Below are 109,421 nucleotides of genomic sequence, written 5' to 3'. Positions count from 1 at the left end.
CTCCTTGTCCACGGACGTGACCTTGATGACGCCCGGGGACCGGCTGTCCACGCAGAACTTGCCCTGGACCGTCACCAACTGCACGTAGAGGTAGGAGCGCTGCATGTCGCCCGGCGAGTGGTCCGTGGTCTGCGAGCAGTTGGCCGCCAGGGCCGAGGCCGTGGTGGCGGATACCCTGCCGTAGCTCAGGAGCCGGTTGTCGACGTCGTCGTACAGCTTCCCCTGGACGATGAACCAGCAGGTGAGGGAGACCGCCGCGACCGCGAAGGCCACCGCCGCCGCCACCAGCAGTGCCAGCCGGGAGCGGATCGGCAGCGCACGGAAACGGCGCAGCGCCTTCTTCACTCCGCGCCGCCCTGCCGCAGGACGTATCCCACTCCGCGCACCGTGTGCACGAGGCGGGGTTCGCCGTCGGCCTCGGTCTTGCGGCGCAGGTACATGACGTAGACGTCGAGGGAGTTCGACGAGGGTTCGAAGTCGAAGCCCCAGACCGCCTTGAGGATCTGCTCACGGGTGAGCACCTGGCGCGGGTGGGCCATGAACATCTCCAGCAGGGTGAACTCCGTGCGGGTCAGCTCCACCTGCCGTCCGCCGCGGGTGACCTCGCGGGTGGCGAGGTCCATGCGCAGGTCGCCGAAGGTGAGGGCCTCGTCCTCCTCGGCCGCGCCCGCCACGGCCGACGCGTAGGTGCTGCGGCGCAGCAGGGCCCGGATGCGGGCGAACAGCTCGTCCAGCTCGAAGGGCTTGACCAGGTAGTCGTCCGCCCCGGCGTCCAGGCCGGTGACCCGGTCGCCGACCGTGTCGCGGGCGGTCAGCATCAGGATGGGGGTGGTGTCCCCGGCGCCCCGGATCCGGCGGGCGGCGGTCAGGCCGTCCATCCGGGGCATCTGGATGTCGAGGACGAGCAGGTCGGGACGGTACGAGGCCGCCTTGTCCAGCGCGTCCGCGCCGTCCACGGCGACCTCGGTCTCGTACCCCTCGAAGGCGAGGCTGCGCTGGAGTGCTTCGCGTACCGCCGGCTCGTCGTCGACGATCAGGATGCGCTGGGGATCACGGTCGCCATCGGCGGGACTCATCGGTCGCTGTTCCTCGGTTCGAAGGGGCCGCGGGGGCCGGTCGGCCCCCGGGCTGGACGCTCTCAGCCTCGCATGTTTCGGTGCGGCGGAGGGCGGCGCGCGGGTCGCGCGCCGCGGCTCAGGCGGCGACCGCGGTGATCCGCCGCAGCGGGACCTTGTGCCGGTGGGGGCGGTCGGCGGAGGTGCGCAGGCCCATCAGCTGGGGGACCGCGACGTCCTCGGGGGCGCGGTGCGCCGGGCCGTGCAGTTCCTTCGCGACGTCGCGGGCCAGGGTGACTCCGGCGGCGGCGGTGATGTCGATGGTGTCCGTCGTCTCGTGCACAACCTGCTGGATCATGTCGTACTCCTTGTCGAACGGTCCCGGACGATGTCCGGATCGCCTGCCGGTGCCGCGTCTCAGTTCTGGGAACCGGAGCGCAGGGTGGCCAGGTCGGACTTGACGGTGTTGATCGGGATGGCGAAGCCGAGGCCGACGCTGCCGGCGTTGGACGAGTCCGACGCCTGGCCGGCCGAGTACATCGCCGAGTTGATGCCGACGACGTTGCCGCTCGCGTCGATCAGCGCGCCGCCGGAGTTGCCGGGGTTGAGGGACGCGTCGGTCTGTATCGCCTGGTAGGTGGTGGTGGAGGAGCCGGTGTCGCCGTTGAACTGGTGGCCGCCGAACTGGAAGGGCCAGCCGCCGTCGCCCTGCTGCTGGTTCTCGTCGGTGGGGACCGTCACGTCCCGGTGCAGGGCGGAGACGATGCCGCTGGTGACGGTGCCGGTCAGGCCCTCCGGGGAGCCGATCGCGACGACCTGGTCGCCGACCGCGAGCCCGTCGGAGTCGCCGAGGGCCGCCGGCGTGAGTCCGGAGGCGTTCCGCAGCTTGATCAGGGCGAGGTCCTTGGAGCTGTCGGTGCCCACGACCTGCGCGGTGTACGAGGTGCCGTCGCTGGTGCGCACCTTGATCGAGGAGGCGCCCGCTATGACGTGGTTGTTGGTGACGACCTCGCCCTTGCTGCTGACGACCACGCCGGAGCCGGTGGAGGTGCCGTTGTCGAGGGTGGCGTTGACCTCGACGACGCTGGGGGTGACCGCCTTGGCGATCGCGGAGATGCTGCCGCGCTGGCTGGAGGGCACCACGTTGGTGGTGGTGCTGGAGGAGGTGACCGTGTGCGTGCCGGTCAGTTCCTGGAAGGCGAAGGCGGTACCGCCGCCCACGACGGCCGAGGCGATCGCCACCGCGGCGAGCAGGGCGAGCGGGCCCCTGGCGCGCCTGCGGGAGCCGGAGGCGTGCGCGGGTCCCGCCGGGTGGGCCGGGAAGGCGGCGGTGCCGCCGTCCGCGCCGCCCTGCCCGCCGTCGGCGTCCGGTCCGGCCGCGAAGGGCCGGCCCGGGGGGTACGGCGGCGGGGGCGGCCACTCCGGATTCACCGGGGCGGAGGCCCCTCGCGGGTCCGCCGGCTGCACGGAGTCGGCAGCCGGGGCCTGCCCGTCACCCTGGGGGTGTTCGTACTCGCCGCTGCGGCGGATGCTCTCGCTCATGACATTGAGAGTGTCCCGGGATCATGAGAGCTTCCTGAGTCCCCGCTGAGAAGCCCGACAGAACCTCGTATGCCCGATATAAGGGCGTTCCCCGGCGGGTTCCCGAAGGGTGCGGAGAGCGGCTAGGCGCAGCCGCAGGACGTGCGTACCACCAGTCGTGACGGGAACTGCTTCAGCCGCTCCCGGCGCGAGCCGGCGACCCGCAGCCCGTCGTCGAGGACCAGGTCCACGGCCGCCCGGGCCATCGCCGACCGGTCCGAGGCGACCGTCGTCAGCGGCGGATCCGTCAGCGCCGCCTCCTTGATGTCGTCGAAACCGGCGACCGCGAGTTCGCCGGGGACGTCGATGCGCAGCTCGCGCGCGGCCCGCAGCAGACCGATCGCCTGGTCGTCGGTGGAGCAGAAGACCGCCGGGGGACGGTTCGGGCCCGAGAGGATCTCCAGGCTGATCCGGTACGCGTCGTAGCGGTTGTACGGCGCCTCGAACAGGCGGCCCTCCGTCGGGAGGCCGGCCTCCGCCATGGCGCGCCGCCAGCCCTCGACGTGGTCGGACACGGGGTCGCCCACGGCAGGCGTGTCGGCGGTGCCGCCCACACAGGCGACGTACTCGTGACCGTGCTCCAGCAGATGCCGCACGGCGAGCTGGGCGCCGCCCAGGTCGTCGGTCACCACGGCCACGTCGTCGATGGCCTCGGGCCGCTCGTGCAGCAGTACGATCCGGGCGTCCCAGGCGTCGATCTCGGCGGCGGCGAGGTCGTTCAGCGCGTGGCTGACCAGGATCAGGCCGGAGACGCGCATCCCGAGGAACGCCCGCAGATAGTGGACCTCGCGCTCGGCGACGTAGTCGGAGTTGCCGACGAGGACCATCTTCCCGCGCTCGGCGGCGGCCCACTCCACGGCGTGCGCCATCTCCCCGAAGAAGGGCTGGCGGGCGTCCGGGACGATCAGGCCTATGAGGTCGGTGCGCCGCGAGGCCATGGCCTGGGCGACCCGGTCGGGCCGGTACCCCAGCTCCTTGATCGCGGCGAGGACTCGCTCGCGGGTGGCCGGGGCGACCGGCCGGGGTCCGTTGTTGATCACATAGCTGACGACGGCAGTGGACGTCCCTGCCAGCCGCGCCACGTCATCCCGAGTCACCTTGGCCACGGCGCGGAGTCTACGCGGATGGACCCCCTCCCGGGCAGGGCTTACGGGAGCGTGGGCGGGTATGCGACACGCCTCGTGGGAGCGCTTCTCACCCCTGTGCGCGGGCCTGCCTCGCCGTGGTGTCCTGATTCTCCTTCTTTGGCCGGGCGGTTCCGGCCTTCTTCTCGTCCGTGGCGTCCCCGGCGCGGTCGCCCTTCTCGGGAGTAACGAATCGGTAACCGACATTGCGGACCGTCCCGATCAGCGATTCGTGCTCGGGTCCGAACTTGGCCCGCAACCGCCGCACGTGCACGTCGACGGTCCGGGTGCCGCCGAAGTAGTCGTAGCCCCAGACCTCCTGGAGGAGCTGCGCCCGGGTGAAGACGCGGCCCGGGTGCTGCGCGAGGTACTTCAGCAGCTCGAACTCCTTGAAGGTGAGGTCGAGGACCCGGCCCTTGAGCCGGGCGCTGTAGGTCGCCTCGTCCACGGACAGGTCGCCGCTGCGGATCTCCATCGGGGAGTCGTCGTCGACGATCTGCCGGCGGCCCACGGCCAGCCTGATGCGGGCCTCCACCTCGGCGGGACCGGCGGTGTCCAGGAGCACGTCGTCGATGCCCCAGTCGGCGGTCACGGCCGCGAGGCCGCCCTCGGTCACCACGAGGATCAGCGGGCTGCCGAGGCCCGTGGAGCGCAGCAGCCGGCACAGACCGCGCACCTGCGGCAGATCGCGCCGCCCGTCGACCAGGACGACGTCGGCGCCCGGGGTGTCCACGAGCGCCGGCCCCTCCGCCGGAGCCACCCGCACGTTGTGCAGCAGCAGGCCGAGAGCGGGGAGCACTTCGGCCGACGGCTGGAGGGCGTTGGTCAGCAGCAGCAGTGAACTCATCGCGCGCCTCCCCTCGGTTCCCGGCCGTGGTCGAGCAGGGGGAACCCCCGTGCCTGGGCCGTCGTACGTGTGTGCACCGTTCGGTCGTCCATGGCTCTGGTTCCTCCTCGGATCCCTGCCCGCCGCGCGATCGACCGGGCCGTGCACCCGCGGTCTCCCGCGCCGTGCGCCACGCCTGCCGAAAGCACAAAAGGACCCGGGGGCTGCGCTGCCCGAGTCCTCTTCGCAGCAGAATAGCCGATATGAGGTCGGGATCGGCAGGTCGTGTGGTGCGTTCGACGGGTGTTCCGGAGGGCGGGGCACCGCCGGGGACGGGCGCCGAAGGCGTGGTCAGGACATTTCTGCGCACGGCGGACGGGGTCGCGCTCGACGCCCTGTACGAGCCGGGCGCGGCCGCGTACGACGGCCCGGGCCGCGGGTACGCCGGCCTCGTGTTCGTGGTCGCACACGGCTTCACCGGCGACCTGGACCGGCCACACGTGCGCAGGGTGGCGCGAGCCCTGGCCCGGCACGGCGCCGTGGTCACCTTCTCCTTCCGCGGCCACGGGGCCTCCGGCGGCCGCTCCACCGTCGGCGACCGCGAGGTGCTGGACCTGGCGGCGGCGGTGGCCTGGGCGCGCGGGTTCGGGCACGCGCGCGTGGCGACCGTCGGCTTCTCCATGGGCGGCTCGGTGGTCCTGCGGCACGCGGCCCTGCACGGCGGCCCCGAGGGCGCCGCACCGGACGAGGGGCGCCCGGACACCCGTACGGACGCCGTGGTCTCCGTCAGCGCGCCCGCGCGCTGGTACTACCGGGGCACGGCACCCATGCGCCGGCTGCACTGGCTGGTCACGCGCCCCGCGGGCCGCCTGCTCGGCCGCTACGGGCTGCGCACCCGGATCCACCACCGCGACTGGGACCCCGTCCCGCTGCCGCCGTTCCGGGCGGCCGCGCGCATCGCGCCCACCCCGCTGCTGATCGTGCACGGCGACCGGGACGGCTACTTCCCCCTCGACCACCCCCGGATGCTGGCCGCGGCCGCCGGTGACCACGGGGAACTGTGGCTGGAGCACGGCATGGGCCACGCCGAGAACGCCGCCGCCGACGAACTCCTGGACCGCATCGCGCGCTGGACGGTCGCACAGGCGGGCTAGCCTGACCCTGTTCATGGACGAATGATCGAGGGACGGGATGGCAGAGGTCACGGTGCGCTACTGGGCGGCGGCGAAGGCCGCGGCCGGTGTCGCCGAGGAGCCGTACGAGGCGGAGACGCTCGCCGAGGTGCTGGACGCGGTGCGCGGGCGGCACCCCGGTGAGCTGGACCGCGTGCTGCGGCGTTGCTCGTTCCTCATCGACGGCGACCCGGTGGGGAAGCGCGCGCACGAGACGGTACGGCTGACCGAGGGCGGCACGGTCGAGGTGCTCCCCCCGTTCGCAGGAGGGTGAGCGAATGACCGACCGGCCGTATGAGGGGTCCCCAGGGTCTCCCTACGACAACCCCCACAGCGGGTACGACCCGTACGCGGGACAGCCCGCGGCACACCAGCCGTACCCGCCCGCCGCACGGCAGCCCCACCCGGCCGCTCAGCCGCAGGCGTGGCCCGAGCATCCGCAGGCGCACGAGGACCCGCGGGTCGCCGACCAGTACACGCAGCAGTGGCAGGGCGAGACCTGGGACACCCAGACGCACACCCGGCCACCGGTGGCCCCGGCAGCGGCGGAGACCGCGTACCTGCCCCCGGTGGGCCACCAGGGACCGGTCGCGGCCCACGGGGTCCAGGGCGGCGGGGTCCAGGGCGCGCAGGCGCCCGCCTACGCGCCGCAGCCGCACCCGCAGCCGCAGGCACCGGCCGCGTCCGCCGCCGCGCAGACGGCGTACCTGCCCCCGGTCGGGCAGCACGCCCCGCAGCCGCAGGCTCCCGCCCCGGCCGCCGCCGATCCCGCCGGGGGCGACGGGCCCGGCTACGGGCCCGCCACCGTCGCCGGCAACGCCCGGATCACCGACGCGCAGCGGGCCCGCGCCGAGGGACGCTCACCGATCATCGAACCGGGGATGCAGCCGGCCGCGCTCACGGCGCTGCTGGGGCTGCTGCTCGCCGGTGCGGCGGAGGTCGGCGTCTACGGGCTGCTCCTGCCGCTGGTCGTGCTCCAGGGCGTGACGGCCGCGGGCTGGTTCCGGCTGAACGGCATGTGGCCCGCCCGGCAGGGCATCGCCCTCGGCTTCCTGGGCGCGCTCGCCGCCGACGCGGCGGTGCTCGCCGCGGGCCGCGAGCACGCGCCCGGCGCGATCCTGGGCACGCTCGGGGTGTGGGTGCTGCTCTCCCTCGTCCTCCAGCTGCGCTCCCACGCCGACCCGGACGAGCGGATGTACGGCCTGATGGCGACCGTCGCCGCGGCGGCGCTCGCGATCGTGGCCACCGGCTACCTGGCCGCCCCGGCGGACGCGGTCGCGGTCGGCGCGGTGGCGGTCGCGGTGGCCGTCCTGGCACGGGCGCTGCCGCTGCCCACGCCGGCCTCGGTGGTCGTCGCGCTGCTCGCGGCGGCGGGCGCGGGCGTCGCGGTCGGCGGTATGACGGACCTGGGTGCCAAGGGCGCGCTGCTCGGCGCGGGCGCCGCGGTGTGCGCGCTGATCGGGCACCGCGCGGCGAGCTACGACTACCCCTCGCGCTTCGTGCACTTCACGGCCGGCGTCGCCTTGCCGCTGTCGGCCGCGGCACCGGTGGTGTGGGTGCTGGGACGCGCGCTGGGATGACCGCACCCCGGACCGGGCCCGCTTCCGCAGTTGTTCGACAATGCCCGGCCCGGTCCCCGGGGAGGTTTACGCTCGCGCGTGACGGCCATCAGGTCGTGGAGGACCGCCGAGGGGGGAACCGGTTGCGAGCGCTGAGAGTACTCCTGATCGTCGTCGTGGTCCTGGGCGTGCTGTTCGTGGTGGTCGACCGGGTCGCGGTGCACTTCGCGGAGGAGCAGGCGGCCGACCGGCTCAGGACCACGGAGAGCCTGGCGAGCACCCCGGACGTGTCCATCAAGGGCTTCCCGTTCCTCACCCAGGTGGCCGGCGGCGAGTTCGACGACGTCCGGGTCGGCATCAAGGACTACGAGGCGGCCACGGGGAACGGCGGCCAGCGGATCCGTATCGCCGACATCGAGGCCGACATGCGGGGCGTGCGGTTCTCCGGCGACTACAGCTCGGCCACCGCGGCCACCGCCACCGGCACCGCGACCATCGGCTACGACGAGTTGCTGAAGGCCGCGAAGTCCGAGCCGACGCCCGTCCTTCCCGGCGTCACCGCCCATGTGGTCGGCCTGTCCGACGGCGGTGGAGGCAAGGTCAAGGTCGGCCTGGAGGTCGAGGCCAAGGCGCTGGGCATCAAGCAGAGCTTCTCCGTGCTCAGCTCGGTCACCGTGCGGGGCAAGAAGGTGGAGGTGAGCGCCGACGACCTGCCGGTGGTGGGCGGTCTGCGGCTCCCCGAGAGCCGGATCCGGGCGATCACCGACTTCCAGCAGGCGATCGAACGGCTGCCCGGCGAGGTCCGGCTGGACTCCGTACGGGCGGCGAAGGACGGCGTCGAGATCACGGTGAAGGGTTCGGACGTCAGGCTGGCCGGGTAGGCAGCACGCGGGGAACGACGAGGTGTCCGAGGAGCGAGACGCCTCCGTCCGCAGCGCAGATGCGCCGCGCGGTCGAGAACGGACACGAGCGCACGGAAGGCCGCGGGAGGATCCCCCGAACGCTCTCCCGTTCCCACATCCCGGACGATCGCGTCTCAGCATCCGACACGCCGGTGACATGTCCGCCTTTCCCTCCCTACGATCGACACCATGCAGCGACAGGCGGATCTCACGAAGCGGCGGGCAGTGGACCTGTGCCGTGTTGCCGCCATGCTCTGTCGCACTTCCTGAGCGGGAGCCCTCTCCCGTATCCCCCGCCCCGCGACGACCCGGGGCACACCCGCGCGCCGTGTACGCCGGCATCGAACGCGTACCCGCGCGCCCCTTCGCACTCGCACGCCCCGCCGTACCTGCCCCGGAGGAGATTGAGCATGAGCCGCAGCGACGTCCTGGTCGACGCCGACTGGGTCCAGGACCACCTGGACGACCCGAGCATCGCCATCGTCGAGGTGGACGAGGACACGTCCGCGTACGACAAGAACCACATCAAGAACGCCATCCGGATCGACTGGACCAAGGACCTCCAGGACCCGGTCCGCCGCGACTTCATCGACCAGGCCGGCTTCGAGAAGCTGCTGTCGGAGAAGGGCATCGCCAACGACCACACGGTGATCCTCTACGGCGGCAACAACAACTGGTTCGCCTCGTACGCCTACTGGTACTTCAAGCTGTACGGCCACCAGGACGTCAAGCTCCTCGACGGCGGCCGCAAGAAGTGGGAGCTGGACGCCCGCGAGCTGGTCGACGGCACCGAGGTGCCGGAGCGCCCGGCGACCGCGTACCAGGCCAAGCCGCAGGACGCCTCCATCCGCGCCTTCCGTGACGAGGTCGTGGCCGCGATCGGCAAGCTGAACATCGTCGACGTCCGGTCGCCCGACGAGTTCTCCGGCAAGCTGCTCGCCCCGGCCCACCTGCCGCAGGAGCAGTCGCAGCGCCCCGGCCACGTGCCGACCTCGCGGAACATCCCGTGGTCCAAGAACGCCAACGACGACGGCACCTTCAAGTCGGACGAGGACCTCAAGGCCCTCTACGAGGCCGAGCAGGTCGACCTGGCGAAGGACACCATCGCCCTGTGCCGCATCGGTGAGCGCTCGGCGCTGACCTGGTTCGTGCTGCACGAGCTGCTCGGTGTGCAGAACGTCAAGAACTACGACGGCTCCTGGACCGAGTACGGCTCCCTGGTCGGCGTACCGATCGAGCTCGGCGCCGGCAAGTAAGCACGACGGCTCAGACCGTTTCGACCTCATCGAACCTCTGGAGAAGCACATGTGTGGAGCGAAGGCCGGCGGCCCGGACGCCTCGACGATCAAGCCCGGTGAGACGACCATCCAGGGTCAGGTGACCCGCGACGGCGAGCCGGTGAAGGGCTACGTCCGTCTGCTGGACTCGACCGGCGAGTTCACCGCGGAGGTCCCCACCTCCGCCACGGGCCAGTTCCGGTTCTACGCGGCCGAGGGCACGTGGACCGTCCGCGCCCTCGTCCCCGGCGCCAGCGCCGACCGCACGGTCGTCGCCCAGCAGGGCGGCCTCGCGGAGGTCGCGATCGCCGTCTGAGCGGTCTGCCCGGACGGTCCTGAGCGGGTGGTCCGGGCACGGTACGGCCGAAGGGCCGCGCCCCACGGGTTGGACACCCGGGGCGTGGCCCTTCCGGCGTTCCCGCCCCCGCACGGCGGGCCCGCGCGGACCTACCCTGGAGGTATGTACGCACGACGTCGGCATGTGTACTTCGCCATGATGGGGGTCTGTGTCGGGCTGTTCGTCCTGGCGTGGGGCCTCGTGCGCATCTGGTCGGTCCCCGCGGCCGTCGGCATGTGCCTGGTCGCCATGGTGATCCCGCCGGTCGCCGCGATGGTCGCCAACCGGCGCGGACCCGAGGACCGCTGGTGGGACGACCCGTCCGGCGACCCCAAGTCCGACGAGTGGTGGGACGAGCTGGACGGCAAGAAGCGGCGCTAGCCGACTGCTCGGCCGTCGTTCTCAGTAGACGAGCGCCTGCGTCCCGTCGGTCAGGGCCTCCTGCACGAAGACCTGCGCGCCCGCGATCCGCACGCCCTCGATGACGTCCTTCTCCGTGATGTCCCGGCGGGCCGCGCACTGGGTGCACAGGGTGAGACGGCCGGCCGCGAGGATCGACTCGATCAGGTCGGGCAGCGGAGCTGCGTGCGGCAGCTCGAACTCGGCGGCCCGGCCCGGCAGCGCGAACCAGGAGGACTCCCCGGTCAGCCACAGGGACACCTCCACCCCGCTGGCCGCGGCCACCGCCGCCACCGTGAAGGCCTGAGAGCACCGCTCGGGAGCGTCCGCCCCCGCGGTCACCTTGATCACCAGCTTCTTCGCCATGTCCGAATCGTAAACAACTCCCTTGCAACCACGGACGTCCTCCGTAAGTCTCCCGGGAAGCGCGCATACGGAAGGCGCGCTTCCCGTTCTGGGGGGAACGTCTTGGAAGTACCCGAAAGATCCGAACCGACAACCGCAGTACCCGGGGGGCAGGAACCGCCCGGGGTGCAGGAACCGCCAGAGGTACAGGAAGCACCCGAGGCGCCGCAATCACTCGTAACACAGGATGCGCCGAACGCGCCCGAGGAGCCGGTGGTCGCACCCCGCGCCCGCCGGCGCGGCCGTACCGCACTGCTCGTCGCCACCGCGGCCGTCCTCGGCGCCGTGGCCGGCACCTGCACCGGCTATCTGATCCAGGCCGATCGTGAACCCACCCGGCTGCCCTCCCTCTCGCAGCCCGAACTCGCGCGGGCGAAGGGCCCGGCTCCGGAACCCCTTTCGGCCGCCCGGGACCGTCGCGTACGGACCGACGGCGACCTGCGCAAGCTGCTGCTCCCGCGGCCGGGCGGGGCGCGGGACGTCCCGTTCGCGCCGGGCCACGACGGCTGGATGAGCCTCGCCGAGTACGCGGGCAGCTACAAGAAGCCGGACCTGGCCTTCCAGGACCAGATCGAGAGCGAGTTCCGCCGCGCCGCGGTCACCTCGTGGCGGACCACCGACGCGCACTACGTCGAGATCCACCTCGTGCAGTACCACCAGGAGGAGGACGTGGCCGCCATCGGGCACACGGGCAACGAGGTGTACTGGGCCGAGCGCGACTCCGGCAACCGCGGCTGGCCCGTTCCCGGCACGGGTGACGGCATGGCGTACGTGGGCAGCGCGCCCGACCGGAAGCCGGGCTACCTTCCCCTGTACTCGGCCGAGGCACACGCCTGGCGCGGCGACATCGGGATGGACATCTACGTCTACGACACCAAGCCCGTGTCCAAGAAGGAGATCATGAGTCTGGCCGAACGGCAGGTGGGGCGGCTGTGAGCGAGGACCCGAGCACGGAGACGGCCGTCACGCCCTCCCGGCGGGGCCGCCGCGCGGGGCTGGTCGCCGGATGCGTCGTGCTGCTCGCCGCGCTCGCCGGCGGCATCGGCTTCACCGTGGTCACCGTCCGCGGCGCCGACCGTGACCCCGGCGAACCTGTCTGGCGCCTGCCCCACGCGGTGGCGGAAGGCGAGCAGCCCGGGGACACCGGCCTGAAGGCGATGCTGCTGCCCTACGGCACGAACGGATACGGGCGCGGCCCGGACCTCGGCGAGTACGGTGCCGACGCCGAACTGAGCGGCACGCAGGCCGTCGCACTGCGCAAGGAGTCGCTGCGGAACCTGCCGCGTTCCCAGCGGCGGCTGCTGGAGAAGCAGATCGACAAGCAGCACATCACGGGCATGGCGATGCGCAGCTACCTCAGTGTCGAGGACCCGGGCCGCATCGGTACGGAGACCGACGGCGCCTTCGCCGTCGAGATCGTGCTGTCCCGGATGGAGAACCGGGGGACCGTGCGCTCCATCGCGGTCGTCCAGCAGGAGTTCCTCGCCGCGATGAAGATCTTCCGGGCGGGACCCGGGATCGAGGGTCACCGCAACGCCCGCTGCTTCCTGCCGCCCGCGGACTTCGGGGGGAAGACGGACTTCGTGATCTGCTCCGCGTACGAGGGCGACGTCCTGGTCAGCGCCAGCGCGTACGGGGTCGAGCCGCTGGACAAGAAGGGCGTGGCCCGGTTGCTCCGCGACCAGCTCGACCGCATCAAGGACCCGGGGAAGGCCGTATGACCGAGCAGCAGGCACCCGTGACCGCCGCACCACCGATGCCGGACGTGCCGCCGGCCGCCGTCGTCCTCCCGGAGCCCGAGCCCCGGAGAGACCGGCGGGTACTGCGGGCGGTACTGCGCTGGACCGCGGCCGCCGTCGTGTTCGCGGTGGCCGGGGCGGGGACGGCGTACGGCATCACCGGCATGGACCGCACGGACCTGCCTGGACTCGCCACCTCCTCGGACGGGCGCTGGGACTACCCGCGGATCGTCGGACCGCCGCTGCCGTCCGGCAGCCCCGCCCCGTTCGCCGCGTCCAACAAGGCCTGGGCGCACCACGCCGACCTGCGGGCCCTCGTGCTGCCCGCGCCCGCGGGCGCCCGCGAGGACAAGGCCCTGCGCGGTACGGACGGCTGGCTGGAGACGAAGGACTTCCTCGCGGAGTACGCGCGGCAGAGCGACCGGAAGAAGTTCGGGCAGCAGCTGACCGACCACGGTCTGCGGCACATCGCCGCCCGCGGCTGGACCATGCGGGACGGCACGCACACACGGATCTACCTGCTCCAGTTCAACAGTGCCGCGGTCGTGGACCACCTGGTCGGCAGCGGTACGGGGATCACCGCGTACGACGGTCCGGCCCACCGGGTGCGCGGAGCCGAGGTTTCCGTTTTCGACGAGGACTTCCCGGCCCGGGCCGAGGTCGACGACATCGGGTACTCCGTCTATGCCGAGGCCAAGCCGTACGGCGCCGAACAGGTGCGCCAGGCGTACCTGTCGGCGGGCGACACCCTCGCGGTCGTCCTCCAGACCCGCAAGGGCACCGCGCCGGCCGTGCCCTTCCAGCAGACGGTGATCCTGCAGAGCGAACTGCTCGCCTGACGAGGTGGGCGCACCTCGCCAAGAGGGCCGGACCCCGGCCGACTAAGCTGGGGTCCGGCCCTGTGCACGTACCGCACCTGCTCAACCGAGGAGCACCCCGTGGAGATCTTCTTCGAAACCCTGCTGGTCCTGGTCTGCGTCGGCGTTCTCGCCTTCGCCTACCTGACCGTGAAGAAGCTGTACCAGGGCCAGCGCTGACCCCGAACAGGAATCGCCGCTCATGATCGAGATCCCGTCCGACCTCCACAAGGAGCTCGTCCCCCTCGCCTTCCTGCTCGGTGACTGGGCCGGTGCAGGCGTGCACGACTTCCCCGGCGCCGAGAAGTGCAACTTCGGCCAGGAGCTCAGCTTCACCCACGACGGCCGGGACTTCCTCGAGTACCACTCCCGCACCTGGGTGCTGGACAACGACGGCAACAAGGTGAAGCCGCTCGAGTCCGAGTCCGGCTTCTGGCGGATCGACGCCGACCGCAAGGTCGAGGTCACGATGACCCGCGACGACGGCGTCATCGAGATCTGGTACGGCGAGCTGGCCCACAAGAAGCCGCAGATCGAGCTGGTCACCGACGCGGTCGCCCGCACCGCCGCCTCCCGCCCCTACACCGGCGGCAAGCGGCTGTACGGCTACGTCAAGAGCGACCTGATGTGGGTCGGCGAGAAGCAGACCCCGGACGTCGAGCTGCGCCCCTACATGTCGGCCCACCTGAAGAAGGTCGTCACCCCCGAACAGGTCGAACGCTGGGCCAAGGCCCTCCCGGACGACCTCCCGGACGACGGGATCGCGTTCTTCAAGTGAGCCCGGCCCGCTTGCGGCCCTAGACTTGAGTCGTGGTGAGCACCGACTGGAAGAGTGATCTGCGGCAGCGTGGCTACCGGCTGACCCCGCAGCGGCAACTCGTGCTCGAAGCCGTCGACAGCCTGGAGCACGCGACGCCCGATGACATCCTCGGCGAGGTGAGGAAGACCGCGTCGGGGGTGAACATCTCCACCGTGTACCGGACCCTGGAGCTCCTGGAGGAGCTCGGGCTGGTCAGCCACGCCCATCTGGGGCACGGGGCGCCGACGTACCACCTGGCGGACCGGCACCACCACATCCACCTGGTCTGCCGGGACTGCACGAACGTGATCGAGGCGGATCTGTCGGTGGCGGCCGAGTTCACCGCCAAGCTGCGGGAGCAGTTCGGCTTCGACACCGACATGAAGCACTTCGCGATCTTCGGGCGGTGCGCGGACTGCGCGCGCAAGGCCGCGGCGGCTTCCGGCGCCTCGCCCGGCAGCAGTCCAAGTACCGAGTCGTAGGCTTGTGTTCATGAAGAGCCCCCTGTTGTCCCTGCCCGGCGCCGTTCCGGCCGAGGGCGTGGACGAAGGCGTCGCCGCCCACTACGGCGACCTGTTCCGCGAGCAGCGCGCCCTCGCGGACGGCACCGGATTCGTCGACCTCTCGCACCGCGGTGTCGTCACCGTCTCCGGCGCGGACCGGCTGAGCTGGCTGCATCTGCTGCTCACCCAGCACGTCAGCGACCTGCCGCCCGGCCGGGCCACCGAGGCGCTGATCCTGTCCGCGCACGGCCACATCGAGCACGCGCTCTACCTGGTCGACGACGGCGAGACGGTCTGGGCCCACGTCGAGCCCGGCACCCAGGAGGCGCTGATCGCCTACCTGGAGTCGATGAAGTTCTTCTACCGGGTCGAGGTCGCCGACCGCACCGCCGACTTCGCCGTCGTGCACCTGCCGGCCGGTTCGATCGCCGAGGCGCCCGAAGGGGTCGTCGTCCGCGAGACCGCCTACGGCCGCGACCTCTTCCTGCCCCGCGCCGACCTGGAGTCCTACGCCGGCCAGGCGGGCCCGCCGGTCGGGATCCTCGCCCACGAGGCCCTGCGCGTCGAACAGCACCGGCCCCGGCTCGGCTTCGAGACCGACCACCGCACCATCCCGCACGAGCTGGGCTGGATCGGCACGGCCGTGCACCTCCAGAAGGGCTGCTACCGCGGTCAGGAGACCGTGGCCCGGGTGCAGAACCTGGGCAAGCCGCCCCGCCGCCTGGTCTTCCTGCACCTCGACGGCAGCGAGGTCCACCTGCCGGTGGCCGGCACCGAGATCCGCCTCGCCGACGACGGCCCGGACGGCCGCAAGATCGGCTTCATCACCACGTCCGTACGGCACTACGAGCTCGGCCCGGTCGCGCTCGCCCTGGTCAAGCGGAACGTCCCGGTGGACGCACGGCTGATGGCGGGCGAGACGGCGGCCGCGCAGGAAGTGGTCGTGGAGCCGTAGCCTCCCCGCGGCTCACGAGTCCCCGCGGCTCACATCCGCCGGGTCATATCTCCAGCAGGACGGTGAACGGGCCGTCGTTCGTCAGCGACACCCGCATTCGCGCGCCGAACCGGCCCGTCGCCACCGTCGCGCCCAGGGAGCGCAGCTGCGCGACCACCTCCTCCACCAGCGGCTCCGCGACCTCGCCGGGCGCGGCCGCGTTCCAGGTGGGGCGGCGGCCCTTGCGGGCGTCGCCGTACAGCGTGAACTGGCTGATGACCAGCAGCGGGGCGCCGGTGTCGCTGCACGACCTCTCGTCGTGCAGCATGCGGACCGACCAGAGCTTGCGGGCCAGCTGCGCCGCCTTCTCCTTGGTGTCCTCGTGGGTGACCCCGACGAGGACGCACAGCCCCTCGCCCTCGATGGCCCCCACCGTCGCGCCGTCCACGACGACGCTCGCGCCGTCCACCCTCTGCACCACTGCACGCATGCCGACCATGATGCCTCTCGGCCGTCCGGGTGCCGTGAGGGGGCCATATCGTGCTTCTTTCCGCTCCGTAACCCTCCATCCGGGGCCGATCGGGCGCACTCGGTCACATCCCGGCCACTCAGGGTGGCACGATGCTGTCGTACGCGCCGGTCGAGGGGACGGTTGAGGCGCCATGAGCACATCGAGTACCGAGCGGCACCCGGCGGCGGCCTCGCCGATCCTGGCGGAGGTCGCCGACGCCCATCGGCCGCCGGTGCAGCGCACCGACAGCCCGGGGCCGCCCGCCGCGGACCCCGAGCCCGGCTCAGCGGGCACGGAGTACGCCCATCCCGACCTGACCGTGCTGAGCCTGCCGGAGCTGCGCGCACTGCGCCGGCAGGCACAGCGGGACGAGGCCGACCTGAGCTACGTACGGCGGCTGCTCCAGGGGCGGATCGACATCCTGCGCGCGGAGCTGGCCCGGCGCGGGCCGGAGTCGGTCCTCGGCGCCGGGCAGGTGCCCGCGCCCGAGCAGGGGTCCGTCGTCGAGCGGCTCGCGGAGATCCTCAAGGACGCGCCCGCCCGGCAGCGCTCCTCCGCCCGCCATGTGACGCTCGGCACACCGCAGGGGGAGGAGTACCGGCAGCTCGCCGCCCAGATGCTCGCCGAGGTCGAGCTGTCGGATCTCGAGGCGCGCACGGACCGGGAGCTGGGCGCGGCGATGGGACGGCTGGTGCGGTACGAGCAGCAGGTGTCCGGGCGGCGGCAGCAGCTGCAGCGCACGGCCGACGGATGCGGCACGGAGATCGCCCGCAGATACCGTGAGGGGGAGGCCCAGGTCGACGACCTGCTCGCCTGACGTGGTCCGTGAGGGGCGTGACGGCGGGCGGCGGGGCGGGGGAAAACACCGCGACACCCCGCCCCCGGCACCCCTACTGTCGGCCCATGACTGCCGCCAGCCCCGACATCGACGTACGGCCCATCACCGAGGCCGAGATCCCCGACTGGGTCCGCGCCCTGAACACCGGCTTCCTGCGTCCCCCCGCCGCCTCCGAGGCGGACATCGCCGACCGGCGCACGTACATCGAGCCGTCCCGCACCCTCGGCGCCTTCGACGCCGGCCGGTGCGTGGCGACGTTCCGGTCCTTCGCGCAGGAACTCACGGCCGTGGGCGGCGCGACCGTTCCCGCCGACGCCATATCCAACGTGACCGTCACCCCCACCCACCGCCGTCGCGGCCTGCTGACCCGGATGATGGCCCAGGACCTGGCGGCCGCGAAGGAGCGCGGTGACGTCGTGGCGACCCTGCTCGCCGCCGAGTATCCGATCTACGGCCGTTACGGCTTCGGTCCGGCCACCTGGATGACCGAGTGGGCGATCGACGTGCCCCGGGCCGGTCTCGACCCCCGCCGGGCGGGCCCGGAGGACGGCGGCCGGGTCGATCTCGTGGACCCCGAGGACGTACGCAAGCTCGCTCCGGAGCTGCACGAGCGGCTGCGCCGCGCCCAGCCCGGCGCGATCGACCGCCCCGACCGCTGGTGGCAGATCACCACGGGCGCGCTGCGCCCGGGCGGCCGCGCCTGGACCGAGCCCTTCCACGCCGTCTACCGCGGGGCGGACGGCACGGTCGAGGGGCTGGCGGTGTACCAGTGCGACGAGACCTGGTCGGACGCCAAGCAGCCGCTGAACACGGCCACCGTGAAGGACCTGGTCGCGGTGACCCCGGCCGCCGAGCGCGCGCTGTGGCTCCACCTGTGCTCCACTGACTGGATCATGAAGGTCAAGAGCGGCTGGCGGGCCCCCGACGACCTGCTGCCCCACCTCCTGCCGGACCCGCGCGCCGCCTCCGTGACCACGCACGCGGACTGGCTGTGGGTGCGGATCCTCGACGTGCGACGGGCCCTGGAGGTGCGGACGTACGAGGGCACGGGGACGCTGGTCCTCGACGTGCTGGATCCGGCCGGAATGTCCGGCGGGCGCTGGCGCCTCGAGGCGTCGCCCGCCGGAGGAAGCTGTACGCCGACGACCGAGAGCGCCGATCTGACGCTGGACGTGGCGCAGTTGGCGACCCTGTGGCTCGGCGACGAGTCGGCGGTGCGGCTCGCCGCGCTGGGCAGGGTCCGGGAGGAACGAGCGGGCGCCGCCCGTGGGGCCGACGCCCTGCTGCGTACGTCCAGGCGGCCTTGGTGCCCGGACATGTTCTGAGCGCTCCTTTCTGCCGGTGCCGGTGCCGGTGCCGGTGCCGGTGCCGGGTATGACGCATCCGTAGCTTGGCTGTTCAGTTGTGGCGGTACGAGACGGTCTTCAGTTGTGGCTGTGCGGCATGTTCGGTTGTGGCTGTGCCTGCCGTACCCGCCGGCTGCGCACCGGCCGTTCACGCCGGCTGCGCACCGGCTGTTCAGTTGTGGCTGTGCCTGCGCGGTGCCGGATGGCGGCTGCCGCTCCCCGTTGGCGCGCCGGCCGACCGGGCTCCCGGCTCCCCTCCGGAAGGGAGCTCGGTCGTACGTACCAACCGTCACCTGGTGGCCAACACTTGGAAGGTTCGGCCATGTCGCTCAAGTTGGCTACCAACTTCATTGCTGTTATCTCCGCTTGGAAGCGACTCATAACCACCTTCCCGTGAACTGCCGCAAGATGGCGAGAAGTTGTACCGTTTTGCCGTGGACCCGGAACATGCCTCCGTCAATGGACGGAAGAGGTCACAGCGGCCACAGAGGTCACACCGCGAGGTGGCCGACGAACTGCGGCACCGGATCAGGACCGGAGTGCTGCGGCCGGGCCAGCGCATGCCCACCCAGGCGGAGCTGGCGGACGAGTTCGGCATCGAGCGCGGGGCCGTGCGCCAGGCCCTGCGCATCCTCCAGTCGGAACACCTGCTCACCCATGTGTCCAAGGGGAGCCCGGCGACCGTCGCGGCCGGCCCGGTGGAGGCCCTGACTGGCCCCGCCGCCCGGCCGCTGCCCACCACAGCGGCGCTCGCGCCCCGTATGGAGGCCGCCTTCGACGCCTCCCACGTCGTGATCGACGCCCTGTGCCTGACCGCTGTCTCGCTCAACCTGGCCATCGGCGAGCCGTTGCGGCAGATCCACGCCGGGCGACTGAAACCGGCCAAGGTCGACGTCCGCGTGCTGCTGCCCAGCCGGGACATCGACCTCGCCTTCCCCGTACCGGTGGACGCCTCCGACGCCGGCCGGCTGCGCCGCGGCTGGCTGGCCCAGCGCAACGCCCAGGGCCAGGTGCTCAAGCACAACCTGCTGGCCCTGCGCGCCACCCACGGCATCGACGTGCACGTGACCTTCCGCGCGCTTCCCTTCACGCCGCCGGTCAAGCTGTACCTCCTCAACGAAGGGGAGGCGCTCTTCGCGTACTACACGCTGCGGCGGCGTGAGCAGGAGATCGACCAGAAGCCCCTCGAGCTGTACGACGCCGAGGGCACCCGGTCGATCCTCTTCGCCTTCGAGCAGGGCGCGGGAGCGCGGGACAGGGCCTTCGTCGAGCAGTCCCACGTGTGGTTCGACGCGCTGTGGGAGACGATCAGTTCGGAACTGCTGCTCACCGGCTGACGGCACCCGTCGCGCCGTATGCGATCCAGTTGGCGACCAACCATGCTCCAGTTGTCTCCACTTGGCCGCCACCCATGAACAAGCTTCAAACAACTCCCTTTAGATGGGGCAAAGTTGTAGCGTTTGGTTGTGACCCAGGAGAGCGTGGCCGTGAACGGCAGCAGAAGAAGCTCGCCGCAGGAGATCGCCGAGGCCCTGCGGGAGCGGATCCGCACCGGCGAGCTCCGGCCGGGCGACCGCCTGCCCACACAGGCCGAACTCGCCGGGGAGTTCGGGGTGGAGCGCGGCGCCGTGCGTCAGGCCCTGCGGGTGCTCCAGGCCGACGGCCTGCTCAGCAACGTCACCAAGGGCAGCCCGCCGCGTGTCGCCGTGCCCGTCGCCGCCCGCGCCGAGCCGCAGTCGACCATGGTCGGCCTCGCGCCCCGGCTCGTGGAGGCCTTCTCCGCCCGGCAGGTCAGGATCGACGCGGCCTGCCTCACGGCCGAGTCCCTGATGATCGCCGTCGGCGAGCCGCTGCGGCTGATCCACGAGGGCCGGCTGCGCCCCGAGTCGATCGACGTGCGCATTCTGCTGCCGTCCCGCAACATCGACCTGGCCTTCCCGATCTCTGTGGACCGGCCGGGCGAGGAGGACCCGGTCCACGGGCGCTGGCTCACCCAGCGCAACTCCCAGGGCCAGGTCCTGAGCCACAACCTCAAGGCCCTGCGCGCGACGCACGGCATCGACGTCCGCGTGACCTTCCGCGCGCTGCCCTTCACCCCGCCGGTCAAGCTCTACCTGCTCAACGGCGCGGAGGCGCTGATCGCGTACTACATGATCACCCGCCGCGAGGAGCGGGCGGACGACGCGACGCTGGACATGTACGACGTCCTCGGCACGGAGTCCCTGCTGTTCTCCTTCGAGCGGGCGACCGGGCAGCGCGACGCCGCGTTCGTGGGGGAATCGCAGAAGTGGTTCGACGCCCTCTGGGAAACCATCACGTCGGATCTGACACTCTCCTAGTGACTTCTGATACGACGCAGACCGAAGCGGTGGCAGCCGAGACCGGTAACGAGACCGAGGCACTGCGGAACCTGATCGCGGATGTCCATGTCGTGCTCTGGGACTTCGACGGGCCGATCTGCCGGCTGTTCGCCGGGCACTCGGCGGAGCGGGTGGCGGACGAACTGGTGCGGTGGCTGGAGGGCCAGGGCCTGCACGGCGTGCTGACCGGCCCCGAACGGCAGTCGCCCGACCCGCACGTCGTCCTGCGCGCCGTGGACCGCCGGCACCCCGGCAGCGACCTCGTCACGGAGCTGGAGGCGCGGCTGACCGAGGAGGAACTGCGCGCCGTCCCCTCCGCACAGCCCACCCCGTACGCCGACCCGCTGATCCGCACCTGGAAGGCCCTGGGCTCGCGCCTGGCCATCACCACCAACAACTCGCCCCTCGTGGTGCGCGAGTACCTCGACGGCCGCGACCTCGGCGGTTGCTTCGCCCCCCACGTCTACGGACGCACCCGGGACCTGAAACCGCTCAAGCCCGACCCGCACTGCCTGAACCGCGCCCTGAGCGCCACGGGCGCGGCTCCCGGCCGGGCCCTGATGATCGGCGACACCCCCGCGGACCACGAGGCCTCCCTGCGGGCCGGCGTGCGCTTCCTCGGCTACGCCCGCAACGCCCGCAAGGAGAAACTGCTCAGGGAGGCGGGCGCCACCGTGGTCGTGGACTCCCTGGGGCCGATACTGCGGATCCTGCGGGACCGGGCCTGAGCGCCCCGCCGGTTCAGGCCTGAGTCATCAGCAGGGTGAAGGCGACGGCCGCGCCGACCGCGAGCCGCATGTCGCGGGCCCGTACGCCCACGGTGATCGCGACCAGCAGCGCCGGTCCCAGCACGCCCAGCTGGGCCCGTGCCTCGTTCGTCAGGAGGAACTCCCCCAGGATCCGGAGCAGTTGCAGCAGGACCACGTTCCCCACCAACCCTTCCAGTTTCAGACAGGCGGTCAACCAGCGGACCAATTGGGCTGGTTGTCTTGGAACGGATGTCCCCCGCCCAGCTGATCGCTTAACGCGGCAGGCCGGATTGACTGCCGACAGGGTCGAAAGGCCGGTTTGTCGGCGGGCTGCCGGCGGTACGGTCACGTCGTGGGCGAGGAACGCGCGATCGACGGCGGGGGCAGGGAGTTCCGCCGGGTGTCCGACGAATTGCGGGCCCGGATGGCGGACGGCACGTACCCCGTGCGCTCCTTCCTGCCCTCGCAGCGTGACCTCGCGGAGGAGTTCGGCGTCTCCAGGGACACCGTCCAGCGGGTGCTGCGGGAACTGAGTAACGAGGGCTGGACCGAGTCCCGGCAGGGCAGCGGCACCCGTGTCGTCAAGAACCAGCGCATACAGTCCTCGGCGGCCAAGGCCACCCGGTCGCCCCGTGGCGTCACCCTGGGGCCGCTCATCAGCGAGGCGTTCGAACAGCCCGATGTGCGGCTGGACGTCTACACGCTGACGTCGGAGTCGCTGGACGCGCACATCCGCCTCCAGGCGGAACGCATCAGGGGCGGCTTCATCCGGCCCCGCAGCATCGTGCTGCGCATGCTGCTGCCGGCCACGTCGCTGCCGCTGCCCTACCCGCGGGCCATGGACGACGAGAACGCCCCCCGCCTGCATGACCGCCTGCTCGCCATCACCCGGCGGCACACGGACTCGCTGCGCGGTGTGCTGCGCGACCTGCGGACCGAGCAACTGGTGCCGGCGGTCGACGTGCAGATCAGGCACGCGCCGCTGACCCCGGCCTTCAAGCTCTACGTCCTCAACGGCACGGAGGTCCTCTTCGGACCGTACGAGGTGATCGAACGCCCCGTAGTGCTCGAGACCGGCGAGGAGGTCAGGGCGCTCGACGTGCTGGGACTCGGATCGACTCTGACCCACCACGTGCGCGACGCGAACGCCGACTCGCCCGGGTCGGTCTTCGTGACCTCGATGCAGTCGTGGTTCGAGTCCGTGTGGGCGCTGCTGTCGGAGTGACTCGTGTGGCACAGCCGCCGCATGGGTGTGCTGTAGCATGCGCGCACCGCATGAGCAACTGCTCCGCTTCGCACGCAGGACACGCGAAAGGTCGCGTTCACGGCGACCTCGACGGTGCGACGCGGCCCGGAGACCACAGGCAGGGGCACACCACCCGTTGTGCCGATGCCGGGTGCGCTCCGATCGTGTCCGCTATGGCGCATAGCGTACCTTTTTTCACACCATTACTTCTGAGCACTTGAGCAACTGGAGCGGCCGTGGGCGCACCTCCCCCCCGTCCCTTTCTCGGGGAACGCGCCCTCCGTGACGTCAGGGCGTTCGTGCGGCTCGCCGCCAGAGTGGGCCGGGCGAGCAGCGGCCACCACAATCAGAACCACGTACTGCCACTGACGGACCGCGTGGCGCGGCTGCTGGGCAGGGAGGCCGGCGAGTCGGTGACCGTACGCATCCGCCGGGCCCGGGTGCTGCCCGTGGTGATCAGGACCTGGAAGAACGAGGCTGACATCCTCGACACCGTCGGAGGCGTGCTGCCCAACGTTCCGGAGTGCCTGGTCCAGCAGGACTCCTTCGCGATCCACAGCTATGTCGAGGGTGTGCCGCTCTCCAGTGTCTGCGGCGACGGGAAGCCGGTCGACACGCTGCTGGTCGGGGCGCTGGCGGAGCTGCTCGCCCGGATGACCCAGGTCCGCCGGGAGGTGCTGCCCCCGCTGCCGCCCGAGTGGCCGCGCAACGACAAGGACAGCCAGGCGTTCCTCCAGACGCTGGCGCGGCTCGCGGACCGGCAGATCCGGCAGGCCAATTGGCAGGATTTCGGTGGGCTGTTCGCGGCGCTGGGCATTCCCGAAGACGCCCTGATCCAACTGGCCGCGCGGGTGCCGGCCATGGCCAGGCGCCCATACAGCCTGCTCCACGCGGACCTGCACCGCGACAACCTGATCATGTCGTACGACGGTGATCCGGCCCTCATCTGCGTCGACTGGGAGCTGGCAACCTACGGCGATCCGCTGCACGACCTCGCCACGCACCTGGTCCGCATGCGGTATCCGGGTCACCAGTGGCACGAGATGATCGACGCCTGGGCCGAAGCGATGGCTCGCATCCGTCCCGCCGCCGTCAACGGCCTGGGCAGCGACCTGCGGCACTACGTCGCCTTCGAGCGGGCACAGTCCGTCTACCCGGACGTGATGAGGGCGGCGAGGGTCCTGGAGGACGCGCCCGACCAGAAGAGCCTGGACGAGGCGACGGCGGTCGTCCAGCGGGCGCTGGAGGCGGCCGCCGAGCCGCTCGGACTCAGGAACGTTGCGGACACCGCGCAGATCGAACGCATCCTCTTCCGCTGGCGGGCCTCCCGGACGGCGGGGCGCACCGTCGGCGCGAGGCAGGCCGCGCAGACGGTCTCCTGGTCGTGGGACCCGCGCCTGCCGGAACGGCCCGACTTCCCCGACTCCGCGATCCGCCACGCCTTGCTCGCCGAGGGGACGGCCCCGGCCAGATGGGTGCTCAAGGGCACCGCTCACCTCAACTCGGTGGTCCGGGTACCCGAGTCGGACGTCCCGGTCGTGGTGCGCCGCAAGGTGGCGAACGTCTGCCGCCGTGAGCCCAGCTTCCTCAGCGAGCACGCCGTGCTGCGGGCCATCGAGCACTCCGGTGTCCCGGTGGCGGCGCCGAAGGTCCTCGCCCTGGGCCGCAGCCATCGGGGGGAGCCCTGCGCCATCCACACGTACGTCGGCCCCGACGACCCCGACCGCCCGCCCAGCCATCCGGAGCACGGCCTGCGGCCGCACGAGGCGGACGCGCTCGTCGACCAGCTGTGCGCGCTGACCGGCGTGGACTACCGGGAACTCGACCCGGTCGCGGGCAAGGAGGCATTCTTCACCTGGCTGTGCGACCAACTGGTGCTCCTGGTGGGCAGGCTGCCCAAGGAGTCGCGGCAACTGGCCCGGTTCCTCGGCCTGCCCGGCGCCTCCCGGCTCGGACAGATCCTCTCCCGCTTCCAGGTCGGCTCCCGCTGCCCGTCGCTCCTGCACGGCGACCTGAACCCGTGGAACCTCGTGCGCCGCGAGGACGCGCTCGCCCTCACCGTCATCGACTGGGAGATGGCCCTGATCGGCGACCCGCTGTACGACCTGGTCCGGCACATGCACCTCACGCCGACCCGCCCGGAGATCCGCGAACGAATGTTCAACCGCTGGGAACGCCGCCTCCCCGCCGAGTACACGGCCGGCTGGCGCCAGGACTGGCGCGTGTACCACAGGCTGGAGACCGTCCGCTCCGCCTACGTGGACCTGGACCGCCTGGTGACCGGCACCGGCCTGGACGCCCCCAACGTCCGCCGAGCCGTCGACTCCTACGCGGTGACCCTCGCGGCGGCGACAGGCTTCCTGGGCCTGACAGCCCGCCCCACAGCAAACCCCCACCTGACCCGGGCGCTGGCCTACTAGGGGATCACCCGGCGATCTCCCGGAGCAGGCCGCCGCTCTCGTCGTACAGCTCGAGCTCGAAGCTCAGCCCGAACCGGGACAGCAGTGTCGCGAGGGCGTCGAGCTTGTCGGGGTCGATGACACCGTTCAGCAAGGTGTCCGGCCCTTCCCAAGGATCGAGCTCGACGCTGCACCAGCGCGTCTCGACCTCGTACGCGTCCCAGGACGACGACCGGGACTTCCAGCCGGCCCCGACGGAGTGCTCGGCCACAGCCGGGGTGCGGCGTCCTCGCAGGACACCGCACAGGTTGTTGTCGGCTTCCTGCCACCTGGGGGCCGGCTCAAGGTCCTCGTTCGAGTTGTCCATGGCCGGATTATGGATCTTCGGCGGCCTTCAGCCACGTGGCTGCCGAGGTGCTTCAGCCGCCTGCGGCGGGGCTCGCTTTTGCAAGCGGGGTGCTTGCAATTGTTAGCGGGAGTGGTGCAAGGTGGAGGCATGGCATCGCTCAACGTCGGCAATCTCGGTGAGTACCTGCGCGAGCAGCGGCGCAACGCGCAGTTGTCGTTGCGGCAGCTCGCCGATGCCGCCGGGGTGTCCAATCCGTACCTGAGCCAGATCGAGCGCGGGCTGCGCAAGCCGAGCGCGGAGGTGCTCCAGCAGGTCGCCAAGGCGCTGCGGATCTCCGCGGAGACGCTGTACGTGCGGGCCGGGATCCTCGACGCCGAGCGGGACCGGGACGACGTCGAGACACGTGCCGTCATCCTCTCCGACCCGTCGCTGAACGAGCGGCAGAAGCAGGTGCTGCTCCAGATCTACGAGTCCTTCCGCAAGGAGAACGGGTTCGGGACCGCCGAGACGGACGGCACCGGCGACACCGGTGCCCCCACCGGCCACGGAACCCGCGCGGTGGACGACGGCGACGGCGCCGACCAGGGCTCCATACCCGTCCGGCCCGCCCCCGCCGAGCAGAGCCGTACCGGCACGTCCGGCGGCAGTGACGCCGATCCGCGGGAGGCGACGGGCTGACAGCAGCGGTCCCAGCGATCCCACGGCCACGGCCCGTACCGGGCCGGGCGCCCGGCCCGACCACCGCGGAAACCCACAACCCTCAGCCACAAGCGATCCGGGAGAACCAGCACCATGGCCATCACCGACGACCTGCGCAAGACCTTCAGCGACCCCACGCCGCTCTACTTCGCCGCGGGCACCGCGGACCTGGCCCTCCAGCAGGCCAAGAAGGTGCCCGCCCTGGTGGACCAGCTGCGCGCCGACGCCCCGGCCCGTATCGACGCGGTGCGCAACACCGACCCGAAGGCCGTCCAGGCGCGGGCCACCGCCCGTGCCAAGGAGGCCGGCGTCCGTGTCAGGGAGACGCAGGAGAACCTCCAGACCAGGGTCAACGGCTTCCTGAACTACCTGGACACCGACCTCAAGAAGCTCAGCACCAACCTCGACGCCGACCTGAAGCGGCTCGGCGAGAGCGCCCAGGACCTCGCCCTGCGTGGCGTCGGCGTCGCCGCCGAGTACGCCGTGAAGGCCCGTGAGACCTACGAGAAGGTCGCCGAGCACGGCGAGCAGGCCGTGCGAACCTGGCGCGGGCAGGCGGCCGACGGCATCGAGGACATCGCCGAGGAGGTCGAGGAGCTCGCCGTCGCCGTCGAGCCCCAGTCCGAGCCGAAGGCGGAGCCGGTCGTGGTCAAGGAGGACGGGCCGGCCGAGAACGGGGCCACGCCCATCACGGCCAGGAAGAACCAGGCGAAGGGGAAGGGCCCCAACGTGCGCAAGGCCCCGCCCACGGCGAAGAAGCCCACCCCGCCCACCCCGTAACGGGCACCGGGCAGGCAGCGACACGCCGGATCGCCTCACCCGTATGGGCGACAGGCACCCGGGCCGGGCACCCTTGGGGTGTCCGGCCCGTTCTGCGGGTACGGTGGCCGCGTAGGAATCGGGAGAGAACGGGTGGTGGGCAACATGCTGATGCTGGGCTTCCAGGGGCTCCTGGGGATTCTGAAGATCGTCCTGATGGCCCTGGCCGCGTTCGGGCTGTTCGACGCCGCGTTCCGGCGCGAGGACGCCTTCCGCGCGGCCGACAAGCAGAACAAGGTGTTCTGGCTGATCATCCTCGGCATCGCGCTCGCCGTGAGCTACCTGTTCTCGATCTTCTCGTTCCTGCCGATCATCGGCGTCATCGCGAGCATCGTCTACATCGTCGACGTGCGGCCCGCGCTCAGGCAGGTCTCGGGTGGTGGCTTCGGCCGCCGCCGCGGCAGCAGCAGCGACGGCCCGTACGGGCCCTACAACGGCGGCCGGTGAACCAACGGGCCGACTACGCCCCCCGGCGCCGGCCGGCTACGGCTCCCGGTCCAGCAGGACCACGGCCACGTCGTCGGTGAGCTCGCCGCCGTTGAGCCCGCGCACCTCGTTCACCGTCGCCCGCAGCAGCCCCTCCCCGCGCAGACCCTGGTCGAGCCGGCGGCGGACCACGTCGACCATGCCGTCCTGACCCAGCCGCTCACCGCCCTCGCCGATCCGGCCCTCGATCAGGCCGTCGGTGTAGAGCATCAGGCTCCACTCCGCACCGAGCTGCACCTGCATCCGGGGCCAGCGGGCGCCCGGCAGCAGACCGAGGGCGGGGCCGTTGTTCTCGTACGGCAGCAGCCGGGCGGGCCGGCCGGGAGTGATCACCAGCGGTGACGGGTGGCCGGCCAGGCACAGCCCGGCATGGCGCCCGTCGGGCGCTATGTCCACCGCGCACAGGGTCGCGAAGATCTCCTCGTCGGAGCGCTCGTGCTCCAGCACCTGCTGGAGCGTGCCCAGCAGCTCGTCCCCGCACAGCCCCGCCAGGGTCAGCGCCCGCCAGGCGATACGCAGCTCCACACCCAGCGCCGCTTCGTCAGGACCGTGCCCGGAGACGTCGCCGATCATGGCGTGCACGGTGCCGTCGGGCGTGCGGACGGCGTCGTAGAAGTCGCCGCCCAGCAGCGCGCGCGAGCGGCCGGGCCGGTAGCGGGCGGCGAAGCGCAGTGTGGACCCGTCCAGCAGGGGCGTCGGCAGCAGGCCACGCTCCAGCCGGCGGTTCTCCTGCGCGCGCAGCCGTCCCTCGGCGAGCCTGCGCTCGGCCGAGTCGGAGCGCTTGCGCTCCACCGCGTACCGGATCGCGCGGCTCAGCAGCCGCCCGTCCAGCTCGTCGCGGAAGAGGTAGTCCTGGGCGCCGACCCGCACCGCCTGGGCGGCGCGCTCGGCGTCACCGGAGGAGGTGAGCGCGAGGACGGCGTGCCGGGGCGCGAGTTCGAGTACGTGCCGGAGCACGGCGAGCTCGTCGTCGTCGCCCGCGGACCGGCCGGGCGCGGGCAGCGCGAGGTCCAGCAGGATGCAGTGGACGTCGTCGGTGAGCAGCCGCTCGGCCTCGGTGAGGTTGCGGGCCCTGCGCACGCGGATCGGCCTGCCGGACGCGTCGAGCAGTTCGGGCACCATCGGCGAGCCGACCGGGTCGTCCTCGATCAGCAGCAGCGTGAGCTGCGTGGTGTTGGCCGGCGTGGCGGCGCGGCTGTCGTTCTCGACCGTTGCTTCCTTACGCGGGGCCTGCGCTGCGGAGGTGCCGTCGCCGTGGGACGCGGTCTGTGCCTGGTCGCACTCCGCGGCCGGGACCGTCCTCTGCCGCGGTACGGGCACGGGCATTGTCCTGGGTTCCTTCCCTCCCCCCGAGGGCATGGCGGCTACCAAGGGACCTCGGGCCGCCGACGGGGAGATTAGCGGTAGTCGGCGCCGCGGGGGAATGGTGTGAGGCGCGTCGCTCCGGCTTTGGCCGCTGTCATATGCCGTGATACCCACCGGAGTTGGACAGCGCGCCGCCGGGTCCGGAATGACGAAGGTCACGTCTGCCGTGAGTTCGCGGGCGGCCGGGCGTGCGATCGGTCACGTGGCCGGGGTCACCGGGGTCACCGGCGGAGGGGTGGCGGAGGGGTAAAGGGGAATCAGTCCGCGGTCGGCCGTACGACGCCCAGTATCGGCATCGAGCCCGCCCCGGCGAGCGTCACCGTGCGCCCCGGGCGCGGGGCGTGGACGATCGTGCCGTCGCCGACGTACATCCCGACATGGCTGGCGTCGTCGAAGTAGATGATCAGGTCGCCGGGCCGCATGTCCTTGATGTCCACGTGCTCGAGCTGGTGCCACTGCTGCTGGGAGGTGCGCGGGACCGGATGGCCGGCCGCCGCCCAGGCCCGGGAGGTGAGCCCCGAGCAGTCGTACGTGCGGGGACCCACGGCGCCCCACTCGTACGGCTTGCCGAGCTGGGCCGTGGCGAACTCGACCGCCTTCCTGCCCGACGCGGACGCCCTGCCGTCGAGTTCGTCGAGGATCCCGGTGCTCAGCCAGGCCGACTGCGCCTGCTCGGCGGCCTGCCGCTCCAGTTCGGCGAGGCGCTCGCGCTGCCGCTTCTCCAGCTTGGCCTCGAGCTGCTCGGCCTCCTTGATCCGCTGCTTGATCCGCTTCTTCGCGGCGGCCTTGGCCTTGCGGCCCGCCTCCAGCTCCCGCAGGCGGTCGGCGGCGTCGCCCGCGTACAGCTCCAAGTCCTGCTGGGCGCGGGTCGTTTCCTCGATCAGGTTCTTGGTCGCCCGCTGGCTCTGGAGCAACGAGCCGGCCCCGTCGAAGAAGTCCTGCGGGTCGTTGCCCAGCATCAGCTGGACCTCCGGCGGCAGGCCGCCCGTGCGGTACTGGGCGCTGGCCGCGGCGCCGGCGCGCTCCTTCAGACCGTCGAGTTTCCGCTGTTCGTCGGCGATCTTCCGGTTCAGGTCCGTGATCTCGGCCGACTGCTTCTTCGCCTTCTCGTCGGCCAGGTTGTAGGCGTCGGTGGCGACGGCCGCGTCGTGGTAGAGCCCGTCGAGTTTGGTGCGGACGGCCTCGAGGTCCTGGTCCGGCGGAAGCGTGACGGAGGGCGCGAGCGGGGGCGCGGCCGGGGAGGCGGGTGCGGCGGGCGTCGTCGGGTCCGGCAGTGCGCGCGCGAAGGCGGTGCCCGGTGCTCCGAGCAGCGTGACCGCGCAGACCACGGTCACGGCCGCCGCGAGCGCGCTGTGCCTGCCCCGTCCCATACTCGCCCCCCAGTTGGTTAACCGTCAGTAACATGCGGACGCTCGGGTGATCGTGCCACGACCCGGCGCAAAGCGACAGAGGTGTGGCGATCTCCCGGCGATCTCCCCGTCTGTGTGACGAACGACCCGCAAAGATCGTTCCCCGCAGGTCACCGCGGATGCGCGGGCGGTCGTCCGGCCGGCGCGCGGCCGGTCGCCGGTCAGTCCCGCGGCGCCAACGCCCGCCAGGCGACCGTCACTTCGCCCTGCCGCCACCGCGTCGGACCGTCCGTCACCGGCCAGTCGGCCGCCAGGTCGCGCACCGAGCGGATCCAGCGCTGCCGGGCACCGTAGGAGGCGTACGGCGCCGCGCTCGCCCAGGCGCGGTCGAAGTCGCGCAGGAAGGCGTGCACCGGCTCGCCCCGGACGTTGCGGTGGATGAGTGCCTTCGGGAGGCGCTCGGCCAGGTCGGACGGGCGGTCCAAGGAGCCGAGGCGAGTGGCGAAAGTCACCGTGCGGGGGCCCTCCGGACCGAGCGCGACCCATACGTGCCGGCGGCCGATCTCGTCGCAGGTGCCCTCGACCAGCAGGCCTCCGCGCGAGTGCCCGTCCGCCGGGGCGAGCCGCGCGCGCAGCCGCTCCCAGACGGCGGCGACCTCTTCCTCGTCGTACTGTCGCAGCACGTTCGCCGCGCGGATGAGGTGCGGGCGCCGCGGGACGGGAACCTCGAAGCCGCCGTGCCGGAAGACGAGTCCCTCGCGCTCGTACGGCTTGGCGGCCGTGACCCGGGCCGGTTCGATCTCGACGCCGACCACACGCGCGCGTGGAGCGGCGGTGCGCAGCCGGTGCAGCAGCTCGACCGCCGTCCAGGGGGCGGCGCCGTAGCCGAGGTCGACCGCCACCGGATCGGCGGCGCGGCGCAGCTCGGCGCCGTGCACGGCCGCGATCCATCGGTCCATGCGGCGGAGCCTGTTGGGGTTGGTCGTCCCGCGCGTCACCGTTCCCACGACAGCGGTCCGCCCGCTCGAGCGAAGCCGAGGGTGGGGGAGGGGCGCTGCGCGGGATGTCATGCGTACGAGGGTATGGCGCCCTTCGGCCCGCACCGCACGGACGCGTCACCCCTCCCGCGCGGCCGTTCCGTCAGGTCACAGGTCACAGGTCACGCGCGTGCGTGCGTCACGCCGTGCTTCCGCGGTACCCGCAGTACGTGCGCGCAGGGGTCGCGCTCGGGCGGCACGCCACCGGGCTCGAACGGTTGAGCGAGGGCCGGTAATGATTCGGTAAAGGGACCGGGGTCGGAAATGGAGTCGGGGCCTCTGGCGTTGGGTCTTGGAGGGCGCTCGGCGCCCCCGTCCGGCATGCCCGCAACGAGGAGGAACGCCACGTGAGCCAGTACGTCAGCAGGCTCGGGCGTCGCTCCGCGACGGCACCCGCGCGGCTGCGGCTGCACCGCCGGCCCCGGCGCGTCGCCATGCTCTCCGTGCACACCTCCCCGCTTCACCAGCCCGGTACGGGCGACGCCGGTGGCATGAACGTCTACATCGTGGAGCTCGCCCAGCGGCTGGCCGCCCAGGGCGTCGAGGTCGAGGTCTTCACCCGGGCCACCGCGGGGGACCTGCCGCCCGCCGTCGAACTCTCCCCCGGCGTCCTCGTCCGGCACGTCGACGCCGGACCCTACGAGGGTCTTGCCAAGGAGGACCTGCCCGCGCAGCTCTGCGCCTTCACGCACGGCGTGATGCAGGCCTGGGCCGGTCACCGCCCCGGTCACTACGACCTCGTCCACTCCCACTACTGGCTCTCCGGCCACGTCGGCTGGCTCGCCGCCCAGCGCTGGGGCGTCCCCCTGGTGCACGCCATGCACACCATGGCCAAGGTCAAGAACGCCAGCCTGGCCGTGGGCGACACCCCCGAGCCCGCCGCCCGCGTCATCGGCGAGACCCAGATCGTCAACGCCGCCGACCGGTTGATCGCCAACACCGACGAGGAGGCGGGCGAACTCGTACGGCATTACAGCGCCGACCCCGCCAAGGTCGCCGTCGTGCACCCCGGCGTGAACCTCACCCGCTTCCGCCCCGGCGACGGCCGCGCCGCCGCCCGCGCCCGCCTCGGCCTGCCGCGGGACGCCCTGATCCCGCTGTTCGCGGGCCGTATACAGCCGCTCAAGGCACCCGACGTGCTGCTGAGGGCCGTGGGCGTCCTTCTCGACCGGCGGCCCGAGCTGCGCTCCCGCATCGTCGTGCCCGTCGTCGGCGGCCCGAGCGGCAGCGGCCTCGCCAAGCCGGAGGGCCTGCAGAAGCTGGCCGCCCGGCTCGGCATCGCCGACGTCGTACGGTTCTGCCCGCCGGTCGGGCAGGACCGGCTCGCCGACTGGTTCCGGGCCGCGTCCGTCCTGGTCATGCCGTCCTACAGCGAGTCCTTCGGCCTCGTCGCGATCGAGGCGCAGGCGACCGGCACCCCGGTCATCGCCGCCTCGGTCGGCGGGCTGCCGGTGGCCGTACGGGACGGCGAGACCGGCTTCCTGGTCCAGGGCCACGACCCGGCCGACTACGCGCAGGTGCTGAGCCGCTTCGCCGACGCCCCGCACCTCGCCGACCGGATGGGCGCCGCCGCCGCCCGGCACGCGCGGTTCTTCGGCTGGGACGCCTCGGCGGCGGCCACGGCCGACGTCTACACGGCCGCGTTGCAGGCCCACCGGCGTCGCGTACGCTCGCCCCATGGGTAGCGCCACGGGTGCCACGGGTGAGGCGGAGCAGCAACGCGCGACGCGCGTCGTCGAGGACGTCCTCAAGGGCGCCGAACTGGACTGGGAGAGCCCGCGGTCCGGCACCTACGTCGTGAAGCTCCCCGGCACCCGCAAGCTGTCGACCACCCTGTCGATGATCGTCGGCCGGCACTCGCTGTCCCTGAACGCCTTCGTCATCCGCCACCCCGACGAGAACGAGTCCGCCGTCCACCGCTGGCTGCTGGAACGCAACCTCAAGCTGTACGGCGTGAGTTACGCCGTCGACCAGCTCGGCGACGTCTACGTCACCGGCCGGCTGCCGCTGGCCGCGGTCACCGCGGACGAGGTCGACCGGCTGCTCGGGCAGGTCCTGGAGGCGGCCGACGGAAGCTTCAACACCCTGCTGGAGCTCGGTTTCGCCTCGGCGATCCGCCGCGAGTACGCCTGGCGCGTCTCGCGCGGCGAATCGACCCGCAACCTGGAGGCGTTCGAGCACCTGACCCGGCGTCCGGCCGACTGACCCCGCCCGAACTCACGTTCCCGGCCTGCCCCGCGAGACCCCGCGGCCGTACCGCCCCGGAGTCACCCCCACAAGTCTCCTGAAGTGCCGGGTGAGATGGGCCTGGTCGTAGAAGCCGGTCTCGGCGGCCACCTCGGCCGGTTTCCGCCCCGCGAGCAGCAGCCGGCGGGCGCGGTCCACCCGGCGGGACATCAGGTACTGGTGCGGAGCGATGCCGTACGCGCCGCTGAACGCCCGCACCAGGTGGGCGGGATGAGCCTGAACGAGGGCTGACGCCTCGTCGAGCGTGACACCCTGCGGCAGCCGCTCGTCGAGCAGTTCGCGCACCCGGCGGGCGAGGGCGGGGTCGCGGCGCGGGGCCCCGACGGCGAGCCGCGGCCGCAGATGCGCGCGCAGCCGCTCACCGATGAGCGTCAGCCTGCTCTCCGCCTCCAGCTCGTCACCGGGCGGCGTGAGCGCGGTGTGCACCTGCCCGACCCGCCGCCGCAGCACCGGATCGCGCAGGTCAGGACCGTCCACGGCCGCCCCGATCAACTCGACGCCCAGGTGGGTGGTGTCCAGGTACAGCACCCGCTTGCGGAAGCCGCGCGGGCCGACGGGCGAGCCGTTGTGCGGGACGTGCGGCGGCAGCAGGGACACGGTGTCGTGCGGGGTGCCGTGCTCGTGCCGGTCCAGGTCGTACCGGACGGCGCCGTCGTCCACGATCAGCAGCGTCCACGCCTCGTGCACGTGCATCGGGTAGGCGTACTCGGTGAAGTGCGCGTGGAACACCTCCACGACGCCCGGGACACACGGGCGCCAGGCGGAGACGTTCCGCTGCGGGGCCATGCAAAGAACGTACAAGACCGCGCGGTACGGGGTCCGGGAGTCTCAGTCCATGAACGACGAGCAGCCCATCCGCTTCGACACCAAGATCGCCGTCCTGCTGCGCGAGGACCTGGAGCCCTGGCAGCGTCTGAACGTCACCGCGTTCCTGGTCAGCGGCCTCGGCACGACGGTCCCCGAGGTGATCGGGGAGCCGTACGAGGACGCCGGCGAGGTGCCCTACCTGCCGATGTTCCGCCAGCCGGTGCTGGTCTTCCAGGGCACCAAGGAGACGCTGACGGCGGCGCACGGGCGGGCCCTGTCCCGGTCCCTGCCGCGCGCGGTCTTCACCTCCGACCTGTTCACCACGGGCAACGACCGCGACAACCGGGCGGCGGTCCGGGCCGTGCCGACCGCCGCGCTGGACCTCGTGGGGCTCGCGGTGTACGGCCCGCGCAACGCGGTGGACAAGGTACTGAAGGGGGCGCGGATGCATCCGTAGTGGTGCGTCCGCGGCGCGGAGGCGTCCGGAGGCGGTGCCTCAGGCGGTGCCGACCTCGGTACGGGGTTCGCTGCGAGGCTCGGCGTGGGGTTCGGTGGCGGGCTCGGCGTGGGTTTCCACGACGGCCGGTTCGGCCTTCGGCAGGCGGCGCATCAGGGCCCAGTAGCCGAGGGCGCCGGCCGTGCCGACGGCCGCGCACATGCCCCACAGCCACTCGGCGCCGAGCCGGTCGATGACGGCGCCGGACATCAGGGGCGCGACCAGGGCGGCCAGCGACCAGGACAGGGTGTAGACGCCCTGGTAGCGCCCGCGCCCGTGCGCCGGGGAGAGCCGGACGACCAGCCCGGTCTGCGTGGGCGCGTTGATCATCTCGCCGAGCGTCCACACGCACACCGTGAGCGCGAACACGCCCACCGAGCCGGCGAACGCCGTGAGCCCGAAGCCGTACCCGGCCAGGAGCGAGGAGATGATCAGCAGCCGTGCGGGGTCCCGGTGCTCGATGAAACGGGTGACCGGGATCTGCAGGGCGACGATCAGGAACCCGTTGACGGCGAGGGCCGTGCCGTAGTCGGCGGGCGTGAAGCCGGCCCGGCCCATGGCGATCGGCAGCCCGACCGACCCCTGCTGGAAGACGACGGCGATCAGGAAGGACGCCCCGACGACGCCCATGAACCGCCCGTCCCGCAGGACGGTCCACAGCCCGACGGCGTCGCCGCCGCCCTGGCTCATGTGCGCGTCCGGATCCGGCCGGGACTCGGGCAGCTTCAGGAAGACGACGATCGCGCAGGCCATCGTCATCGCGGCCTCGATCAGGAAGCCGGCGAGATAGCTGTACTCGGCGATGAAGCCGGCCGCCATGGAGGAGACGGCGAAGCCGAGGTTGACCGCCCAGTAGTTGAGGGAGAAGGCGCGGACCCGGTCCTCGGGCCGCACGATGTCGGCCATCATCGCCTGCACGGCGGGCCGGGAGGCGTTGCTGGCCATGCCGACCAGGAAGGCGACGGCGGCGATGGCGACGGGATCCCGGACGAACCCGAGCGCCGCGACGGACACGGCGGTGGCGGACTGGGCGACGAGCAGGGTCGGCCGCCGGCCGAGCCGGTCGGCCATCACACCCCCGGCGAGCGAGGAGACGACCCCGCCGAGCCCGTGCAGCGCGGCGACCAGACCGGCGTACGAGGCGGAGTAGCCGCGGTCGAGGGTCAGGTACAGCGCCATGAACGTGGCGACGAAGGCGCCGAGCCGGTTGACGAGGGTGCTCGTCCACAGCCACCAGAACTCTCGGGGGAGCCCGGAGACGGTCTCGCGGGCGGCGCGTCTGAGACTGGCGACGGACATGGACGGACCCCCCGGGGATGTACGCGGATGTAAGCGGCTGAAGCGGCGAGCACAACTTACGTGGCGGCGGCCGTGGGGGACCACTCGATTAACAGAAGCCGTCAACTGTCGGGATGTGCCGGGGGCGTCCGTCCGCCTGCTGGGCGCCGGGACAGGGGGCCGAATGCGTGGATTACGCTCTGAGGCATGGCCGACGCACCGTACAAGCTGATCCTGCTCCGCCACGGCGAGAGCGAGTGGAACGCGAAGAACCTGTTCACCGGCTGGGTGGACGTCAACCTCAACGAGAAGGGCGAGAAGGAGGCGGTCCGCGGCGGTGAGCTGCTGAAGGACGCCGGCCTGCTGCCCGACGTGGTCCACACCTCCGTCCAGAAGCGCGCGATCCGCACGGCCCAGCTCGCGCTGGAGGCCGCCGACCGCCACTGGATCCCGGTCCACCGCTCCTGGCGCCTGAACGAGCGCCACTACGGTGCCCTCCAGGGCAAGGACAAGGCCCAGACCCTCGCGGAGTTCGGCGAGGAGCAGTTCATGCTGTGGCGCCGCTCCTACGACACCCCGCCGCCGCCGCTTGACCGCGACGCCGAGTACTCCCAGTTCTCCGACCCGCGCTACGCGAACCTCCCGCCGGAGCTGCGTCCGCAGACGGAGTGCCTGAAGGACGTCGTCATCCGCATGCTCCCGTACTGGTTCGACTCGGTCGTCCCCGACCTGCTGGCCGGCCGCACGGTCCTGATCGCCGCCCACGGCAACAGCCTGCGCGCCCTGGTCAAGCACCTCGACCAGATCTCGGACGCCGACATCGCGGGCCTCAACATCCCCACCGGCATCCCCCTCTCCTACGAACTCGACGCCGACTTCCGCCCCGTCAACCCGGGCGGCAAGTACCTCGACCCGACGGCCGCGGCAGCCGCCATCGAGGCGGTCAAGAACCAGGGCAAGAAGAAGTAAGCCCGCACGAACAAGCCCCCTGCCTGCGGTTTCTTCTCCGGGAGGGGGCTTGTTGCTGCGCTGGGGCCGTTTTCGGGTCGTGGCGCTCGGATGCATGCGGGTGATCCGCATGCGAACCCGGCTGCGCTCGCGCGGGAGCGCCCCGCGGCGCGTGGCTGCGGGGCGCCTTGTGGGGGTTTTAGTCGACCGGCTGGCCGTCGTATTTACCGCCCTTGCAGGGGTTGCCCGGCAAGTCGATCCGGGGCGTTCCACCGCCCTGCTCGCACTGAGAAGGGGTGACGTAGGACGGGGCGCGCTGTGAGGTGGCGGCGGTGGCGGTGACGGCGCCTGTGAGGCCGAGTCCGGCGAGGGCCGCCGTGGTGGTGACGGCGGCGAGGATTCGTCGAGTGCGCATTCCGTTCCCCTTTCACGGATTGCCTCGGTTGGGGCACTAGCCAGCTTGACGTTCACCCAGGTGGGCGGCTCGTCATGTTGCACCATTCGGGTGACAGGGCTGTCGGGTACGGGGCCGGTGACACGACAGGCGCTCCACGCAAGCAAGAGGAGCACCCGCGGACGCGACGTGCTCCTCTTGTCTTATAGGTGTCAGGGGGTGTCGACGGAGTCAGGTTCCCGCTCGGGGACGCGATCAGTTCCAGGGCGTGCGGTGGAGCGGGTGCCATGGACCGCGGCCCGGCGCCACAGGCCGTACCTGCGGTGCGGAACTCAGGGAGTCGGCGGGCTGGTTCACCGTGCCCGGGGTCTGCGCGGGTCCGCCGGCCCACAGCTGGTCGACGCGCGAGCGCTCGGTGGCGTTCGGGTAGCGGCTGGTGCAGGACGGGCCGCCGCCGGCGCCCGACATCAGCTCACTGCACGGCCCGCTGTAGTCGTCCGGCAGGCCCAGTATGTGCCCGGTCTCGTGGGTGGCGATGCGGATCGAGTCGTACTGCCGATTCTGGGCGTAGTCGAGGAAGACGTAGCCACGTCCGTGGCCGTTGGTGGAGGCGTGGGACCCGCGCGGGTCGTTGCCCTCGTAGTAGGAGAAGTCGGCACCGCTCGACGCCTCCTGGAGCTTGACGTTGGACTCGGAGCTGTTCCAGATCGCGGCCGCGCTCGATATCTGCGAACGGAAGCTCGGTGCGTGGGAGTCGTCGTAGTAGAGGGTCACCGCCTGCGCGTTCGGCAGGGCGGCGCGCTTCTCGGCGACGGACTTGAACACGGCCTGGAAGAACGCCTTGTTGTTCGCGGCCTCCGCAGCCGACCCGGCGTACCCCGCCGCGGAGGTACCGGTGGCGGCGGACGGGGCGGCGGCCGTCTGGGCGCTCGCCGGCACCGCCGCGCCCAGCACGCTGGAGGCGAGACCCAGGCCGAGGGCGAGGAGTCTCGTGGACGTTCGGGACGACTTCATGTGGGGGGCTCCTACTCACTCGGTGACGCCGAGCGCCCGGTGCGCGGACGACTCTGCGTAAACACCGGTTCCGAACTGCGGCGACGTCCTGTGGGTCGTCATTCTTAGGACGGCTCGACAGGGAGCGCAAAGGGCCCCACCACTACGTCGCCTCGTAGGTCCTGGAGCCTCGCCGGGGCAGTGCACGGGTCTCCGTTCCGCACATGGCGGCGGGAGGGAAAGCTGACTTGACATCAGAAGCCCTACGCCGCAACGCAGCAGGCGCGCAGGCTGGCCGGCCGGAATTCCGGGATGCCCGACGGTATCTACATTCGGGCCAAGACGGACAAATCACCTGATACCCGCCATGTCGCATCTACTAAGCGCGCCGGTTGATTGCCGGAGCGCTGTGACCGACGTCATAGAAGATGGGCTTACGCCTCTTTCGCGCCCCACCGGCCCCGAGTCGCCCCCAGGGAGTCGCCCTTACCGGGCCGCCGCCGCACAAACGAGGCCCCATCCCGCCAGGGGCGGGATGGGGCCTCGGAGGAGAGCGCCGGGCAGGCCTTGCACCTGCATCTCCCCGCAGGAAGCGGGACGTCTTTCCTTGGACCACCAACGCAGCACCGGCCGACCCGAGTTGCGGGCAACCAGCTCAAGATCAAGTCTAGCGCAGTGCGTCCGGTGCTTCCGCCACCCGGCGCGACGCCATGGACCAAGCCCCCTGCCCGCGGGTTCTCCGCTGCCAGGGGGCCTGATGCCGTGCGGGGTCGTCGGGTCGGACCCTCATGGGTGCCGAGGCGCCACGGACCGTCTGCCGAGCACCGTCAGGAGCGGTTCGTGCCCCGGGGCACGATGCGCATCACGGCGGTTCCCAGGGCCACCAGGGCGAAGGCCGCCAGGCCCAGCCACACGCTGGTCGTCAGGCCGATGCCGGTGGAGGCCAACGCTCCACCGCCCACAGTCGTCGCGGGGTTGTTGTACATGGGTCCCTCCCGAATGATCTCTGACAGTTTCTGAAGCGACCTGCTACCAGGCGCGTTCACGGCGGAACACGGAGTCCAGGTACGCCTTGGCGTGGCAGGCCTGGAGCAGGAAGTCGAAGAGCAGCTCGTACATGGACGCGGCGAGCAGCATCCGCTTCCAGCCGCGCTCCCGTACGGTCACGACCCGCTCGATCACGAAGACGAGCGACACCCAGAGCCAGAACTCGTGCGGGCGGAACGAGTGCAGGGCCAGGGAGTAGGCGATGGTCGACAGGTACACGACGGTCACGAGGACGCCGGCCATGCTCAGGAGCTGACGGCCCCAGTAGCGCCACGTGATGTGCGTCATGCCGTACTGGACACAGTTCTCCACCGCTCCCCGCTTCCAGCGCAGTCGCTGGTCCCACAGGGCCTTCCAGGTCAGCATGACCTCGGTGGTGAGCGTGCAGCCCTCGGGTGAGAGCACCTGATGGCCGAGGTGCAGCACCGCGAAGGTCAGCTCGTTGTCCTCGGTGAGCACCGAGGTGTCGTAGATGCCCCCGAGTCCGTCCCCGGCCGGGAGGCGGCCCATCAGGCGGGCCTGGGAGATCTGCCGCAGCACCTGCACCCGGAACATGGCCGCCGTGCCGGTGAGCACCAGGCACTTGCCGCCCAGTCGCTTCACGTCCCGCGAGTAGCGGGCGTACTCGTTGCGCTGGAGGTGGCCCACGAAGCCCCCGCCGGGTCCGCCCCGGAAGGTGCCGCCCACGCCCCCGTAGCCCTTCGCGAGATGCTCCACCCCACAGGCGACGAAGCCGGGGTCCAGGGCGCTGTCCGCGTCGGTCACGAGGACCACGTCGTCGTCGTGCAGACCGGGCAGCAGGTCGGCCAGGGCCTGGTTCAGGCCTCCGGCCTTCTTGTGCCGGTTGCCGCGGGTCTCGAAGACCTCCGCCCCCATGGAGGCCGCGATGGGCACGGTGGTGTCGGTGCAGTTGTCCGCGACCACGATGACCCGCTGCGGGGCCACGGTCTGCCCGTACAGGCCCTGGATGGAGTCCGCGATGGCGTCGGCCTCGTTGTGGGCCGGTATCAGGGCGATCACGTCGCGGATCCTGGCGGGCGTCAGGCCCGATCTTCGATGCTTCCCCATGGGTGCCTCTTGTGGAGTGGTTCTGAGATGGAATCGGCCGGGGGCCCGAAAAGGGCTACGGCGGCCGGTTCAGGCCTCTGGGATCGTGCGGCTGCGGAAGGCGCGCGGAGGCGAGGGCGTCGTCTGAACCACGGTGGACAGACCGGTGGCCGCGAGTCCGCACACGACGTTCCCCCTCGACTGCGTTGCGGACGGGGAAGGTCGCGGTCGTACCGACCGGTCGACCGGATCACCCCACCCGCATTCCCCATGGAAGCTTCACATGATCTACACATGACGCCCGGCAAACCGTACTGTCGCGCGCGGTTTCCGTAACGGGTCGTGCGGGAAGTCGGGTTGAGGGGGAGGTCGAGCCGCCTACCGCAAAACTGGACGCATGTGCACAGTTGTGCCGCCTTCAGCCCATTTTTTAGTGGCAGATGTCACATCAAGTGCTCGCGGTGGTATGCCCCGCACGCCCAACCGTGGTGTAGGCGCGACAGGTTGACGGGCTGCGCCGCCCCTCAGATCGGTTCCGGTTGTGGTTCCGGACGTCGTGCCGGTGCGGGTCTCGGGTCCCATGCCGTGGTGGTCCGTACGTAGCCGTAGATCACCGAGGCCATCGCCAGGATGAGCAGGGGGCCGAACAGCCACGGGTGCTCGGCCATCGTCAACGGCAGGAAGCGGTAGGACACCAGCAGCGCGGCGAAGACCGTCGCGCCGTACGCGGCCAGCCGGACCCCCGATCGGTCCCAGCCGCGGTCGAACGCCCGCAGAGCCGCCTCGATCGTGAGGACGAAGACCACGCCGGCCACGAGATCCACGCCGTAGTGGTAGCCGAAGCCCAGCGTCGCGGTGAGCGTGGCGACCAGCCAGAACGTGCCCGCGTACCGCAGGACGCGCGGGCCGTTCCGGGAGTGGATGAAGATCGCGGCGGCCCACGCCGTGTGCAGGCTGGGCATGCAGTTGCGCGGGGTGATCTCGTCGAACCGCATGGCGTGCGGGGTGTCGATCAGCGACGGAGTCTGCGGCCACAGGTCGGCCACCGCCCAGTGCCCGCTGGACGGGATGTCCGGCGACCACAGGCTGACCGTCGACCAGTAGTCGGTGCCCGTTCCGTAGGCGAAGATCGGCCCGACCACCGGGAAGATCATGTAGAAGGCCGGCCCGAGAAGGCCGATGACCAGGAAGCTGCGCACCAGGTGATGGCCAGGGAAGCGGCGTTCGACCGCCACGCCGCGCAGTTGGTACAGCGCGACGGCGACCGCGGCCACCGCGAGCTGACCGTAGACGATGTCGAGGAAATTGAAGCCGAAGGGGCCGGTGGCCGTGACGATCCTGCCCACCAGCCACGACGGATTGCCCAGCGCGTGGTCGGCTGTCGCCACGTACTGGTCGAGCACCGCCGGGCGGGTCTTCGAGGTGATGAGCAGCCATGTGTCGCCGGTCTTGCGGCCGGCCACCAGCAGCAGGCCCAGCCCGACGCCCTTCAGCAGCAGGACACGCTCCGGGCCGGTGCGGCGGGTGACGGCGATGACCGCGCAGCCCAGAATCACCCACAACGCGCCGTTGCCGAAGGGGTGGCCGCCGCTCGTCCCGGCGCCCAGCGCCCACCGGACCAGCGCGAAGACGACGTCGATGCCGGCCGCCGCGGCCGCCGCGACGAACCGTTGCCGCCAGGTGAGGACCACCATCGTCAACGCCAGGGCGGCGTACAGCAGGCCACCCGACTTGGGGGGCACCACCAGCTCCCGCACCTGGCTGGTGATCGGCCCCGGCAGGCCGTAGCGACGCGCGGCGAACTCCAGCGCGACGAGGAATCCCAGGGCCACGACACCCGCCACGGCCCAGAGTCCCGCCCGTGATCGAAGCAGGGCCGGTATGTGCCCGGGCGGAGCGGTCACTTCGCCCGCAATCCCGATACGTCTCCCAAAGCCCCGAGACACGTCATACCCCCTCGTCCGCCCCTGCACGCCATCCGTGCCCTTGGTGTGCCCTTCAGAGTGGACGGCCACAGTCAGTAGCGGTGCCCCAGGCCCTCACCGGGGAGCGAAGCACAGCGGATCTGCGCAGGTCAATAGCCATGCGGGCACACAAAACGCCGTCGTCCGCGCGGCCGGGGCGGCAGCCGGGCCACAGGGATGGGCGGCCAGCGGGCAACACCGCGGCCCCTGACCGTCGTTCCTGGTCAGGGGCCGTTCACACGTCAGAGGCGAGCCCGCCGTCTCAGGACAGCGCCTTGTAACCCTTCCAACCGGTGGCGATCTTCGTGCGCGAGCCGAAGGACGCTTTGCCGTCGCCGTTGCAGCGCCACAGGTTGCCGGAGGTGTCACGGGCTACGAGGTCCGCCTTCCCGTCGCCGGTGATGTCCCCGACGCCGACGACGGCGTTGTAGGAGGCACCCCAGTTCTTGGACACCTTCACCCGGGCCTTGAACGTGCCCTTGCCGGTGCCGTTGTAGCGCCAGAGCTGGTTGGACTTGTCCTGGACGAGCAGGTCGCCGTGGCCGTCACCGTTCAGGTCGCCCGCGCCCACGATCTTCTTGTACCCGGTCCACCGGGAGTAGAGCTTGGTGCGCGCCGAGAGCTTGCCGGTGCTCGTCCCCTTGAAGAGATAGACGTCCCCGGTCGACGCCTTCCGCGCGATCAGGTCCGGACGTCCGTCGCCCGTGACGTCCCCCGGCGAGGTCAGGATGTCGTACTGGTTCCAGCCCGAGCCGAGGGAGGTGTACGGCGTCGACGGCGTCAGCGCCTTGCCGCACCCCGGCTTGTACGCGCGCAGGGCACCGCTGCTGAGCCGCACGAGCACGTCGCTGCACCGGTCGCCGTTCAGATCGCCGAACGGGATCGCCTTGACGGTCTTGGGCCAGCCGGAACCGGAGGTCTTGGCGGTGAACTTCCCCGCCCCGTTGCTTTGTTGGTAGGTCAGAACACCCGAACCGTTCAGCGTCAGCAGCTCACCGAAGCCGTCGGAGCCGACGAAGTCCCGGTGCACGGCGGCGCCGCCGCTGAGCTTCACCGTCCCGGACCTGATCAGGGCCGCGCCCTTCCCGTCGGCGGGCGTGGCGGTCAACGTCCAGGTGTAGGCGCCGTCGGGCACCAGCCGCCCCGAGCCGTCCTTGCCGTTCCACGCCGTGGCCACCAGTCCGCGGGTCAGGCCGCCGGAGAGGGTGCGGACGGCCTTGCTGGTGGCCTTGTGCTTGATGACGAGTTGCCAGGAGGCGGACGGCTTGTTGAGCCACCACTTCGGGCTCCACTGCCCGGTTCCTCCCTTGGCGTCCACCGAGGCGGCGACGGTGGCGTCGAGCTGGACGAGGGACGAGACGGGGACATCGCTGGGGATGAGGCGGATGCCGTTGCCGGCGCCCTGCTGGGCGATCAACTCCGGTGTAGGGGTCGACGTCCCAGGGGCCCCACTCGAACTTCCCGGCGGTGTGCGACACGGGGGTCCCGCCGCGGACGTCGGTGACCGTCAGGTTCCCGCCCGACTCCATCGCGACGAAGCCGTCACCGAGCTTCGCCTGCGACCAGTCGCCGGAGACGAGCGTGAGGTTCTTCCTCGTGGTGGTGTCGTAGACGCCCTGGCCCGTGAGGGAGCCCACACAGGTCCACAGCAGCCACCGCCCGACCGCCTGGAAGTTGTCCAGCAGGCAGCCGCGCCCGAGCAGCACCTCGTCGCCCCGCCGTCCGGTCAGCACGTCGACGGGGACCACGCTGTCGTTGCGGGACCTCACCCACAGGGTGGTGCCCCACATCGCCTCGACGCTCTCCGCCGTGGTGAACACCGTGCGCCCGGTGTCGAGGTCGACGACCCGGGTCTCCGACCCCGGGCTGGTGTACGGAGTCCTCAGGGCGGCGTCACGGCGCCGCCGGCGGGCTCGATGAGGGAGACCCCCCACTGGTCCGTGCCGGGGCCGCCCGGCACCAGGAGCCCGCCGTCCGGAGTCGGCACGGCACGCCACGACGACCTGGCCAGAAGCGTCTTCCCCGGGGAGCCGTCGAGGGGTACGGAATCGACCCTCCATACCGGCAGGCCGTAATTGAGGGGGCCCAGGGCGGAGTCGTACCGGGAGACGACGAGGGTGTCGCCGACCATGCCCAGCAGCTGCCCGACGTCGCGGACCGGCTCCGTCCGCGGCGTGGCGGTCAAGTCACGGCGGGAGGCGATGTGGGCAATCCCGTCGTCCCACCACAGCAGGTGCGTGGCGGTGAGGGCGGCGAACGGGTACCCCCTGCTCACGGTGTACGGCAGCGTGATCAGCCGGTTCTGGTCGACGTCGAGCCAGCCGGTGAACGAATCGCGGTCCACCCGCCACGTCACGATCTGCCCGTGCGCGTCGCCCAGCGCCGCGTTGCGCTCGTTGAAGGCGTAGATGCCCTGGGGTACGCCCGCCACCGTGCGGTCGGTGACGGAGCCGTCGTCCCGGACGTCCAGCAGGTGCCACGTGATGTCGCTGCCCTGGGTGCCCGCCAGCGTCACGACCGTCGATCCGAGGGTGGCCCAGTACTCGTGGCGTGCGGGAAGCGGGATCGTGCGGGACCTGCCGGACCGCATGTCCCGCAGGGTCACCACACGGCCGGACTCGTCGTAGGCGGCGACGACGTCCGAGCCCGCGCCGAATTCCGGGAGGCCGTACACGCCCGTGGCGGACGCGTCGACGACCGTGTCGACGCCGTCGTAGGTCGTCCACAGGTGGCCGCGCCCGTACTCGTAACGGAGGAAACCGGAGGGCCCCGCGCTCAGCAGACTCGTCTGGGGGAGCATGGCCGTGGTGGCCGGGACGACCACCTCTCCCGCGACCGTCTCACCTTGCGCGGTACCGACCGCCGGCGAGCCGAGGCCCATGGCGAGCGTGAGGGAAACGGCGGCGCCGCGTATGAGCGCACGTCTGGCCATGCGGGCCATCTCCAGGAAGGGCGGGCGAAGGCTCGGGAGGCTTGTGCAGCGCGCGGCTGAGCCACAGGTCATGAACCTGCGTGGGCTGGTGTTCGTCCCCCGGGCGAGTGGCCGGATCGTAGCATTCGCCCTGCACACGGCCGTGTTGCTGCTGCGGAGAGTCAGCGCGTCGGCGCCGTCCCGGAGCCGCCAAGGCACCTTCCGCCGCACCGGTCGGCGTGTTGCGTCACGGCGGCGGCAACGTCCCGACAGGTAGGGGAACTTCGCGAGGGGTGGGCTGGCGTCCGGGCGTATCGCCCGCACGAAGATGCCCCCTGCCGGCGGGAGATCCGCCGGCAGGGGGTCGCAGGGGTGTGCCTGGGGTCAGTGACGGCCGCCGCGGTGGTCGCGGTCGTGGTGGGTGTCGCGGTCGTGGTGGGTGTCGCGCGGGTCGCGGTTGTCGCGGTGGTCGCGGTCGTCGCGACGGTTGTCGTTCCAGGTGGTGGTGTCCACCACGCGGCCCCGCTCGTTGCGCAGGGTGGCGGTGTCGCGGCGGTCCCAGATCTCGTTGTGGCGGTCCTGGAACAGGTCCGTGCGGGTGTCGCGGCCGATACCGGTGTGGACCCGGACCGTGGCGCGGCCGTTGAGCCGGTAGTGACGGAAGGTGTAGGTGTGGCCGTGCTTGTCGGACAGCGTCCAGCCGCTCAGGTTGACGTTCTGGCGGCTGTTGTTCGTGATCGCCACCCACTCCTGGTTCAGGGCGCGGTTGGAGCGGTGGTCGCGGCCCTCGGAGTTGAGGTGCACGTCGCTGATCACCACGTTCTCGCGGTGCGGCCGCGGGGCGTGGTCGGCTGCGGACGCCGGCAGCGCGGCCGTGCCGACCAGTGCTCCGGCAACGGCGGCCGCGGCGGCCAGACGACGAGCGGTCACAGAAACAGAAACGGACACAGGCTCTCCCTGCTTGGTGCGAGCACACTCCGCCCGCGGGGACGAGCCGCGCGGGGAGGTGTGCGCTGTGCGGTGGCGGCCGGCTGGCCGCGCCCTCCTACCTTGTCCGCTGATTCCGGGACATGGGGGTGATTCCCGACCGGTGTTACAGAGTGCCCATATTTCTGTGACGGTTGACTGTAGGACTCATTCAGGCGCCGAACACGGGCGGTTGACGGCCCGTCGGCGGGAAGGTCCTTGCGGGCACTGAGCCCCCGTGCGCGTTCGCCATGACACGCCACCCCGACCGGCGCGCGGCCGTCACTCCCCCGTGGGTAACAACCGGCCACCCGGACCGTCGCCGGTGCGTACGACACCCGTATATACGGTCACCCGTACCGGCGCCCCTGCGTACGGAACCCGTACATACGCCGCAGGGCCCCGGTGGAGTACCGGGGCCCTGCGATCACCGCGGCGGGCCGCGCCGTGGTGCGGTTGTGGATGAACTCGGTGGGCGGCGGCCCGTCAGCCGCACTGGCAGGGGCCGCCCGACTGGCACCCGCAGCCGCAGCCCGAGCCGCAGCCGCAGGCGCCGAAGAGCGGGAGGCTCTTGATCTCGGCGGGCTGCTCGGTGTCGCGTTCCTGCGTGGGGTCGGGCGTGGTGCTGGGGGATTCGGCCATGGGTCCCTCCTCGAGACTGGTGCCTTTGCCCATTTCATGCCCGCTGCCCTGGGCGCATCAACGGCGCACGGTGGCTCGTCCGCGCCTCAGCGGCCCAGCGGCCCGTCGTCGCAGAGCCGCCCCGGGCACCCCGCCGGCCCGCGCCGCCGCGGCCGTCAGGCGCCCTCCACCCCCGTCACCGGCGGGATGTCCTGCTGGAGGTCGTCCGCGTGCTCGCCGGTCACCAGGTACACGACCCGCTTGGCGACCGCCACCGCGTGGTCGGCGTACCGCTCGTAGTAGCGGCCGAGCAGGGTGACGTCCACGGCCGTCTCGATGCCGTGCTGCCAGCGGTCGTCGATCAGGTGCGTGAAGAGGGTGCGGTGCAGCAGGTCCATCTCGTCGTCGTCCTGCTCCAGCTGGAGGGCCAGGTCGACGTCCTTGGTCACGATCACCTCGGCCGCCTTCGCCATCAGGCGCTGGGCCAGCTGACCCATCTCCAGGATGGTGGCGTGCAGGTCCTGCGGGACCGCGCGCTGCGGGAAGCGCAGCCGGGCGAGCTTGGCCACGTGCTGGGCCAGGTCGCCCGAACGCTCCAGGTCGGCGGACATCCGCAGCGACGTCACGACGATCCTGAGGTCCGTCGCCACCGGCTGCTGCCTGGCCAGCAGGGCTATCGCCCGGGCCTCCAGCTCGTGCTGGAGCTCGTCGACCCGCTGGTCGGCCTCGATCACGCTCTCGGCCAGCTTCAGGTCGGAGTCCAGGATGGCGGTCGTGGCGCGCCCGATCGCCGACCCGACCAGCCGGGCCATCTCCACCAGACCGTCGCCGATCGAGTCAAGTTCCTCGTGGTACGCGTCCCGCATCAGGGTTCCCTCTCGTGCGTCGTCGTTCGGGGGGTTCGTAGGGGTTTCCGCGGCCGGGGGGCCGCGGCGAAGCCTGGGGTGCGAACCCCACGCTCCCACGGTCCGGGCCGTACGCGTCCGTTTCCGTCACCCCAAATGAACCATCACTGGCTGCAAGGTGAACTCTGGGCGACGAGTGTCCGAGGTCGCACCAGGACGGCTGTGGTCCGGTCCCGTCCCGTGCCTAACCTGGACGCATGGACGTGAACGCGGCGGTCGCCGCAGCGGCAGCGATCGCCGGAGTGCTCACCGGCGTCATCGCCATGCTGGCGTTCCGCTGGAGCGAGCGCGAGCAGAGGCGCCCGACCCGTACTTCCCTGCACACCGACCCGGTCCTGCCACCGGGTGTGGACACCGTCCTCTCCGTACTGCGCTCCTCGGCGGTCGTCCTCGACGAGGCCGACGCCGTGGTCAAGGCCAGCTCGGCAGCGTACGCCCTCGGACTGGTCCGCGGCGGCACGCTGGCCGTGGAGCCGATGCTCCAGATGGCCCGGGACACCAGGAGGGACGGAGAGATACGGCAGGTCGAGCTGGACCTGCCGCGGCGCGGCACCGGACGCGGCGAGGCCCTCGCCGTCTCCGCGCGCGTCGCGCCGCTGGGCTCCCGGCTGGTGCTGCTCCTGGTGGAGGACCTGACCGAGGCCCGCCGCATCGAGGCCGTACGACGCGACTTCGTCGCCAATGTGAGCCACGAGCTGAAGACCCCGGTCGGCGCGCTCTCCCTGCTGTCCGAGGCCGTCATGGACGCCTCCGACGACCCGGAGGCCGTGGAACGCTTCGCCGGGCGCATGCAGATCGAGGCGACCCGGCTCACCAACCTGGTGCAGGAGCTCATCGACCTCTCCCGGGTGCAGAACGACGACCCGCTGGAGGACGCCGAGCCGGTACGGGTGGACGAGCTGGTGGCCGAGGCCATCGACCGCTGCCGCCACCAGGCCGGGACCAAGCAGATCACCATGGCCGCCGGAGGCACCGCCGACCTGCGGGTGTGGGGCAACCGGGGCCAGCTCGCCGCGGCCCTCGGCAACCTCGTGGAGAACGCCGTCAACTACTCCCCGTCCCGCACCCGCGTCGGCATCGCCGCACGCCGGGTGAGGGTTCCCGGCGGGGACCTCATCGAGATCGCCGTCACCGACCAGGGCATCGGCATCTCGGACAAGGACAAGGAGCGCATCTTCGAGCGCTTCTACCGCGTCGACCCGGCCCGGTCGCGTGCCACGGGGGGCACCGGCCTGGGTCTGGCGATCGTGAAGCACGTGGTCGCCTCGCACGGCGGGGAGATCACTCTGTGGAGCGCCGAGGGACAGGGATCCACCTTCACCCTGCGGTTGCCGGAGGCGGCCGCGGCCCGAGAGGCCCGCGACCGCGCACAGCAGCACCCCGCCCTCGACGAGGAGGCCGGGCAGCCACTCAACGAACAAGCCCCTTACGAACCGCTTCCCGCCCCGGAGGTCCTTCCGTGACCCGAGTGCTCGTCGTCGAGGACGAGGAGTCCTTCTCCGACGCCCTTTCGTACATGCTCCGCAAGGAGGGCTTCGAGGTCGCCGTCGCGGCCACCGGGCCCGACGGACTCGACGAGTTCGAGCGCAACGGCGCCGACCTCGTCCTCCTCGACCTGATGCTGCCGGGCCTGCCCGGCACGGAGGTCTGCCGCCAGCTCCGCGGCCGCTCCAACGTCCCCGTGATCATGGTGACCGCCAAGGACAGCGAGATCGACAAGGTCGTCGGCCTGGAGATAGGCGCGGACGACTACGTCACCAAGCCGTTCTCCTCCCGCGAGCTGGTCGCCCGCATCCGCGCCGTGCTGCGCCGCCGCGGTGAGCCGGAGGAGGTCACTCCGGCGGCCCTGGAGGCCGGCCCGGTCCGCATGGACGTCGACCGGCACGTCGTCACGGTCTCCGGCTCCAAGGTCGACCTCCCGCTCAAGGAGTTCGACCTGCTGGAGATGCTGCTGCGCAACGCCGGCCGGGTCCTGACCCGGATGCAGCTCATCGACCGTGTCTGGGGTGCCGACTACGTGGGCGACACCAAGACGCTGGACGTCCACGTCAAGCGCCTGCGCGCGAAGATCGAGCCGGACCCGGGCGCCCCGCGCTATCTGGTGACGGTCCGGGGGCTCGGTTACAAGTTCGAGCCGTAGACCGGTGCGGGCCGCGCCGCACGCACCGTCCCTTCCGTCAGGGCATACGACAAGGGCGGCACCCTCCTGAGAGGGTGCCGCCCTTGTCGTATGTGTCGTGCCGCTCGTGGAGCGGGTCTCAGTGACCGGCCGCCGACTGCGAGGCCGAGTCGCTGGGCGTCGCGACGGCGCCGGCGTCCTCCGACGCCGAGGCGGACGCGGAGGCCGACTCGGACGGACCGTCCGACGGCGACTTGGACCGCTTGCCGGCGGGGGAGTGGGTGGCGGCCGGCTCGCCGGGGGCCGCCGGGATGTTGCTCGGGCCCCACTTGTCGAAGTAGCCCTCGGCCGGGACCACGAAGGCGCGCAGGCTCACGTCACCGGTCTTGCTGAAGGTGAAAGTGATCTTCTGCGCGTTGCCGTCCTTGAGCACCGGACCCGGGTTGGTCAGCGCGGCGGAGGCGTTGCCCTTGCCGCCGAGGATCACGGAGCCGTGCGCGGGGACGGTCACCTTGCCGCCGCCCTGCGCGGCGGTGAGCTGCGCGGAGCCGTCGCCGTCGACACGGATCGCGTCCAGCGTCTCGTCCGTCGTGCCGCTGTTGAACAGCGTCGCGATGATCACGGCCGGGCCCTTGGTCTGGACGCCGGGCTGGGTGACGACCACCGCGTTCTGGACCTTGATCGTGCCGACCGTCGTGGCCGCGTTGTCGGGGTGGATCTGGAGCGTCTGGGCATCGTTGCCGGCGCCGCACGCGGCGAGCGAGGCGAGCGAGAACGCGATGGCGGCGGCGGCGAGGGCGCCGCGTCGAAGGCTGCTGCTCACGGCGGCGGCAACTCCTTGAACGTGGGCGGAACAGGGCGGCTCCCTTATAAAGCCGCCCTAAGCGTCTGTCAGCGGCCATAGGTTATCGAGCCGTTCCCGCAGGCCCGCACCCGACCCGCCCCCTGTGCCCCGCGCCACACCCGGCGTCCCTCACGTCACAGCCGTCCGGGCCGCCGTAATCCGGCCGGCGTGCCGGGTCCGTTCCCGTCGGGCGGCCGGATCCGTACGAGCACCCGCGCATTGGCCGCGCGACTGTCCGCCTTTCCCATTAGCGCCACCCGCATAGCCCGCTCATAGCGCGTCATCGGCCTGCTGGGGATTTCCGGTGAAGGAATGCGCGCCGGGGGCTGGAATTGATCACCGGCCGCCCGTCCGGTGGATGGGACGAACGGCGTGATCAATTCCGGATTCGTCTTGGAGACGGCTGGGAAGCACCGAACGGAGTAGCGGAAGTCGAGCGCTTGGAACCCGACAAAACGGGATGTTCAGCCGTTTGGACGGGGCGCCGGATGTGTGTAACGTACGCGTTTCAGCCCCCACGCAGAGCCCCTCCGACCTGCGAATACCCGCTTCCTCTTGGCCTCCGGGACCCTTCCGAAGCACGTCCCCGTTGCTGTTGTCAAGCCCCGAGATATGCCCTGACCTGCGAAAACGCCATTCAGAAGACGCCGTATCCGTGTTACCCTGGATAGCCACGGAAGGGGTACCTGTCACATGACGTTCAAGGTTGGCGACACCGTGGTCTATCCCCATCACGGGGCCGCGCTGATCGAGGCTATCGAAACTCGCCAGATCAAAGGCGTGGACAAGACCTACTTGGTGCTGAAGGTCGCCCAGGGTGACCTGACGGTGCGTGTGCCAGCGGACAATGCGGAGTTCGTCGGCGTGCGTGATGTGGTCGGTCAGGACGGGCTGGACCGGGTCTTCGAGGTCCTGCGTGCTCCGTACGCCGAGGAGCCCACGAACTGGTCGCGTCGCTACAAGGCAAATCTGGAGAAGCTCGCCTCCGGCGATGTCATCAAGGTCGCGGAAGTCGTACGTGACCTGTGGCGTCGCGAGCGCGAGCGCGGACTCTCCGCCGGTGAGAAGCGCATGCTCGCCAAGGCCCGCCAGATCCTGGTGAGCGAGCTCGCCCTCGCGGAGAACACCAACGAGGACAAGGCCGAGGCCCTGCTCGACGAGGTTCTCGCGTCCTGACGCGAGGCGACCGTCACACCCGCCTCAGTTCAGCACAGAAAATGCCGCGGTGCCCGATGGCGCGTTTCACGTCGCCGGGCGCTGCGGCATGTTCGTACCCGCGCGGGCCCGCGCGGGCCCGCGCGGGTCTCCTCCATGCCGTACGGCGGGGGAGGGTCCCCCCGATACTGTGTGCCGGGCCCGGGCTGTCGGCTCGACCAGGGTCACGGAAGGGTCCGGTCGAGGGCCGTGCGTCCGGCACTCCCCCCGGGCTCTGCGAGCAAGGGGGGTGCTCCCCCAGGCCATACCCACGCCGGGCCGCCACACAAACCTGACAGGAACCATGTCTGACGAATCGCGTCCCTCGCCCGCAGGCGGCCGGCCGGGAGCCCCCGTCGCCGCCGTGATTCCGGCCGCCGGCCGGGGCGTACGCCTCGGTCCTGGCGCCCCCAAGGCGCTGCGCTCGCTGGGCGGCACGCCCATGCTCATCCACGCCGTGCGGGCCATGGCCGCCTCCCGGGCGGTCGGTCTCGTCGTCGTCGTGGCCCCGCCCGACGGCGCCGCCGAGGTCAAGTCGCTCCTCGACGCGCACGCGCTGCCCGAGCGCACGGACTTCCTCGTCGTGCCGGGCGGCGAGAGCCGCCAGGAGTCGGTCGGGCTCGGCCTGGACGCGCTGCCGCCCGGCCACGACATCGTCCTCGTGCACGACGCGGCCCGGCCGCTGGTGCCGGTGGACACCGTGGACGCCGTGATCGAGGCCGTGCGGGCCGGGGCGTCCGCCGTCGTGCCGGCGCTGCCGCTCGCCGACACCGTCAAGCAGGTCGAGCCCGCGGCGGAGCCCGGCGGGCCCGAGCCGGTGGTGGCCACGCCCGACCGGTCGCTGCTGCGGGCCGTGCAGACCCCGCAGGGCTTCGACCGGGCGACGCTGGTCCGCGCCCACGAGACCGTCACCGACGACGTCACCGACGACGCGAGCATGGTCGAGCAGCTCGGCGAGCGGGTCGTGGCCGTGCCCGGCCACGAGGAGGCCTTCAAGGTCACCCGCCCGCTGGACCTGGTCCTCGCGGAGGCGGTCCTGGCCCGGCGGAGGCTGAACGATGGCTTCTGACGCGCCCCTGCTTCCCCAGGTCGGCATCGGCACCGACATCCACGCCTTCGAGGAGGGCCGCGAGTTGTGGTGCGCGGGCCTGAAGTGGGAGGGCGAGGGCCCGGGCCTGGCCGGGCACTCCGACGCCGACGTCGTCGCGCACGCCGCGTGCAACGCGCTGTTCTCGGCCGCCGGACTCGGCGACCTCGGGCAGCACTTCGGCACCGGGCGCCCCGAGTGGTCCGGCGCGCCGGGGGTCACCCTGCTGGCGGAGGCCGCGCGGATCGTCCGCGCGGCGGGCTTCCGGATCGGGAACGTCGCGGTGCAGGTCGTCGGCCCCCGGCCGAAGATCGGCAAGCGCCGGGACGAGGCCCAGAAGGTCCTGTCCGAGGCGGCCGGGGCGCCGGTCACCGTCTCCGGCGCGACCACCGACGGGCTCGGCTTCCCCGGCCGGGGCGAGGGACTGATGGCGGTGGCCACGGCGCTCGTGGTGCGGGTGGACTGAGGTCGGGGGACGCGGCGCTCGTGGTGCGGGTGGGCCGGCGGCGTGCGAGGGTACCCGCGTACGCCTCGCATCCGACGCGTACGCACCCGCCCCCGACGCGGGCACCCGACGCGCGACCAGGTTCACGGAGGTCCCTCATGTCCGTCGCCCTGCCCGACCGGCTCAAGTCACTGCTCGACGGTCCCGTCTTCGTCATCCTCGGCACGATCCAGCCCGACGGCAGCCCGCAGATGTCCCCGGTGTGGGCGAAGCGGGACGGTGACGACGTCCTCGTCTCCACCACCGTGGACCGCCGCAAGAAGAAGAACCTCGACCGCGACGCCCGTGTGAGCGTCGTCGTCCAGGACCCCGAATCGCCCTACGAGTACGCCGAGATCCGCGGCACCGTGGAGACGACCACCGCGGGCGGCCGGCAGCTCATCGACGAGCTGTCCATGAAGTACACCGGCAAGAAGTACGCCGAGTTCAACCCCTCCTCGGCGCAGGACGCCGAGCGCGTGATCGTACGGATCAGGCCGCGGAAGGTCGTCGGCATCCTGTGACCACCGCCCTCCCGTGCGGCGAATCCGCGTAACCGTGCGGAAAAGCGGCCTGCGTACGGCGGAAGGCAGGCGAGGCACTGCCCGGCGCCCACTACCCTGGAGTGGTGACCATTCGCCTGTACGACACCAGCGCCCGGCAGATCCGTGACTTCACCCCGCTCGAGCCGGGTTGTGTCTCGATCTACCTGTGCGGCGCGACCGTGCAGGCGGCCCCGCACATCGGGCACATCCGCTCGGGGCTGAACTTCGACATCATGCGCCGCTGGTTCGCCTACCGCGGCTACGAGGTGACGTTCATCCGCAACGTCACCGACATCGACGACAAGATCATCACCAAGGCGCGCGAGCAGCACCGCCCGTGGTGGTCGATCGGCTACGAGAACGAGCGCGCGTTCGACGACGGTTACACCGCGCTCGGCTGCCTGCCGCCCACCTACGAGCCCCGCGCCACCGGCCATGTGCCGGAGATGATCGAGATGATGCAGGGGCTCATCGAGCGCGGCCACGCGTACGCGGCCGACGGCAACGTCTACTTCGACGTGCGCTCCTTCCCCGGTTACCTGGAGCTGTCGCGGCAGGAGCTCGACAACCTGCTCCAGCCCTCGGGCGAGGGCGAGACCGGCAAACGCGACCCGCGTGACTTCGCCATGTGGAAGGCGGCCAAGCCGGGCGAGCCGACCTGGCCCACCCCGTGGGGTCCCGGCCGTCCGGGCTGGCACCTGGAGTGCTCGGCGATGGCGCACAAGTACCTCGGCAGCGCCTTCGACATCCACGGCGGCGGCCTGGACCTGATCTTCCCGCACCACGAGAACGAGATCGCCCAGGCCAAGGCCTACGGCGACGACTTCGCGCGGTACTGGGTGCACAACGCCTGGGTGACCATGGCCGGCGACAAGATGTCCAAGTCGCTGGGCAACAGCGTGCTGGTCTCCGAGATGGTCAAGCAGTGGCGGCCCATCGTGCTGCGCTACTACCTGGGCACCCCGCACTACCGCTCGATGATCGAGTACAGCGAGGAGGCGCTGCGCGAGGCCGAGTCCGCGTTCGCCCGGATCGAGGGCTTCATCCAGCGCGTGGTGGAGAAGGCCGGCCCGGTCGAGCCGGCCGAGCAGGTGCCGCCCGCGTTCGCCGAGGCGATGGACGACGACCTGGGCGTGCCGCAGGCGCTCGCGGTGGTGCACACCACCGTCCGCCAGGGCAACAGCGCGCTCGCGGCCGACGACAAGGAGGCCGCCGTGGCCCGGCTCGCCGAGGTGCGCGCCATGCTCGGCGTCCTCGGCCTCGACCCGCTGGACCCGCACTGGTCCGGAGGCGGTGAGCAGCGCGGCGAGGACCTGCACGGCGTGGTCGACACCCTGGTCCGCATGGTCCTCGACCAGCGCGAGGCGGCTCGTGCGCGCAAGGACTGGGCGACCGCCGACGCGCTCCGCGACCAGCTGAACCAGTCGGGCCTGGTCATCGAGGACGGCCCGCAGGGACCGCGCTGGAGCCTGGGCGCGCGCTGAGCCCGCCCGCGAGCACGGAAGATCGATTGTGCCGCCCGGCCTCCCGGGCGGCACACTGCATAGACGTACGTACGAAGCTTCAACAGACAGGTAGGTCATGGCCGGGAACAACCGCCGCATGTCCGGCAAGAAGGGCGCGCAGGTCGGCAGCGGCGGCCAGCGGCGCCGGGGACTCGAGGGCAAGGGGCCGACGCCCCCCGCCGAGATGCGCAAGGGGCACGTCAAGCAGCGTGCCGCCCAGGCGAAGGTGCGCCGTGCCCAGGGCCGTCCGCAGCAGCGGCGCGGTTCGGGCCGGTCGTCCTCCGAGCTCGTGGTCGGCCGCAACCCGGTCGTCGAGGCGCTGCGCGAGGGCGTGCCCGCCACCACGCTCTACGTCCAGCAGTTCATCGACAACGACGAGCGGGTGCGCGAGGCGCTCCAGCTCGCGGCCGAGCGCGGCGGGATCAACCTCATGGAGGCCCCGCGTCCCGAGCTCGACCGGATGACGAACGGGCTCAACCACCAGGGCCTGGTTCTCCAGGTGCCGCCGTACGAGTACGCGCACCCCGAGGACCTCGCCGAGGCGGCCTACGACGAGGGCGAGGACCCGCTGATCGTCGCCCTCGACGGGGTCACCGACCCGCGCAACCTCGGCGCGGTCGTCCGCTCCGTCTCCGCCTTCGGCGGGCACGGCGTGGTGGTCCCCGAGCGGCGCGCGGCCGGTATGACCGCGGGTGCCTGGAAGACCTCCGCCGGTACGGCCGCCCGTACGCCGGTGGCCCGTGCCACCAACCTGACCCGTGCCCTGGAGACGTACCAGAAGGCGGGCATCACGGTGGTCGGCCTCGCGGCGGACGGCGAGGCGGAACTCGGTGACCTGGAGGCCCTGGGGGGTCCCGTCGTCATCGTCGTCGGCAGCGAGGGCAAGGGTCTGTCCCGGCTGGTCGGCGAGACGTGCGACGTGCGGGTGCGGATCCCGATGCCGGGCGGCGCGGAGTCGCTGAACGCCGGTGTCGCGGCCGGGATCGTGCTCTACGAGGCGGCGCGCAGGCGCGCCTGAGCGGTCGTCCGGAGCCGGGCGCGGGCGCGCCCGGCGGGTCGTTCCCGGCGGGTCGTTCCCGGCCTGGCGCGGGTGGTCGAACGGTCGTTCGTATGGTCACCCGCCCGGATGGAACCGGGCGATCCGCACAACCTTGACGCGGTCCGGACAGATCCGACGCGCCGTGGCAGTGTCCTAACTCCTCGTCACTCGGTTAGATGAGTGTGGACACCAGAACACCCCGCACACCCACGGGGGACCGCTCGTCGGGATACGACGACGCTCCCGCGCTGAGCATGGTGAAGGTGCCGAGCGATCCGGCGCAGGTCATCGTCAACCACGCCAGTTTCCGCGTGCAGTTGGGCGCCACCTCGCGGCGCGCCCAGTCCCGGCGGATCGCCCGGCACCCCGGCGGCACCGAGTACACCGGCAGCGTGCCCGTCGCCGCGGGCCGGGCCGGGGCCGCGACCCACCGCCGTCCGGTCGTCTGGAGCGGCCGGTCCGCCCCGGACGACACCGGCGCCCACCGGCTGCTCCAGGCCGTGCGGAGCGGAAGCGTACGGTACGCCGACGAGTCGTCCGCGGACACGGGGGCCACGCGGGTCGTCCCGCGCGTCGGCGGCACACCCCGCCACGACGCCTACGACCTCGAACGGACGGTCGAGACCCCCGTCGTCGGCGCCCAGCGCGCGCCCCAGCCCGGCGAGACCCGGCTGCTGCCGCACATGCGGACCCCGGGCAGCGCCTACGAGGAGTCCGCCCACGGCGGTGCGGGGTACGGCGGCACCGGGTACGGCGAGAACGGGTACGGCACTCCGTCGTACGGCCAACCGCCGTACGACGACGCCGGCTTCGCGGACGACGAGTACGACGAGGACGGCGCCTACGACACGTACGGCGAGCAGGACGGTCACCGGCAGGGCAGGCGCCACGCCGAGGACCCGTCCCGGCACGCGTACTACCCGGGCCGGCGCATGAACCTCGGGGTCGTGCTGCTCCCGCTGCGCATCTTCCTCGGGTTCATCTCCCTCTACGCCGGCATGGGCAAGCTGTGCGACCCGCTGTACTTCGACGGCGGCAAGCGCGGCTCCATGGTCAAGTGGCTCGACACCCTGCACCCCTGGGAAGTCGCCGAGCCGCTGCGCCAGTTCGCGCTCCAGCACCCTGTGGGCTCCGGGCTCTTCATCGCCTTCCTCCAGGTCGTCGTGGGCATCCTCACGGTCCTGGGCTGCTGGCAGCGGGTCGCCGCGGGGATCGGCGCGCTGCTGTCGGCCGCGCTGATCGTGACGGTGAGCTGGAAGTCGGTGCCCGCCTACGACGCGCCGGACATCATCTACCTCGCGGCCTGGTCCCCGCTGGTCATCGCGGGCGCGCCCGTGTACTCCGTGGACGGCCGCCTCGCCGCCTCCGCCTGGCGGCGGCTCGGACCGCGCTCCGACATCTGGGAACTGCGCCGGTTCGTGCTGCGGCGCGGCGCCCTGGTCACGGTGATCGTCACCGGTCTGACGCTGCTCGTCGGCTCGCTGCTCGGCGGGGCCGTCCGTGACGCGGGCCGGGTGGTCGTGCCCGGTCCGGGCGAGGCCCCGCGCAACGAACTGCCCGGTTCGCCGCTGCCGAAGGAGACGGGCGAGCAACGGCAGCAGCCGCCGTCGGCGCCGACCTCGCCGGCCACCCGGCACGGCTCCTCGGCGAGCCCGTCCCGCGGTCCCGCGAGCACGCCGGGCGCGGCCCGCGAGAGCGGTACCGCGACCGGCGGTGTGCCCAGCGAGACCCAGGGCTCCGGTCAGACGCCGCCGCGGCACTCCGCCCCGGCGCAGCAGGCGCCCGCCACCAGCTCGGGTCCGACCTCCGGCGGTACCGCGACCGGTGGCAGCACCGGATCGAGCGGTGGCTCCGGGGGACCCAGCTCAAGCAGCGGCGGTGCCGGCGGTGGCGGCTCCTCCTCGGGTCAGCCGGGGCTGGTGGGCGGACTGCTGGGATAGCGAGGACTCACCTGCCGAGTGCCGCCAGTTCCTTGGCGGCCTCGGTGAGGTCCTTCGCGGTGTCGATGGCGCGCCAGTAGGCGCCCTGGGGGATCGGGAAGCCGGCGAGCCTGCGCTCGCGGGCCAGGTGCGGGAAGGTGGTGCGCTCGTGGTCGCCGCGCTCCGGGAGGAGCGCGGAGAACTCGGGCGAGAACACGTAGACGCCCGCGTTGATCTCGAAGGTCGAGGGCGGGGCCTCGATGAAGTCCGTGATGTGGCCGAAACCGTCCGTCCGCACGGCGCCCCAGGGGATCCGCGGGCGGGCCAGCGCGAGCGTGGCGACCGCGTCGCGCTCGGTGTGGAAGTCGGCCATGTCGCGCAGCGAGAACCGGGTCCAGATGTCGCCGTTGGTGGCGTACCAGGGCTGGTCCGGGTGGGGGAGCCGGGCGGCGGCGAACTTCAGTCCGCCGCCGCGGCCGAGGGGCTCCGGCTCCACGACGGTGCAGACGCGGACCGGCAGGTCCGCCGAGCTCAGCCACTTCTCCAGCACCTCGGCGAGGTGGCCGCAGGACACCACCACGTCCGTCACCCCCTCCTCGGCCAGCCAGGTGAGCTGGTGGCCGATGATCGGGGTGCCCGTGCCGGGGATCTCGACCATCGGCTTGGGCCGGTCGTCGGTGTAGGGCCGCAACCGTGAGCCCTGGCCTCCGGCCAGGACGACGGCTTGAGTGGGGCGGGACGCGGTCTTCGGAGGGGTCATGCCCGCACTGTACGACCCGTACCTGAACCCTCCGTCAGGGACCGCCACCGCACACACGGTCCCAACGGACACGGCCGCCCAGCCCGGCCAAAACCCACCACCGAAGCCCCGGCCCGAGCCGCCCGAGGGCCGACCCGATCCCGGGCCCGGTGCGGCCGCCGCCCCCCGAGAGCCCGCGGTACGAAGCCGCGGCGCCGGGCGCCGGGCCCCGGCCGGCAGCGCGGCAAGACTTCTCCGCGAGGCCCAGGCCGCGAAGCCGGCGGGCGTTCAAGGCGGGTTCGGCCCTCCGCGTAGCCGACCGGCCGGTGTTCAGGGCGGGAGCCCCCCGTGTTGCCGCCCGGCGTGATTTCAAGGCGGGTGTGGTCGTCCGGAGGCTTCGGCGGGCGTGGGGTGGTCCTTGCCCTGGCGCCGGAGGGTGGGGTCGGGGGGCCAGGGCGGGGTCGGGCGTCAGTTGTGGGTGGACTGGATGCCGGTGGCGAAGGAGGTGTCGCAGACCGGGCGGGCGTAGGACTGGGCGCGGGTGGGGCCGTAGATGTGGACGGCGGCGCGGCCCAGGGTGCGGGCGATGGAGGCGCAGTGCCGGGCCAGCGACGGGCGGCCGTTGACCGCCTGCTGGAGGTGGGTGAGGACCACGCCCGGGTTCTTGTCCTGCAGCTCGGTCAGGAGCTGGTCGCGCAGCACGTCCTGCGGGGCGCGGGCGCGGGACTTCGCCGCGGCGCCGGCGGCCATCGCGTCCGACGCGGTCAGGACCGAGTTGGAGGTGCTCCCCGACCAGTTGACCCGGGTGACCGCGAGGGTTCCGGAGAGCACCAGGACAACGGGCAGGACGAGGGCGAGGGAGCGGCCGATCCGGCGGGCGGGGCCCGGGCCGCGTCGCGTGGAGTGGTTGGTGGAGTGCTTCACGCGAGTGAGGGTAGCGCCCGGTAATGATTTGGCGACATTTAGTCACCCCTTCGGGGGATGCCCGAACCCTCCCTCCTGGGTGACCTGTTGACGCACAAGGCTCGAAATGTCCGATGCGCGAGGGTGGTTCGGAGACATGGAGAAGGGCCCCGCGGCCAGGTCGCGGGGCCCTTCTCGTCAACTTGGGTGAATCGCTCGGAGGTGTCCCGAGGTTTCAGCCGTAAGGCGTCAGCCGCGGACGGGTCAGTCCGACAGACGCTCGCCCGTGGAGGTCGAGAACACGTGGGTCTCGCCCGGCCGCGGCACGACGTGCAGCGTGGAGCCCTTCTCCGGGACGGAACGGCTGCTGACGCGGACGACGAGGTCCCTCTGCTCGCCGCCGACCTCGACGGAGCCGTAGACGTACCCGTCGGCGCCCGTCTCCTCCACCACGTTCACGGAGACGGCGAGACCGGCCGGAGCGTCCTCGGTGTCCTTCGACAGGGACGCCGCGGCGCCGCCGCCCAGCTCGACCACGTCGAAGTGCTCGGGACGCACGCCCACCGTCACCGTGCGGTCGCCCCTGTCCGAGGCGGCCTTGAGCGCGTCGCGGCTGACCGGCACCACGCTGTTGCCGAACTTCACGCCGCCGTCGGTGATCGGCACCTCGACGAGGTTCATGGCGGGCGAGCCGATGAAGCCGGCGACGAAGAGGTTGGCGGGCTTGTCGTACATGTTGCGCGGCGAGTCGACCTGCTGGAGCAGACCGTCCTTGAGCACCGCCACACGGTCGCCCATCGTCATGGCCTCGACCTGGTCGTGGGTGACGTAGACGGTGGTGATGCCGAGCCGGCGCTGGAGCGAGGCGATCTGCGTACGGGTGCTCACCCGGAGCTTGGCGTCCAGGTTGGACAACGGCTCGTCCATGAGGAACACCTGCGGCTCGCGCACGATCGCGCGGCCCATGGCGACACGCTGGCGCTGACCGCCGGAGAGCGCCTTCGGCTTGCGGTCGAGGTACTCGGTCAGGTCGAGGATCTTCGCGGCCTCCTCGACCTTCTGCCGGATCTCCGCCTTGTTGACGCCGGCGATCTTGAGCGCGAAGCCCATGTTGTCGGCGACCGTCATGTGCGGGTACAGCGCGTAGTTCTGGAACACCATGGCGATGTCCCGGTCCTTCGGCGGCAGGTGGGTGACGTCGCGGTCACCGATCCGGATGGCTCCGCCGTTGACGTCCTCCAGGCCCGCGAGCATCCGCAGGGAGGTGGACTTGCCGCAACCGGACGGGCCGACCAGGACGAGGAACTCACCGTCCGCGATGTCGATCTCGAGTGCGTCGACGGCGGGCTTGTCGGAACCCGGGTAGATCCGGGTCGCCTTGTCGAACTGGACAGTGGCCATGGCGAATGGGCCCCCTTCTACCGGCAGGAACGTGCCGGACGATCCGTTGTAGGAAGGTGGTGCCACTACGGGTGATTCCGTCGTGGTGGTGTAGTCCACAAGGGTGAACTGGCACAGGACGGTACCTGGCGTTCACCTGGTCTGTCAGCACCCGGGGGCGAGTGAACTTCACGGAAACTCCTTCGGGGCCGTCGCGGGGACCTGGGTACACTGCACGGAAACACCCACGCAGGCCTCCTTAGCTCAGCTGGTCCAGAGCGGCTGTCTTGTAAACAGCAGGTCGTCGGTTCGAATCCGACAGGGGGCTCCACACACGAAGGCCACCCGCACTGTGAAGTGCGGGTGGCCTTCGTTCGGTTTTCGCAGGTCAGGCTGTTCTGAGGAGGGTCCGTACGACCTGACGCAGCGTTGCCTCGGCGTCCGGGGCGGCGGCCGAGGCCCGCCAGGCCACGAACCCGTCCGGGCGGACCAGGACCGCTCCGTCGGCCGTGGTGCCGTGGGCGCGCGCCCAGTCGGGTGCCGCGCCCTCCACGCCGTCGCGCGGGTCGTGGACGATCTCGGCGCCGAAGCGGTACGAGTCCAGGCGTACGCCGTCGCTCTCGGCGACGCGCAGGGCCGCCGCGTGCCAGCCCGCCGCCGACCGGGCGTCGCTCAGCAGTACCAGGGAGCGCTCGTAGAGGTCGAGCGTCGAGATCCGCTCGCCGCCGCGCCGCAGCCACAGGTGGGGTGCCCGGCTGCCCGGCTCGCCGCTCAGGCGCATCGCCTCGGGCACGACCTCCTGGTCCGGGTCGGCGCCCACGACGGCGCCCTGCGGGTAGCGGTAGCCGAGGACGACGTTGAGGATGCCGCCGCGCCTGCCGCCGCCGATGCCGGGGGCCGGCGCGAAGCCGGGGTGGCTGTGCTCGACGGAGCGGGCGGAGGCGCGGGCGCTGGTCGCCGTGGCGACGGGGCGGCGCTCGGTGTCGTAGGTGTCGAGGAGGCCGGGTCCGGCCCAGCCCTCGAGGACGGCGGCCAGCTTCCAGGCCAGGTTGTGCGCGTCCTGGATGCCGGTGTTGGAGCCGAAGGCGCCGGTGGGGGACATCTCGTGCGCGGAGTCACCGGCGAGGAACACCCGTCCGGCCGAGTAGCGGTCGGCGACCCGTTCGGCGGCGCGCCAGGACGCCTTTCCGGTGATCTCCACATCGAGGTCGGGGGCCCCGATCGCGCGGCGGATGTGCCGCTGGAGCCGGTCCTCGGTGAACTCCTCCAGCTTCTCGCCGCGCTCCGGGTGCCAGGGCGCGTGGAAGACCCAGTGCTCCTTGTTGTCGACGGGCAGCAGGGCCCCGTCGGCGTCCGGGTCGGTGAGGTAGCAGCAGATGAAGCGGCGGTCGCCCACCACCTCGGCGAGCAGCTTGGAGCGGAAGGTGACGCTGACGTTGGCGAACAGGTCGCCGGGCCCGCTGTGCCGGATGCCCAGGCGGCGCCGGACCGGGCTGCGCGGCCCGTCGGCGGCGACCAGGTAGTCGGCGCGGACGGTGCGGCGCTCGTCGGTGCCCCGGTCCCGCACCACCGCGGTCACGCCCTCGCCGTCCTGCGCGAAGGACTCCATCTCGTGGGAGTAGCGCAGGTCGCCGCCGAGCCTGCGGGCGCCCCTGAGCAGCTCGGGCTCCAGGTCGTTCTGGCTGCACAGGCACCAGGTGGCGGGGCTGAACCTGGCGAGGCCGCCGCCCGGGTCGATGTGCTTGAACAGCCACTCTCCCGCGTCGCCGGCCAGCGTCGGCGTCTGGAGGATGCCGTGGTTCTCCGCGAGCAGGGAGGCCGCCGCCCTGATGTCCTGTTCGACGCCGGCCACCCGGAACAGCTCCATGGTCCGCACGTTGTTGCCGCGTCCGCGGGGGTGGATGGAGGTGCCGGAGTGCCGTTCGACCAGCAGGTGCGGCACGCCGTGGCGGCCGAGGAACAGGGAGGTGGACAGGCCCACCAGGGAGCCGCCCACGATGAGGACGGGTACCCGGTGGTCGGCTTCTCGGCGCATCGATGCCTCCAGGAGCGGGGTGCGGATACGGGGTGCATCGCAGTTTCCATGCCCTCGCGGAGGCCGTCGCGCGTACGTCCGCGGCACCAATCACCCCCGTGATCACCCGCGTGGTGCACACGAGTCGCGCACCGATCGGGCACGGCACAGGATCGAGATCACGCTGACGTCGCGTCACCCGCGGCCGGCGTTCCCTCTGCCCCGCCAAGCCCGCCAAGGAGACGTACGCAGATGACCGCCATTTCTGAGCGTGTATCAGAACCTACCGAGCAGCAGGCAGCGACACGTGTCTCCCAGTCCGTCTTCGACGGCTCCCGGCTCCGGGTCATCCTGCTGGTGGACGTCCACGACGGCGCCCAGCAGCGGTTCCTGGAGGCGTACGAGGAGATGGGCAAGCAGGTCGCGGCCGTTCCCGGGCACGTCAGCGACCAGCTCTGCCAGTCCATCGAGAACCCCTCCCAGTGGCTGATCACCAGCGAGTGGGAGAGCGCCCCGCCGTTCCTCGCCTGGGTGAACAGCGAGGAGCACGTGCGGATGGTGCAGCCGATGCACAGCTGCATCCGCGACACCCGGTCGCTGCGCTTCCACATCGTCCGCGAGACCGGCGTCACGGCGGGCAAGGCCGGCGCCGAGCGCCGGCTCCAGGACTCGGCACGGGTCGGGGACGGTGTGATCCGGCACGCGCTGACCTTCACGGTGAAGCCGGGCAGCGAGCAGAAGGTGGCCGACATCCTGGCCAACTACGAGGCGCCCGAGGCGGACGTGGACGGCACCACCCGGCTCTGCCGCACCTCCCTGTTCATGCGCGGCAACCGGGTCGTGCGGGCCATCGAGGTGCGCGGCGACCTCCTCGTGGCGCTGCGGCACGTGGCCCAGCAGCCGCAGATCCGGAAGACCGAGGAGGCCCTCAACCCCTACCTGGAGCAGGAACGCGACCTCAACGACCAGGAGTCCGCACGGGTGTTCTTCACCCGGGCGGCGCTGCCCGCGGTGCACCACGTGACGGTCGGCCAGGAGAGCACGGAGGGGGAGCGGCACGCGCTGTACTACCCGGCGCGGCCCGGCATGGGCATGAAGCTGGCGGAGCTGTTGTCCCGGCACGACGAGCGGGCCGGCCAGGACCCGGACAGCCCGGTGCTGCGCAGCACGGTCTTCGAGCGGGAGGACATCGTCGTCCGGCTGGTCGACGTCCGCGGCGAGCTCGACGCCGACCCGGCCGCCGCACTGGGTCTGACCGATCCCGCGCAGATGTCGGAGCTGACCACCCTGCTCGACGAGGGCTCCGCCCCGAAGGACGCCGACCTGGCCCGTCTGCTCGGCCTCGCCCGTATGGACCTCATCACCGACCGCCGGTCCGCGCCGGACGCCTGACGCATTCCGAAGCCGACGTACCACACCACCGGAGGAACGACGTGATCAAACCCAGGCCCAGGATCGTGGAGCTCGGCGAGACCGAGCCCAACACGAAGCGCGGAGGCGATCTGCGCGCCATGCTCACCCCGGCCACGGTCGGTTCCACCAGCGGCTTCATGGGCGTGGCCATCGTGCAGCCCGGCGACCGTATCGGCGAGCACTACCACCCGTACTCCGAGGAGTTCGTGTACGTCGTCTGCGGCGAGCTCGAGGTGGACCTGGACGGCGAGCCCCACCCGATCGGACCGGAGCAGGGTCTGATGATCCCCGCCTACATGCGCCACCGCTTCCGCAACGTGGGGGAGGTGGAGGCGCGGATCGTCTTCCACCTCGGACCGCTGGCCCCGCGCCCGCAGCTCGGCCACGTCGACACCGAGGGCACCGAACCGGCGGCGGCCGGCGCGGAGGCGCCGCCGGCGGACGTGGCAGAGGTCCGATCATGACCAGGCGGGTGGCGGTCACCGGCATAGGCATCGTGGCGCCGGGCGGTATCGGCACCCCGGCGTTCTGGGACCTGCTGGCGAACGGGCGCACCGCGACGCGCGGCATCACGTTCTTCGACCCGTCGGGGCTGCGGTCCCGGATCGCCGCCGAGTGCGATTTCGATCCGGCGGCCGCGGGCCTGGACGAGGAGCAGGTGGCGCGCTGCGACCGCTACATCCAGTTCGCCCTGGCCGCCGGCCAGGAGGCGGTGGCGGACTCCGGACTCGACCTCGCCGGGGAGAACCCCTGGCGGGTCGCGGTCTCGCTGGGCACCGCGGTCGGCGGCACCACCCGGCTGGAGAACGACTACGTCCTCGTCAGTCACCGCGGCGACCGCTGGGACGTGGACCACGAGCGGTCCCGTCCGCATCTGGAGCGGGCGTTCACCCCGAGCACGCTGGCCTCCACGGTGGCCGAGCGGTTCGGGGCCCGCGGTCCGGTGCAGACCGTCTCCACGGGCTGCACCTCCGGACTCGACGCGGTCGGCTACGCGCTGCACACCGTGGAGGAGGGCAGGGCGGACATCTGCATAGCCGGAGCGTCGGACTCGCCGATATCGCCGATCACGATGGCGTGCTTCGACGCGATCAGGGCGACGTCGCCGAACAATGACGACCCCGCACACGCCTCCCGCCCCTTCGACAACGACCGTGACGGGTTCGTCATGGGCGAGGGCGGCGCGGTGCTCGTGCTGGAGGAGCTGGAGCACGCCCGGGCCCGCGGTGCCCGCGTGTACTGCGAGCTCAGCGGCTACGCCACGTTCGGCAACGCCTACCACATGACCGGACTGACCAGCGAGGGCCTGGAGATGGCGCGGGCGATCGAGACCGCGCTGGACCACGCCCGTCTGGACGCCACCGCGATCGGCTACGTCAACGCGCACGGCTCCGGCACCCGTCAGAACGACCGGCACGAGACGGCCGCGGTGAAGCGGGCACTGGGTCCGCACGCCTACGACACCCCCATGAGCTCCATCAAGTCGATGGTGGGTCACTCGCTGGGGGCGATCGGGGCGATCGAGGTGGTGGCCTGTGTGCTGGCGCTGGCCCACCAGGCGGTCCCGCCGACCGCGAACTACGAGACCCCCGACCCCGAGTGCGACCTGGACTACGTCCCGCGGGTCGCCCGTGAGCGGAAGCTGGACAGCGTGCTCTCCGTGGGCAGCGGCTTCGGCGGCTTCCAGTCCGCGGTGATCCTGACCCGGCAGAGGGAGAGGACACGATGAGCGCACCGCGCGAGCGGCGGGCCGCCGTCACCGGCATCGGTGTCGTCGCACCCGGCGGCACGAGCACCGAGACCTTCTGGAAGTCCACCCAGGAGGGCGTGAGCGTCCTGGACCGCGTGACCCGTGAGGGCTGCGAGCACCTGCCGCTGAAGGTGGCCGGCGAGGTGCGGTCCTTCGAACCCTCGGCCGCGGTCGAGGAGCGCTACCTCGTCCAGACCGACCGCTTCACGCACTTCGCGATGGCCGCGGCCGACGCCGCCCTCCAGGACGCCCGGCTGGGCCAGGCCGACACCGACGCGGCCCCGTTCTCCGCGGGCGTGGTCACCGCGGCCGGCTCCGGCGGCGGCGAGTTCGGCCAGCGGGAGCTGCAGAAGCTGTGGGGCAAGGGCAGCCGCTACGTCGGCCCCTGGCAGTCCATCGCCTGGTTCTACGCGGCGAGCACCGGCCAGATCTCCATCCGGCGGGGCTTCAAGGGGCCCTGCTCGGTGGTCGCCGCCGACGAGGCGGGCGGCCTGGACGCCCTGGCGCACGCGGCGCGGGCCGTCGAGCGCGGCACCGATGTGATCGTGGCCGGTTCGACGGAGGCGCCGCTGGCCCCGTACTCGATGGTGTGCCAGCTCGGTTACCGGGAGCTGAGTCCGGTGGCCGACCCGGAGCGCGCCTACCGCCCGTTCACCGAGGACGCCTGCGGGTTCGTGCCGGCCGAGGGCGGCGCGATGCTCGCCGTGGAGGCGGCCGGGGCGGCCCGCGAGCGGGGCGTGCCCGTACGGGCCTTCCTGGCCGGGCACGCGGCGACCTTCACCGGCGCCTCCCGCTGGGAGCTGTCCCGGGAGGGGCTGGCGGAGGCGATCCGCGTGGCTCTGGCCGAGGCCGGGTGCGCACCCGAGGAGGTCGACGTCGTCTTCGCCGACGCCCTCGGCGTCCCCGAGGCGGACCGGGCCGAGGCGCTGGCCCTCGCCGACGCGCTCGGCGCGCACGGCCGGCGTGTGCCGGTCACGGCGCCCAAGACGGGCACCGGGCGGGCGTACTGCGCCGCCCCGGTGCTGGACGCGGCGGCGGCGGTCCTCGCGATGGAGCACGGCCTGATCCCGCCCACCCCGAACGTCTCCGACATCTGCCATGACCTCGACCTGGTGACCGGTCGTGCTCGCGCCGCCGAGGTGCGCACGGCGCTGGTCCTCAGCCGGGGGCTCATGGGCTCGAACTCGGCGCTGGTGCTGCGGCACGGTGCCGCCGAGGCCTCGTAGCGAGGCAGCCACGATCAACCGGGAGCAACAAGGAGAGGAACCGCATGAGTGACCGAATCACAGTGGAGGAACTGGCCGAACTCATGAAGAAGGCCGCCGGGATCACCGTCAGCCCGCAGGAGCTGGCGGACCGGTCCGAGACCGGATTCGACGAGCTCGGTATCGACTCGCTCGGCCTGCTCGGCATCGTGGGCGAACTGGAGAACCGTCACGGCATGCCGATGCCGGCCGACGCGGAGCGCTGCAAGACGCCCAGGAAGTTCCTCGACCTCGTCAACAGCACCCTTCTGGCAGGAGCGTAGAAAATGGCCGGACACACCGAGAACGAGATCACCATCGCCGCGCCGCTGGACCTGGTCTGGGACATGACCAACGATGTGGCGAACTGGCCGCGGCTGTTCAGCGAGTACGCGTCCGCCGAGATCCTGTCCCAGGAAGGCGACAAGTGCACCTTCCGGCTGACCATGCACCCGGACGAGAACGGCACCGTGTGGAGCTGGGTCTCCGAGCGCGAGCCCGACCGGGCCACACTCTCGGTCAGGGCCCGCCGGGTCGAGACGGGCCCCTTCGACCACATGAACATCCACTGGAGGTACGAGGAGGTCCCCGGCGGCACCCGGATGATCTGGACCCAGGACTTCGCGATGAAGCCGGAGGCGCCGGTCGACGACGACTGGATGACCGACAACATCAACAAGAACTCCAAGGTCCAGATGGCCCTGATCCGCGAAAAGATCGAGAAGGCTGCCGCCGGGCACCGGGCCGAGCCGGTCCTGACCACCGACTGAGCCGGACGGAGGAAGCATCGTGCACCAAGCCCTGATCGTCGCCCGGATGGCCCCGGGTTCGGCCCCGGACATCGCCAAGATCTTCGAGGAGTCCGACCGGGGGGAGCTGCCGCACCTGGTCGGCGTCAACCGGCGCAGCCTCTTCCAGTTCGGCGATGTGTACATGCACCTGGTCGAGGCGGACCGGGATCCGGGACCGGCCATCGCCAAGGTGGCGGGCCACCCGGAGTTCCGCGGCATCAGCGAGCGGCTGTCGGCGTACGTCAGCGCCTACGACCCGCAGACCTGGCGTTCGCCGAAGGACGCGATGGCCCGGCGCTTCTACCTGTGGGAGCGTGACTGAGTCTTCGTACCAGCCAACTGACGAGCCGTCCGATCCCTCACGGACGGCCACCGGCCGCCGGGCCCGCTCTGTCGCGGGCCCGGCGGCCGGTGTCCGGGAAGGTCGCGGCGACGCCGCCGGCGCGGGCCCGCTCAGTCGGGCACCGTGCAGTCGAAGGCGTGCAGATAGGGGTTGACCGGGCTGATGTCGTCGATGACCAGGCCGGCCGCCTTCAGCCGGTCGGCCATGCTGGCGCCGGTGTGCTTGGCGCCGCCGACGTTGAGCAGCAGGAGCAGGTCCATGGCGGTGCTGAACCGCATCGACGGGGTGTCGTCGACGAGGTTCTCGATGACCACGACCCGCGCCCCGGCCCCGCCCGCCTCGATGACGTTGCGCAGGCAGCGGGCGGTGGAGTCGTCGTCCCACTCCAGGATGTTCTTGATGATGTAGACGTCGGCCCTGACCGGGACGGCCTCGCGGCAGTCGCCGGGCACGATCCGCACCCGGTCCGCCAGGGAGCCGCCGGCGCGCAGCCGGGGGTCGGCGTTGTCCACCACCTGCGGCAGGTCCAGCAGGCAGCCGTGCATCAGCGGGTACTTCTCCAGCAGGCTCGCCACCACGTGCCCCTGCCCGCCGCCGATGTCGGCGACGGAGGAGGCGCCGGACAGGTCGAGCAGCTCGGCGACGTCCCGCGCCGACTGCCGGCTGGAGGTCGTCATGGCCCGGTTGAAGACGTCCGCCGACTCGGGGGCGTCCTCGTTGAGGTGGACGAAGAACTCCTTGCCGTACAGGTCCTCCACGACGTTGCGGCCGGTGCGCACCGCCTCGTCGAGTTTCGGCCAGGCGTCCCAGGTCCACGGCTCGGTGCACCACAGGGTGATGTAGCGCAGGCTGGCCGGGTCGTCCTCGCGCAGCAGCCGGGACATGCCGGTGTGCGCGAACGTGCCGTCGTGCTCCTCGGTGAAGACGCCGTAGCAGGTCAGTGCCCGCAGCAGCCGGCGCAGCGGCCTGGGTTCGGTCTTCACGGCAGCCGCGAGGTCCTCCACGGTCATGGGCGCGTCCCCGAGCGCGTCGGCCACACCGAGCCGGGCGGCCGCGCGGAGGGCGGCGGCGCACGCCGCGCCGAACGCGAGCTCCCTGAGCCGCATGGACGGCGGTGGGGCGGACTGAGCGGTCGTCATGTGCCGCCTTCCTTCCTTCTCGGTCCCGTGGGTTCCACGAGTGGCGATGGCGTCAGCACAGTCCGGCGGGCCTGGAGGTCTTGCAGGAGTTGGCCACGAAGGTGTTGCGGAGCGCGGTCCTCTCCTGGTTGACCAGGTCCGCGGGGGAGTTGCCGTCGAGCACGTTCCCGCTCACCCGGTTCCGCTCGCCGGGCGCGCCGACGAAGCTCTTGAACAGCACGATGCCGCCGGACAGGGGGGACCTGCCCGAGTTGCGGGCGACGAGGTTGCGGGACACGTCGGTCCGCTCGGTGCCGGTCAGGACGATGCCCGAGCCCTGGAGGAAGGGCAGCCGCTTGGTCGCCGGGCAGAACCGGTTGTTCTCCACGACCCGGTTGTCGCGCACGGTCAGGGCGCCGGCCCGCGGCCTGTTCTCGTCGCCGACGACGAACACGCCCGCGCAGTTGCCGGTGACGCGGTTGCCCGTGACGGTGAGGTCGCGCAGCCGGCGGACGGTGACGCCGATCCGGTTGCCCTCCAGCCGGTTGCCGGTGATCAGCGTGCCGCGGGTGTCGACGGCGCCCTGCTCGGCGGTGATCGTGTTGGCGAGGAAGAGCCCCGCGTCGCCGTTGTTCCGGGCGGTGTTGGAGCGGTACACGCTGCGTTCGGAGCGCTCCTCGGCCAGGCCCCAGACCCCGTTCTTCTCGGCGGTCACCTTCCGCACGGTCAGCCGGTCGGTGCCCACGGCCATCAGGCCCGCCTGGCGGAAGCCGGTGAGGGTCAGCCGGGAGACGGTGACGCCTTCGAGGCGCTTGGCCCTGGTCCCCACCACGCAGATGCCGTTGCCCCGCTTGCCGCAGGCGCTCGCGGTGCTTTGGCCGCCCGGTTCCAGGACGGTGCCGGGGCCCGAGCCCCGCAGGGTCAGACCGGGCGTCGTCACCTTGACGCTCTCGTGGTAGACGCCGGGCAGCACCAGCACGGTGTCGCCCTGCCGCGCGGAGTCCACCGCCCGCTGGATCGATTGGCCCGGATGCACCAGGTGCGTCCTGGACACCTGGACCGGCGGGGCGGCGGCGATGCCCGTACCGACCAGCGCGGTGGCGCTCAGGAACAGAGCGATATGGCGTTTTGTCATATTCTGTACGGTATGGCCCGATAGTCGGCCTGCGTGCCGGATGGGCCGTCCGGCGGCGTGTCACCGGCGCGGCGCGTGGTCCGGTGGTGGGTCACCGGCGCAGGGCGTGGCCGATCCACAGCTGTTCGGGGGACAGGGGGCGGCCGTCCTCCAAATCCCACAGGGCGTTCTGCAGGACGCGGCCGAGCGTCCAGGCGCGGGCCCGGTCCCGGTCGAGGCCCAGCACCGCGGTCATGGCCTCGAAGCGCGGGACGACCTCACCGGGCTCGAAGCGGTTGGACAGCGCCGGGAACAGCTCGAAGCCGGGGTCACCGGCGAGCGGCTTCGGGTCGATGGCCAGCCAGGGCTCCCGGCCGGCGCCGAGGACGTTGTCGTAGTGCAGGTCCCAGTGCAGCAGCCGGTCGCCGCTCTCGCCGGCGACCTCGCGCACGGCGGCGGCGCAGTCCGCGAGCAGCCGGCGGTCGTCCCCGTCGGGCAGCGGCCGCAACGCGCCCGGCGTCCGCTCCAGCAGGGCGCCCGCGATGTCACCGAGCCGCCGTATCCCGGCCGGGGCGGGTACGGACGTCAGGCGGGCCAGCAGGCCGGCGATCACCCGGGCGGCCTCGCGGGTGTCCGGCAGGCGCGTCAGCGGGCGGGCGGAGTCGAGCCGTTCCAGCAGCAGCGTGCCGGTCGGCCCGTCGTGCTCCAGCAGCCGTACGGCCCCCGCGCCGTCCCACGCGCGCAGCGCGGGCGCCTCTCCCGCGCTCTCCTCGTCGGGCAGTTGGAGCTTCAGAACGGCGGGCAGGCGGTCGGCGCGCAGGACCGGAAGGACCAGCGCGCACACGCCGTGCATCGCCGGCCCGTCGACCCGCAGCCGCCACCGGTCGAGGAAGCCGGACACCTGCCGGGGCAGCCCGGCGACGAAGGCGCGGCCCGCCGCCCCGTTGAATTTCTCCTGGGAAGCGGCCAGCGCGCCGGGCACCTCGATCACCCTGACGACCATACTTGCGCCTGTGAGCGGGGTCATGCGGCGTGGGCTTCGGGCGGCTGCGGCGTACGTCCGCAGCGCGCCGGGCACGTATGTCTGGCTGCTGATCCTTTTCCTGACCACCGTCGCCCTGCACCACATGTCGCCGCAGTTCGAGCAGCACTTCCTGCGCCACCGCTCGACGAACCTGCGCGAGCTGTCGCACGACCCGGTGCGGGTGCTCTTCTCCAGCGCCATGTGGATCGACAGCGGCCACTGGCTGCCGTACGCGGTCCTCTACACGGTCTTCCACGCCCAGGCCGAGCGCTGGCTGGGCACCCTGCGCTGGCTGCTGGTGTGCGTGACCGCGCACGTGCTGGCCACGCTGGTCAGCGAGGGCGCCCTGCTCTGGGCGATCCAGCGGCACGTGGTGCCGGAGTCGGCCGTCAACACGCTGGACGTCGGCGTGAGTTACGCCCTGGCCGGGGTGGCGGGGGTGCTGGCGTACCGGATCGCCCGGCCCTGGCGATACCTGTACCTGGCCGCCGTTCTCGGCTTCTACGGCGTGTCGCTGGCGACCGGGCGCACGTTCTCCGATCTCGGGCACTTCGCCGCCGTGCTGATCGGACTGGGCTGCTATCCGCTGGCCAGGGGCCGGGGCAGGCCGTGGAACCCGGGGCGGGCGCTGTCCGCGCCGAGGCCCTAGCGTCAGGTGTCCGGCCTCGTGTCTCACGCCACCGGTTCGCGTACGGACGTCTCCGCCGGGGCCCCGTGCTTCGGGGCCCTGCCCGTCACCATCAGGCCCGCGACCAGCCCGGCCAGCAGCATCACGGCGGCCGCCCACCAGATGGCGACCGTGTACCCGTGGACGATCCCCTCCGGCACCACCCGGGCCCGCTCCGCCCCGCCGTGCAGATGGGCGGTGACGTAGGCGGCGCTGCTGGTCGTGGCGAGCGTGTTGAGCAGGGCGGTGCCGATCGAACCGCCGACCTGCTGCGAGGTGTTCACGGTCGCCGAGGTCACCCCCGAGTCCTGCGGGGCGACGCCCGCGGTGGCGGTGGCGAACACCGGCATGAAGGTCAGGCCCATGCCGAGGCCCATCAGCACCAGCGCGGGCAGCACCTCGCTCGCGTAGTGCGAGTCGACGGTGAGCCGGGTCAGGAGCAGCAGGGCGCCCGCGGCCAGGAGCATGCCGGGGACCATGAGCGCGCGCGGCGGCACGTGCCGCAGCAGCCGGGCCGAGATCTGCGTCGAACCGGTGATGATCGCGGCGGTCATCGGCAGGAAGGCGAGTCCGGCCCGCAGCGGCGAGTAGCCGAGGATCTCCTGCAGGTAGTACGTCATGAACAGGAACAGCCCGAACATGCCGACCACGGCCAGCAGCATGGTCAGGAAGCAGCCCGCCCGGTTGCGGTCCCGCAGGACGTGCGGCGGCAGCAGCGGCACCGGCGCCCGGCCCTGCCACCACGCGAACGCCAGGAGCAGCGCCGTGCCGAGGGCGAACAGGCCCAGCACCACCGGATCGGTCCAGCCGCGCGGTTGCGCCTCGCTGAACCCGTAGACGACGGCGACCAGTCCGCCGCAGCCCAGCGCCGCCCCGGGCATGTCGAGGCGGGCATCCGTCCGGCCCGGTCTGTCGCGCAGCAGGGCGAGGGCGCCGAGGACGGTGACGACGGCGATGGGCACGTTGACGTACAGGCACCAGCGCCAGTTCAGGAACTCGGTCAGCACGCCGCCGACGATGAAGCCGATCGCCGAGCCGCTGGCCGCCAGGGCGCCGTAGACGCCGAACGCCTTCCCGCGCTCCCCGGGGCGGGTGAAGGTCGTGGTGAGCAGGCTGAGCGCGGAGGGGGCGAGGGCGGCCGCGAAGGCGCCCTGGAGGGCGCGGGCGCCGTAGAGCATGCCCGAGGACGTGGCCGCGCCGCCGAACGCGGAGGCGGCGGCGAACCCGGCCAGCCCGACGACGAACGTGCGCTTGCGGCCCACCAGGTCGGCGATCCGCCCGCCCAGCAGGAGCAGCCCGCCGAAGGCGAGGGAGTAGGCGGTGATCACCCACTGCCGGTTGCCGTCGGACATGTGCAGGGCGTGTTGCGCGGAGGGGAGCGCGATGTTCACGATCGTCGCGTCCAGGACCACCATGAGCTGCGCGAGAGCGATGACCACCAGTGCCCACCAGCGGTGCCGGTCGGTCTCCTGGGACGAGGATTCACCTGTGTGGGTGACGCTCATCTGGCCAGAAGACCATGAATCGGTACATATCGCATCCTCGTGCACGGAGGGGCGGCCCGCGCCCCGCCCCCGCGACTCGCGGCCGGAGAGCGAAGGGGCCGGGGCGTTGTCAGTGGCGGGGTGCAGCATGGGGGCATGGTGAGCGGATCGAGCGGCAGGGCCGGTGTGAAGGGCGCGCGGCGGCCCGAGGTGCGGTTGCCGGCGCTGGAGGCGTACGGCGGCGGGGGACTGGCGCCCGACGGGGACTACGACGGGCTGGAGTTCCGTGAGGAGGACTTCGCCGGGCAGGACGGGGCGGGTGCCCGCTTCCTGGACTGCGCGCTCGGGGGCTGCGCGCTGGACGACACGTCGCTGCGTCACGCCCGCTTCCTGGACTCGGTCCTCACCGGCATACGGGGTGTCGGCACCGACCTCGCCGAGGCGACCCTGCGCGATGTGGAGGTGGTCGACGCCCGCCTCGGCGGTACGCAGTGCCACGGCGCGGTCCTGGAGCGCGTGTGGATCCGCGGCGGCAAGATCGACTACCTGAACCTGCGCAGGGCCCGGCTGCGGGACGTGGTCTTCGAGGGCTGCGTCCTCGTCGAGCCGGACTTCGGGGGCGCCCGGCTGGAGCGGGTGGAGTTCGCGGACTGCGTGGTCAAGGGCGTCGACTTCAGCGCCGCGACGCTCTCGGACGTGGACCTGCGGGGCGCCTCGTCCCTGGAGATCGCGCGCGGCCTCGACCGGTTGGCGGGCGCGGTGATCAGCACCGGTCAGCTCCTGGACCTGGCGCCGGTGCTGGCGGCGGAGCTGGGGATCAGGGTGGAGGGCTGAGAGGGGCGGAAGGGGGCGTGGCCCAGAGGGGGGCTCAGGGGGAGGAGGGGCTCAGGAGACGCGGGGGAAGCGGGCCTGGAGGGTCCAGATCGCCGGGTTCTCCGCCAGGTCCTCGTGCAGGTCGCACAGGTCGGCCACGAGGTCGTGCAGGAAGTCACGGGCCTCACGGCGCAGCGCCGTGTGCGAGAAGGACAGCGGGGGCTCCTCGGCGGGCATCCAGTCGGACTCCATGTCGACCCAGCCGAAGCGGCGCTCGAAGAGCATGCGGTCCGTGGACTCGGTGAAGTCCAGCTCCGCCCGCTGCGGACGGGAGGCGCGGGACCCGGCCGGGTCCCGGTCCAGTTGCTCGACGATGTCGCACAGGGCCCAGGCGAAGTCGAGCACGGGCACCCAGCCCCAGGCCGTGGCCAGTTCGCGGTCCGACTCGGTGTCGGCCAGGTACACGTCGCCGCAGAACAGGTCGTGCCGCAGCGCGTGCACGTCCGCGCGGCGGTAGTCCGTCTGCGGCGGGTCGGGGAAGCGGTTGGAGAGGGCGTAGCCGATGTCGAGCACGTAGGCGATGGTGTCATGTGCCCCGCATAGGATCGCGCGCGTGTATCGCTCCGCCCCCTTCGTCCGGACCGCCGCGGCCGGCTGCGCCCTGCTCGTGCTGACGCTGACCGGGTGCGACGGCGGTGTCCGGGGCACCCCGGGCGGGACCGGCGTGCACGATCCGTACTTCCCCAGGGCGGGCAACGGCGGGTACGACGTCAGCCACTACGGCCTCACCCTCGACTACGACCCGGACCGCCGTCACCTCACGGGCACGGCGGTCGTCACCGCCCGGGCGACCAAGGACCTGTCCGCCTTCGACCTCGATCTCAGCGGCCTCGACGTCCACAGCGTCACGGTGGCGGGGAAGGCCGCCTGGTTCAGCCGGGCCGGGCAGGAACTCACCGTGCGGCCGCACGACGATCTGCTGAAGGGGGAGACCTTCAGCGCGACGGTGCGCTACTCCGGGCGTCCGCAGGTCGTCGTCGACCCCGACGGATCGCGGGAGGGCTGGCTGCCCACCGCCGACGGCGCGCTCGCCCTCGGCGAGCCGGTCGGGTCGATGGCGTGGTTCCCGGGGAACAACCACCCGTCCGACAAGGCCGCGTACGACATCGCGGTCACCGTGCCCGAGGGGCTGCGGGCCGTCTCCAACGGTGAGTTGAGGAGCGAGACGACCAGCGGGGGGCGTACGACGTTCCGGTGGCGCACCGCCGAGCCGATGGCGAGCTATCTGGCCATGGTCGCGATCGGCCGGTTCGAGATCACCCGCTCCACGACGAGGAGCGGCCTGCCCGTGTACGTCGCCGTCCAGCCGTCCCAGGCGCGGGAGAGCCGGGCCGTGCTGGCCAGGATCCCCGAGGTCGTCGAGTGGGCGGAGCGGCGCTTCGGCCCGTTCCCCTTCTCGTCCACCGGCGCGGTCGTCGGCCGTGGCGAGGAATCCGGTTACGCCCTGGAGACCCAGAACCGGCCCGTCTTCCCCGGCGCGCCCGACATCGGGACCCTCGTCCACGAACTCGCCCACCAGTGGTTCGGGGACTCGGTCACCCCGAAGAACTGGCGGGACATGTGGCTGAACGAGGCCTTCGCGACGTACGCGCAGTGGCTGTGGGAGGAGGACCACGGCGGCCGGACGGCGCAGCAGGCCTTCGACGCGCTCCTGCGCGGCGACTACTTCACCGACGACGCCGCGAACGAGGCGGTGTGGGCGTTTCCGCCCGCGCGGCCCAGCGGCGCCGACCACATCTCCGACCGGCCCGTCTACGAGCGCGGCGCTGCGGTGCTGCACAGGATCCGCCAGGCGGTCGGCGACCGGGCCTTCCAGGACATCGTCCGGGGCTGGGCCGCCGCCCACCGCCACGGCAACGCGGACACCGCCGACTTCACCGCCTACGTGGAGAAGAAGGCCCCGGACACGGACTTCACCGGGATCTGGGCCGACTGGCTGTACGGGGACGGCAGACCGGCGGGTCCCTGACCACGGCCGGCCGGTCGACCGGCCGGCCGTGGTCAGGGATCGCGTCCGTCAGACGTTGACGCCGAAGTCCTGGGCGATGCCGACCAGGCCCGAGGCGTAGCCCTGGCCGACGGCGCGGAACTTCCACTCCGCGCCGTTGCGGTACAGCTCGCCGAAGACCATGGCCGTCTCGGTGGCCGCGTCCTCCGACAGGTCGTAGCGGGCGATCTCGGAGCCGCCGGCCTGGTTGACGATGCGGATGTAGGCGTTGCGGACCTGGCCGAAGTTCTGGCCGCGGTTCTCGGCGTCGTAGATGGAGACCGGGAAGACGACCTTGTCGACGTCGGCGGGGAGCCCGGCGAGGTTGACGTTGATCGCCTCGTCGTCGCCGTCGCCCTCGCCGGTGACGTTGTCGCCGGTGTGGACGATGGTGTTGTCCGGGGTCTGCTTGTTGTTGAAGAAGACGAAGTGCTGGTCCGAGTAGACCTTGCCCTGCGCGTTGACCGCGATCGCGGACGCGTCCAGGTCGAAGTCCGTGCCGGTGGTGGTGCGGACGTCCCAGCCGAGGCCCACGGTGACGGCGGTCAGGCCCGGAGCCTCCTTGGTGAGCGAGACGTTGCCACCCTTGGACAGGCTTACAGCCATTGTTGGGAGTCCCTTCCCTCGTTGCCTATGCGGACGAAGCTACCGCCACCCATAGGAACGCCGAGGGGGGTCCTCCGAGTTCCGCGTCCCTTTACCTTTTTTACCCACCCGGCTCGAACACGCCCGCGGCGAAAACATGATGACGTGACGGGGTGTGGAGGGGAACATGGACGACATGTCCGGTCCCCATCTCATCCGCGGCTCCGTCGCGCTCCCCGAGGCCGAACTGGCCTGGCGCTTCTCGCGGTCCTCCGGGCCGGGCGGCCAGCATGTCAACACCACCGACTCCCAGGTGGAGTTGCGCTTCGACCTCGCCAACACCGAGGCGCTGCCCGAGGTGTGGAAGCAGCGCGCCCTCGAACGCCTCGCGGACCGGCTCGTCGACGGCGTCATCAGCGTGCGCGCCTCCGAGCACCGGTCCCAGTGGCGCAACCGCGAGGCCGCCGCCGTGCGCCTCGCCGCGCTCCTCGCCGAGGCGACCGCGCCCCCGCCCAGGCCCCGCAGACCCACCCGCGTTCCACGCGGCATCAACGAGCGCCGGCTGCGCGAGAAGAAGCAACGCTCACAGACGAAACGGGGACGCTCCGGAAAGGACTGGGGCTGACGGGGGTCACGCCGCCGACGGGCCGCCGGCCCAGGGGGCGGTGGCCGGACGCATGACGGGGCGTCGGCCGAGTCGGGCGGACGCCTGGCGCGGACGGGCGGTGGCCCGGGCGGCGGTGGGCGGACGCCTGGCGTGGGCGGGGCGTCCGCCCGGTCCGGGGGCAGCCGGGCACCGGACGCGGTCCCGGCGTCAGCGCAGGTGGCGGTAGCGGCCGTGGTAGTAGAGCAGGGGTTGGTCGTTCGTGCCGAGCAGGCGGGCCGTCAGGACGCGGCCGACGACCAGGGTGTGGTCGCCCGCCGGCACCCGCTGCTCGGTGCGCAGCTCCAGGGTGGCCAGGGCGTCGGTCAGCAGCGGGGCGCCGGAGACCTCGCCGCGGGTGTGGGGCAGGTCCCGGAACAGCAGCCGGTCGCTGACCCGGCCCTTCATGGCGAAGCGGCCCGCGATGGCGTGCTGGCCGTCGGCGAGGACCGAGACCGCCCACAGGGGCTGTTCGGCGAGCAGATCGTCCATGCGGGAGCCCTCGCGCAGGCTGACCAGGGCCAGCGGCGGGTCCAGGGACACCGACATGAACGCCGTCGCCGTCATGCCCGCGTCCTCGCCTGCCGGGGCCCGCGGGTCGTCCGGGTCCAGCGGCGGCTCCTGCGCGGTCACCAGGACCACACCGGCGGCCAGCCTGGACATCGCGGCACGGAACTCCTCGTCGGTCACCCCCTCAGCATGCCCGGACGGCGGTCCCTGCCGCCCGAGCGGAGACGGCTCGGCGGAGGCGGCGGGACAGGGGGCGGGCGGCACGGAGGAAGTGTTCAACACACATGGAACGCTAACCACCGGCCCGCCACCGCCGCATCGGACCCGGGCCCGAACCCGGACCTAGGACCAGCGGCCGAGGAAGTCGTGCATCATGTCCCCACAGCCGCACGGCCCGCGTTCATCAAACGCACAGGGGAAAGCCAGAAACCGCACTCAATTGTTCACGCTCATCTGTGACTTGAGTCACAAGAGCTGTGAATTGTTGACCCTGTGTACCGAGTGGGCTTCGCGCTGTGATTCAGTGGCGGAGAATGCGCAGACGATACGCCGAACAGCACCCTTGATTCGCTGGCGAGGTCTCGGGGGGAGGGCGAGCATGGAGACCGACTCGGAGCCGTACGTCCGCCTGGCGTCCTTGCGGAAACTGCACCAGGTCATGGCGGACATGAACACCGCGCGAAGCCTGGCGGACACACTGCAGACCGTCGCCGACGGCGTGGTGCAGGGCCTGGGCTACGAGCTGGCCTGCGTGAACCTCGTGCGCGCCGACGGCGACCTCGTGGTCGCCGCCCTGGCCGGGAACTCCGCCGCCGAGGCGCTCATCACCGGCCGCGTCGGCTCCCGGGAGTCCTGGGACCGCCGGCTGGCCATGGGCGAGCGGTGGGGCGGCCTGGTCTTCATACCCCACACCGAGGGCTGGGTCCTCGACGACGACGACGTCCCCACCTGGTACACCGACGGGCCCGCGCCACGCTTCGAGGACGAGTGGCACCCCGCCGACCGGCTCTTCGCGCCCATGGACGTCCCCGGCGGGTCCGGCGGCTCCTCCGGCGAACTGCTCGGCGTGATCTCCGTGGACAGCCCGCGCAACGGCCGCCGGCCCGGCGCCTGGGGCCGCGAGGCCCTCCAGATGTACGCCTTCCAGGCGGCCATCGCGATCAGCAACGCCCGGCTGCGCTCCAACATGCAGCGCGCCCTCATACGCCTGGAACGCGAGCAGCAGGCCCTGCGCGCCAGCGAGGAGAGCTTCCGCCAGGCCTTCGAGTACGCGCCGTCCGGCATGGCCATCGCCGAGATGGGCGGCGACCAGCACGGCCGGATCCTGCGCACCAACGACGCCCTGTGCCGGCTGCTGGGCCGCCCCGCCTCCGCCATGCGCCGCTACTCCTTCTCCGACCTCGTCCACCCCGAGGACATAGGCACCCTGCTGCGGACCTCGGCGGAGGGCGGCCGGGCGGAGCTGCGGCTGGGCCGCCGCGACGGCTCCTACGTGTGGGTGTCCCTGCGCAACTCCGTCGTCGCGGACGCCGCCGACGGGCCCCGCTTCCTGCTCACCCACGTCGAGGACATAGAGGAGCGCAAGCGCCGCGAGCTCCAGCTCGCCCACCGCGCCTCCCACGACTCCCTGACCGGCCTGCCGAACTCCGCCGAGCTGCGCGCCCGTCTGTCCGCCCGGCTGTGCCGGCGGTCCCAGGCCGGACACACGGGCGACCCCGACGCGCAGGACACCGCACACGGCCACCCCGGCTACGACATCGACGACCACGGCTTCGACTTCCGGTCCGGCACCGAGGCCTTCGACGCCCACGACCACCATGTGCACACCATCGCCCCCGAGGGCGACCACGACGACGGCACCAAGGGGCTCGCGGTCCTCTTCTGCGACCTCGACGGCTTCAAGTCGATCAACGACCGGTTCGGGCACAACGCGGGCGACGCGGTCCTCATCGAGGTGGCCCGGCGGCTCAGCAACGGCGTGCGCGACGGCGACACGGTGGCCCGGCTCGGCGGCGACGAGTTCGTGATCCTCGCCGACGGCCTCGGCCGGGCCGACGCCCAGGACCTCGCCGTACGGCTGCGCAACGAGATCATCCAGCCGATCCGCGCCGAGGGCCGGGCCGTCCGGGTGGGGGCGAGCTTCGGCATCGGATGGGCCCACTGCGGAATGACGGCGGACGAAGTGCTGAAATCAGCGGACGAACGGATGTACGTCGAGAAACGATCTCGTCCCAAACAACATCGCCGTGCCGGATGATCCGCAGGTCAGCCGACTTGTGCGGCGTGAGTCACCCGTTTGGGCCCGGCGGAGCGGGTAGGCTCGCCTTTCTCACGACCTACCGCCCGACCCCGCACCTGTTGAGGAGTACCAAGGGATGACGCCCGGCAACAGCGGCGCGAGCACGCCCGAGGACGACGACCCGTTCGGCTATCTGTACGCCGACGGTCAGGCCAACGGAGCCCAGCCGCCCTCCGGCGGTTACGGCTACCCGAACGCGGTCAACCGGGTCCACACGGTCGGTAAGCGGCAGTACGGCCAGCCCGCCGCGGCGCCCAACGGCCAGGTCCCGCAGCAGCAGGGCGCGTACGGCAGGCCGAACGCCCACTACGCCGCTCCGGAGACCCTGCCGGGCGGCGCGCCCACGGGCCGCCAGTCGGGCCAGGGCGGCGGCCGGGGCCCGAACACCAAGGGCCTGCTGATCGGCGCCGTCGCGGTGGTCGCCGCGGTCGTCATCGGCATCGGCGTGGCGATGCTCAACGGTGACTCCGACGACAAGGGCAAGGACAAGGCGGGCGACCCGGCCGCCACGGCCACGGAGAGCTCGGAGCCGAGCCCGTCGGCGAGCAGCAGCGCACCGACCGACGGCGCGTTGCCGAAGAGCGACGCCGAGGCGCTGGCGCTGGACGGTGGCGCCGCCAAGTCCTCGGACATCAAGGGCGCCGAGGCGGCCGGCGGCGTCTACGTGGGGAACTTCAACAACGTCGGCGCCTCGATCACCTGGACCGTCGACGGCATCCCCGAAGACGGCAAGTACACCGTATTCATCGGTTACGGAGTCCCGGGCAAGGACGGCACCGCCACTCTGACGGTCAACGGCAGCGTGTCCAGCAGGCCGGTCAACCTGAACAACTGGGCGCACGCGCCCGAGGGCGACTACGAGAAGGGCTGGACGAAGACCTACAACTGGATCCAGCTCAACAAAGGCACGAACACCATCAAGATCTCGTGTGAGCAGGGCAACCAGTGCGACGCCAACCTCGACCAGCTGTGGCTGGCCAAGGGTTGGGTCAAGTCGGGCTGACGCTCAGGCCGCGCTGGCCTCCCCCGACACCGCCACCTGCGCCAGCAGCCTCTCGTAGACCGCGTGGTCGAACTCGCCGGCCGTCGGGGACAGGACCGTCGCCGTGGACAGGGCGACCGCGCGGGTCAGGCGGTCCGGCCAGGGGAGGTTCTCCACCAGTCCCGACAACAGGCCCGCGACCGCGGAGTCGCCCGCGCCCGTCGGGTTGCCGCGGACGCGGGACGGCGGGGCGGCACGCCACAGGCCCTCGGAGGTGTGCGCGAGCAGGCCCTCCGCGCCCAGGGAGGCGACCACCGCGCGGGCGCCGCGCCGGCGGGCGTCCTGGCTGGCGCGCAGCGGATCGTGGGAGCCGGTGAGCTCGGCCAGTTCGTCGGCGTTCGGTTTGACGATGTCGGGGCGGGCCGCCATCCCCCGCCGCAGGGCCTCGCCGCTGGTGTCCAGCAGGACGGGGACCCCGGCCGCCCGCGCCGTCCGTATCAGACCGGCGTACGCGCCCACCGGCAGCCCGGGGGGCAGACTGCCGCACAGCGCCACCGCCGACACCGAGCCGAGCAGCTCCTCGTACACGTTCTGGAAGGCGGACCACTCGGCGGGGCCGACGACGGGGCCCGGCTCGTTGAGCTGGGTGGTGTCGCCGGTGCGCGCGTCGACGACGGCTATGGTCCGCCGGGTCGCGCCCGCGACCGGGACCAGCGCGTCCACCACGCCCGGCGCCCCGGACGCGAGCTGGTCCCGCACCTCGCGCCCGGTGGCGCCGCCCGCGAAGCCGGTGACCGTCACCTCGTGGCCGAGGGCCGCCAGCACCCGGGCGACGTTGACGCCCTTGCCGCCGGGCCGCTCGGTCACCTCGGACACCCGGTGGGTGGCGTGCGACCGCAGGGACGGCACCCGATAGGTGATGTCGAGAGCGGTGTTCAGCGTGACCGTGAGGATCACCGGGCCGACCTCCCCCGAGTAGGCGCGTGTCCGCCGCGAAGTTCCGAAGACTCGATCATGCCAAAGACACGGCCCACCGCCCACCCCGCGGACCGGCCACCACGGCCGGACGGGCGGACGGATCAGCTCAGTTGGGGCTCAACCACCCAGACGCCCCGCCGCATCACGCCCTTGAGGGCGAAGTCCTCGTCGAGCAGCACGAGATCCGCGTCCTTGCCGGGTTCCAGGGAGCCCACCCGGTCGTCCATCCCGAGCAGCCGGGCCGGGTTGGCGGACAGCGCGGCGACCACGTCCGTGACGGGCAGCCGGTCGACGGTCACCGCCCGGTGGAATGCCCGGTCCAGGGTCAGGGTCGAGCCCGCGATCGAGCCGCCCTCCACCAGCCGTGCAACGCCGTCCGCGACCTCGACCTGGAGCGGGCCGAGCAGGTAGCGGCCGTCGCCGTTCCCGGCGGCGTCCATGGCGTCGGTGATGAAGGCGACCCGCTGGGCGCCCGCATGGTGGAACGCCATCTCCAGGGCGGCGGGGTGCAGGTGCACTCCGTCGTTGATCAGCTCGACCGTGACCCGCTCGTCCTCCAGCAGGGCCGCGATCGGTCCGGGGGCGCGGTGGCCCAGCGGCGGCATGGCGTTGAACAGGTGGGTGGCGACGGTGGCTCCGGCGTCGATCGCCTCCACCGTCTGCTCGTACGTCGCGTCCGTGTGCCCGATCGCCGCGATCACGCCGTGCTCCGTGAGCAGCCGTACGGAGTCGATGCCGCCGGGCAGTTCGGTGGCCAGGGTCATCATCCTGGCCCGGCCGCGGGCGGCGTCGATCAGCTTGCGCACATCGGCGGGGTCCGGGGCGCGCAGCAGCTTCTCGGAGTGCGCGCCCTTGCGGCACGGCGAGATGAACGGCCCCTCGAAGTGGACGCCCGCGATCTCGCCCTGCTCGGCGAGTTCCGACAGCAGCCCCGCCTGCTTGACGAGGAGGCCCATGTCGTCGGTGACGGTGGAGGCCACCAGGGTGGTGGTGCCGTGCTCCCGGTGGGTGCGGACGGCGGTCAGCACGTCGTCGGCCGTGCCGGAGAAGGAGGCGCCGCCTCCGCCGTGGTTGTGGATGTCGACGAAGCCGGGGACCAGCCAGTGCCCGCGCACGTCGAGGGTCTCGGCGTCCTCCCGGGCGTAGCCGGCGATCCGCGTGCCGTCGACGATCACACGGCCGCCGTCCACGATCCCGGTGGGCAGCACCACCCGGGCTCCGGTCAGAACCTTGCTGGGGGCCATCAGACGGCTACCTCCGGAATCGTCGTAGAAGTGTTGAGCAGGTCCCAGGCCAGGAGCCCCGCGCCCAGGCAGCCGGCGGTGTCCCCCAGGGCCGCGGGGACGATCGACGGCAGTTTCTGGAAGGTGACGCGCCGCTGGACCGCCTCGCGCAGCGGCGCGAACAGCGTCTCGCCCGCCTCGGCGAGCCCGCCGCCGATGATCAGCGTGCGCGGGTCGAGCAGGGTGAGCGCGGTGACCAGCCCGTCGGCGAGCGCGTCGACCGCCTCCTGCCAGACCGCCCGTGCCGCGGTGTCCCCGGACTCCACGGCCTTGGCGCAGTCCGCCGCGTCCGCGTCCGGGTCTCCGCACGCCTCGGCCCATGCCTGGCTGACCGCCGACGCGGAGGCGAACCGTTCCAGGCAGCCGCGCTGCCCGCACGGACAGTCCAGGCCTCCGGGGCGTACGACGATGTGGCCGATCTCGCCCGCGAAACCGTGCGCGCCCGCCTCCACCCGGCCGTCGATGCCGATGGCGCCCGCGATGCCGGTGCCCAGCGGCACGAAGAGGAACCGGTCCGCGCCCTTGCCCGCGCCGATCCGGCCCTCGGCCAGCCCGCCGGTGCGTACGTCGTGGCCCAGGGCCACGGGGGCGCCGAGCCGCTCGGCGAGCAGGTCGCGCAGGGGTACGTCACGCCAGCCGAGGTTGGCCGCGTAGGCGGCGATGCCTCGCTCCGCGTCGACGATGCCGGGGACGGCGACGCCGGCCGCGGCCGCCTCCTGCCCAAGGTGCTCGACGCCGTGGGCGCGCAGCTCCGCGGCGAAGTCGAGGATGCCCTCGACGACGGCGTCCGGCCCGCGCTCGCGGCCGGTCGCCCTGCGGGCCCGGTGCAGCAGAGAGCCGTCGGCGGCGACCAGCGCGGCCTTCATCCCGGTGCCGCCCACATCGAGGGCGATGACGTGTTTCACGTGGAACAGTGTGGACCGTCGACCGGGAGAGGTCTAGTCCACTTACTTGGTGCAGACCAATTGTGTCCACTTGGTGACTAGGGGCGGCCGGAACGGCACGGATGAGTCACCGGTGCCGTGGGTGTCCGGTGGCGTGGCTGTGCCGGGACGCACGGCCCGGCGGGGCCCGCTGTCGGCGGCGGGGGCTACGGTGCCTGGTATGGACGACGACGAGGAGCAGGGGCTCGGCCGCCGGGAGCGGGACATCCTCGCCCTGGAGCGCCGCGGCTTCACCGGGCCCGGCGCGAAGGAACGCGCGATACGCGAGGAGCTCGGCCTGTCGCCCGTCCGCTACTACCAGCTCCTCAACGCCCTCCTCGACGACACCCGCGCCCTCGCCCACGACCCGATCACGGTGAACCGCCTCCGCCGCATCCGAGCCTCCCGCCGCACAGAACGCTGAACCCGCGCCGGGGCGTGAGACCTGTGCCGGACGCGGTGCCCGTACCGAGCGCTGAGACCCGTGCCCGGCGGAGGAGTGGGTGAGGGCCCTGAGGGATAGGTTCGCTGCATGGGTAGTCAGGACCGTCACTTCGCCGACTCGACCGCCTCCGTCTCCGCGCTGCCGACGCCCGTCACCCGGGCGGGGCGGGACGGGCTCGCTGCGATTCTCGCCCGGCCCGAGCGTGCGCTGATCGCGCTCGACTTCGACGGGACGCTCGCGCCGATCGTCCCCGACCCCGACCGGGCCCGCGCCCACCCGGACGCCGTGCCCGCGCTCTCCGCGCTCGCCCCGAAGGTGGCCGCCGTCGCGGTGGTCACCGGCCGCCCGCCCGACGTGGCGGTCCGCCACGGCGGCTTCGCGGGCGTGCCCGGCCTGGAGCACCTGGTCGTCCTCGGCCACTACGGGGCCGAGCGCTGGGACGCCGCCACGGGCACGGTCACCGCCCCGCCCCCGCACCCCGGCGTCGCCGCCGCCCGCGCCGAACTGCCCGGCCTCCTCGACCGGACCGGCGCCCGGCACGGCACCTGGATCGAGGAGAAGGGCCGCTCGGTCGCCGTCCACACCCGCCGCGCGGACGACCCGCAGGCCGCGTTCGAGGCGCTGCGCGAGCCCCTCGCCGGTCTGGCCGCCCGCCACGGGCTGATCGTCGAACCCGGCCGCATGGTCCTCGAACTGCGCCCCCCGGGCATGGACAAGGGCGTCGCCCTCCTGGACTGCGCCCGCGACCTGGGGGCCACGTCGGTCCTGTACGCGGGCGACGACCTGGGCGACCTCCCGGCCTTCGCCGCGGTCGGCGAACTCCGCTCGGACGGAGTCCCCGGCGTCCTGGTCTGCAGCGGCAGCACGGAGGTCACCGAGGTGTCGCGGCGGGCCGACCTGGTGGTGGACGGCCCCGCCGGGGTGGTGGCCCTGCTCAGGAACCTGGCGGACCACCTCGCGTAGCCGCCCGTCCGCTCAGCCGCCCAGCTCCTGGAGCTGGTCGAGGAACCACTGGGCGGGCGGCAGCGCCGTCGCGGCCGCGGCCAGCCGCTTCGTCCGCTCCGCACGCTCGGGACCCGGCATGGTCAGCGCCCGGTGCAGCGCCCCGGCCGTCCCCACCACGTCGTACGGGTTGACGACGACCGCGTCCTCGCCCAGCTCCGCGTACGCCCCCGCCTCCCGCGACAGCACCAGCGCGCACCCCGAGTCGGAGACGACCGGCACCTCCTTGGCGACCAGGTTCATCCCGTCCCGGATGGGGTTGACCAGCGCCACGTCGGCGATCCGGTACGCCGCGAGCGAGCGCGCGAAGTCGTCCTCCACATGCAGCAGGACGGGGGTCCAGCCGGGCGTCCCGTACCGGGCGTTGATCTCCTCGGCCACCCGCCGCACCTGCTCCGTGTACTCCCGGTACACCGCGAGGTCCTGCCGCGAGGGGTAGGCGAACGCCACGTGCACCACCCGCTCGCGCCACTCCGGGCGCTCCTCCAGCAGCTCCCGGTACGCGTGCAGCCCCCGCACGATGTTCTTGGACAGCTCGGTCCGGTCCACCCGCACGATCGTCCGTCGCGGGCCTTCGTCCGGCCCGGTGCCGATCTCCTCGCGCAGCGCCGCCATCCGCTCCTCGACGTCGGCCCGGTGCGACCGCTCCCGCAGGAACTCCGCGTCCGCGCCCAGCCCGTGCACCCCGATCCGGGTGCCCCCGAGCCCGCCGACGAGCGCGTCGCAGCAGCCGGCGAACGCGTCGGCCCACCGCCGGGTGAGGAAGCCCAGCCGGTCCGCGCCCAGCATCCCGCGCAGCACCCGCTCGGCGATGTCGTCGGGGAGCAGCCGGAAGTAGTCCACCGGCGCCCACGGCGTGTGCGAGAAGTGCCCGATGCGCACATCGGGCCGGAAATCGCGCAGCATCCCCGGCACGAGCGTCAGGTGGTAGTCCTGCACCACCACGGCCGCCCCCTCGGCCGCCTCCTCCGCCAGCGCCTCGGCGAAGGCCAGGTTGTAGGCCTCGTAGGACTTCCACTGCCGCCGGAACTCCGAGTCGAAGACCGGCTCCAGCGGGGTCTGGTACAGCATGTGGTGGACGAACCACAGCACCGAGTTGGCGATGCCGTTGTAGGCGTCGGAGAAGACCCGCGCGTCGATGTCGAGCATCCGCACCTGCTGCCCGCCGGTCGCCTCCGACGGCAGCCGGCGCCCGCCCTCGAAGCGGCCCGCCGCCTCCCGGTCGGCGTCGCTCAGCGCGGCGCACACCCACACCGCGCCCGCCTCCGGGCCGATCGCGGAGAGCCCGGACACCAGGCCTCCGCCCCCGCGCCGGGAGTGGAGCGAGCCGTCCTCGCGCACCTGATACGAAACCGGGCCGCGATTGGACGCGACCAGCACCTCGGCACCGTGCGTAGAAGCCATACGCCTCAACCTAGCCCGGCCCCGAAACGCTCAAACGTACGGTTCCGCTTCGTAGCCGCCGGAAAGCGGGCGGGGCCGGTGTTTCACGCCACCTGGCGGGCCGCGTACTCCGCGACCTCGGCCATCGGCGGACGCTCCTCGGTGTCCACGGGATGCGTCCGCGGCTCGAAGCCGTTCTCGCCGCGCTCGAACTGGGTGAGCAGGGGCCGCACGAGATGGCCGCGGGCCAGGCGGAGCTGGGCGGTCCGGTAGATCGCGGCGGCCATCCGGCCGAGCGCCTGCCCGTCCTGGTGCCGGTGCCTGCGCACCCCGACGTCGACCTGCGCGAGCGCGTCCAGGCCCACCAGGTGCAGCGCGTCGACCAGCATGCCCAGCTCGACGCCGTAGCCGACCGGGAAGGGCAGCTGTTCGAGGAGTGAGCGGCGGGCCGCGTACTCGCCGCCGAGCGGCTGGACGAAGCCGGCGAGCTGCGGCCAGTGCATGTTGAGCAGCGGCCGCGCCATCAGCTCGGTGACCCGTCCGCCCTGCCCGGCGGCGGCCGAGGCGGAGGCGTCCCCGCCGGGCACGGTGAAGGGGCGGTCGTACATCGCCTTGACCAGGTCGACGTCGCGATCGGTGAGCAGCGGGCCCACGATGCCGGTGACGAAGTCGGAGGAGATCTCGCGCAGATCGGCGTCGACGAAGCAGATGACGTCCCCGCGGGTGACGAGCAGGGAGCGCCACAGCACCTCGCCCTTGCCCGGCACCGCCGGCAGACGCGGCAGGATCTCGTCGCGGCGCACCACCCGGGCGCCCGCGGCGGCGGCCACCTCGAAGGTGCGGTCGGTGGAGCCCGAGTCGACGACGACGATCTCGTCGACCAGCGGCGCCCGCTCCACGAGGTCGCGGCGGATCACCGCGACGATGTCGCCGACCGTCGCCTCCTCGTTCAGCGCGGGCAGTACCACGGAGACCGACTGACCGGTGCGCTGCTTGGCCGCCAGGATCTGGTGGAGTGGCCGGTCGGCCACGGACCAGGAGCGGGTGGCCAGCCAGCGCTCGACTTCTTCCAGCACGGTCGGCGGCTCCTCACTGTTGTCCCGAGACTGTTTGTCTCGCGGTGTCGTCTCGCGGTGTCGTCTCGCGGTGTCGTCTCGCGGTTCGGACGACTGTCTCCGCCGTCCTGGCCTTCCGTTACAGTCTTGAACAACGCGGACGACCATCCCATGCCGGGGGTCACCTCCGCGCGGACAACCGAATACAGCTCATCCAGAGGGGCAGAGGGAAACGGCCCGATGAAGCCCCGGCAACCCTCCAGCCGGTTCTCGTATCGACTGCTGTGCGCGCACAGCCGATCGTCTTCGCGAGGCTCCCGGCTAGGGAAGGTGCCAAATCCGTCTCACGGCGAGATGCGCCGTGAGGAAGATGAGGAGAAAGGGCCTCGCCTCTCATGGCTGTGCAGACCGTTGCAAGCAGCACCGATTCCACCGTGGACCTCGGCCCCGCCGCGGCGCTGAGCTGCCGCGAATGCGGTCACCGCGTCCCTCTCGGCCCGGTCTTCGCCTGCGAGGAGTGTTTCGGCCCGCTGGAGATCGCCTACGACTTCTCGGCCTACGGCACCGAGGAGCTGCGCAAGCGGATCGAAGCGGGCCCCGCGAACATCTGGCGCTACGCGCCGCTGCTGCCCGTCCCCGCGGACGTCGCCGGCAAGCCGAACCTGAACCCGGGCTGGACCAAGCTCGTCCAGGCCGACCGCCTCGCCCGCGAACTGGGCGTGACCGGCGGGCTGTACGTGAAGGACGACTCCGGCAATCCGACGCACTCCTTCAAGGACCGCGTGGTCGCCCAGGCGCTGGAGGCGGCCCGCGCCTTCGGCTTCACCACGCTCTCCTGCTCCTCGACCGGCAACCTGGCCGGCGCCGTCGGCGCCGCGGCCGCCCGCGCCGGACTGCGCTCCTGCGTGTTCATCCCGCACGATCTGGAGCAGGGCAAGATCGTGATGGCCGCGATCTACGGCGGCGAACTCGTCGGCATCGAGGGCAACTACGACGACGTGAACCGTTTCTGCTCCGAGCTGATCGGCGATCCGGCCGGCGAGGGCTGGGGCTTCGTCAACGTCAACCTGCGGCCGTACTACGCCGAGGGCTCCAAGACGCTGGCGTACGAGATCTGCGAGCAGCTCGGCTGGCGGCTGCCGGACCAGATCGTCGTGCCGATCGCCTCGGGCTCCCAGCTCACCAAGGTCGACAAGGGCCTGCGGGAGCTGATCGAACTCGGACTGGTCGAGGACCGGCCGTACAAGATCTTCGGCGCCCAGGCCGAGGGCTGCTCGCCGGTGTCCACCGCCTTCAAGGCGGGCCACGACGTCGTGCGGCCGCAGAAGCCGGACACCATCGCCAAGTCCCTGGCCATCGGCAACCCGGCCGACGGCCCGTACGTCCTGGACATCGCGCGCCGCACCGGCGGCGCCGTGGAGGACGTGACCGACGAGCAGGTCGTCGACGCGATCGGGCTGCTGGCGCGGACCGAGGGCATCTTCGCCGAGACCGCGGGCGGTGTGACGGTCGGCGTGACGAAGAAGCTGGTCGAGAACGGCGTCCTCGACCCGACGAAGACCACCGTCGTCCTCAACACCGGCGACGGGCTGAAGACACTGGACGCGGTGGCCGGCACCGGCCTGACCGCGACGATCCGTCCGACCCTGGACTCCTTCCGAGAGGCTGGCCTGGCATGAGCGTGAACGTCCGCATCCCCACCATCCTGCGCACCTACACCGGCGGGCGGGCCGAGGTGAGCGCCGAGGGCGCGACCCTGTCCGAGGTCATCTCGGACCTGGAGAAGAACCACACGGGCATCGCGGCCCGGGTCCTGGACGACCAGGGCAAGCTGCGCCGGTTCGTCAACGTGTACGTCAACGACGACGACGTCCGGTTCGAGCAGGGCCTCGAGACGGCCACCCCGGACGGCGCGGGCGTCTCGATCATCCCGGCGGTCGCCGGCGGCTGATCATTACCTTCGGTAATTCCGGTCACGCAGAGTTCACCGAGTTGCCCCTTCCGTGAGAGAAGCGGAGGGGGCAATTCTGTGTGATTGAACGCGGTAGAGTTGGGGAACGCGCCCCCGAACTCGGAATCCGGGGCCATGGAATCCTGCCGCGGGCCCGGTAAGAAGTAGCCAAAGTCTGCGCGCCTTTTGCGGTATTTGCCTTGTTTATGGGGCCCGAATTGCCCTGAATTCGCGTGAATTCTTCCTATATTCCGGACCGTGTGCGTCCAGATTTCTCGTCCGATTGACCTGTTGCAGAGGGCAGTTGGGCAGATACATTCGGCCGCGGTCGACGCGTTCCGGCGCACGCCCCCGATCCACGGGGGGTGAGGTCTGACCCGGGTCCGCGAAGTGTGGATCTGTGCAAGGGCCAGTAATAGGGGAGTTAGGCATGGCTCAGGGCACCGTCAAGTGGTTCAACGCGGAGAAGGGGTACGGCTTCATCGCGGTCGACGGTGGTGCGGACGTCTTCGTCCACTACAGCGCGATCCAGATGGACGGCTACCGCACGCTGGAAGAGGGCCAGCGGGTCGAGTTCGAGATCTCGCAGGGCCAGAAGGGTCCGCAGGCCGACATGGTCCGCGTCACGGCCTGAATCGCGCGACCACCGCAAGCGACGTTCTTCTTCGGAAGGGCCCGCACCTCCGCTGCCGGGGTGCGGGCCCTTCGCTGTGCCCGCACGCCACCCGTCACCCGACCGCCACCCCTCATCGAGCCCGCTTCGCGGGCGCACCTTGCACTCGGAGGGGTCGAGTGCTAATCATTGGCGTTAGCACTCTGAAGGTGAGAGTGACAACGAAGGACCGGGTCGGTGAGGCCACGGGCCAGGTGGGGCAAGGAACCACCTCAGGCCGGGGCCGTCCGTCGCGGGCGCGGGCGCGGTCCGAAGTAATCACCCCCAGTCCTGGGAGGACCACTTCACATGGCCAAGATCATCGCGTTCGACGAGGAGGCGCGGCGAGGCCTCGAGCGCGGCATGAACCAGCTCGCGGACGCCGTCAAGGTGACCCTCGGCCCCAAGGGCCGCAACGTCGTCCTCGAGAAGAAGTGGGGTGCCCCCACGATCACCAACGACGGTGTCTCCATCGCCAAGGAGATCGAGCTCGAGGACCCGTACGAGAAGATCGGCGCCGAGCTGGTCAAGGAAGTCGCCAAGAAGACGGACGACGTCGCCGGTGACGGTACGACCACCGCGACCGTGCTCGCCCAGGCCCTCGTCAAGGAAGGCCTGCGCAACGTCGCCGCCGGTGCCAACCCGATGGCCCTGAAGCGCGGTATCGAGAAGGCCGTCGAGGCCGTCTCCGCCGCCCTGCTCGACCAGGCCAAGGAGGTCGAGACCAAGGAGCAGATCGCCTCCACCGCCTCCATCTCCGCCGCCGACACCCAGATCGGCGAGCTCATCGCCGAGGCCATGGACAAGGTCGGCAAGGAAGGCGTCATCACCGTCGAGGAGTCGCAGACCTTCGGTCTGGAGCTCGAGCTCACCGAGGGCATGCGCTTCGACAAGGGCTACATCTCCGCCTACTTCGCGACCGACATGGAGCGCATGGAGGCGTCGCTCGAGGACCCGTACATCCTCATCGCCAACTCCAAGATCTCCTCGGTCAAGGACCTGCTCCCGCTCCTGGAGAAGGTCATGCAGTCGGGCAAGCCGCTGCTGATCATTGCCGAGGACGTCGAGGGCGAGGCCCTGTCGACCCTGGTCGTCAACAAGATCCGCGGCACCTTCAAGTCCGTCGCCGTCAAGGCTCCGGGCTTCGGCGACCGCCGCAAGGCCATGCTCGGCGACATCGCCATCCTCACGGGCGGCGAGGTCATCTCCGAGGAGGTCGGTCTCAAGCTGGAGAACGCGACCCTGGACCTCCTGGGCCGCGCCCGCAAGGTCGTCATCACCAAGGACGAGACCACCATCGTCGACGGTGCCGGCTCGACCGACCAGGTCGCGGGCCGCGTGAACCAGATCCGCGCCGAGATCGAGAACAGCGACTCGGACTACGACCGCGAGAAGCTGCAGGAGCGCCTGGCGAAGCTCGCCGGCGGTGTCGCGGTCATCAAGGCCGGTGCCGCCACCGAGGTGGAGCTCAAGGAGCGCAAGCACCGCATCGAGGACGCCGTGCGCAACGCCAAGGCGGCCGTCGAGGAGGGCATCGTCGCCGGTGGTGGCGTGGCCCTGCTCCAGACCACCAGCGTCTTCGACAAGCTGGAGCTCGAGGGCGACGAGGCGACCGGCGCGCAGGCCGTGAAGCTCGCCCTGGAGGCCCCGCTCAAGCAGATCGCCGTCAACGCCGGCCTCGAGGGCGGCGTCGTGGTGGAGAAGGTCCGCAACCTCACCCCGGGTCACGGCCTGAACGCCGCGACCGGTGAGTACGTCGACCTGGTCGCCGAGGGCATCATCGACCCGGCGAAGGTGACCCGTTCCGCGCTGCAGAACGCCGCCTCCATCGCCGCGCTGTTCCTCACCACCGAGGCCGTCATCGCCGACAAGCCGGAGAAGGCCGCCGCGCCGGCCGGCGGCGGCATGCCGGGCGGTGACATGGACTTCTGATCCCCCAAAGGATCGGATCCGTCCTTCACGTACCGAGGGCGGCACTCCCTGGAGACAGGGGGTGCCGCCCTCGGGCGTGTTCCGGGTCACAAGAGTGGACCAGTGGAAATGCCGTGGCCGACGGGGCAGTTGACGCCCGTGCGTGGCCGGCGCGCGTGCGTGCCGGCCGGTACCGACCACGATTTCGAGGAGCCCCCCACCGTGACCGTCACCGCTTCCGAATCAGCTTCCGGGTCCGGGTCTGCCTCCCGCGCGGCCGAGATCCTCTCCCGCCCCGTCACACTGAACGGCCTCACCGTCCCCAACCGGATCGTGATGGCGCCGATGACCCGGATGTTCTCGCCGAACGGCGTCCCCGGCGAGGACGTGCTGTCGTACTACGCCCGCCGCGCCGCCGCGGGTGTCGGCCTGATCGTCACCGAGGGCACCTACGTGGGGCACGACTCGGCCGGGCAGAGCGACCGCGTGCCGCGCTTCCACGGCGAGGAGCAGCTCGCCGGCTGGGCGAAGGTCGCCGAGGCCGTGCACGCGGCGGGCGGCACGATCGTGCCCCAGCTCTGGCACATCGGCATGGTGCGCAAGCCGGGCCAGCAGCCGTTTCCCGAGGCGCCCGCGGTGGGCCCCTCCGGGCTGCGCATCGGCGAGTCCGAGGTCACCGGCAGGGTGATGACGCGGACCGACCTCGACGACGTCATCGGCGCGTTCGCCGAGGCGGCCGCCGCCGCGGAGCGCATCGGCTTCGACGGCGTGGAACTGCACGGCGCCCACGGCTACCTGCTCGACCAGTTCCTCTGGGCGGGCACCAACCGCCGTACCGACGCCTACGGCGGCGACGCGGTGGCCCGTACGAAGTTCGCGGCCGAGATCGTGGCGGCGGTGCGCGCGTCCGTCTCGCCCGGCTTCCCGGTCCTCTTCCGGTACTCGCAGTGGAAGCAGGACGCCTACGACGCCCGTCTGGCCGAGACGCCCGAGGAGCTGGAGGCGGTCCTGTCGCCGCTCGCCGCGGCCGGGGTGGACGCCTTCCACGCCTCCACGCGCCGCCACTGGGTGCCGGAGTTCGAGGGCTCGGACCTCAACCTCGCCGGCTGGACGAAGAAGCTGACGGGCAAGCAGGCCATCACCGTCGGCTCGGTGGGTCTGGACGGCGACTTCGTCAAGGCGTTCCAGGGCGAGGGCTCGGAGGTCGGCAGCCTCGACAACCTGCTGGACCGGCTGGAGCGCGACGAGTTCGACCTGGTGGCCGTGGGCCGCGCGCTGCTCCAGGACCCCGAGTGGGCGGCGAAGGTCCTCGGCGGACGCGTCGACGAGCTGAAGCCGTACGACGCGGCGGCGCTGAAGACGCTGAGCTGAGCCCGGCGGAGTGACGGGGCGGCGCTGCCTGAGGGCGGCGCCGCCCCCTTGTTTTCTGTGTCTCCTCGGCCCGGCGGGCCCTCGTGGCGCCGTCCCTGCGGGCTCCCCGCCGGATTTTCGCTTGCTTAACTCAATCAAGTCCAATTAAAGTTGCCTGAGTCAAGTACACCCGCTCTCCGACGGAGACCTTCCTTCATGTCCGACGCACTCGCCCGGCCTGCCACGGCCGGGCAATCCGCGCCCCGGCCCAACGCCGTCGTGGCCGTACTCGCCTTCGGCGGCATCGTGGTCTCGCTGATGCAGACCCTGGTGATCCCGATCATTCCCGAGCTGCCCCAGCTCCTGCACGCCTCGGCGTCGGACACCGTCTGGGCCGTCACCGCCACGCTGCTCGCCGCGGCCGTGGCCACCCCGGTCATGGGCCGCCTCGGCGACATGTACGGCAAGCGCCGCATGCTCCTGCTGAGCCTGGCCATGCTGGTGGCCGGCTCGGTCACCGCCGCGCTCAGCGACTCCCTGACGCCGATGATCGTCGGCCGTGCCCTCCAGGGCCTCGCCTCCGGTGTCATCCCGCTCGGCATCAGCATCATGCGCGACGAACTGCCCGCCGAGCGGCTCGGTTCGGCGACCGCGATGATCAGCGCCTCGCTCGGTGTCGGCGGCGCCCTCGGACTGCCCGCCGCCGCCCTGATCGCCGAGAACCTCAACTGGCACATGCTGTTCTGGGTCTCGGCCGGCCTGGGCGTCGTGGCGGCGGCGCTGGTACTGGGCTTCGTGCCCGAGTCGGCGGTGCGCACCGGCGGCCGCTTCGACCTTCCCGGCGCCATCGGTATGGCGGTGGGCCTGGTCTGCCTGCTGCTGGCGATCTCCAAGGGCGCCGACTGGGGCTGGGGCAGCGGCATGACCCTGGGCCTGTTCGCGGTGGCGGTCGTGGTCCTGGTCGTCTGGGGCCTGTTCGAACTGCGCGTCGAGGCGCCCCTGGTGGACCTGCGCACCACGGCCCGCCGCCAGGTGCTGGTGACCAACCTCGCCTCGGTGGCCATCGGCTTCGCGATGTTCTCGATGTCCCTGGTCATCCCGCAGCTGCTGCAACTGCCCGAGCAGACCGGCTACGGCCTCGGCAGGTCGCTGCTGGCGTCCGGCCTGGTCATGGCGCCCTCCGGCCTGGTGATGATGGCCGTCGCGCCGGTGTCCGCGATCGTCTCGCGGACCAGGGGCCCCAAGGTGACGCTGATGATCGGCGCGCTGATCGTGGCCGTCGGCTACGGCCTCAACATCGTCCTGATGAGCCAGGTCTGGCACTTCGTCCTGGCGTCCTGCGTGATCGGCGCCGGTATCGGCTTCACCTACGGCTCGATGCCCGCGCTCATCATGAGCGCCGTCCCCGCGTCCGAGACGGGCGCGGCGAACAGCCTCAACACCCTGATGCGCTCGATCGGCACCTCGGTCGCCAGCGCGGTCGCGGGCGTGGTCCTGTCCCACATGACCACCGCGTTCGGCCCGTACCAGCTGCCCTCCGAGAACGGCTTCCGCACGGTCCTCGCCGTCGGCGCGAGCGCCGCCCTGCTCGGCTTCCTGGTCGCCTCCTTCATCCCGCGCGCCCGCACCGCGGTGCCGGGGGAGCCGACGGCGGCCGGTGAGCCCGCGCCCGCCGAGGCGAAGGTGCCGTAGGCGCCGGCCCTACGCCCTACGGGCTGCCCGGGTTGCCGGGGTTGCCCATGGGTTCGATGTCGGTCCGCGCCGGATGGCCCCAGCTCCGCACCACCTCGTAGTCCGTGAACTCGTGCACGAGCCGGTAGGCGGGCGCGGCGCGCGGGGCCCGGAGCTGGGCGGCGATGAACAGCTCGGCCTCGCGCCGGTCCCGGCGCGGGGTCCCGCACAACTGCCACTCCCGCCCGTTCCACAGCTCGGGCAGCCACCGCTGCTGGGGCTGCGGCCGGTCCTCGCGGACGCCGTAGCGGGACGGGGCGGAGGCCGCGGGCTCGGAGCCGCGTCGCGCGTACGAGGCGTACGCCCCGTCGACCTCGGAGCGGCGGGCGGCCCGGCGCCGGGTCTCGCACAGCAGGCACAGGTCGGGCGCGCTCTCGTCGACGGGCCCGTTCGGGTGCTCGGGGCAGCGGGTGGTGGGCGCGGCCGTCGTGACGGTCTCGTCCAGCAGGTCGAGAGCGCGCCGGAGATCCGCCTTCACCTCGTGGAGCCTGGCGTCGGGCGTCTCCGTGGAGAGCGCCTCGCCGTGCTCGCCGAGCAGACGCAGTGCCCGCCCGAGGGCGGTGAGCTGGGCGTGGTTCATGGTGTCCTCCAGCGTAGGCCGCCGCGCCCGGTGCGGGAGCCCCCGGTCCGCCCGTTCGCTCCCGCCGCCGGTCACAGGCCCGCCGGGCTCAGCCTCCCGCCCGCTCCAGTGCCGCGCGCAGATGGCCGTCGGACCGCTCCAGGAGGCGGGTCGCCGTGGGGCCGTCGAGGTCGGCGACGATGATGAGGATGGCGGTCTTCACCTCGCCGTCCGCGGCCGCGAGGGCCCGTTCGATCTCGTCGTCCGGCGCGCCCGTGGCCAGGGCGACGATCCGCCGGGAGCGGGCGCGGAGCTTGTCGTTGGAGGCCCGTACGTCGACCATCAGGTTTCCGTAGGTCTTGCCCAGGCGGATCATCGTGATCGTCGAGAGCATGTTGAGGACCAGCTTCTGCGCCGTGCCGGCCTTCAGACGGGTGGAGCCGGTCAGCAGCTCGGGGCCGACGACGACCTCGATGCCGTGCTCGGCGGCGGCCGCCAGCGCGCTGTCCGCGTTGCTGGACAGGCCGACGGTCAGGGCGCCCAGGGCGCGGGCGTGCTCCACCGCGCCGATGGCGTAGGGGGTGCGGCCGGAGGCGGAGACGCCCACCACCGTGTCGTCCGGCGTGAGACCGAGGGCGTCGAGCGCTTCCGCCGCCAGCTCCCTGGAATCCTCCGCGCCCTCGACCGAGGTCACCATGGCCCGCGGGCCGCCCGCGATCACCCCGACGACCTGGGAGGGGCGGGTGTTGAAGGTCGGCGGGCACTCCGAGGCGTCCAGGACCCCCAGCCGTCCGGCGGTGCCCGCACCGGCGTAGACCAGCCGGCCGCCGCGCGCCATCCGCTCGGCCACCGCGTCGATCGCGGCGGCGATCTGCGGCAGCCGCTCGGCCACGGCCGCGGGCACGGTGGAGTCCTCGGCGTTCATCAGCCGGGCGATCTCCAGCGTCGGCAGCCGGTCGATCTCCGCCAGCTCGGGGCGGAACGCCTCGGTCGTCAGCGACTCCAACTCGGAGCGCAGCTCGCGGTAGTGGGGCGTGGAGGTCATGAGGGGGGCGGCTCTCTCGTGCGATGCGGTACGGCTGACCGTGCGGATCCGGGCGGGGTCGGTTCTCGGCTGCGAGCGGTGCGAGCGGTGCGGACGCGGTAGGCGCTACGAGCGGTGGGTCCCGCCCCGCGGGCTGTGCCGGTGGGCGAGCGCCTCGTAGGACGCGGCGAGCGCGGGCGCCGCCGTTTCGTACGTCCGCTGTGCCACCCCGACGAACAGGCAGTCCACCACGAGCAGTTGGCTGGTCCGGGAGGACATCGCCGCCGGGCGCAGCTCGCTCTCGCGGGCCGTGGAGGTGGTCAGGACGTGGTCGGCGTACTGAGTGACGGGCGCGGTGGGCCGGCCGGTGATGGCGACGGTGGTCGCGCCGCGCTCGAAGGCCACCCGCAGCGGTTCGATCACGTCCCCGGTCGAACCCGAGTGGGTGATGGCGATCGCCACGTCCCCCGCGCGCAGTTGCACCGCGTTGGTGACGGCGAGGTGCGGGTCGCTGTGCGCGTGCGCGACCAGTCCTATGCGCAGCAGCTTCTGGGTGAGGTCCTGGGCGACCAGTCCGGAGGCGCCGATGCCGTAGACGTCGGTGCGGCGGGCGGCGGCCAGCGCGGTGACGGCCGCGCCGAGCTGGATGGTGTCGAGACCGGCGGCGGTGTCGGCCAGGGTCTGCTGCTCGTCGTAGGCGAGCTTGGCGACGACGTCGGCGATGGGGTCGTCCACCGCGATGTCGGTCGTGATGGCGGGCGCGCGCCCCGACTGCTGCTGGGCGGCCAGGCCCGCGAGGGCCAGGCGCAGGTCCCGGTAACCCGGATAGCCCAGCAGGCGGGCGGTGCGGACGACGGTCGCCTCGCTGGTGCCGGTGAGTTCGGCGAGGCCGGTGACCGTGAGGGCCGCGCAGCCGGCCGGATCGCCGGCGACGGCCTCGGCGACCCGCTGCATGGAGCGGGTCATCGAGGGCGCGAGCGTGCGTACCTTGGCCGCGAGGGCGGCGGGTGCGGGGGGCGTGAGGCCCGGGGCGCCCACGCCTGCGAAAATTTCCTTCACGTCCTGGGTCACATGATGAAAGGTATTTTCCTCACGGTCGCGTGGTCAAGGCCGCGCGCAGGCCCCGGGGGCCGGGCGAGGACGTCAACGCACCTCCTTGCGCGCGCCCCGCAGGATCGCCGCCGCCACGCAGCCGAGCGCCAGCACCACGGCGACGGCCAGGGCCCGTTGCGCCTCGTCGGTCGCCGTGTGCCGCAGGAACGCGTCCGGCACCCGCGTCAGCTCGGTCGGGAGCCAGCGCGACACGTGCGGCACCGCGCCGAGCAGCGGGAGCGTGAACAGCACGAGCAGCGCGTACCCGACGGTGCCGAGAGTGCTGCGCGCCAGTGTCGCGGCCAGCGCCGTGACCGCCACGGCGAACACCAGGTACACCGAACCCACGAGCGCCGTCCTCGCCATGGCCGCCGTACCGGGGTTCCCCAGCAGGACGGCCGTCTCGTACCAGGCGGCGAGCAGCCCGGCCAGATAGGCGCCCACGGCCGCGACGGCGCTGACCGCGAACCTCGGCACCAGCAGATCGCCGAAGCGCCGGGTGCGGGTGCGGTAGAAGACCGACAGCGCGGACCCGGCGTCGATCGAGCACGCGTACGCCGCCACGACGACGGTCACGATGAGGCCGATCCCGAACGCGTTGCTCGCGTACTGGACCACGCCGTCCGCCGGGACCGGGGGCGGGAAGACGATCTTCACCCGCTGGGCCGAGCCCCCGGCGTGGTTCAGCAACTCGCCGGAGTACCGGGCGAGCAGCGGTCCCGCGAACCCGAAGAGCACGAAGACGCCAAGCAGCGCGATCAGTCTCCTGGTGCGCAGCAGCCGGAGCCACTCCACCCGCCACAGCGAAAGCTCGTTCACGCCGCACCCGTCCGATCCGCGTCTCGTTGGTCCTGCTCCACGTCCCGTCCTCGTTGTCCGCCGGTGAGGGCCAGGAACGCGGCCTCCAGGTCGGCGTCGACCGGGTGCAGGCTGATCAGAGCGGCGTCCGCCTCGGCGATCGCCTTCGGCAGCCGGCGCTCACCGACCTCCGTGCTCGCCGCTTCGACGCGCACGGATCCGTCGGAGTTCACCGCCACCGAGGTGACCCAGTCCTGCTGCCGCAGCAGTTCGGCCAGCCGCCGTTCGCCGCCCCCGCGCAGCCGCACCTCCCAGGCCGGCTGGAGGAACCGGTCGATCAGCTCGCGTACCGGCCCCTGGAACAGGAGCCTGCCCCGGTCGAGCACGCCCACCGTGTCGGCGACCCGCTGGACGTCCGCCAGGACATGGCTGGAGAAGATCACGGTGCGGGTCCGGCCGAGCCCGGCGACCAGGGACAGGACCTCCGCCCGCCCGGACGGGTCGAGCGCGCTGGACGGCTCGTCGAGGATCAGCAGCTCGGGGTCGAGCGCCAGCGCCACCGCGAGGCCCAGCCGTTGCTTCATCCCGCGTGAGAAGCCGCCCGTGCGCCGGTCGGCCGCCTCGGTCAGGCCGACCTCGGCGAGGACGGCCGCGACCGGGTCGGGGGCGTCCGGGCCGTGGTCGTGCCGCGTACCGCCGTGGTGACGGCGCCGGTCGCGCGCGGCCAGACCGCGGGACTGGCGCACCACCTCCGCCGCGGTGAGCCAGGGTTCGAACTCGGGGGTGTCGGGGCAGACCCCGATCCGTCCCGCGTCGATCGACAACCGGACCTCGCCCGCGTCGCGGCGGCGCAGACCGGCCACGATGGACAGCAGCGTGGTCTTGCCCGCGCCGTTCGGGCCCACCAGGCCGTAGACACCGCCGCGCGGCACCTCCAGGTCCACTCCGTGCAGCCCGGCGCCGTTCCCGTAGTCGCGCACCAGGCCCGCGATGGCCACGGCCGACCCGCTCATCGGTTCTCGCTCCGCCCCGCCACCAGGTAGGCGATCGGGCCCAGGGGGTTCACGCACAGGCAGATCAGCACCCAGGCCCAGCGGGGCAGGTGACGCGTGTTCCGGTGCCGCGCGACGTCGACGAGGCAGTAGACGAGGAGGGCGAGTTCGGCGACCAGCAGGGGAGCGATCGCGGCCCAGGGGATGTCCGAGGCATGGAGGGTGGAGGCAAGCACGGGACGGTCTTTCTGTGGGCGGTCTGGCTGCGCGGAGAAGAGGAGGAGAGGCAGGGCGCCCCGGTTGTCACGGCGTCTCGGGCGGGAGGATGTGCATTCCGCCGACCTTCTCGTCCATGTCGAACGCGACCCGGGCCTTCATCTCACCGGTCTCGTAGCGCAGCGGGATGTCGACCACGGTGTGGTCGCCGATGCGCCGGACGAACGGCTCGCCGTCGCCGAAGCCCTCGAACGCGCCGACCAGGCCGGCCACGGTGGCCAGGGCGTTGCCCCGCACCTCGTCGGTGAAGGCCGCCAGGACCTCGGCGTTGAAGGACGGCCGGGCGTCGTCCATCCGGCCTTCGAGGACGGCCGTGACGATGTCGAGGGCGCGCTCCGCGGCGTCGGTCATGCGCACTGTCTTGTCCATGGGTTCTCCCGTTCGGGGGTCGATGGGCTTGCCGAACCGCTGGAAGGCGGCCTGGCGGGTGACTCCGAGCAGGTCCCCGACCTCCTGCCAGGTGTGGCCGGCGTCCCGGCTCTGCTGCACGCAGAGCTTCAGCACCTGTTCGGCCAGGGCGTCGACCTCCTGGGCGCGCCGGACCAGTTCGAGGTAGTCCGGTGCGGCCAGCGGGCTGCCCGCCGCCGAGGCCAGGGCCGAGGCGTGCCCGGCGAGCCGCGCGCTCAGGGAAGTGAGGGGGAGGGAATCGGTCACGTGTAAAGGGTGCCTTTACGGCTCCGTGTGTGTCAAGGATTCCTTTACGTCGATGGCGGCTCCCTCCGGTGAGCGACCCGCCGCCGGTGCGTGATCGGTCACCGGTGTGCGGTCCGTGACGTCCGGGTGACAATGGGGGACATGGAACCCCTCAGCCCCCTGGAGCAGGCCCTGCACGCCGCCCGCGCCCTGGTGCTCGCCGACCTGGTCGCCGGCGAGGTCGCCGACGCCGACGTGGTGTCGCTCGTGGAGGACTCCGTCGTCCAGCGTCGCTGGTGGGTGGAGCAGTGGCCGGAAGGCGCGCAATACGTCGCGGGTCTGGTCGCGCAGGACGTCCAGGACGCGCTCCTGGAGAGGTACGGCCGCTGGCCGCTGTGCCCGGTGTGCGGCTACGGCGACCCGCACGCGCTGGACGTCGAGCCGGAACTCGGGCCCGACCCGCACTGGGTGTGCGCCAAGGCGGGCGTGAAGGTGGCGGCGGTGGGCGCCCTGGCGGAGGCGACCGGCCGGAGCACGACGTCGTGACACCGCCGCGCCGGGCGGCCGCGCCGTGACCCTCTACATCGACCCGCCGTCCTGGCCGGGCCACGGCCGTATGTGGTCCCACCTGGTCAGCGATGTCTCCTACGACGAACTGCATACGTTCGCCGAGGGGTTGGGAGTGTCCCGCCGGGCCTTCGAGCGGGACCACTACGACCTGCCCTCCCACCGGTACGCCGACGCGGTGACGGCCGGCGCGGTCGAGGTCAGCAGCCGCGAGGTGGTGCGGCTGCTGTACGCCGCCGGGCTGCGCCGTCCCAAGCGCCGTGCTCAGGGCCGGATTTCGTAGGAGATCTCCTCCTCGTCCTCCCGTACGGCGACGAAACCGGCGCGGGTGAGGACGCGTTGGGAGGGAACGTTGTGCCGGTCCACCGTCGCGATCAGCGTCCGTACGTCGTCGCGGGTCAGCGCCCAGGCCGACAGCGCGCGCAGCGCCTCGGTCGCGTAGCCGTGGCCGCGGGCGGACACGGCGAGGTCGTAACCGACCTCCGCGCGCCCCTCCTCGTCGGGCACACCGTGGAAGCCCATCCCGCCGACCGCGCGGCCGTCCTCCTGCCGCACCAGCACGAACATCCCCCACTCGGGCCGGTGCACCCCGGCCTCGTACGCCTTCACGGTCATCCCGGCGGCGTCCCGCGTGCCCTCGTACGGACCGCCCTCGGCCCAGGTGAACCCGCCGTCACCGCCTGCGCTCAGATCGCGGGCGGCAGCGGGGGCGACACCCTCCAGGATGAGCCGGCCGGCGGGGACGGCCGGCGGGTTGCTCCAGCGCCACTCGGTGACCGGCGGCCGGCCGGGGAGGTCGCCGCGGCCGGTGGCCCACAGCAGCGTCGGCCAGGGCGCGGAGCCCGGCTGGACGTGCGGGAAGAGCCGGGCCAGCACGTCCTCGCACAGCTCGGCGGGCGGCTCGTAGGCCAGGTCGAGGCCGGTCGCGATGTCGTGCGTGTGCAGCAGCACCTCGGCGACACCCATCGCGGCGAAGCCCTCGCGGTTCGCGCTGCGGAAGGGATACGGGTGGAAGGCCCTGACCTCGCGCGGGGTGGTGCGGACGGCGGCGGTGAGCAGGACGCCGGTCGTCTCGATCACGTCCAGGACGTCCGCGTTTCCGGTGCCCTCGTCGAAGGTGATCCCGAAGGGGACGTACGCGCTCCGCGCCCGCCCGGCCAACTGCCCGGCGTACGCGAGGAGATCGCTCGCGATGTGCTCGGCCGTCCGCCGGCAGCTCCACTCCAGCCGCCCGGCCGTCGCTCCGTCCCAGTCCTGGTCCGCCGCCGTCCTCAGCAGCGCCACGGCGCCCGCGACGGCCTGCTCCACCTGTTCTCCGCCCCAAGTACGCATACGGCGCAGGGTAGGCGCGGCGGGGCTGTCGGGGCGACAGCATTTTTCCAGCTCGGAGGCGACGTGCGCTGTCCGTGAGCGGTAGAGGGGGGTGACCCGGCGCCTGCCGCTGGGGGTGGTGGCGGCGATCACGCCGTGGAACTACCCCGTCGGTCAGGCGTCGTTCAAGATCGGTCCGGCGCTGCCGGCGGGCAACACGGTGGTGCTCAAGCCGTCGGCGTTCACCCCGCTGGCGAACCTGCGGCTGGGCGAGGTGTGGCGGGACCTCCTGCCGGCCGGTGTGGTGAACGTGGTGGCCGGCGGCGGGGGCCTGGGATCGTGGGTGACCGTTGGTACTGCGACGGGCGGCGGACAGCCGCGCCTACGACGCCGGACGGTCTCCGGACGACAGCATGTCCAGCTCGGAGGTGACGTTGTAGCGGGCGGTCGCCTCCCAGTGCTCCGCCCCGTACGGGGTGCGGAACAGCCGGGGCAGGGCGAGGAGTTGCCGCAGGACCGTGGCACGGCCCTCACGGAAGGCGTCGTTCGGGACGAAGTGGTACTCCTCGCGGACCCCGGCCGCGTAGGCGGCGTACGCCGACGGGGACGCGGCGAGGATCGCCAGGTCGGCGTCGCACAGCACCTGTCCGTCGCGGTCGTCGTCGGCCGGGTCGTGGGTGACGGTGAGCCGGACCAGCCGGGCGACCTCGGCGGTCGTCGCGTCGCCGACCCCGGCCTCGGGCAGCGCGCGCTCGGCGAGCCGCGCGGACCGTTCCTCGTTCGCGGACCGCTCGGGCAGATAGACGGCGTCGTGGAACCAGGCCGCCAGCCGGACCGCGTCCGGATCATCGGCGTACCGCTCCAGTACGTCGACGCGGTCGAGGACGGCGGCGAGGTGCGTGACCGTGTGATAGTGTCGCTGCGGCTCCCGCCAGCGCGCGAGCAGGTTGTCGGCGTACGGCACGGGGTCGGGGCCGCCACCGGAACCCCGGGCACCCTCCAGGGCACGGGTCCAGCGGAGGCGCAGCGCGTCGAGATCGGCCATGCGCTCATTGTCACCCTCACCGGACGGCCGGGTGAGCGGACCGAACGCGGCCCGCACCGTCAAGACCGGACGTCCCCCACGTCGATAAAGCGTGGCCCCAGGCCTTGGCGGCGCGGTTCCCCGTGTGAGGACGGCGGATGTCAGCGGCGGAGGGCTTCCACCGGTTGGACGCGCGCGGCGCGCCAGGCCGGATAGAGCCCGGCGAGCAGCCCGGTGGCCACCCCGATCACCGGGGCGGCGAGAACCGTGGCCGGTTGGACGACCGGGGTCCAGTCCCGGGCGGTCGAGACCCCGACGACCGCGAGAACCCCGAGAGAGGTCCCGGTCAGGCCGCCGAGGGCACCGAGCATTCCCGACTCCATGAGGAACTGGGTGAGGATGTGCCGGCCCTGTGCGCCGAGGGCACGCCTCAGTCCGATCTCACCCGTGCGTTCCATGACGGCCACCAGGGTGGTGTTGGCGATGCCGACCGCGCCGATGAACAGGCAGACGGCGGCGAGCAGGAGAAACAGCTGGCTGAGGTCCTGGTTCACACCGCTGCGCAGGCTCCTGGGGTCGGGGGGCGGTACGGCCTGGAGGTATTCGGGATGATCGGGGCGCAGGGCCACGGGAGCCTCGCGGGCGACCTGCTGGGCGGCGCCGACGCGGGTGGAGATGAGCATGTCCGCCCCGTCCTTGGGTGGGCCCCACAGGTCTTGGGCGGTACTGCGCGGAACGATCACCGTCAGCAGCAGGTCCGCTCTGCGATGGACGTCGCCGACGATACCGATCACGGTGAACGCCTCGTCGCCGATGAAGACCGCGGGCTGGGTCTCCAGGGTGCTGATCCCGAGCCGTTTGGCCATGCCGACACCGAGCAGGGCGACCTTCTGCCGCGTGCGGTCGTGCCAGCGGTTGAACAGCAGCCCCTGCCGCACCACCGGATCCGCTGCCTGCACCGCCCCGGAGGACGCGGCCACCACTTGGATCTGGCTGCCCGCGCCGGTGCTCGCCACGGGTGCCGAGCGCACCTCCTGTCCCTTGCCCAGTTGCACCGGCCACAGCACGCCGGCGTGCTGGACACCGTTGAGGTGCTCGACCCTCTGGTCGGCGTCGTCCGGGAACGCGAGCGGCACGAAGTCGGTGTGCTCGCGGGCGACGTCGTGCACGGTGACCTCGGTCGCGGCGAGCCGGCTGAACCGGCTGTCGATCTGTGAGGCCGTCGTGGCCGTCAGGCCGAGTACGGCGACGAAGGACCCGACACCGAGCACGGTCCCCAGGGCGGTCAGCGTGGCGCGTGCCGGACGCTGGAGCACCCCCGCGGTCGACTCGGAGACCATGTCGCGCCAGTGGAACCGCGACCGTTCCACCCGCTGTCCGTCCCGGCCGGAGCGGGACCGCAGGTTGCGGAAGGTTCTGCGTATCACGACAGCACCGCCCGGCCGACGGACTCGGTCAGTACGCCGTCACGTATGCGCAGGGTCCTCGTGCCGCGGGCGGCCACGGCGGGATCATGGGTGATGACGACAAGGGTCACCCCGCGCGCGTTCAGCTCCTCCAGGAGGTCGAGGACCTGGGCCGCCGTGCTGGTGTCGAGGTTGCCGGTCGGCTCGTCGCACAGCAGGAGCGAGGGGCGTCCGGCCAGAGCGCGGGCGATTGCCACGCGCTGTCGCTCGCCCCCGGACAGCCTGGTGGGCAGGGCGTCGACCCGGTGACCGAGGCCGACACCGGCCAGGGTCTCCCGCGCCCTGGCCGCCCGCTCCTTGCGAGGGACGCGCTGGTAGACGAGAGCCAGCTGCACGTTCTCCAACGCGGTGCGGTGGGGCAGGAGGTGGAAGGCCTGGAACACGAATCCGATACGCCGGCCACGCAACGCCGAGCGGGCACCGTCCTTCAGGCGGCCGGTGTCGATCCCGTCGAGCAGGTAGGTGCCCTCGGTCGGGAAGTCCAGCAGGCCGACGATGTTCAAGAACGTCGACTTCCCGGACCCGGACGGGCCGACCACCGTGACGAACTCTCCCTGCTGGACCGCCAGGTCGCACGGTCGGAGCGCCGTGACCGGAGGCGGCCCTGGGTAGGTGAGCGCCGTCCGGCGCATCTCGATCACCGGCGGCGTCATGGGGCCTCCTGTGTGCCGGTGACGACCCTGTCACCGGCGGCCAGACGCATTCCCGCCACGGGGCGGACCTCCACGTATCCGTCACCGGACGCCCCGGTCGTCACCGGGACCCGTCGCCGCACACCGCCGGGTCCGGCGACCGTCACCGCGGTACTGCCGTCGACACCCGCGGATATCGCGGTCACCGGCACCACGAGGACCTTGTCCTTGGTGGAGGCCGCCTCGATGGTCAGCCGGACGTCCTGCCCGGCCAGCGACGCGGGCAGCGCCTTGTCCGGCACCACCGTCATGGCGTAGCCCTGGGAGGCACCGCCGTCCGGACCGGGGGGCTCGCCCTGACGGTCCTGGCCCGCCTGTGGACGCGTGACGGTGTCCGCGACGGTCCGGACCGTGGCCTCAGCCGTCGTGCCGTCGAGCTCCGACAGGACGTGGACCCGCTGGCCGGGACGCACGAGACTGTGCTGCTGGCGGGAGAGGGACCCCGTCACGACGAGCCGGCCCGCCGAGACGGTCATCGCGCTTCCCGTGACCTGGCTGCCGACCGTCACGCCGACATCGTCCACACGGGCCGGATAGCCCTTCAGGTACACCACCTCGGACGCGGGCAGCATCGGACCGCTCACGGCCCTGGCCTCGGCGAGTTTCTTCTCGGCCCGCTCCAGGTCCTCGCGGGCGCGGCTGATCTCCAGTGACCGGTCGCCGGTTCTGCCGTCCTCGCCGGGAACGGCGGAAGGCCGACTGGCGGAGACGTCCTGGAAGTGGCGACGGGCCTCGGTCACGGCGTCCTGGGCGCTGTCCACCGAATCGTCACTGCCCGGGTCGGCGGGCAGCGGGTCGTAGCCGATGCTCCGGTACAGGCTGGTCAGGGCGGACTTGGTGCCGGCCCCGAAGAAACCCTCGCGGTCACCGTTCGTGGAGTGGCCCGTGTCCTTCAGGGCCTGCTGAAGCTGCGCGACGTCCTCGCCCTCCGCGCCCGGCTTCAGATCCCGGTACACCGGCAGCGTTCCCTTCAACGCGATCACGGGACGGCCGGAGACCTCCATCAGCGCCCGCCCCGACCGGAACGTGTCGCCCGTCTTCACGTTGATCTTGGTGACCACCGGAGAACCCGACCCCTCACGGCCGGAACCGGAGGGGGTGACCGTCACACTCTGCGAGGCGGTCACCGTTCCGCGCACGATCACCGAATCCCGCAGGACACGCAGCTCCACGGCAGCGGTCATCACACTGGGCGGCGGCGCCGCCGTATCGGCGGCGGCCTGGGCCGGCGACTTGATGACCTGGGATGCTCCAAGACCCAGCCCCGACACGACCATGGCCGTGACCATCGCCGCGCCGAGAACACGACGGCGCCGGATCATCCCCGTGGTGCTGCCGGACGCCTCGCCGTCTGCTTCCGGTGCGGTGGGTGAGGCATCAGCCACGGAGCGCCGCCTCCGCAGCCTTGACCGCCTTGGCGTTCCTCTCCCTCAGCTGCTGCAGGGAGAGTTGGTTCTGCTCCACCTGCTGCTTCTGAATCCCCGCCTCGACGCCGTACCAGACACCGATCAGGTCCGTCCGGCTCTTGCACCCGATGTCCGCTGTCGCGAGAGCGATCTCCTTCGGAGACACCGCCCCGCTCTCGTTCCGGGGTACGAGATCGAACGCGGCGTACGGATCGGCCACCGTGTAACCCTCGGTCTTCATACAGGCGGACCACGCCTTGAGGGCCTTCTGCACACGCGGGTGTTCCTGCGATTTGACCAGACTGTCGTGATCGAGGTGGGAGACGGGGGTGAAGTCGATGCGCGCACCGAGCTTGTCGAAGGCCTCCTGCTGGCAGCCGCCCTCGGGGACCTTCTGGCCCCGGTAGGTGGACGGAGCCTTCTCGGCCGTCGGGTTCAGGCCCTTGCGCCCGGTCAGCACGGTGACCGCGGCGGAAGAGAGCTTCGGGGGCTGTGGGTGCTCCGCGGTGTCCGGTGGGAGCCCGTACCCGTACTTGGCGGCGGCCGCGGGGTCACTGATTCCGTACCGGCGCGGCATGTTCGAGTCGTCCGCGTTCGGCGGAGGATTCACACCCGCCGGCGGAAACGTGACCGTGAAGCCGTAGCGCGCCATGCACTCCGTCTCCAGGCTCC

115 protein-coding genes, 1 tRNA gene, 1 pseudogene and 1 riboswitch (2 of these 118 only partly in view) are annotated in these 109,421 nt (G+C 71.9%); of the genes and pseudogenes, 62 read left to right on the top strand and 55 right to left on the bottom strand.

The genetic code is table 11. From position 1 onward, the window contains the following. From ACIP4X_RS06050 to ACIP4X_RS06025, 6 genes are all read right to left on the bottom strand, one after another. A protein-coding gene (locus ACIP4X_RS06050) for a HAMP domain-containing sensor histidine kinase (protein WP_358730694.1) crosses the window boundary here: on the bottom strand, positions 1 to 345 show its 5' portion. The gene continues 1,122 nt to the left of window position 1, outside the view; only the first 345 of its 1,467 coding nucleotides appear in the window; the start codon lies at positions 343 to 345; its stop codon lies beyond the left edge, outside the window. Further along, on the bottom strand, positions 342 to 1,076 hold the full coding sequence (locus ACIP4X_RS06045) for a response regulator transcription factor (protein ID WP_358730696.1): 735 nt from the start codon (positions 1,074 to 1,076) through the stop codon (positions 342 to 344). The genes ACIP4X_RS06050 and ACIP4X_RS06045 overlap by 4 nt, the downstream gene beginning before the upstream one ends. Before the next feature lie 118 nt (positions 1,077 to 1,194). Continuing rightward, positions 1,195 to 1,413, bottom strand: coding sequence for a hypothetical protein (locus ACIP4X_RS06040; protein WP_358730698.1), 219 nt, complete (start codon positions 1,411 to 1,413; stop codon positions 1,195 to 1,197). Between the two features lie 59 nt (positions 1,414 to 1,472). Beyond that, positions 1,473 to 2,597, bottom strand: coding sequence for a trypsin-like peptidase domain-containing protein (locus ACIP4X_RS06035; protein WP_358730700.1), 1,125 nt, complete (start codon positions 2,595 to 2,597; stop codon positions 1,473 to 1,475). Between the two features lie 122 nt (positions 2,598 to 2,719). Next, the gene (locus ACIP4X_RS06030) at positions 2,720 to 3,742 is read right to left on the bottom strand and encodes a LacI family DNA-binding transcriptional regulator (protein ID WP_358730702.1); all 1,023 of its coding nucleotides are present in this window, start codon (positions 3,740 to 3,742) and stop codon (positions 2,720 to 2,722) included. An 88-nt stretch (positions 3,743 to 3,830) separates the two neighbouring features. Further along, positions 3,831 to 4,607 (bottom strand): response regulator transcription factor, encoded by a 777-nt coding sequence (locus tag ACIP4X_RS06025; RefSeq protein WP_358730704.1) that lies wholly within the window; start codon positions 4,605 to 4,607, stop codon positions 3,831 to 3,833. A gap of 242 nt (positions 4,608 to 4,849) precedes the next feature. On the opposite strand from ACIP4X_RS06025, the gene ACIP4X_RS06020 reads away from it, so the two are divergent. The 8 genes from ACIP4X_RS06020 to ACIP4X_RS05985 all read left to right on the top strand — a co-directional run bounded on the left by ACIP4X_RS06020 (position 4,850) and on the right by ACIP4X_RS05985 (position 10,214). Beyond that, positions 4,850 to 5,740 (top strand): alpha/beta fold hydrolase, encoded by an 891-nt coding sequence (locus ACIP4X_RS06020; RefSeq protein ID WP_391454376.1) that lies wholly within the window; start codon positions 4,850 to 4,852, stop codon positions 5,738 to 5,740. Between the two features lie 37 nt (positions 5,741 to 5,777). Then, positions 5,778 to 6,032: a MoaD/ThiS family protein gene (locus tag ACIP4X_RS06015; RefSeq protein ID WP_358730707.1), complete on the top strand. Its 255-nt coding sequence runs from the start codon at positions 5,778 to 5,780 to the stop codon at positions 6,030 to 6,032. 4 nt (positions 6,033 to 6,036) lie between these two features. Beyond that, a complete protein-coding gene (locus ACIP4X_RS06010) occupies positions 6,037 to 7,338 on the top strand; it encodes a hypothetical protein (protein WP_401346861.1) in 1,302 nt (433 codons plus the stop codon). A gap of 122 nt (positions 7,339 to 7,460) precedes the next feature. Further along, positions 7,461 to 8,198, top strand: coding sequence for an LmeA family phospholipid-binding protein (locus tag ACIP4X_RS06005; protein ID WP_391454372.1), 738 nt, complete (start codon positions 7,461 to 7,463; stop codon positions 8,196 to 8,198). A gap of 210 nt (positions 8,199 to 8,408) precedes the next feature. Further along, the gene (locus ACIP4X_RS06000) at positions 8,409 to 8,489 is read left to right on the top strand and encodes a putative leader peptide (RefSeq protein ID WP_355139345.1); all 81 of its coding nucleotides are present in this window, start codon (positions 8,409 to 8,411) and stop codon (positions 8,487 to 8,489) included. Between the two features lie 140 nt (positions 8,490 to 8,629). Then, a complete protein-coding gene (locus tag ACIP4X_RS05995; RefSeq protein WP_358730713.1) occupies positions 8,630 to 9,475 on the top strand; it encodes a sulfurtransferase in 846 nt (281 codons plus the stop codon). A 49-nt stretch (positions 9,476 to 9,524) separates the two neighbouring features. After that, positions 9,525 to 9,812, top strand: a complete 288-nt coding sequence (locus ACIP4X_RS05990) for a DUF1416 domain-containing protein (RefSeq protein ID WP_358730715.1) — start codon at positions 9,525 to 9,527, stop codon at positions 9,810 to 9,812. A gap of 144 nt (positions 9,813 to 9,956) precedes the next feature. Further along, positions 9,957 to 10,214, top strand: a complete 258-nt coding sequence (locus ACIP4X_RS05985) for a DUF3099 domain-containing protein (protein ID WP_358730717.1) — start codon at positions 9,957 to 9,959, stop codon at positions 10,212 to 10,214. A 21-nt stretch (positions 10,215 to 10,235) separates the two neighbouring features. Here ACIP4X_RS05985 and ACIP4X_RS05980 read toward each other — a convergent pair whose 3' ends face one another. Further along, positions 10,236 to 10,598: a DsrE family protein gene (locus ACIP4X_RS05980; protein ID WP_358730719.1), complete on the bottom strand. Its 363-nt coding sequence runs from the start codon at positions 10,596 to 10,598 to the stop codon at positions 10,236 to 10,238. A gap of 252 nt (positions 10,599 to 10,850) precedes the next feature. Here ACIP4X_RS05980 and ACIP4X_RS05975 point away from each other — a divergent pair, with 252 nt between their 5' ends. The 6 genes from ACIP4X_RS05975 to ACIP4X_RS05950 all read left to right on the top strand — a co-directional run bounded on the left by ACIP4X_RS05975 (position 10,851) and on the right by ACIP4X_RS05950 (position 15,490). After that, on the top strand, positions 10,851 to 11,573 hold the full coding sequence (locus ACIP4X_RS05975) for a hypothetical protein (protein ID WP_391454368.1): 723 nt from the start codon (positions 10,851 to 10,853) through the stop codon (positions 11,571 to 11,573). Continuing rightward, positions 11,570 to 12,358: a hypothetical protein gene (locus tag ACIP4X_RS05970; RefSeq protein ID WP_401346857.1), complete on the top strand. Its 789-nt coding sequence runs from the start codon at positions 11,570 to 11,572 to the stop codon at positions 12,356 to 12,358. Before ACIP4X_RS05975 ends, ACIP4X_RS05970 begins: the two co-directional genes overlap by 4 nt. After that, positions 12,355 to 13,215 carry a hypothetical protein gene (locus tag ACIP4X_RS05965; RefSeq protein WP_401346854.1) on the top strand — a complete coding sequence of 287 codons (861 nt, stop codon included), beginning with the start codon at positions 12,355 to 12,357 and terminating at the stop codon, positions 13,213 to 13,215. Before ACIP4X_RS05970 ends, ACIP4X_RS05965 begins: the two co-directional genes overlap by 4 nt. Positions 13,216 to 13,435: 220 nt before the next feature. Beyond that, complete coding sequence (locus tag ACIP4X_RS05960) at positions 13,436 to 14,011, top strand: FABP family protein (RefSeq protein WP_358730726.1); 576 nt, start codon at positions 13,436 to 13,438, stop codon at positions 14,009 to 14,011. 32 nt (positions 14,012 to 14,043) lie between these two features. Further along, entirely contained in the window at positions 14,044 to 14,514 is a 471-nt protein-coding gene (locus ACIP4X_RS05955) for a transcriptional repressor (RefSeq protein ID WP_358730728.1), read from the top strand. Between the two features lie 10 nt (positions 14,515 to 14,524). Then, on the top strand, positions 14,525 to 15,490 hold the full coding sequence (locus tag ACIP4X_RS05950; protein WP_358730730.1) for a folate-binding protein: 966 nt from the start codon (positions 14,525 to 14,527) through the stop codon (positions 15,488 to 15,490). A gap of 43 nt (positions 15,491 to 15,533) precedes the next feature. Here the strand turns inward: ACIP4X_RS05950 and dtd are convergent, their stop codons facing one another. After that, the gene (dtd, locus tag ACIP4X_RS05945) at positions 15,534 to 15,959 is read right to left on the bottom strand and encodes a D-aminoacyl-tRNA deacylase (RefSeq protein WP_401346850.1); all 426 of its coding nucleotides are present in this window, start codon (positions 15,957 to 15,959) and stop codon (positions 15,534 to 15,536) included. Between the two features lie 172 nt (positions 15,960 to 16,131). Here dtd and ACIP4X_RS05940 point away from each other — a divergent pair, with 172 nt between their 5' ends. From ACIP4X_RS05940 to ACIP4X_RS05920, 5 genes are all read left to right on the top strand, one after another. Continuing rightward, positions 16,132 to 16,797 carry an AmfC protein gene (locus ACIP4X_RS05940; protein WP_358730734.1) on the top strand — a complete coding sequence of 222 codons (666 nt, stop codon included), beginning with the start codon at positions 16,132 to 16,134 and terminating at the stop codon, positions 16,795 to 16,797. 86 nt (positions 16,798 to 16,883) lie between these two features. After that, positions 16,884 to 18,143, top strand: coding sequence for a GNAT family N-acetyltransferase (locus tag ACIP4X_RS05935; protein WP_401346847.1), 1,260 nt, complete (start codon positions 16,884 to 16,886; stop codon positions 18,141 to 18,143). Between the two features lie 440 nt (positions 18,144 to 18,583). After that, positions 18,584 to 19,501: a winged helix-turn-helix domain-containing protein gene (locus ACIP4X_RS05930; protein WP_358730738.1), complete on the top strand. Its 918-nt coding sequence runs from the start codon at positions 18,584 to 18,586 to the stop codon at positions 19,499 to 19,501. Between the two features lie 123 nt (positions 19,502 to 19,624). Beyond that, the gene (locus ACIP4X_RS05925) at positions 19,625 to 20,503 is read left to right on the top strand and encodes a GntR family transcriptional regulator (RefSeq protein ID WP_358730740.1); all 879 of its coding nucleotides are present in this window, start codon (positions 19,625 to 19,627) and stop codon (positions 20,501 to 20,503) included. Next, positions 20,503 to 21,252, top strand: coding sequence for an HAD family hydrolase (locus ACIP4X_RS05920; RefSeq protein ID WP_391454362.1), 750 nt, complete (start codon positions 20,503 to 20,505; stop codon positions 21,250 to 21,252). The genes ACIP4X_RS05925 and ACIP4X_RS05920 overlap by 1 nt, the downstream gene beginning before the upstream one ends. A 13-nt stretch (positions 21,253 to 21,265) precedes the next feature. Here the strand turns inward: ACIP4X_RS05920 and ACIP4X_RS05915 are convergent, their stop codons facing one another. Next, the gene (locus ACIP4X_RS05915; RefSeq protein WP_358730744.1) at positions 21,266 to 21,457 is read right to left on the bottom strand and encodes a hypothetical protein; all 192 of its coding nucleotides are present in this window, start codon (positions 21,455 to 21,457) and stop codon (positions 21,266 to 21,268) included. 168 nt (positions 21,458 to 21,625) lie between these two features. On the opposite strand from ACIP4X_RS05915, the gene ACIP4X_RS05910 reads away from it, so the two are divergent. Next, complete coding sequence (locus ACIP4X_RS05910) at positions 21,626 to 22,498, top strand: winged helix-turn-helix domain-containing protein (protein WP_358730746.1); 873 nt, start codon at positions 21,626 to 21,628, stop codon at positions 22,496 to 22,498. Between the two features lie 257 nt (positions 22,499 to 22,755). After that, the gene (locus ACIP4X_RS05905) at positions 22,756 to 24,939 is read left to right on the top strand and encodes a phosphotransferase (protein ID WP_401346843.1); all 2,184 of its coding nucleotides are present in this window, start codon (positions 22,756 to 22,758) and stop codon (positions 24,937 to 24,939) included. A gap of 4 nt (positions 24,940 to 24,943) precedes the next feature. On the opposite strand, the gene ACIP4X_RS05900 is transcribed toward ACIP4X_RS05905, so the two are convergent. Then, entirely contained in the window at positions 24,944 to 25,285 is a 342-nt protein-coding gene (locus ACIP4X_RS05900) for a hypothetical protein (RefSeq protein ID WP_401346840.1), read from the bottom strand. A gap of 129 nt (positions 25,286 to 25,414) precedes the next feature. Between ACIP4X_RS05900 and ACIP4X_RS05895 the strand changes: the two genes are divergently transcribed. The 3 genes from ACIP4X_RS05895 to ACIP4X_RS05885 all read left to right on the top strand — a co-directional run bounded on the left by ACIP4X_RS05895 (position 25,415) and on the right by ACIP4X_RS05885 (position 27,232). Continuing rightward, a complete protein-coding gene (locus tag ACIP4X_RS05895; protein WP_358730751.1) occupies positions 25,415 to 25,945 on the top strand; it encodes a helix-turn-helix transcriptional regulator in 531 nt (176 codons plus the stop codon). Between the two features lie 114 nt (positions 25,946 to 26,059). Beyond that, a complete protein-coding gene (locus ACIP4X_RS05890; RefSeq protein ID WP_358730753.1) occupies positions 26,060 to 26,746 on the top strand; it encodes a hypothetical protein in 687 nt (228 codons plus the stop codon). Positions 26,747 to 26,890: 144 nt separating this feature from the next. Then, entirely contained in the window at positions 26,891 to 27,232 is a 342-nt protein-coding gene (locus tag ACIP4X_RS05885) for a DUF2516 family protein (RefSeq protein ID WP_358731001.1), read from the top strand. Between the two features lie 36 nt (positions 27,233 to 27,268). On the opposite strand, the gene ACIP4X_RS05880 is transcribed toward ACIP4X_RS05885, so the two are convergent. From ACIP4X_RS05880 to ACIP4X_RS05870, 3 genes are all read right to left on the bottom strand, one after another. Continuing rightward, positions 27,269 to 28,597, bottom strand: a complete 1,329-nt coding sequence (locus tag ACIP4X_RS05880; RefSeq protein ID WP_391454357.1) for a SpoIIE family protein phosphatase — start codon at positions 28,595 to 28,597, stop codon at positions 27,269 to 27,271. A 296-nt stretch (positions 28,598 to 28,893) separates the two neighbouring features. Beyond that, positions 28,894 to 30,006 (bottom strand): NlpC/P60 family protein, encoded by a 1,113-nt coding sequence (locus ACIP4X_RS05875; protein WP_401346836.1) that lies wholly within the window; start codon positions 30,004 to 30,006, stop codon positions 28,894 to 28,896. Positions 30,007 to 30,206: 200 nt separating this feature from the next. After that, positions 30,207 to 31,055 (bottom strand): class I SAM-dependent methyltransferase, encoded by an 849-nt coding sequence (locus tag ACIP4X_RS05870; RefSeq protein ID WP_391454353.1) that lies wholly within the window; start codon positions 31,053 to 31,055, stop codon positions 30,207 to 30,209. Positions 31,056 to 31,369: 314 nt separating this feature from the next. On the opposite strand from ACIP4X_RS05870, the gene mshA reads away from it, so the two are divergent. Next, positions 31,370 to 32,707 carry a D-inositol-3-phosphate glycosyltransferase gene (gene mshA / locus ACIP4X_RS05865; protein WP_358730760.1) on the top strand — a complete coding sequence of 446 codons (1,338 nt, stop codon included), beginning with the start codon at positions 31,370 to 31,372 and terminating at the stop codon, positions 32,705 to 32,707. Continuing rightward, positions 32,700 to 33,227, top strand: coding sequence for a YbjN domain-containing protein (locus tag ACIP4X_RS05860; RefSeq protein WP_358730762.1), 528 nt, complete (start codon positions 32,700 to 32,702; stop codon positions 33,225 to 33,227). Before mshA ends, ACIP4X_RS05860 begins: the two co-directional genes overlap by 8 nt. Positions 33,228 to 33,239: 12 nt before the next feature. Here the strand turns inward: ACIP4X_RS05860 and ACIP4X_RS05855 are convergent, their stop codons facing one another. Continuing rightward, a complete protein-coding gene (locus ACIP4X_RS05855; protein ID WP_391454350.1) occupies positions 33,240 to 34,055 on the bottom strand; it encodes an AraC family ligand binding domain-containing protein in 816 nt (271 codons plus the stop codon). On the opposite strand from ACIP4X_RS05855, the gene ACIP4X_RS05850 reads away from it, so the two are divergent. Further along, complete coding sequence (locus tag ACIP4X_RS05850; RefSeq protein WP_391454348.1) at positions 34,054 to 34,533, top strand: DUF2000 family protein; 480 nt, start codon at positions 34,054 to 34,056, stop codon at positions 34,531 to 34,533. The genes ACIP4X_RS05855 and ACIP4X_RS05850 overlap by 2 nt on opposite strands. A gap of 39 nt (positions 34,534 to 34,572) precedes the next feature. On the opposite strand, the gene ACIP4X_RS05845 is transcribed toward ACIP4X_RS05850, so the two are convergent. Then, on the bottom strand, positions 34,573 to 35,871 hold the full coding sequence (locus ACIP4X_RS05845; protein ID WP_358730767.1) for an MFS transporter: 1,299 nt from the start codon (positions 35,869 to 35,871) through the stop codon (positions 34,573 to 34,575). A gap of 186 nt (positions 35,872 to 36,057) precedes the next feature. Here ACIP4X_RS05845 and ACIP4X_RS05840 point away from each other — a divergent pair, with 186 nt between their 5' ends. Then, a complete protein-coding gene (locus ACIP4X_RS05840) occupies positions 36,058 to 36,819 on the top strand; it encodes a phosphoglyceromutase (RefSeq protein WP_401346831.1) in 762 nt (253 codons plus the stop codon). Between the two features lie 178 nt (positions 36,820 to 36,997). On the opposite strand, the gene ACIP4X_RS05835 is transcribed toward ACIP4X_RS05840, so the two are convergent. From ACIP4X_RS05835 to phoU, 10 genes are all read right to left on the bottom strand, one after another. Continuing rightward, the gene (locus tag ACIP4X_RS05835; RefSeq protein WP_391454346.1) at positions 36,998 to 37,213 is read right to left on the bottom strand and encodes a hypothetical protein; all 216 of its coding nucleotides are present in this window, start codon (positions 37,211 to 37,213) and stop codon (positions 36,998 to 37,000) included. Positions 37,214 to 37,447: 234 nt separating this feature from the next. After that, the gene (gene snpA, locus ACIP4X_RS05830) at positions 37,448 to 38,206 is read right to left on the bottom strand and encodes a snapalysin (protein WP_358730773.1); all 759 of its coding nucleotides are present in this window, start codon (positions 38,204 to 38,206) and stop codon (positions 37,448 to 37,450) included. 806 nt (positions 38,207 to 39,012) lie between these two features. Then, positions 39,013 to 39,171: a hypothetical protein gene (locus ACIP4X_RS05825; RefSeq protein WP_358730775.1), complete on the bottom strand. Its 159-nt coding sequence runs from the start codon at positions 39,169 to 39,171 to the stop codon at positions 39,013 to 39,015. 43 nt (positions 39,172 to 39,214) lie between these two features. Continuing rightward, on the bottom strand, positions 39,215 to 40,300 hold the full coding sequence (locus ACIP4X_RS05820; protein ID WP_358730776.1) for a glycosyltransferase family 2 protein: 1,086 nt from the start codon (positions 40,298 to 40,300) through the stop codon (positions 39,215 to 39,217). Positions 40,301 to 40,803: 503 nt separating this feature from the next. Continuing rightward, complete coding sequence (locus tag ACIP4X_RS05815) at positions 40,804 to 42,123, bottom strand: DUF5933 domain-containing protein (protein WP_358730778.1); 1,320 nt, start codon at positions 42,121 to 42,123, stop codon at positions 40,804 to 40,806. A 382-nt stretch (positions 42,124 to 42,505) separates the two neighbouring features. Further along, positions 42,506 to 43,660, bottom strand: a complete 1,155-nt coding sequence (locus ACIP4X_RS05810; RefSeq protein ID WP_401346827.1) for an FG-GAP-like repeat-containing protein — start codon at positions 43,658 to 43,660, stop codon at positions 42,506 to 42,508. Between the two features lie 465 nt (positions 43,661 to 44,125). After that, a complete protein-coding gene (locus tag ACIP4X_RS05805; protein WP_401346824.1) occupies positions 44,126 to 45,175 on the bottom strand; it encodes a hypothetical protein in 1,050 nt (349 codons plus the stop codon). Between the two features lie 363 nt (positions 45,176 to 45,538). Then, positions 45,539 to 46,084, bottom strand: coding sequence for a lamin tail domain-containing protein (locus tag ACIP4X_RS05800; RefSeq protein WP_401346822.1), 546 nt, complete (start codon positions 46,082 to 46,084; stop codon positions 45,539 to 45,541). A gap of 522 nt (positions 46,085 to 46,606) precedes the next feature. Further along, entirely contained in the window at positions 46,607 to 46,762 is a 156-nt protein-coding gene (locus ACIP4X_RS05795; protein WP_358730786.1) for a hypothetical protein, read from the bottom strand. Between the two features lie 155 nt (positions 46,763 to 46,917). After that, positions 46,918 to 47,607 (bottom strand): phosphate signaling complex protein PhoU, encoded by a 690-nt coding sequence (phoU, locus tag ACIP4X_RS05790; RefSeq protein WP_358730788.1) that lies wholly within the window; start codon positions 47,605 to 47,607, stop codon positions 46,918 to 46,920. A gap of 236 nt (positions 47,608 to 47,843) precedes the next feature. Between phoU and ACIP4X_RS05785 the strand changes: the two genes are divergently transcribed. Both ACIP4X_RS05785 and ACIP4X_RS05780 read left to right on the top strand, forming a co-directional pair. After that, positions 47,844 to 49,109, top strand: a complete 1,266-nt coding sequence (locus ACIP4X_RS05785; RefSeq protein ID WP_358730789.1) for an ATP-binding protein — start codon at positions 47,844 to 47,846, stop codon at positions 49,107 to 49,109. Next, a complete protein-coding gene (locus tag ACIP4X_RS05780) occupies positions 49,106 to 49,786 on the top strand; it encodes a response regulator transcription factor (protein WP_010358452.1) in 681 nt (226 codons plus the stop codon). Before ACIP4X_RS05785 ends, ACIP4X_RS05780 begins: the two co-directional genes overlap by 4 nt. Before the next feature lie 118 nt (positions 49,787 to 49,904). On the opposite strand, the gene ACIP4X_RS05775 is transcribed toward ACIP4X_RS05780, so the two are convergent. Next, positions 49,905 to 50,588: a DUF461 domain-containing protein gene (locus ACIP4X_RS05775; RefSeq protein WP_358730791.1), complete on the bottom strand. Its 684-nt coding sequence runs from the start codon at positions 50,586 to 50,588 to the stop codon at positions 49,905 to 49,907. A 714-nt stretch (positions 50,589 to 51,302) separates the two neighbouring features. On the opposite strand from ACIP4X_RS05775, the gene ACIP4X_RS05770 reads away from it, so the two are divergent. From ACIP4X_RS05770 to ACIP4X_RS05740, 7 genes are all read left to right on the top strand, one after another. Then, positions 51,303 to 51,785: a CarD family transcriptional regulator gene (locus ACIP4X_RS05770; protein ID WP_003953493.1), complete on the top strand. Its 483-nt coding sequence runs from the start codon at positions 51,303 to 51,305 to the stop codon at positions 51,783 to 51,785. Positions 51,786 to 52,107: 322 nt separating this feature from the next. Further along, positions 52,108 to 52,872 carry a 2-C-methyl-D-erythritol 4-phosphate cytidylyltransferase gene (gene ispD, locus ACIP4X_RS05765; protein ID WP_358730793.1) on the top strand — a complete coding sequence of 255 codons (765 nt, stop codon included), beginning with the start codon at positions 52,108 to 52,110 and terminating at the stop codon, positions 52,870 to 52,872. Beyond that, positions 52,862 to 53,356 carry a 2-C-methyl-D-erythritol 2,4-cyclodiphosphate synthase gene (ispF, locus tag ACIP4X_RS05760; RefSeq protein ID WP_358730795.1) on the top strand — a complete coding sequence of 165 codons (495 nt, stop codon included), beginning with the start codon at positions 52,862 to 52,864 and terminating at the stop codon, positions 53,354 to 53,356. Before ispD ends, ispF begins: the two co-directional genes overlap by 11 nt. A gap of 137 nt (positions 53,357 to 53,493) precedes the next feature. Next, on the top strand, positions 53,494 to 53,898 hold the full coding sequence (locus ACIP4X_RS05755) for a PPOX class F420-dependent oxidoreductase (RefSeq protein WP_358730796.1): 405 nt from the start codon (positions 53,494 to 53,496) through the stop codon (positions 53,896 to 53,898). A gap of 104 nt (positions 53,899 to 54,002) precedes the next feature. Beyond that, entirely contained in the window at positions 54,003 to 55,403 is a 1,401-nt protein-coding gene (gene cysS / locus ACIP4X_RS05750) for a cysteine--tRNA ligase (RefSeq protein WP_391454331.1), read from the top strand. 97 nt (positions 55,404 to 55,500) lie between these two features. Continuing rightward, complete coding sequence (gene rlmB / locus ACIP4X_RS05745) at positions 55,501 to 56,442, top strand: 23S rRNA (guanosine(2251)-2'-O)-methyltransferase RlmB (RefSeq protein ID WP_358730800.1); 942 nt, start codon at positions 55,501 to 55,503, stop codon at positions 56,440 to 56,442. 197 nt (positions 56,443 to 56,639) lie between these two features. Continuing rightward, positions 56,640 to 58,403 carry a DoxX family membrane protein gene (locus ACIP4X_RS05740; RefSeq protein WP_358730801.1) on the top strand — a complete coding sequence of 588 codons (1,764 nt, stop codon included), beginning with the start codon at positions 56,640 to 56,642 and terminating at the stop codon, positions 58,401 to 58,403. 7 nt (positions 58,404 to 58,410) lie between these two features. Here ACIP4X_RS05740 and ACIP4X_RS05735 read toward each other — a convergent pair whose 3' ends face one another. The 3 genes from ACIP4X_RS05735 to ACIP4X_RS05725 all read right to left on the bottom strand — a co-directional run bounded on the left by ACIP4X_RS05735 (position 58,411) and on the right by ACIP4X_RS05725 (position 61,425). Then, the gene (locus ACIP4X_RS05735) at positions 58,411 to 59,142 is read right to left on the bottom strand and encodes a nucleotidyltransferase family protein (RefSeq protein ID WP_358730803.1); all 732 of its coding nucleotides are present in this window, start codon (positions 59,140 to 59,142) and stop codon (positions 58,411 to 58,413) included. 447 nt (positions 59,143 to 59,589) lie between these two features. Beyond that, the gene (locus ACIP4X_RS05730) at positions 59,590 to 60,045 is read right to left on the bottom strand and encodes a hypothetical protein (protein ID WP_358730805.1); all 456 of its coding nucleotides are present in this window, start codon (positions 60,043 to 60,045) and stop codon (positions 59,590 to 59,592) included. A gap of 243 nt (positions 60,046 to 60,288) precedes the next feature. Next, positions 60,289 to 61,425, bottom strand: coding sequence for a sn-glycerol-3-phosphate ABC transporter ATP-binding protein UgpC (locus tag ACIP4X_RS05725; RefSeq protein ID WP_358730807.1), 1,137 nt, complete (start codon positions 61,423 to 61,425; stop codon positions 60,289 to 60,291). 232 nt (positions 61,426 to 61,657) lie between these two features. Here ACIP4X_RS05725 and ACIP4X_RS05720 point away from each other — a divergent pair. Further along, positions 61,658 to 61,735 (top strand) — tRNA-Thr (locus ACIP4X_RS05720). 57 nt (positions 61,736 to 61,792) lie between these two features. Here ACIP4X_RS05720 and ACIP4X_RS05715 read toward each other — a convergent pair. Then, on the bottom strand, positions 61,793 to 63,439 hold the full coding sequence (locus ACIP4X_RS05715) for an FAD-dependent monooxygenase (protein ID WP_391454323.1): 1,647 nt from the start codon (positions 63,437 to 63,439) through the stop codon (positions 61,793 to 61,795). A 231-nt stretch (positions 63,440 to 63,670) separates the two neighbouring features. On the opposite strand from ACIP4X_RS05715, the gene ACIP4X_RS05710 reads away from it, so the two are divergent. From ACIP4X_RS05710 to ACIP4X_RS05680, 7 genes are read left to right on the top strand one after another with little or no spacing between them, the layout of a single operon-like run. Further along, positions 63,671 to 64,810 (top strand): SchA/CurD-like domain-containing protein, encoded by a 1,140-nt coding sequence (locus tag ACIP4X_RS05710; RefSeq protein WP_358730811.1) that lies wholly within the window; start codon positions 63,671 to 63,673, stop codon positions 64,808 to 64,810. A gap of 41 nt (positions 64,811 to 64,851) precedes the next feature. Next, the gene (locus ACIP4X_RS05705) at positions 64,852 to 65,295 is read left to right on the top strand and encodes a cupin domain-containing protein (RefSeq protein ID WP_358730812.1); all 444 of its coding nucleotides are present in this window, start codon (positions 64,852 to 64,854) and stop codon (positions 65,293 to 65,295) included. After that, positions 65,292 to 66,560 carry a beta-ketoacyl-[acyl-carrier-protein] synthase family protein gene (locus ACIP4X_RS05700; protein ID WP_358730814.1) on the top strand — a complete coding sequence of 423 codons (1,269 nt, stop codon included), beginning with the start codon at positions 65,292 to 65,294 and terminating at the stop codon, positions 66,558 to 66,560. Before ACIP4X_RS05705 ends, ACIP4X_RS05700 begins: the two co-directional genes overlap by 4 nt. Then, positions 66,557 to 67,807 carry a beta-ketoacyl synthase N-terminal-like domain-containing protein gene (locus ACIP4X_RS05695; RefSeq protein WP_358730816.1) on the top strand — a complete coding sequence of 417 codons (1,251 nt, stop codon included), beginning with the start codon at positions 66,557 to 66,559 and terminating at the stop codon, positions 67,805 to 67,807. Before ACIP4X_RS05700 ends, ACIP4X_RS05695 begins: the two co-directional genes overlap by 4 nt. Positions 67,808 to 67,851: 44 nt before the next feature. Continuing rightward, positions 67,852 to 68,109, top strand: coding sequence for an acyl carrier protein (locus ACIP4X_RS05690; RefSeq protein WP_100569051.1), 258 nt, complete (start codon positions 67,852 to 67,854; stop codon positions 68,107 to 68,109). Between the two features lie 3 nt (positions 68,110 to 68,112). Next, positions 68,113 to 68,595: an SRPBCC family protein gene (locus ACIP4X_RS05685; RefSeq protein ID WP_391454319.1), complete on the top strand. Its 483-nt coding sequence runs from the start codon at positions 68,113 to 68,115 to the stop codon at positions 68,593 to 68,595. A gap of 19 nt (positions 68,596 to 68,614) precedes the next feature. Then, complete coding sequence (locus ACIP4X_RS05680) at positions 68,615 to 68,938, top strand: TcmI family type II polyketide cyclase (protein ID WP_358730820.1); 324 nt, start codon at positions 68,615 to 68,617, stop codon at positions 68,936 to 68,938. Between the two features lie 131 nt (positions 68,939 to 69,069). Here ACIP4X_RS05680 and ACIP4X_RS05675 read toward each other — a convergent pair whose 3' ends face one another. The 3 genes from ACIP4X_RS05675 to ACIP4X_RS05665 form a co-directional block, all read right to left on the bottom strand. Next, complete coding sequence (locus ACIP4X_RS05675; RefSeq protein WP_358730821.1) at positions 69,070 to 70,098, bottom strand: methyltransferase; 1,029 nt, start codon at positions 70,096 to 70,098, stop codon at positions 69,070 to 69,072. A 52-nt stretch (positions 70,099 to 70,150) separates the two neighbouring features. Then, a complete protein-coding gene (locus ACIP4X_RS05670) occupies positions 70,151 to 71,212 on the bottom strand; it encodes a nitrous oxide reductase family maturation protein NosD (protein ID WP_401346808.1) in 1,062 nt (353 codons plus the stop codon). A gap of 91 nt (positions 71,213 to 71,303) precedes the next feature. Next, positions 71,304 to 72,194, bottom strand: a complete 891-nt coding sequence (locus tag ACIP4X_RS05665; RefSeq protein ID WP_391454314.1) for an aminoglycoside phosphotransferase family protein — start codon at positions 72,192 to 72,194, stop codon at positions 71,304 to 71,306. A gap of 22 nt (positions 72,195 to 72,216) precedes the next feature. Between ACIP4X_RS05665 and ACIP4X_RS05660 the strand changes: the two genes are divergently transcribed. Then, entirely contained in the window at positions 72,217 to 72,864 is a 648-nt protein-coding gene (locus ACIP4X_RS05660; protein ID WP_401346805.1) for a rhomboid-like protein, read from the top strand. 23 nt (positions 72,865 to 72,887) lie between these two features. On the opposite strand, the gene ACIP4X_RS05655 is transcribed toward ACIP4X_RS05660, so the two are convergent. Next, positions 72,888 to 74,387 carry an MFS transporter gene (locus ACIP4X_RS05655; RefSeq protein ID WP_401346802.1) on the bottom strand — a complete coding sequence of 500 codons (1,500 nt, stop codon included), beginning with the start codon at positions 74,385 to 74,387 and terminating at the stop codon, positions 72,888 to 72,890. Between the two features lie 135 nt (positions 74,388 to 74,522). Here ACIP4X_RS05655 and ACIP4X_RS05650 point away from each other — a divergent pair, with 135 nt between their 5' ends. After that, complete coding sequence (locus ACIP4X_RS05650) at positions 74,523 to 75,200, top strand: pentapeptide repeat-containing protein (protein WP_358730828.1); 678 nt, start codon at positions 74,523 to 74,525, stop codon at positions 75,198 to 75,200. Between the two features lie 51 nt (positions 75,201 to 75,251). Here the strand turns inward: ACIP4X_RS05650 and ACIP4X_RS05645 are convergent, their stop codons facing one another. Beyond that, complete coding sequence (locus ACIP4X_RS05645) at positions 75,252 to 75,752, bottom strand: hypothetical protein (protein WP_358730830.1); 501 nt, start codon at positions 75,750 to 75,752, stop codon at positions 75,252 to 75,254. A 7-nt stretch (positions 75,753 to 75,759) separates the two neighbouring features. On the opposite strand from ACIP4X_RS05645, the gene ACIP4X_RS05640 reads away from it, so the two are divergent. Continuing rightward, positions 75,760 to 77,208 carry a M1 family aminopeptidase gene (locus ACIP4X_RS05640; protein WP_391454308.1) on the top strand — a complete coding sequence of 483 codons (1,449 nt, stop codon included), beginning with the start codon at positions 75,760 to 75,762 and terminating at the stop codon, positions 77,206 to 77,208. 48 nt (positions 77,209 to 77,256) lie between these two features. Here the strand turns inward: ACIP4X_RS05640 and ACIP4X_RS05635 are convergent, their stop codons facing one another. After that, positions 77,257 to 77,832 (bottom strand): TerD family protein, encoded by a 576-nt coding sequence (locus ACIP4X_RS05635; RefSeq protein WP_358730832.1) that lies wholly within the window; start codon positions 77,830 to 77,832, stop codon positions 77,257 to 77,259. A 166-nt stretch (positions 77,833 to 77,998) separates the two neighbouring features. Here ACIP4X_RS05635 and arfB point away from each other — a divergent pair, with 166 nt between their 5' ends. Further along, entirely contained in the window at positions 77,999 to 78,436 is a 438-nt protein-coding gene (gene arfB, locus ACIP4X_RS05630) for an alternative ribosome rescue aminoacyl-tRNA hydrolase ArfB (protein WP_391454306.1), read from the top strand. A 189-nt stretch (positions 78,437 to 78,625) separates the two neighbouring features. Here the strand turns inward: arfB and ACIP4X_RS05625 are convergent, their stop codons facing one another. Further along, entirely contained in the window at positions 78,626 to 79,144 is a 519-nt protein-coding gene (locus ACIP4X_RS05625) for a flavin reductase (protein ID WP_391454304.1), read from the bottom strand. Between the two features lie 418 nt (positions 79,145 to 79,562). Here ACIP4X_RS05625 and cdgB point away from each other — a divergent pair, with 418 nt between their 5' ends. Both cdgB and ACIP4X_RS05615 read left to right on the top strand, forming a co-directional pair. Continuing rightward, positions 79,563 to 81,221: a diguanylate cyclase CdgB gene (gene cdgB / locus ACIP4X_RS05620; protein WP_391454302.1), complete on the top strand. Its 1,659-nt coding sequence runs from the start codon at positions 79,563 to 79,565 to the stop codon at positions 81,219 to 81,221. A 118-nt stretch (positions 81,222 to 81,339) separates the two neighbouring features. Further along, positions 81,340 to 82,266 (top strand): carbohydrate-binding protein, encoded by a 927-nt coding sequence (locus ACIP4X_RS05615; protein ID WP_358730840.1) that lies wholly within the window; start codon positions 81,340 to 81,342, stop codon positions 82,264 to 82,266. A gap of 3 nt (positions 82,267 to 82,269) precedes the next feature. Here ACIP4X_RS05615 and ACIP4X_RS05610 read toward each other — a convergent pair whose 3' ends face one another. From ACIP4X_RS05610 to ACIP4X_RS05600, 3 genes are all read right to left on the bottom strand, one after another. Further along, positions 82,270 to 83,202, bottom strand: a complete 933-nt coding sequence (locus ACIP4X_RS05610) for a 1-phosphofructokinase family hexose kinase (RefSeq protein WP_401346794.1) — start codon at positions 83,200 to 83,202, stop codon at positions 82,270 to 82,272. 122 nt (positions 83,203 to 83,324) lie between these two features. Then, positions 83,325 to 84,467: an N-acetylglucosamine-6-phosphate deacetylase gene (nagA, locus tag ACIP4X_RS05605; protein WP_391454297.1), complete on the bottom strand. Its 1,143-nt coding sequence runs from the start codon at positions 84,465 to 84,467 to the stop codon at positions 83,325 to 83,327. Next, complete coding sequence (locus ACIP4X_RS05600; RefSeq protein ID WP_358730845.1) at positions 84,467 to 85,411, bottom strand: ROK family protein; 945 nt, start codon at positions 85,409 to 85,411, stop codon at positions 84,467 to 84,469. The genes nagA and ACIP4X_RS05600 overlap by 1 nt, the downstream gene beginning before the upstream one ends. 199 nt (positions 85,412 to 85,610) lie before the next feature. On the opposite strand from ACIP4X_RS05600, the gene ACIP4X_RS05595 reads away from it, so the two are divergent. Further along, positions 85,611 to 85,853 carry a DUF3263 domain-containing protein gene (locus ACIP4X_RS05595; RefSeq protein WP_358730847.1) on the top strand — a complete coding sequence of 81 codons (243 nt, stop codon included), beginning with the start codon at positions 85,611 to 85,613 and terminating at the stop codon, positions 85,851 to 85,853. Between the two features lie 108 nt (positions 85,854 to 85,961). Beyond that, positions 85,962 to 86,837 carry a trehalose-phosphatase gene (otsB, locus tag ACIP4X_RS05590; RefSeq protein ID WP_358730849.1) on the top strand — a complete coding sequence of 292 codons (876 nt, stop codon included), beginning with the start codon at positions 85,962 to 85,964 and terminating at the stop codon, positions 86,835 to 86,837. Positions 86,838 to 86,849: 12 nt separating this feature from the next. Here the strand turns inward: otsB and ACIP4X_RS05585 are convergent, their stop codons facing one another. After that, complete coding sequence (locus tag ACIP4X_RS05585; protein WP_358730850.1) at positions 86,850 to 88,280, bottom strand: trehalose-6-phosphate synthase; 1,431 nt, start codon at positions 88,278 to 88,280, stop codon at positions 86,850 to 86,852. Between the two features lie 83 nt (positions 88,281 to 88,363). Further along, positions 88,364 to 89,335, bottom strand: coding sequence for a glucosyl-3-phosphoglycerate synthase (locus ACIP4X_RS05580; RefSeq protein WP_401346789.1), 972 nt, complete (start codon positions 89,333 to 89,335; stop codon positions 88,364 to 88,366). Positions 89,336 to 89,521: 186 nt separating this feature from the next. Then, a riboswitch (SAM riboswitch) is annotated at positions 89,522 to 89,691 on the top strand. An 18-nt stretch (positions 89,692 to 89,709) separates the two neighbouring features. Between ACIP4X_RS05580 and thrC the strand changes: the two genes are divergently transcribed. The 6 genes from thrC (at position 89,710) to ACIP4X_RS05550 (ending at position 96,870) form a co-directional block, all read left to right on the top strand. After that, positions 89,710 to 90,993, top strand: a complete 1,284-nt coding sequence (thrC, locus tag ACIP4X_RS05575) for a threonine synthase (protein WP_391454291.1) — start codon at positions 89,710 to 89,712, stop codon at positions 90,991 to 90,993. Further along, positions 90,990 to 91,265: a MoaD/ThiS family protein gene (locus tag ACIP4X_RS05570; RefSeq protein ID WP_358730855.1), complete on the top strand. Its 276-nt coding sequence runs from the start codon at positions 90,990 to 90,992 to the stop codon at positions 91,263 to 91,265. Before thrC ends, ACIP4X_RS05570 begins: the two co-directional genes overlap by 4 nt. A 430-nt stretch (positions 91,266 to 91,695) precedes the next feature. Then, positions 91,696 to 91,899: a cold-shock protein gene (locus ACIP4X_RS05565; RefSeq protein WP_004986573.1), complete on the top strand. Its 204-nt coding sequence runs from the start codon at positions 91,696 to 91,698 to the stop codon at positions 91,897 to 91,899. Positions 91,900 to 92,226: 327 nt separating this feature from the next. Beyond that, positions 92,227 to 93,849, top strand: coding sequence for a chaperonin GroEL (gene groL, locus ACIP4X_RS05560; RefSeq protein ID WP_358730857.1), 1,623 nt, complete (start codon positions 92,227 to 92,229; stop codon positions 93,847 to 93,849). 201 nt (positions 93,850 to 94,050) lie between these two features. Continuing rightward, the gene (locus ACIP4X_RS05555) at positions 94,051 to 95,199 is read left to right on the top strand and encodes an NADH:flavin oxidoreductase (protein ID WP_358730858.1); all 1,149 of its coding nucleotides are present in this window, start codon (positions 94,051 to 94,053) and stop codon (positions 95,197 to 95,199) included. Between the two features lie 195 nt (positions 95,200 to 95,394). Beyond that, on the top strand, positions 95,395 to 96,870 hold the full coding sequence (locus ACIP4X_RS05550) for an MFS transporter (protein ID WP_401346783.1): 1,476 nt from the start codon (positions 95,395 to 95,397) through the stop codon (positions 96,868 to 96,870). A gap of 16 nt (positions 96,871 to 96,886) precedes the next feature. Here the strand turns inward: ACIP4X_RS05550 and ACIP4X_RS05545 are convergent, their stop codons facing one another. The 7 genes from ACIP4X_RS05545 to ACIP4X_RS05515 all read right to left on the bottom strand — a co-directional run bounded on the left by ACIP4X_RS05545 (position 96,887) and on the right by ACIP4X_RS05515 (position 102,304). Next, positions 96,887 to 97,489, bottom strand: a complete 603-nt coding sequence (locus ACIP4X_RS05545) for a hypothetical protein (RefSeq protein ID WP_358730860.1) — start codon at positions 97,487 to 97,489, stop codon at positions 96,887 to 96,889. A gap of 88 nt (positions 97,490 to 97,577) precedes the next feature. Further along, positions 97,578 to 98,513, bottom strand: a complete 936-nt coding sequence (gene murQ / locus ACIP4X_RS05540) for an N-acetylmuramic acid 6-phosphate etherase (RefSeq protein WP_401346780.1) — start codon at positions 98,511 to 98,513, stop codon at positions 97,578 to 97,580. Positions 98,514 to 98,618: 105 nt separating this feature from the next. Then, complete coding sequence (locus ACIP4X_RS05535; protein WP_362345769.1) at positions 98,619 to 99,563, bottom strand: MurR/RpiR family transcriptional regulator; 945 nt, start codon at positions 99,561 to 99,563, stop codon at positions 98,619 to 98,621. A 72-nt stretch (positions 99,564 to 99,635) separates the two neighbouring features. After that, on the bottom strand, positions 99,636 to 100,403 hold the full coding sequence (locus tag ACIP4X_RS05530; protein WP_358730865.1) for a hypothetical protein: 768 nt from the start codon (positions 100,401 to 100,403) through the stop codon (positions 99,636 to 99,638). Further along, the gene (locus ACIP4X_RS05525) at positions 100,400 to 101,395 is read right to left on the bottom strand and encodes an ABC transporter ATP-binding protein (RefSeq protein ID WP_358730867.1); all 996 of its coding nucleotides are present in this window, start codon (positions 101,393 to 101,395) and stop codon (positions 100,400 to 100,402) included. Before ACIP4X_RS05525 ends, ACIP4X_RS05530 begins: the two co-directional genes overlap by 4 nt. Continuing rightward, a complete protein-coding gene (locus tag ACIP4X_RS05520) occupies positions 101,392 to 101,610 on the bottom strand; it encodes a PLD nuclease N-terminal domain-containing protein (protein ID WP_100569020.1) in 219 nt (72 codons plus the stop codon). Before ACIP4X_RS05520 ends, ACIP4X_RS05525 begins: the two co-directional genes overlap by 4 nt. 67 nt (positions 101,611 to 101,677) lie before the next feature. Then, positions 101,678 to 102,304, bottom strand: a complete 627-nt coding sequence (locus ACIP4X_RS05515) for a DUF3887 domain-containing protein (protein ID WP_358730868.1) — start codon at positions 102,302 to 102,304, stop codon at positions 101,678 to 101,680. A 141-nt stretch (positions 102,305 to 102,445) separates the two neighbouring features. Between ACIP4X_RS05515 and ACIP4X_RS05510 the strand changes: the two genes are divergently transcribed. Both ACIP4X_RS05510 and ACIP4X_RS05505 read left to right on the top strand, forming a co-directional pair. Further along, entirely contained in the window at positions 102,446 to 102,829 is a 384-nt protein-coding gene (locus ACIP4X_RS05510) for a hypothetical protein (RefSeq protein ID WP_391454278.1), read from the top strand. A gap of 25 nt (positions 102,830 to 102,854) precedes the next feature. Continuing rightward, positions 102,855 to 103,133 carry a DUF4031 domain-containing protein gene (locus tag ACIP4X_RS05505; RefSeq protein ID WP_401346775.1) on the top strand — a complete coding sequence of 93 codons (279 nt, stop codon included), beginning with the start codon at positions 102,855 to 102,857 and terminating at the stop codon, positions 103,131 to 103,133. Here ACIP4X_RS05505 and ACIP4X_RS05500 read toward each other — a convergent pair. Next, the gene (locus tag ACIP4X_RS05500) at positions 103,115 to 104,182 is read right to left on the bottom strand and encodes a GNAT family N-acetyltransferase (RefSeq protein WP_401346773.1); all 1,068 of its coding nucleotides are present in this window, start codon (positions 104,180 to 104,182) and stop codon (positions 103,115 to 103,117) included. The two genes, ACIP4X_RS05505 and ACIP4X_RS05500, sit on opposite strands and share 19 nt — an antisense overlap. Positions 104,183 to 104,273: 91 nt before the next feature. Between ACIP4X_RS05500 and ACIP4X_RS05495 the strand changes: the two are divergent. Next, positions 104,274 to 104,477 (top strand): annotated as a pseudogene (locus ACIP4X_RS05495) (aldehyde dehydrogenase family protein); the annotation flags it as partial. Between the two features lie 66 nt (positions 104,478 to 104,543). Here the strand turns inward: ACIP4X_RS05495 and ACIP4X_RS05490 are convergent. From ACIP4X_RS05490 to ACIP4X_RS05470, 5 genes are all read right to left on the bottom strand, one after another. Beyond that, positions 104,544 to 105,206 (bottom strand): hypothetical protein, encoded by a 663-nt coding sequence (locus ACIP4X_RS05490; protein WP_391454274.1) that lies wholly within the window; start codon positions 105,204 to 105,206, stop codon positions 104,544 to 104,546. A gap of 140 nt (positions 105,207 to 105,346) precedes the next feature. Then, positions 105,347 to 106,525: an ABC transporter permease gene (locus ACIP4X_RS05485; protein WP_401346900.1), complete on the bottom strand. Its 1,179-nt coding sequence runs from the start codon at positions 106,523 to 106,525 to the stop codon at positions 105,347 to 105,349. A gap of 83 nt (positions 106,526 to 106,608) precedes the next feature. After that, complete coding sequence (locus ACIP4X_RS05480) at positions 106,609 to 107,304, bottom strand: ABC transporter ATP-binding protein (protein ID WP_358730876.1); 696 nt, start codon at positions 107,302 to 107,304, stop codon at positions 106,609 to 106,611. Beyond that, positions 107,301 to 108,728 carry a peptidoglycan-binding protein gene (locus ACIP4X_RS05475; protein ID WP_401346770.1) on the bottom strand — a complete coding sequence of 476 codons (1,428 nt, stop codon included), beginning with the start codon at positions 108,726 to 108,728 and terminating at the stop codon, positions 107,301 to 107,303. Before ACIP4X_RS05475 ends, ACIP4X_RS05480 begins: the two co-directional genes overlap by 4 nt. Next, a protein-coding gene (locus ACIP4X_RS05470) for a hypothetical protein (RefSeq protein ID WP_358730880.1) crosses the window boundary here: on the bottom strand, positions 108,721 to 109,421 show its 3' portion. The gene runs 283 nt beyond the window's last position; the window shows 701 of its 984 coding nt (coding positions 284-984); its start codon lies beyond the right edge, outside the window; its stop codon occupies positions 108,721 to 108,723. Before ACIP4X_RS05470 ends, ACIP4X_RS05475 begins: the two co-directional genes overlap by 8 nt.

Source organism: Streptomyces sp. NPDC088817 (assembly GCF_044750345.1).
GTDB lineage: Bacteria > Actinomycetota > Actinomycetes > Streptomycetales > Streptomycetaceae > Streptomyces.
The sequence above is the reverse complement of the archived record's forward strand: the minus strand, read 5'-3'. Positions and strand labels throughout refer to the sequence as shown.

Excerpts from the sequence above, each read along its gene's own strand:
- ACIP4X_RS05655 (WP_401346802.1), bottom strand. The coding sequence starts at position 74,387 with ATGAGCGTCACCCACACAGGTGAATCCTCGTCCCAGGAGACCGACCGG.
- ACIP4X_RS05890 (WP_358730753.1), top strand. The coding sequence starts at position 26,060 with ATGGCCATCACCGACGACCTGCGCAAGACCTTCAGCGACCCCACGCCG.
- ACIP4X_RS05795 (WP_358730786.1), bottom strand. The coding sequence starts at position 46,762 with ATGGCCGAATCCCCCAGCACCACGCCCGACCCCACGCAGGAACGCGAC.
- ACIP4X_RS05660 (WP_401346805.1), top strand. The coding sequence starts at position 72,217 with ATGCGGCGTGGGCTTCGGGCGGCTGCGGCGTACGTCCGCAGCGCGCCG.
- ACIP4X_RS05785 (WP_358730789.1), top strand. The coding sequence starts at position 47,844 with ATGGACGTGAACGCGGCGGTCGCCGCAGCGGCAGCGATCGCCGGAGTG.
- ACIP4X_RS05960 (WP_358730726.1), top strand. The coding sequence starts at position 13,436 with ATGATCGAGATCCCGTCCGACCTCCACAAGGAGCTCGTCCCCCTCGCC.
- ACIP4X_RS05675 (WP_358730821.1), bottom strand. The coding sequence starts at position 70,098 with ATGACGACCGCTCAGTCCGCCCCACCGCCGTCCATGCGGCTCAGGGAG.
- arfB (WP_391454306.1), top strand. The coding sequence starts at position 77,999 with ATGGACGACATGTCCGGTCCCCATCTCATCCGCGGCTCCGTCGCGCTC.
- ACIP4X_RS05615 (WP_358730840.1), top strand. The coding sequence starts at position 81,340 with ATGACGCCCGGCAACAGCGGCGCGAGCACGCCCGAGGACGACGACCCG.
- ACIP4X_RS06040 (WP_358730698.1), bottom strand. The coding sequence starts at position 1,413 with ATGATCCAGCAGGTTGTGCACGAGACGACGGACACCATCGACATCACC.
- ACIP4X_RS05900 (WP_401346840.1), bottom strand. The coding sequence starts at position 25,285 with ATGGACAACTCGAACGAGGACCTTGAGCCGGCCCCCAGGTGGCAGGAA.
- ACIP4X_RS05820 (WP_358730776.1), bottom strand. The coding sequence starts at position 40,300 with ATGGGGAAGCATCGAAGATCGGGCCTGACGCCCGCCAGGATCCGCGAC.
- otsB (WP_358730849.1), top strand. The coding sequence starts at position 85,962 with ATGGGTAGTCAGGACCGTCACTTCGCCGACTCGACCGCCTCCGTCTCC.
- ACIP4X_RS05525 (WP_358730867.1), bottom strand. The coding sequence starts at position 101,395 with ATGAGCGGGTCGGCCGTGGCCATCGCGGGCCTGGTGCGCGACTACGGG.
- ACIP4X_RS05735 (WP_358730803.1), bottom strand. The coding sequence starts at position 59,142 with ATGACCCCTCCGAAGACCGCGTCCCGCCCCACTCAAGCCGTCGTCCTG.
- phoU (WP_358730788.1), bottom strand. The coding sequence starts at position 47,607 with ATGCGGGACGCGTACCACGAGGAACTTGACTCGATCGGCGACGGTCTG.
- ACIP4X_RS05880 (WP_391454357.1), bottom strand. The coding sequence starts at position 28,597 with ATGCCCGTGCCCGTACCGCGGCAGAGGACGGTCCCGGCCGCGGAGTGC.
- ACIP4X_RS05725 (WP_358730807.1), bottom strand. The coding sequence starts at position 61,425 with ATGGCCACTGTCCAGTTCGACAAGGCGACCCGGATCTACCCGGGTTCC.
- ACIP4X_RS05985 (WP_358730717.1), top strand. The coding sequence starts at position 9,957 with ATGTACGCACGACGTCGGCATGTGTACTTCGCCATGATGGGGGTCTGT.
- ACIP4X_RS05685 (WP_391454319.1), top strand. The coding sequence starts at position 68,113 with ATGGCCGGACACACCGAGAACGAGATCACCATCGCCGCGCCGCTGGAC.
- ACIP4X_RS05595 (WP_358730847.1), top strand. The coding sequence starts at position 85,611 with ATGGACGACGACGAGGAGCAGGGGCTCGGCCGCCGGGAGCGGGACATC.
- ACIP4X_RS05995 (WP_358730713.1), top strand. The coding sequence starts at position 8,630 with ATGAGCCGCAGCGACGTCCTGGTCGACGCCGACTGGGTCCAGGACCAC.
- ACIP4X_RS05740 (WP_358730801.1), top strand. The coding sequence starts at position 56,640 with ATGAGTGTGGACACCAGAACACCCCGCACACCCACGGGGGACCGCTCG.
- ACIP4X_RS06000 (WP_355139345.1), top strand. The coding sequence starts at position 8,409 with ATGCAGCGACAGGCGGATCTCACGAAGCGGCGGGCAGTGGACCTGTGC.
- nagA (WP_391454297.1), bottom strand. The coding sequence starts at position 84,467 with ATGGCCCCCAGCAAGGTTCTGACCGGAGCCCGGGTGGTGCTGCCCACC.
- ACIP4X_RS06015 (WP_358730707.1), top strand. The coding sequence starts at position 5,778 with ATGGCAGAGGTCACGGTGCGCTACTGGGCGGCGGCGAAGGCCGCGGCC.
- ACIP4X_RS05755 (WP_358730796.1), top strand. The coding sequence starts at position 53,494 with ATGTCCGTCGCCCTGCCCGACCGGCTCAAGTCACTGCTCGACGGTCCC.
- ACIP4X_RS05490 (WP_391454274.1), bottom strand. The coding sequence starts at position 105,206 with ATGGCCGATCTCGACGCGCTGCGCCTCCGCTGGACCCGTGCCCTGGAG.
- ACIP4X_RS06045 (WP_358730696.1), bottom strand. The coding sequence starts at position 1,076 with ATGAGTCCCGCCGATGGCGACCGTGATCCCCAGCGCATCCTGATCGTC.
- ACIP4X_RS06010 (WP_401346861.1), top strand. The coding sequence starts at position 6,037 with ATGACCGACCGGCCGTATGAGGGGTCCCCAGGGTCTCCCTACGACAAC.
- thrC (WP_391454291.1), top strand. The coding sequence starts at position 89,710 with ATGGCTGTGCAGACCGTTGCAAGCAGCACCGATTCCACCGTGGACCTC.
- ACIP4X_RS05545 (WP_358730860.1), bottom strand. The coding sequence starts at position 97,489 with ATGAACCACGCCCAGCTCACCGCCCTCGGGCGGGCACTGCGTCTGCTC.
- ACIP4X_RS05700 (WP_358730814.1), top strand. The coding sequence starts at position 65,292 with ATGACCAGGCGGGTGGCGGTCACCGGCATAGGCATCGTGGCGCCGGGC.
- ACIP4X_RS05835 (WP_391454346.1), bottom strand. The coding sequence starts at position 37,213 with ATGCGCACTCGACGAATCCTCGCCGCCGTCACCACCACGGCGGCCCTC.
- ACIP4X_RS05640 (WP_391454308.1), top strand. The coding sequence starts at position 75,760 with ATGGTGTCATGTGCCCCGCATAGGATCGCGCGCGTGTATCGCTCCGCC.
- ACIP4X_RS05665 (WP_391454314.1), bottom strand. The coding sequence starts at position 72,194 with ATGGTCGTCAGGGTGATCGAGGTGCCCGGCGCGCTGGCCGCTTCCCAG.
- ACIP4X_RS05715 (WP_391454323.1), bottom strand. The coding sequence starts at position 63,439 with ATGCGCCGAGAAGCCGACCACCGGGTACCCGTCCTCATCGTGGGCGGC.
- ACIP4X_RS05805 (WP_401346824.1), bottom strand. The coding sequence starts at position 45,175 with ATGGCCAGACGTGCGCTCATACGCGGCGCCGCCGTTTCCCTCACGCTC.
- ACIP4X_RS05850 (WP_391454348.1), top strand. The coding sequence starts at position 34,054 with ATGCAAAGAACGTACAAGACCGCGCGGTACGGGGTCCGGGAGTCTCAG.
- ACIP4X_RS05510 (WP_391454278.1), top strand. The coding sequence starts at position 102,446 with ATGGAACCCCTCAGCCCCCTGGAGCAGGCCCTGCACGCCGCCCGCGCC.
- ACIP4X_RS05585 (WP_358730850.1), bottom strand. The coding sequence starts at position 88,280 with ATGGCTTCTACGCACGGTGCCGAGGTGCTGGTCGCGTCCAATCGCGGC.
- ACIP4X_RS05650 (WP_358730828.1), top strand. The coding sequence starts at position 74,523 with ATGGTGAGCGGATCGAGCGGCAGGGCCGGTGTGAAGGGCGCGCGGCGG.
- ACIP4X_RS06020 (WP_391454376.1), top strand. The coding sequence starts at position 4,850 with ATGAGGTCGGGATCGGCAGGTCGTGTGGTGCGTTCGACGGGTGTTCCG.
- rlmB (WP_358730800.1), top strand. The coding sequence starts at position 55,501 with ATGGCCGGGAACAACCGCCGCATGTCCGGCAAGAAGGGCGCGCAGGTC.
- cdgB (WP_391454302.1), top strand. The coding sequence starts at position 79,563 with ATGGAGACCGACTCGGAGCCGTACGTCCGCCTGGCGTCCTTGCGGAAA.
- ACIP4X_RS05885 (WP_358731001.1), top strand. The coding sequence starts at position 26,891 with ATGCTGATGCTGGGCTTCCAGGGGCTCCTGGGGATTCTGAAGATCGTC.
- ACIP4X_RS05710 (WP_358730811.1), top strand. The coding sequence starts at position 63,671 with ATGACCGCCATTTCTGAGCGTGTATCAGAACCTACCGAGCAGCAGGCA.
- ACIP4X_RS06025 (WP_358730704.1), bottom strand. The coding sequence starts at position 4,607 with ATGAGTTCACTGCTGCTGCTGACCAACGCCCTCCAGCCGTCGGCCGAA.
- ACIP4X_RS05980 (WP_358730719.1), bottom strand. The coding sequence starts at position 10,598 with ATGGCGAAGAAGCTGGTGATCAAGGTGACCGCGGGGGCGGACGCTCCC.
- ACIP4X_RS05670 (WP_401346808.1), bottom strand. The coding sequence starts at position 71,212 with ATGACAAAACGCCATATCGCTCTGTTCCTGAGCGCCACCGCGCTGGTC.
- ACIP4X_RS05870 (WP_391454353.1), bottom strand. The coding sequence starts at position 31,055 with ATGACATCCCGCGCAGCGCCCCTCCCCCACCCTCGGCTTCGCTCGAGC.
- ACIP4X_RS05500 (WP_401346773.1), bottom strand. The coding sequence starts at position 104,182 with ATGCGTACTTGGGGCGGAGAACAGGTGGAGCAGGCCGTCGCGGGCGCC.
- ACIP4X_RS05550 (WP_401346783.1), top strand. The coding sequence starts at position 95,395 with ATGTCCGACGCACTCGCCCGGCCTGCCACGGCCGGGCAATCCGCGCCC.
- murQ (WP_401346780.1), bottom strand. The coding sequence starts at position 98,513 with ATGACCTCCACGCCCCACTACCGCGAGCTGCGCTCCGAGTTGGAGTCG.
- ACIP4X_RS05690 (WP_100569051.1), top strand. The coding sequence starts at position 67,852 with ATGAGTGACCGAATCACAGTGGAGGAACTGGCCGAACTCATGAAGAAG.
- ACIP4X_RS05635 (WP_358730832.1), bottom strand. The coding sequence starts at position 77,832 with ATGGCTGTAAGCCTGTCCAAGGGTGGCAACGTCTCGCTCACCAAGGAG.
- ACIP4X_RS05840 (WP_401346831.1), top strand. The coding sequence starts at position 36,058 with ATGGCCGACGCACCGTACAAGCTGATCCTGCTCCGCCACGGCGAGAGC.
- ACIP4X_RS05935 (WP_401346847.1), top strand. The coding sequence starts at position 16,884 with ATGACTGCCGCCAGCCCCGACATCGACGTACGGCCCATCACCGAGGCC.
- ACIP4X_RS05895 (WP_358730751.1), top strand. The coding sequence starts at position 25,415 with ATGGCATCGCTCAACGTCGGCAATCTCGGTGAGTACCTGCGCGAGCAG.
- ACIP4X_RS05565 (WP_004986573.1), top strand. The coding sequence starts at position 91,696 with ATGGCTCAGGGCACCGTCAAGTGGTTCAACGCGGAGAAGGGGTACGGC.
- ACIP4X_RS05570 (WP_358730855.1), top strand. The coding sequence starts at position 90,990 with ATGAGCGTGAACGTCCGCATCCCCACCATCCTGCGCACCTACACCGGC.
- ACIP4X_RS05695 (WP_358730816.1), top strand. The coding sequence starts at position 66,557 with ATGAGCGCACCGCGCGAGCGGCGGGCCGCCGTCACCGGCATCGGTGTC.
- ACIP4X_RS05480 (WP_358730876.1), bottom strand. The coding sequence starts at position 107,304 with ATGACGCCGCCGGTGATCGAGATGCGCCGGACGGCGCTCACCTACCCA.
- ACIP4X_RS06035 (WP_358730700.1), bottom strand. The coding sequence starts at position 2,597 with ATGAGCGAGAGCATCCGCCGCAGCGGCGAGTACGAACACCCCCAGGGT.
- ACIP4X_RS05845 (WP_358730767.1), bottom strand. The coding sequence starts at position 35,871 with ATGTCCGTCGCCAGTCTCAGACGCGCCGCCCGCGAGACCGTCTCCGGG.
- snpA (WP_358730773.1), bottom strand. The coding sequence starts at position 38,206 with ATGAAGTCGTCCCGAACGTCCACGAGACTCCTCGCCCTCGGCCTGGGT.
- ACIP4X_RS05855 (WP_391454350.1), bottom strand. The coding sequence starts at position 34,055 with ATGGCCCCGCAGCGGAACGTCTCCGCCTGGCGCCCGTGTGTCCCGGGC.
- ACIP4X_RS05940 (WP_358730734.1), top strand. The coding sequence starts at position 16,132 with ATGAGCACATCGAGTACCGAGCGGCACCCGGCGGCGGCCTCGCCGATC.
- ispD (WP_358730793.1), top strand. The coding sequence starts at position 52,108 with ATGTCTGACGAATCGCGTCCCTCGCCCGCAGGCGGCCGGCCGGGAGCC.
- dtd (WP_401346850.1), bottom strand. The coding sequence starts at position 15,959 with ATGCGTGCAGTGGTGCAGAGGGTGGACGGCGCGAGCGTCGTCGTGGAC.
- ACIP4X_RS05485 (WP_401346900.1), bottom strand. The coding sequence starts at position 106,525 with ATGGTCTCCGAGTCGACCGCGGGGGTGCTCCAGCGTCCGGCACGCGCC.
- ACIP4X_RS05965 (WP_401346854.1), top strand. The coding sequence starts at position 12,355 with ATGACCGAGCAGCAGGCACCCGTGACCGCCGCACCACCGATGCCGGAC.
- ACIP4X_RS05990 (WP_358730715.1), top strand. The coding sequence starts at position 9,525 with ATGTGTGGAGCGAAGGCCGGCGGCCCGGACGCCTCGACGATCAAGCCC.
- groL (WP_358730857.1), top strand. The coding sequence starts at position 92,227 with ATGGCCAAGATCATCGCGTTCGACGAGGAGGCGCGGCGAGGCCTCGAG.
- ACIP4X_RS05875 (WP_401346836.1), bottom strand. The coding sequence starts at position 30,006 with ATGGGACGGGGCAGGCACAGCGCGCTCGCGGCGGCCGTGACCGTGGTC.
- ACIP4X_RS05860 (WP_358730762.1), top strand. The coding sequence starts at position 32,700 with ATGGGTAGCGCCACGGGTGCCACGGGTGAGGCGGAGCAGCAACGCGCG.
- ACIP4X_RS05950 (WP_358730730.1), top strand. The coding sequence starts at position 14,525 with ATGAAGAGCCCCCTGTTGTCCCTGCCCGGCGCCGTTCCGGCCGAGGGC.
- ispF (WP_358730795.1), top strand. The coding sequence starts at position 52,862 with ATGGCTTCTGACGCGCCCCTGCTTCCCCAGGTCGGCATCGGCACCGAC.
- ACIP4X_RS05825 (WP_358730775.1), bottom strand. The coding sequence starts at position 39,171 with ATGTACAACAACCCCGCGACGACTGTGGGCGGTGGAGCGTTGGCCTCC.
- ACIP4X_RS05770 (WP_003953493.1), top strand. The coding sequence starts at position 51,303 with ATGACGTTCAAGGTTGGCGACACCGTGGTCTATCCCCATCACGGGGCC.